This window comes from Streptomyces musisoli, assembly GCF_016741855.1.
Classification (GTDB): Bacteria; Actinomycetota; Actinomycetes; order Streptomycetales; family Streptomycetaceae; genus Streptomyces; species Streptomyces musisoli.
This window is the reverse complement of record NZ_JAERRH010000001.1, coordinates 285,916-401,258: the sequence shown is the minus strand read 5'-3', so window position 1 is coordinate 401,258 and position 115,343 is coordinate 285,916. Positions and strand designations below refer to the sequence as shown.

Below are 115,343 nucleotides of genomic sequence, written 5' to 3'. Positions count from 1 at the left end.
GGCCTGTGCTGGCTGATCGGCACCGCCGCCGCGGTCTTCATGCAGGACACCTTCCGCGGCCGCGGCCTGCTCAGGGCGCTCTTCCTGGTGCCGTACGCGCTGCCCGTCTACACGGCCGTCATCACCTGGGTGTTCATGTTCCAGCACGACAACGGCCTGGTGAACCACGTCCTGCACGACCAGCTGCACCTCACCGACAAGCCCTCCTTCTGGCTCATCGGCGACAACAGCTTCTACGCCCTGCTGACCGTCTCGGTGTGGAAGGGCTGGCCGTTCGCCTTCCTCATCGTGATGGCCGGGCTGCAGAACATCCCCCGGGAGCTGTACGAGGCCGCCGCGCTGGACGGCGCCGGGACGTGGCAGCAGATCCGCCGCATCACCCTGCCCTCGCTGCGCCCGGTCAACCAGGTCCTGGTCCTGGTGCTGTTCCTGTGGACGTTCAACGACTTCAACACGCCGTACGTGCTGTTCGGCAAGTCCGCCCCCGAGGCCGCCGACCTCGTCTCCGTCCACATCTACCAGGCGTCCTTCGTGACCTGGAACTTCGGCACCGGCTCGGCCATGTCCGTCCTGCTGCTGCTCTTCCTGCTCGTCGTCACGGGCGCGTACCTGCTGTTCACCTCGCGCGGACGGAGGGCCGCCGATGTCTAGCACCCACTCGCCGACATCCGGCACCCGCTCGCGAATGCCCGGCACCCGCTCGCGAATGCCCGGCACCCGCTCGCCCATGGCGCCGCCGCGGTCGTTCCTGTGGTCCCGGCGGATCTTCCTCACCCTGCTCACCGGGTTCGTGCTGATCCCGGTGTACGTGATGGTCTCCAGCTCGCTGAAGCCGCTCGCCGACGTCACCGGCAAGTTCCGCTGGCTGCCGAGCGGTCTGACCGTCCGCCCGTACATCGACATCTGGTCGACGGTCCCGCTCGCGAAGTACTTCATGAACTCGCTGATCGTGGCCGGCGCGGCGACGATCGCCTCGGTCGTCATCGCCGTGTTCGCGGCCTACGCCGTCAGCCGCTACGAGTTCCGCGGCAAGCGCGTCTTCACGGTGACCGTGCTGTCGACGCAGATGTTCCCCGGCATCCTCTTCCTCCTGCCGCTGTTCCTGATCTACGTCAACATCGGCAACGCCACCGGCATCGCCCTGTTCGGCTCCCGCGGCGGTCTGATCCTCACCTATCTCACGTTCTCGCTGCCGTTCTCCATCTGGATGCTGATCGGCTACTTCGACTCGGTGCCGCGCGACCTGGACGAGGCGGCACTGGTGGACGGCTGCGGTCCGCTCGGCGCCCTGCTCAGGATCGTCGTACCGGCCGCGGTCCCCGGCATCGTCGCGGTCGCCGTCTACGCCTTCATGACCGCGTGGGGCGAGGTGCTCTTCGCGTCCGTCATGACCAACGACACCACCCGCACCCTCGCCGTCGGCCTCCAGGGCTACTCCACCCTCAACGACGTCTACTGGAACCAGATCATGGCCGCCTCGCTGGTCGTCAGCGTGCCCGTGGTGGCCGGCTTCCTGCTGCTCCAGCGCTATCTCGTCGCGGGCCTGACGGCGGGCGCCGTCAAGTGACCACCACCCCTGATCACGAAGGAACCTCCGTGTCCGAACGCATCGACCTCGCCGCCCTCCCGCACGACTTCCTGTGGGGCACGGCCACAGCGGCGTACCAGATCGAGGGAGCCGTGGCCGAGGACGGCCGTTCGCCCTCGATCTGGGACACCTTCTCCCACACCCCGGGGAAGATCGCGAACGGGGACCACGGTGACGTCGCCTGCGACCACTACCACCGCTGGCGCGAGGACATCGGCCTGATGCGGGAACTCGGCGTCAACGGCTACCGGTTGTCCGTGGCCTGGCCCCGGGTGGCGCCCGGCGGCACCGGACCGGTGAACCCCAAGGGGCTCGCCTTCTACGACGAGTTGGTGGACGCCCTGCTGGAGGCGGGCATCACCCCGTCCGTCACGCTCTACCACTGGGACCTGCCGCAGGTGCTCCAGGACCGCGGCGGCTGGCCAAAGCGGGACACCGCCCTGGCGTTCGCCGAGTACGCCGAGGCCGTCGCGGCCCGGCTCGGGGACCGCGTGGGGCTCTGGGCCACCCTCAACGAGCCCTCCTGCTCGGCCTGGATCGGCCACCTGGAAGGCACGATGGCCCCCGGCCTCACCGATCTCACCGCGGCCGTCCGCGCCTCCTGCCACCTGCTGCTCGGCCACGGCCTCGCCACCCAGGCCATCCGGGCCGCCGCCCCCGGCGCGCGGATCGGCATCGTCAACAACCTCTCCACGGTGCACCCGGCCACCGACCGCCCCGAGGACGTGGCGGCGGCCCGCCGGCACGACGGCCATGTCAACCGCTGGTGGCTCGACCCGGTGCACGGCCGCGGCTTCCCCGCCGACATGGTGGAGACCTACGGCGTGGAACTGCCCCTCGGTGACCGGGACCTGGCGGCCATCGCCGCCCCGCTCGACTGGCTCGGCCTGAACTACTACTTCCCGGCGTACATCGCCGACGACCCCGAGGGGCCCGCGCCGTACGCCCGGTCCGTCCGGCGCGAGGGCGTCCCGCGCACCGGCATGGACTGGGAGATCGACGCGTCCGGCATCGAGACGCTGCTGCTCCGGCTCACCGAGGAGTACGGCGCCCGCAAGCTCTACGTCACCGAGAACGGCTCCGCCTTCCCGGACGTGGTGCGCCCCGACGGCAGCGTCGAGGACCCCGAGCGCCAGGACTACCTGGAACGCCACCTGGCGGCCTGCGCCTCGGCCGTACGCAAGGGCGCCCCGCTGGCCGGATACTTCGCCTGGTCCCTGCTGGACAACTTCGAGTGGGCGTACGGATACGACAAGCGGTTCGGTCTGGTCCACGTCGACTACCGGACACAGGTCCGCACGATCAAGGGCAGCGGCCGCCGGTACGCGGACATCGTCCGCGTCCACCGCGGCCAGGGCCGCCGGGCGGCCTGAGCCCAGCTATCGCCCCCAAGGCCCCGGGCCGCCTGAGTCCAGCCCCCGCGGCCAGGGTCGCCGGGCCGCCTGAGCCCAGCCCCCGCGGCCAGGGTCGCCAGGCGGCCTGAGCCCGGCCATCGTCGCCAGGTCGCCAGGTCGCCAGGTCGCCAGGTCGCCAGGTCGTCAGGTCGCCTGAGCCCGGCCCGGACCGGGCCGGTGGACACGTGTGGGAAACCGTGTCCACCGGCCCGCATCACCCTCCCTGTATGTCATGCGCACGACATACACGCAGTGCGCGTCGCAGTCCCCGAGTGCACCTCCACCCCACTAGGAGAGCCGCATGCCTTCCCGTGTCTCCCATGTCTGTCGTGTCTCCCGTTTCTCACGTGTCTCCAGGGTTCCCCGCACCCTGCTCGCCGCCCTCGCCGCCACCGCCCTGCTGTCCGCGGGACCGGTCCTGGCCGCTCCGGCCACCGCCGCCCCCGCCGCCACCGGCTGGGACACCGACCGCGCTGCCGCCGCCTACGCGGTGAACCCGGCCGCCGTCACCGCCTCCGGCAGCGAGAACGCCGGCACCGCCCCCGGCCTCGCCCTCGACGGCAACGGCGCCACCCGCTGGTCCAGCGACTTCGCCGACGACGCCTGGATCCGCGTCGACCTCGGCTCCGTGATCCGGGTCGACCGGGTCGTCCTGGACTGGGAGGCTGCCTACGGCAAGCGCTACGTCCTGGAGGTCTCGAAGAACGGCACCGACTGGACGCCCTTCTACACCGAGACCGCCGGCACCGGCGGCTCGGTCACCGCGCACACCTATCCGCAGGAGGTCACCGGCCGCTACGTCCGCCTGCGCGGCCTGGAACGCGCCACGCCCTACGGCTACTCGCTGTGGAGCCTCAAGGTCTACGGCGGCGAGCCCGCCCCCGCGTCCACCACCCGCACCAACCTCGCGCTGAACCACCCGGCGTACTCCGACCACTACCAGCACGCGGGCAACTCACCGGCGTTCGTCACCGACGGCGGCTGGCCGGCCGACCTGAAGGCCGACACCACCCGCTGGTCGAGCGACTGGAACGCCGACCGGTGGGTGTCGGTGGACCTCGGCGCGCAGTCGACGATCGACACGGTCGACCTGTACTGGGAGTCCGCGTACGCGGTCGACTACCTCCTCCAGGTCTCGGACGACAACCGCACCTGGCGCACGGTCCACGAACCGTCCGCCGCCGAGATCGCCGCCCGCCGCGCCGACGTGAAGTCCCCCTCCGACGCGACGGGCCTGCACGACACCGTCAGACTGCCGACGCCCGCGACCGGCCGCTACGTCCGCATGCTCGGCAAGGAACGCCGCTCCTTCTACAACCCGGCACCCGCGACGGCACAGTTCGGCTACTCCCTCTACGAGTTCCAGGTCTGGGGCACGGGCGGCTCCGCAGCCGCCGCCTACCCGGCACTGCCGGCCGACCAGCCGGGCGGCTACCGCACCACGTTCTTCGACGACTTCACCGGCGCGGCCCTCGACCGCTCCAAGTGGCGGGTGGTGCGCACCGGAACGGAGATGGGCCCGGTCAACGGCGAATCCCAGGCGTACGTCGACTCCACCGACAACATCGCCACCCGGAACGGCAGCCTGCTGCTGAAGGCGAAGTACTGCAAGGGCTGCACGAAGGCGGGCGGCGGCAGCTACGACTTCACGTCGGGCCGTATCGACACCAACACCCACTTCGACTTCACGTACGGCAAGGTCAGCGCCCGCATGAAGCTGCCGGTGGGCGACGGCTTCTGGCCCGCCTTCTGGCTGCTGGGCAGCAACGTCGACGACCCGTCGGTCTCCTGGCCGGCGTCCGGCGAGACCGACATCATGGAGAACATCGGCTACCCCGACTGGACCAGCACCGCCCTGCACGGCCCCGGCTACTCGGCGGACGGCAACATCGGCGCCCGCCAGACCTACCCGAACGGCGGCACCGCCGACCAGTGGCACACCTACGCGGTCGAGTGGTCCCCCACGGCGATGCGCTTCTTCGTCGACGACCGCCTGGTCCAGGAGACGACCCGCAACAAGCTGGAGTCCACCCGCGGCCAGTGGGTCTACGACCACGACCAGTACGTCATCCTCAACCTCGCCCTCGGCGGCGCCTACCCGGCCGGCTGGAACAAGGTCACCACCCCCTACTGGGGCCTGCCGCAGTCCAGCGTGGACCGGATCGCGGGCGGGGGAGTGCAGGCGGAGGTGGACTGGGTGCGGGTGGAACAGAAGGGCTGACGGACGTGACCCGGGGCGGCGGGCGGGCGGCCCACGAGGCACCGCCCCGCCCTCGGCCCGCCCCGGGGCTCTCCATGCGCCGCTGCCGCTGTCGCTGCCCTCCGCTGTCGCTGCTGTCCGCTATCGCTGTCCGCTGCCGTCCGCTGTCGCTGTCGCCGTCCGCTGCCCTCCCCTGCGGCTGCCGTCCGCTGTCGAGGGCCGTCGTGCGGCGACGGGTCGTCCGGCCGTACCTACGGCTACGCGCTCGACGGCAGGTGGCCTTCACCACTATTGCCCCATTTGGGTCAGGTGAATGCGTATAAATGATGCGAAGGGGTGGTTGTGTTCCCCGCGCAACCATCTGTAGACACTCAGCGACCAAGGGCAGGAGAAGCGTTTGATCACGGCCCGCAAACGACAGGCCAGGCTGGCCGCCGCGGCCGGCGTACTCGGCGGCGTGCTCGCGGTTACGGCCCTCGGTGGCACCGCCGGCGCCGCCACCGGCGGCAATGACGCCACGAGCCGAACGCCTGCTCCAGTGGATCAGTCGGCCGCCCAGGACGCCTCCGACGCCCGCGTGACGATCACGCCCGGACAGGGCGCCCGCAATGTCGGGACCGACGAACCCGTCGGGGTCACCGTCGGTAACGGACAGCTCACCAGGGTCACCATGACCGCCGTCGCGACCGGCGCCGAGATTCCGGGCACCCTGTCCGCGGACGGCACGTCGTGGCAGCCGGACAGTCCGCTGAAGCGGGCCACCACGTACCAGATCGCCGCGGAGGCCCAGGACGCCAAGGGCCGACCCGCGACCGAGAACGCCACGATCGCCACGGTCTCCCCGGCCGGCGACTTCATCGGGCACCTCTCTCCCCAGGACGGCTCGACCGTCGGCGTGGGCATGCCGGTGACGGTCACCTTCGACAAGGCGGTCATCGACAAGGCCGCCGTGCAGTCTCAGATCCGGGTCAGCTCCAGCAGCGGCCAGCCCGTCGTCGGCCACTGGCTGGGCGACGGCCGCCTGGACTTCCGCCCCGAGACGTACTGGGAGCCCGGCTCCACCGTCACCGTCAGGCAGAACCTCGACGGTGTCCAGAAGACGGTCACGTTCAAGATCGGCCGGAGCCAGATCAGCACGGTCGACGCCAAGACGAAGCGGATGACCGTCGTACGGAACGGCAAGAAGATCAAGACCATTCCGATCTCGTCCGGCAGCCCCGAGCACCCGACGTACAACGGCCAGATGGTCATCTCCGAGAAGTACCGGCACATCCGTATGAACGCCGCGAGCGTCAACATCACGGAGAAGGACGGCAAGCCCTCGTACAACATCGCGGCCGTACCGCACGCCATGCGCCTGTCCGACTCGGGCACGTTCATCCACGGCAACTACTGGGGCGCCGCCTCGGTCTTCGGCAAGGCCAACACCAGCCACGGCTGCGTGGGGCTGAAGGACGTCAAGGGCGGCGGCGACGCCAAGCAGCCCGCCGCGTGGTTCTTCGACCATTCGATGATCGGTGACGTCGTGATCGTCAAGAACTCCGACGACAAGACCACGCTGGCCCCGGACAACGGCCTCAGCGACTGGAACATGCCGTGGAGCGAGTGGGTCGCGGGCAGCGCGGCCAACTGATGCGAGGCTCCGTTCCACGCACCTGAACATGAACCCCTCCCGCCAGGCGGCGGCCGACACCATGCCGGCCGCCGCCTGCGCGCGACCCCGGAGCCGGACCGGTGACGAGGGGCTCGACGGAAGGTGAGTGAGGCGGTCGGCCGCGACGCCGCCCCGGTAGCCGCCAACATCATGGCCGCGCCCGCCGGGTAATCTCTGTCTCATCGTCATCGCGGCCCGACGGGCTTCCGCTCCACCTCGGTGGAGTCTCGAAGGACATGCCCCCACCCGCACGAGTCTCTTCGTGCTGCCTGGGGGAAGTCCTTGCTGTTCCGAGCGTCCGCGGAAACGGTCGCCGTCATGGCACTCGACGGTTCGCTTTTCCTGCACCTCACCGACCAGTTCGCCCACATGCACGGCTACCGCCCTGGCCACTCGGAGGTACGTTCCTGGGAGCGCAGCATCCCCGTCCTGGCCGCCGCGCTCAACGACGCGGGCCTGGGCGAGGTCGAGGTCATGCTGGAGTACGCGCTTCCGCTGAACAGCAAGCGTGCCGACGTGGTACTCGCCGGTGTGCACCCCGTCACCGGGGAGCCGTCGTACGTCGTGGTGGAGCTGAAGCAATGGAGCCAGGTCCTGCCCGACGAGGACGATCCCACGTTGTGCCACGTCGAGCGCTACGGCCACCCGGTCCTCAACCCCATCGAGCAGGTACACCGGTACTGTGACTACCTGGTCAACTTCAACGGAGCGGTGGCCGAACACGGGCACCGGGTCAACGGGGTGGCGTTCCTGCACAATGCCACGGAGTTCGGTGTCGCCGGCCTGCGGGAGATCGAGCGTGACGGCCGCGGACTGCTCTTCACAGGGCAACGGCGTGGCGAGTTCCTCGACCATCTCCGTTCGAGGCTGAGCGACAGGCATCCCGGGGCCAGGGCCGCGGACGAACTCCTCGCGGGCGCCACGGTGCCGTCGAAGCAGCTGATGTCCGTGGCCGCCGAGGAGGTGCGGGAGCGTCGGCAGTTCGTGCTTCTCGACGAGCAACAGGTCGCCTACCGCATGGTGCTCAACGCGGTGGAGAAGGCCAAGCGCGCCGACCGCAAGGAAGTCGTCGTCGTCACCGGCGGCCCTGGCACCGGCAAGAGCGTGATCGCTCTCCAACTGCTGGGCGAGCTGTACCGGCGCGGGATGCCGGCCCTGCACGCCACCGGCTCGCAGTCGTTCACCAAGACGATGAGGAAGGTCGCCGGAACCCGGAAGCGGGAGGTGCAGGACCTGTTCAAGTACTTCAACAGCTTCATGACCGCCGAGAAGAACAGCCTGGATGCCCTGATCTGCGACGAGGCCCACCGCATCAGGGAGACCTCGGCCAACCGCTACACGTGTGCCGAGCACCGGACCGGCAGGGCCCAGATCGACGAACTCATCGACGTCGCCCATGTGCCCGTCTTCCTCCTCGACGAGCACCAGGTGGTGCGGCCGGGCGAGATGGGGACCGTGGCCGACATCAAGGCGGCAGCGGCCAAGCGGGACATCCCCTGCCATGTCGTGCCGCTGGACAGCCAGTTCCGCTGCGGCGGCAGCGACGCCTACCTGCGCTGGGTCGTCCGGCTCCTCGGCCTCGAACCGGGTGGGCCGGTCGTCTGGGAACCCGACGATCGCATGCAATTGCTGGTCGCCGACAGCCCTCAGGAGATGGAGGCGTTCCTCGAAGCCCGGCGCGCCAGGGGCTACGGCGCCCGCATGTCCGCCGGTTACTGCTGGCGCTGGTCTCCGGAGCCCAAGCCCGGCGCTCCGCTCCCGCTCGACGTCGTCATCGGTGACTGGGCCCGCCCCTGGAACCTGCGCGGCGAACGCTCCGTCTCCGGCGCGCCTCCGGCCGCCCTGTGGGCCACCGACGCGGCCGGCTTCGGTCAGGTCGGCTGTGTCTACACCGCCCAGGGCTTCGAGTACGACTGGTCCGGCGTCATCATCGGCCCCGACCTGCTCTGGCGCGACGGCCGCTGGATCACGGACCGCTCCGCGTCCAAGGACCCGGTGTTCAAGAAAGCGACCTCGGACGCCGACGTGGACCGTCTGATCCGCAACACCTACAAGGTGCTAATGACCCGGGGCATGATCGGCACGATCGTGTATTCGACGGATCCGGAGACGCGGCAGCGGCTGCGGGAACTGGCGGGCGGCCGACTGGAGCAGCGGGCTTCGACCGCTTGACAGGCAGCGGCCCTCGTCACGCGCACGATCCGGCCATGATGGCCGCGCTTCGAGTCGATCACGGTGTCACCGCCGTCGGTTGGACAGCACCCACCCTAGGATCCCGAGTACTGATAGCGGCCCGACGGGCTTCCCCACGAGGACACGCCCCCACCCGCACGAGTCACTCGTGCCTTGGGGGACCCACCTCGTGTCCATGCTCCTGCTGCGGCTGGCAGCGCGGGATCTGCTGACCCTGAACTCCAGGCGCCGTATGGTGCCCCACCTGGCCGCAAGATGGCGGCACTTCCGAGGCGCCGACGCCTCGTTGTCGGAACGGTCCGCGTGGGCCGAGAGTCTCGTGCACCTCGCAGGGGACCTGGTCGCGGCCGGTCGTGGAAACGTGGAGATGATCGTCGAGTGCGCCGCCACCCTCGACGAGGCCGACCGCCCCGGTGCCCCCAGGCTCATCGATGTCGTCCTCGTGGGCCATCACCCGGAAGACAAGGGGCTGTCCGTTCAGCTGGTCGAGCTGAAGCGCTGGTCGATGGTGACCAGGGTGGAACGGGCCACCGCGGACCTGGTGCACGTACCGGGCATGGGCAGGAAGAAGCACCCCGCCCTGCAACTGCGCGAGTACTACGAGGCGTTCACCGGCGCCCGGGGACCTCTGAACGGTCTGGACTTCGAGTGCGGTGGCTTCGCCTACCTGCACAACGCCTCCGATGCCGCCGTCCGGCCTCTGATCGACGTGGACGCTCCGACCGGCGCCTACGCGGGTGTCTACACGAACGACCGGCGTGAGCAGCTGAGCTCCGACCTTCGCAAGCACTTCGCCGGCGAAGGAGGTGCCTCCGCCGCTGAGTTACTGCTGCAGAACATGGGTCTGCGCAACACTCCGTTGCTCGACGCCATGATCCGCTCCCGCGGAGAGGACACGGTCTTCATCCTGCGCGGCCGGCAGAAGAGGGTTGCCGAGCAGATCCTGGACACGGCCTCGAAGGTCCTCCCGGATCCCCGGCGTCCTGCCCTCGTGCCGGACGAGCGACGCGTGGTCTTCCTGGTCACCGGGGGCGCCGGTACGGGCAAGAGCGCCATCGGCCTCCAGATCAAGGCGGAACTCGAGGTCGGCGGTCACACGGTCAAGTACGCCAGCGGCAGCAGGGCGTTCAACGGCGCGATCCAGGAGCACGTCGGCTACGGGGACCGGGAGTTCAAAGAGAGCTTCACCTACTTCAGCAACTTCGTCACCCCACCGGATCCACCGCTGGACGTGCTGATCTGCGACGAGGCGCACCGCCTGCGGGAACGGACGACCAACCGGTTCTGGAAGCCCGAGCAGCAGGGCACCAAGCCCCAGGTCGACGAGCTCCTCGACGCGTCCCGCCTCACCGTGTTCTTCCTCGACGAGTGCCAGACCGTGCGACCGAACGAGGTCGGCACGACTGATCTGATCAAGGATGCGGCGCAGCGGTACGGTGCAACGCTCGTCCGGTACGGACTCCGGGAACAGTTCCGTTGCGGCGGCAGCGACGCCTACATCCGTTGGGCGCGCGCCGTGCTCGGAGTGACGGACGAGGAGCCGGAGCAGTGGACGCCGGACGGACTGATGCATGTCGAGGTGGCGGACAGTCCTGAGGAACTCGAACGGATCATCCGCACCGAAGCGCTCGCCGGAGCGTCCGCCCGGCTCGTCGCGGGCTACTGCTGGCCGTGGACGAAGCCGCTCGGAAAGGAGAGACGGCTGGAGAACGACGTACGGATCGGTGACTGGCACAGACCGTGGAACGCCGACAGCGACGCGTTCTGTGAGAACGGGGCGCCACCGTGCAAGATCTGGTCCGTACACGAGAAGGGCCTCGATCAGATCGGCTGCGTGTACACGGCCCAGGGCCTCGAGTGGGACTGGTGCGGCGTGATCATGGGGGATGACATGGTGCGCCGGGACGGCCGTTGGGTGTTCCGCCGGGGCAAGGAACGGAAGGACCCGGAGACCGGCGTCAAGCGCGTCGCCGTCCCGGGCTCGTTCGACCCCAAGGTGCGGGCCGGCAGCGTCGACGACCAGGAGTTCGCCCGGCTGATCCGCCACGCCTACCACGTACTGGTGACGCGGGCGAGCCGTGCGACGGTGCTCTACTCCACCGACGAGGAGACCCGGAGCTATCTGGAGGACCTGGTCGGCGAGGTTCAGGTGCACGGGCTGCGGCCCACTTGGGAGAACCTGCCGCAAGAAGCGCGCGTACCGCATCAGCCCCGGCCCCGCCGAGGGCGGCGGTCCCGCACGAGGCGCCAGGGCTCGGGTCCGCAGTCGTCCGAACTGCACCTGTTCTGACGCCTGGGGCCTACATGGGAGTGGCGGGCTCTCCGGGCCCGCCACCTGCCTGGATCAGAAGACCAGGCGCGCTGCCGCAGTCAGGGCCGCCACCACGAGCTGGGTGGCGACACCCGCGGCGACGTCGACCAGGATCTCGCGAAGCCGGGTACGACGTGCAGGCTTGTACTCAACGGGGTTCACAGGTGTCCACTCCTCGGCGTGAGCTGGGAATGGCAGGGATCGCCCTACCGGGCATCCGCAGTCACACCGCGTGCGTCACGCAGTGGAAACCACTCGTCAGTCACGACCCCCGACCGACACACGAGCACCGTCGACGTACCCTCCGGGAAGGTGCGCAGCGGGGGCAACGGTAGTGCACCCACCGATTCGACGGTCCTCATTTTCGGCCACGCTCGGAGTGCGGTCGCGCGAGAACCTGCTTCGCTTCGTCGGCTGCGACAGGCACCCGTCAGTCGCACGGCCCGGCCGCCGGTTGAGCCGAGCGGTGTCGGCTGTACCACAGCCTGCGCGGGAGACCCTCCACTGGCGCGGGCGCCTTCAGCGTGTGGCCAGCTCCAGTACCTGCAGCTCGGGTGCCGGCTCTTCGACGGTCGTCCGGGAGTTCCGCCACAGCCACAGCACATCGCGGCCGAAGGACCACAGCAGGGAGCCCAGGGCCAGGAGTGTGATCGTCAGGTTCGCCGGGGTGGGCAGCAGTTGCGCGCCCGCGACGAGCAGGCAGACGCCCTGGATCGCGGCGACCGTCTTGCGGGCGAAGGACGGCGGCAGCGGAGCGGTCAGCCAGGGCGCGACCCGGGCCGCGGCGACGAACGCGTAGCGCATGCCGCCGATGAGGAGGACCCACGGGCCGAGCTGCGTGGACACGTACACGCTGAGCACCAGGATCAGGAACGCGTCGACCTCCATGTCGAAGCGGGCGCCGAGCGCCGACGAGGTTCCGGTGCGGCGGGCGACCTTGCCGTCCACCCCGTCCAGCAGCAGGGCCACCGCGGTCAGGGCGACCAGGAGCGTCACCGGCGGCGCGCTCCGGAAGGAGTCGGCGACCAGGGCGGTCACCCCGCCGACGAGGGTCGCCCGGCCGAGCGTGACCCGGTTCGCGGGGCCGAAGGAGCGCAGCCGGGAGCGGTGCAGGGCGCGGGAGAGGACCGCCCACGTGGCGAACGCGAAGGCGAGCCCCGTCAGCCAGCCGACCGGCCCCATGCCGATCACCGAGCCGAGCAGGGCCAGCAGCAGGATCTGCACACCCGCTCCCACAGCGGTCTCCTGCTGGAGCCTCGCCTCGTACGTGTTGTTCAGGGCCACCGCACACCCTCCGGCCGAGTGACAGAGTCGATCAACGCCGCGTACTGTGCGCGGCCTGTGCACATCTCGGTACGTGAACAACTTCCCGATCGTTCAGGAGGATGCCGATGAACCGGTCGGCCCGCGCGTTCTGGCTCCGCTCGCCCGGCCACGGAGAGCTGCGCGACGTCACCCTCGCGGCACCCGCCGAGGACGAGGTCCTGGTGCGCGCCCTGTACTCCGCGGTCAGCCGGGGAACGGAGACGCTCGTCTTCCGCGGCGCGGTGCCCGAGAGCCAACACACCGTGATGCGGGCGCCGTTCCAGGAAGGCGACTTCCCGGGCCCGGTCAAGTACGGGTACCTCAGCGTCGGCGTGGTGGAGGAGGGTCCGGCAGCCCTGCTCGGCCGTACGGTCTTCTGCCTGTATCCGCATCAGAGCCGTTACGTCGTTCCGGTGAGCGCCGTCACCGTGGTGCCCGAGCGGGTGCCCGCCGAGCGGGCCGTGCTCGCCGGGACCGTCGAGACCGCGGTGAACGCCCTGTGGGACGCGTCGCCGCTGATCGGCGACCGGATCGCGGTGATCGGCGGCGGCATGGTCGGCTGCGCGGTCGCCGCGCTGCTCGCCCGCTTCCCGGGCGTCCGGCTCCAGTTGGTCGACGCCGACCCCGCCCGGGCGAAGACCGCCGAGGCGCTCGGCGTCGACTTCGCCGCCCCCGCCGACGCCCTCGGCGAGTGCGACCTCGTCGTGCACGCCAGCGCCAGCGAGGCGGGCCTCGCCCGGGCCCTGGAGCTGCTCGCCCCGGAGGGCACGGTCGTGGAGATGAGCTGGTACGGCGACCGGAGCGTGGCCCTGCCGCTCGGCGAGGCGTTCCACTCCCGCCGGCTCACCGTGCGCAGCAGCCAGGTCGGCACCGTCTCCCCGGCCGCCCGCGCCGGCCGCGGCTACGCCGACCGGATGGCGCTCGCCCTGGACCTGCTCGCCGACCCCGCCCTGGACGCGCTCATCACCGGGGAGAGCGCCTTCGAGGAACTCCCCTCCGTCCTGCCCAGGCTGGCGTCCGGCGAGATTCCCGCCCTGTGCCACCGGGTCCGGTACCCGGCGACCGGCCTGACCTGAGAAAAGAGTGAGAGAGGACTGAACAAGGGGAAGCGAAGAGCCGTACTACACGGCATCCCCCGGCGGGCAAGGGCGGGGGACCAGACGCGCCGCACCTGGAGGGTCGTCCGTTGTTCAGCATCACCGTCCGCGATCACATCATGATCGCTCACAGCTTCCGCGGCGAGGTGTTCGGGCCCGCGCAGCGACTGCACGGCGCCACGTTCCTCGTGGACGCGACGTTCCGCCGCGAACAGCTGGACGAGGACAACATCGTGGTCGACATCGGTCTGGCCACGCAGGAGCTGGGCGCCATCACCGCCGAGCTGAACTACCGCAACCTCGACGACGAACCCGAGTTCGCCGGCATCAACACCTCCACCGAGTTCCTGGCGAAGGTGATCGCCGACCGGCTCGCGGAACGCGTCCACAAGGGCGCCCTCGGGGAGGGCGCCAAGGGCCTGGCGGGCATGACGGTCACCCTGCACGAGTCGCACATCGCCTGGGCGAGTTACGAGCGTGACCTGTGACCGACCTGACCGTGGAGCGGGCCCGCCTCGCGTACGTGCCCGTGCAGCCCATCGCCGCCGAGACCGCCGGAATCACCCCCATGTCCCTGCGCACCGTGCACTTCGTGATGCCGGGCGGTGTCGACGACCCGGCCGCGCCCAGCGGCGGCAACGCCTACGACCGCCGGATCTGCCTCGACCTGCCCGGCTTCGGCTGGCAGGTCACCCGGCACGCCGTACCCGGCGGCTGGCCGCGCCCGGACGGCGCCGCCCGCGAAGGGCTCGCCCGCACGCTCAGGGACCTGCCGGACGACGCGGTCGTCCTCCTCGACGGCATCGTCGCCTGCGGCGTCCCGGAGATCGTCGTCCCCGAGGCCGGACGGCTGCGCCTCGCGGTCCTCGTCCACCTGCCGCTCGGCGACGAGAGGGGCCTGGACCCGGCCGTCGCCGCCGACCTGGACACCCGCGAGCGGACGGTGCTGCGCGCGGTCCCCGCGGTGATCGCCACCAGCGACTGGGCGGTGCGCCGGCTCGTCTCGCACCACGGGCTCGCCCCCGACCGGGTGCACGTGGCCGCCCCCGGGGCCGACATCGCGCCCCTCGCGCCCGGCACCGACGGGGTCTCCCGGCTGCTGTGCGTGGCCGCCGTGACCCCGCGCAAGGGGCAGCACCGGCTGGTGGAGGCGCTCGCGGCGGTCCGGGACCTGCCCTGGGTCTGCGAGTGCGTCGGCGGCCTCGGCCACGACCCCGGGTACGTGGCCCATCTGAGGGAGCTGATCGCCCGGTACGGCCTCGCCGACCGGCTGCACCTGACCGGCCCGCGCTCCGGCGCCGCGCTCGACGCCGCCTACGCGGCGGCCGACCTGATGGTGCTCACCTCGTACGCCGAGACCTACGGCATGGCGGTCACCGAGGCACTCGCCCGCGGCATCCCGGTTCTCGCCACCGACGTCGGCGGCCTGCCCGAGGCGGTCGGCCGCGCGCCGGACGGCGGGGTGCCCGGCATCCTCGTCCCACCGGAGGACCCCGCCGCGCTCGCCGCCGAACTGCGCGGCTGGTTCAACGAACCCGACGTACGCCGCCGCCTCAAGGCCGCGGCCCGGAGCCGCCGCGCCGCGCTGGACGGCTGGGCGACCACGGCGCGCAGCCTGGCGACGGTACTCCAGCGGCTGCCGGAACCCCGGAGGGCGGCATGAACGAGACGAGTCTGGAGGCCGCGCTCCGGTCGGGCGGGCTGGTCCCGGCCCAGCCCGGCCCGAGTGAGGGGGAGTCCGTGCGGAACACCGTGAGCGCGGTAAGCGAGGAGGTGCCGGCCGTGGACGTCGTGGACATGAGCGTGGATACGGGGGACTCGGACGCACGGTCCGGTGCGGCCGGCTCCGCCGGGGCGGGGGAGCGGAGCGGTGGCCCGAAGACCACGGCCGGCGCCGACACCACCGCCGACGGGGCCGCCGGTGCCGTCACCGACGGGGCCGCCGCCGGCGCCGCGGCCGAGGGGGGTGCCTCCGCGGCCGGTACCGGTGCTGTCGCTGCTGCGGTGGCCGGCGCTGGCTCTAACGCCGACGCTAACGCCGACGCCGACGCCGACGCCGACGCCGACGCCGACGCCGACGCCGACGCCGACCCCGACGCGCCGGCCGCGCTCGCTCCGCTCGGCGCCGGTGCGGATTCCGCCGCGGCCGGTTCCGCCGTACCGGTGATCGCCGGTGCCGGACCCGTGACCCGACCCGGTGAACGGGCCACCGTGCGGCTGCGGGACGGCGGCCCCGAGGAGTCACCGCGGTACGCGCCCGAGTGGCTGCAACTGCGGGAGGGCGCCGACGCTACGGCCCGCGCGCAGGATCTGCTCGACCCGCTGCGGATCCGGCTGGCCAACCTCCCCGGCCGGCCGGGCGGGCTGGTCGTGCACGACCTGGGCTGCGGCACCGGCTCGATGGGCCGCTGGCTCGCACCCCGTCTCGACGGCGCCCAGCACTGGGTCCTGCACGACCGCGACCCCTACCTGCTGCACTTCGCCGCCGTGGCCTCCCCGCGCTCCGCCGCCGACGGCAGCCGCGTGACGGTGGAGGCGCGGCGCGGTGACGTCTCCCGGCTCACCCCGGACGCACTGGCCGGGGCGTCCCTGGTCACCGCGTCCGCACTGCTCGACGTGCTCACCCGCGAGGAGGTCGAGACCCTGGCGGACGCCTGTGCGGGAGCCGGCTGCCCGGCCCTGCTCACCCTGTCCGTCGCGGGGCGCGTCGAACTCACCCCGGAAGACCCGCTGGACGCCGAGATCACCGAGGCGTTCAACGCCCACCAGCGGCGCACCGGGCTGCTCGGCCCGGACGCGGCCACCGTGGCCTGCGAGGCGTTCTCCGAGCGCGGGGCGACGGTCCGCCTGCACCCGAGCCCGTGGCGGCTCGGCCCCGAGCAGGCCGCGCTGACCGAGCAGTGGCTGCGCGGCTGGGTGGGTGCGGCCGTCGAGCAGCGACCGGAGCTGAGCGGCCCCGCCGAGCGGTACCTGAGCGCACGGCTCGCCGCCTGCGCGGCCGGCACGCTACGGGTCACCGTCCACCACACCGACCTGCTGGCCCTGCCCGGACCGAGGGGCGGAGCGGCGTGACCACGAGGGCGGCGACAGCCGCGACGAGAGCGGAGCCGGGCCCCGCGCCCGTGCCGGGCGTCGGTGCGCCCCCCGCCGCCGGTGCCGCGCAGCCCTCCACCACCCGGCGCCCGAACTCCCGTGCCCTGCGCACCCACCTCGGCACGATCGCCGGTGTCGTCATCCTCGCCGCCCTGCTGTGGCGGCTCGGTACCGGGGTGCTGCTCGACGGGCTGCGGCGGATCGACACCGTGACGGTGCTGGCCGCGCTGGGAATCGGCGCGGTCACCACGGTGTTCAGCGCGTGGCGCTGGCAGCTGGTGGCCCGCGGACTCAGACTGCGGCTGCCCCTGGGCCCGGCCGTCGCCGACTACTACCGCGCGCTCTTCCTGAACGCGGCCCTGCCCGGCGGGATCCTCGGCGATGTGCACCGCGCGGTCCGGCACGGGCAGAGCGCCGGTGACGTCCGGCGCGGGGTGAAGGCGGTCGTCCTGGAGCGGGTCGCGGGGCAGATCGCGCTGACCGTGGCCGGGGCGGTCCTGCTGCTGACGCTGCCGTCCCCGGTGCGCGCCCAGGCCCGCGGCTTCGCGCCGCTGGTGGCGCTGGCCGCGGCGGGGGCGCTCGCCGTCGTACTCGCCGTGCGGATGAACCGCCCGCCGGCCCGCCGGGACGGCGCACTGCGCCAGGCGCTCGGCGAGGCCCGCCGGGGTCTGGCGTCCCGGCAGAGCGGACCCGGAGTCGCGCTGTCCTCCGTGGTCGTCCTGGCCGGGCACCTGGCCACGTTCGTCGTGGCGGCCCGGGTCGCCGGCTCGGCCGCCCCGGTGGCGGTGCTGCTGCCGCTCGCCGTGCTCGCCCTGGTGGCCATGGGCCTGCCGCTGAACGTCGGCGGCTTCGGCCCCCGTGAGGGCGTCACCGCCTGGGCGTTCGGCGCGGCCGGGCTCGGCGCGGACACCGGGGTCGCGGTCGCCGTCGTCTACGGCGTCCTGAGCCTCGTGGCGAGCCTGCCCGGCGCCGCGGTCCTCATCGGGCGCTGGTACGGGACCCTGCGCAGCGCATCCCCCACACCGCCCCCCGCACCCGTCCCCCACCCGGCACCCGGCGACGGCGTCACCCTGCCGGCCGCACCCGCCCCCCACCGGCCGGCCGGCGACCAACTGCCGCCCACCCCCCACCCGTCGGCCGGCGACCGCCTGCCGGCCGGGGCCGCCCCCACGGGCCCCGGCCGTGCGGGTGGTCCGGGCTATTTCGCTTCCGCCGCCGAGGTGAGCAGCGCGAAATACGGCTCGAAGGATTCCGCCAGGCTCGCCAGCAGTCCCTTCCCCTTTTCCGCCGAACCCAGGGAAGGACGGCCGATGACGCCCGATTCGGTATAGGCGGACATTCCCACGGTGAGCAGATGCCGGCGATCGTCGGCGACGAAATCAGCGGACTCGTTACCAGGGCGGACGAATTCGGGGTGAGCGTGCAGCAGAATCGAGGTCTCGATTTCTCCCGCGTGCATGTCGGTGAGCAGCGAGGTGACCACCCCGGCCCGTACCCGCGCGGCCTCCCAGTCCTCCGCCGCCGGGAACAGCGCCATCCGCTCGCCGCGCGCGGACGCCTCTTGGACGACGTTGCCCAGCACGTAGTTGCCGCCGTGCCCGTTGACCACGACCAGCGCGTCGACGCCCGAGCGGCGCAGCGACGCCGCGATGTCCGAGACCACCGCGTGGAGGGTCACGGCGGAGATGCTCACGGTCCCCGGCCAGGCCGCGTGCTCGTGCGAGCAGGAGACCGTCAGCGGAGGAAGGAGGTGCACCGGGTACGCGGCGGCGATCTCCCGCGCCACGGCGCAGGCGACCAGCGTGTCGGTGGCCAGCGGAAGATACGCACCGTGCTGTTCGAAGCTCCCGACGGGAAGGACGGCAACCTGTGCTGAAACGCCCGCCCCCCGCATCCGTACGTCTTCCGTGGTGTCCGTCGGCATCACGCCGTTCGCCACTCCGTATGCCGCCACCCGCGCGCCCGAACCACTCATCTCTTCACGGCCTTTCGTCTCTGTTTAGGAATCAGATCATGACAGAAAACACCGGCGTCAACATCGGCGTACTCGGCAAGAAGTCCCCGCGGCGCTCGGGCGCGGAACGCGTCGTGAATGCACCGCTGCCCACCGTGTACGGGAAATTCCAGGCGATCGGCTACCTGGACCACGACCGCGGTGACGAGCAAGTGGCCCTGGTGTACGGCGAGATCGCCACCGAGAACGTGCTCGTCCGGCTGCACTCGGAGTGCCTGACCGGGGACGCGTTCGGCTCCCGGCACTGCGAGTGCGGCGACCAGCTGGAGGCCGCCATGCGGGCGGTGGTCACCGAAGGCAGCGGCATCGTCGTCTACTTGAGGGGACACGAGGGCCGCGGCATCGGACTCCTCGCCAAGCTGCGCGCGATGGCCCTCCAGGCGGAGGGCCTGGACACGGTGGAGGCGAACCTCGCGCTGGGCCTGCCGGTCGACGCCCGCGACTACGGCGTCGCCGCCGAGATCCTGCGCGACCTCGGGGTGCGCTCGGTCCGGCTGATGTCCAACAACCCGCGCAAGCGGGAAGCGCTGGTCCGGCACGGCGTCCAGGTCGCCGAACAGGTGCCGCTGCTGATCGAGCCCTGCGAGAGCAACATCACGTACCTGCGGACCAAGCGGGAGCGGATGGACCACCACCTGCCGCATCTGGACGCCGTCGCCCACGGCTCCTGACACCGGATCCCCGGTTCGGCGGGCGGCCGGGTGGACAGGATCAGAGGACGATCCGGTCCGCGCGGGGGGACGGTGGAGCGGTGAAGGAGGCGGCGGCGTGAACCTCGGAGCCCGGGTGGTCATCGTCGGCGGCGGGGTGACGGGCACGAGCATCGCCTGGCACCTGGCGCGCGCCGGAGTGCGGGACGTCGTCCTCGGCCGAACGGGACGAACTCGCCGCCGGCTCCACCTCCCGGGCCGCCGGCGGAGTGCGCGCACAGTCCTCGGACGAGCCGAACATCCGGCTCGGCGCACGCGGCCTGGAGGCGTTCGGCCGATTCCGGGACACGGTGATCCGCGCCGCCGGCGCCTGGTCCCGGGCGGTCGGCGCCATGGTGGGCGCAAAGCTGCCGGTACGGCCGCTGCGCCGGCGGAACACCCCGGACCACAACGCGCCGATCGGCGAGGCCCCGGGGGTGTCCGGGTCCCTGTACGCGACCGGCTTCTCCGGGCACGGATTCCTCCAGGGACCCTCCCCCACGCTCGCTTCACCCGCACGGGGGGAACCCAGGGCGAGATCGTCCGGGACCTGTACCCCGGCCGCGTACCCTTCCTGGACATCAGCCCGCTGAGCGCCGGCCGGTTCACGGCCGACGCCCCGCGCCCGGAGGCCGACCTGGTATGAGCGAGCTCCACCTGTGGCTGCGCCACGAGCCCCGTACGACCGAACGGCGCACGCCGGTGGTCCCCTCCGACGCCCGCCGCCTCGTCGGCAGCGGGCTGGTCCTGACCGTCGAGGAGTCCCCGCAGCGGATCTTCCCGCTGGAGGAGTACGAGGCGGCCGGCTGCCGCCGCGCCCCGGCCGGCTCCTGGGCGTCGGCGCCCCGGGACGCCGTGATCCTCGGTCTGAAGGAACTCCCGGACGAACCGGCCGCGTTGCCCCACCGGCACGTCTTCTTCGGGCACGCCTACAAGCAGCAGCCGGGCGCCGCCGAGCTGCTCGGCCGGTTCGCGGCCGGCGGCGGAGCGCTGCTGGACCTGGAGTACCTGGTGGACGACGAGGGCCGCCGGCTCGCCGCCTTCGGTCACTGGGCGGGCTATCTCGGCGCCGCCCTCGCCGTGCTCCGGCACCGGAACCGGCTCACGGCACCGCTGACGCCCACGACGAAGGACGAGCTGGACGCCGTACTGCGGCCGGACGCCGGGGACGAGGAGTTCACGGCGCTGGTGATCGGAGCCCTGGGCCGCAGCGGACGGGGTGCCTGGACCGCCTTCCGCACGGCGGGCGTCGCCGCGACCCGCTGGGACCTGGCCGAGACCCGCGACCTGGACCGGCGGGCCCTGCTCGGGCACGACGTGCTGGTGAACGCGGTCCTCGCGACCACCCTGGTCCCGCCCTTCCTGCGGGAGGAGGACCTGGACTCCCCGGCCCGCCGGCTGCGCACCCTGTGCGACGTCACCTGCGACGTCGGCTCCCCGTTCAACGTGCTGCCCGTCTACGACCGCACCACCGACTGGACGGAGCCCGTGCGCCGGCTGCGCGAGGAGCCCCCGCTGGACCTCATCGCCATCGACAACCTGCCGTCCCTGCTGCCCCGGGAGTCCAGTGCCGACTTCTCGGCGGCCCTGCTGCCGCAGCTGCTCGCCTTCGGCACCGGCGCCTGGGCCCGCTGTCTCGACCGGTTCCACCAGGCCTGCCGTGAACTCGGCATCGCGGAAGGGGAGTTCCGTCATGACTGACCGTGTCCCGGCGAGCGGCACCGTGCACTGGGTGGGCGCCGGACTGTCCACCGGCAGCGGCCTGGCCGCCCTGTGCGCCACGGCCGACCGGGTCCTGCTGTGGCACCGCACCGAGGCCCGCGCGGCCGAGGCGCTGGCCGGCCTGGGGCTGACCGGCCGCGCCGAGCCCCGCGCCCTCACCGACGCGGGCGCCCTCGCCGGCGCGCCGGCACCCGGGGACGTCGTGGTGTCGATGCTGCCGGCGCCACGGCACGCCGCACTGCTCGCCGCCTGCGTGCGGGCCGGGGCGCACTTCGCCTGCTCCAGCTATGTGTCGCCGGAGCTGTCGGAGCAGGCCGAGGCGGCGCGGGCGGCCGGTCTCGTGGTGCTCACCGAGGCGGGCCTGGACCCGGGCATCGACCACCTCTTCGCGCACAGCCTGATCGGCCGGGCCCGGGCGCGGATCGGCGAGCACACACCGGCCTCCTACCGGCTCACCTCGTACTGCGGTGGCGTCCCGGCCGTGCCGAACGACTTCCGGTACCGCTTCAGCTGGGCCCCGCTGGGTGTCCTGAACGCGCTGCGCTCGCCCGCGCGTTACCTCCTGGACGGGGCCGGCACCGTCGCCGACCGCCCCTGGGAGGCGACCCGGCCGCTCGTGCTCGACGGCGAGACCTTCGAGGCCTACCCCAACCGCGACAGCCTGCCCTTCATCGAGCAGTACGACCTGCCCGCCGCCTGGACCCCGCGCACCTTCGTCCGGGGCACCCTACGGCTGGACGGCTGGCTGAAGGCCTGGCAGCCGGTGTTCGAGGAGCTGACGGCGGGCGACGACGAGCGGATCGCCGCGCTGGCCCAGGAGCTGGCGGCGGCCCACCCGACCACGGACACCGACCGCGACCGGGTGGTGCTCTCCGTCTCGCTGGAGGTCGACACCGGCGAGGGCCGCCCCTGGACCGGCGCGTACCTGCTGGACCTGACCGGTGACGCCGGGGAGTCCGCGATGGCCCGCTGTGTCTCCCGTCCGCTCGCCCTCGGCGTCCGCCACATCCTGGACGGCAGCCTGCCCGCGGGTCTGCACCGGGCGGCGCGGACCGCCCAGCGGTCGGACCGGTGGCTGGCGGAACTGGCCGACACGGGGCTGGAGTTCACGCTCACCCTCGGCCAGTAGCGACCCGCCGGCGGGTCAGTCCGTCAGGGCCGCGTGCACCAGCCGCCGCAGCTCGGGGAAGACCTTCAGCCGCTTCGGCCGCACCTGGGTCATGAACTGCACGGTCAGATCGTGGGCCGGGTCGACCCAGAAGGCGGTGGTGGCCACACCGGTCCAGCCGTAGGTGCCGGTGTGGGACGGGGCCAGGGTGCGGGCGGGGTCGGTGACCACGGAGACATTGAAGCCGAAGCCGAGGCCGTCCATGCCCGGCTCCTGGTGGACCGGGGCGCCGAAGGAGCGGATGGTGGCTCCGCCGGGCAGCTGGTTGCGGGTCATCAGGGCGACCGCCCCGGGGGTCAGGAGCCGTGTGCCGTCCAGCTCGCCGCCCCGGCGCAGCAGCTCCATGAAGCGGTGGAAGTCATGGGCGGAGGAGACCAGGCCGCCGCTGCCGGACAGGAACCGCGGCCGGCCGTGCACCGGCAGTCCCGGCACCGGCTCGATCCCGCCCTCGTCCGTCTCGCCGTACAACCGGGCCAGCCTGCCCTCCTGGCCGGGGGCGAGGTGGAATCCGGTGTCGGTCATGCCGAGCGGGCCCAGGATCCGTTCGGTGAAGAACGCGTCCAGCGGCTGCCCGGAGACCACCTCGATCAGCCGCCCGAGCACGTTGGAGGCGACCGAGTAGTTCCACTGCGTGCCCGGGTCGAACTGGAGCGGCAGCCGCGCGTAGAGGTCCACGGTCTCGGCGAGGTCCTTGCCCGGCGGCACCGAGTACTCCAGGCCCGCCTCGCGGTAGAGGGCGTCCACGGGGTGGCGGTGGTAGTTGCCGAAGGTCAGGCCCGCGGTGTGGGTGAGCAGGTGCCGGACCAGGATCGGGCCGGCGGCCGGGCGGGTGCGCACGGCCGTGCCCGAACCGCCCTCGTACACCCGGGGGTGCGCGAACGCGGGCAGACGGCGGCCGACCGGGTCGTCCAGGGACAGCCGGCCCTCCTGCACCAGCAGCAGCACCGCGACCGCGGTGACCGGCTTGGTCATCGAGTAGATCCGCCACAGCGTGTCCGGTTCGACCGGCAGCCCGGCGGCGACGTCCCGCAGGCCGTAGGCGGTCAGGTGGGCGACCCGGCCGCCGCGGGCCACCGCCAGCAGGAAGCCGGGCAGGCGCCCCTCGTCGACGTGCCGCCCGAAGTGCCGGTCCAGGCGGGCCAGCGCCGCGACGTCCAGCCCCGCGTGCGCCGCCTCGACGTCCTGTCGCAGCTGTGCCATCGCTCTCCTCCGGTCGCTCCGCCCGCGGTACCGCCCGGCTGGCCCGCCGGCCCTCCTCTCATCGTCGCGCAGGACCGCCGGCCGGCACCCGCTCCTCGGGGATGTGGGTGAGTGACGCCGAGGCGGCCGGCCCCGGCAGCGCGCGGGTGGCGGGCAGGGCGAGCGCGGCCACGGCCGCCAGGGCGAGCAGGGCCGGCCCGGTGCCCGCACCCAGCAGCGCGGCCGCCGCGGCCACGCCCACGGCGGGACCGATGTTCAGCGCGGTCTGCTGCAAGCCGCCCGCCACCCCGGCCGTCGCCTCCGCCTGCCGCACGATCACCTGGGTGGCCGCCACCATCACCGTGCCGAAACCGGCCCCGAGCAGCGCGAACCCGCAGGCGAGACCGGGCAGCGAAGTGGTCCGGGACAACAGGGCGACGCCGAGCGCGAGCGCCGCCGTCGCCCCCGCCGTCGTGGCGCGCGCCCCGCACCGGCGCAGCAGCGCGGGGCACAGGGCAGCCGAGAGGACCATCAGCACCGCGAGCGGCAGGCTGCGCAGGGCGCTGTCGAACGGGTCGAGGCCGAGGTGGTGCTGGAGGACGTACGTGGCCACGAACAGGGCGCCGAACAGGGACGCGGAGACGGCGACCAGGATGCCGAGCGCCGCCCCGACCGCGCGGGAGCCGATCACCTCCAAGGGGAGCAGCGGGCTCGCCGCCCGCCGCTCGTGCCGGACGAGGACGGCGGCCGTGAGCACGGCGACCGCGAGGCCCGCGCCGGAGACGGGCCGTGCCGTGAGCGCGTACACCAGACAGGCCAGTGTGACGGCGAGCAGGACGGCGCCGGGCACGTCCAGCGGGGCGCCGGACGCGTGAAGCGGGGCGCCGGACGCGTGAAGCGGGGCGCCGGGCGCGAGCGGGGCCCGGACGGGCGCCGGGCGCCGGCCGGGGCGCAGCAGGGCCGGCAGGCCGAAGGCGAGCGCGGGCGGCACGTTGACGAGGAACACCGCCTGCCAGCCCAGGCCGGTCACCAGCGCCCCGCCCAGCAGCGGACCCGCTGCCGCCGCCAGCCCGATCGCGGCGGTGCGCACGGCCAGGGGCGACGCCAGCCGGTCCGGGGGATAGGCGGCCCGCAGCATGCCCAGCGTGGCCGGCTGGAGCAGCGCCCCGAACACGCCCTGCACCGCGCGCAGTCCGATCACCCACCCCACTCCCGGCGCGAGGGCGATGCCCGCCGAGGCGACGCCGAACCCGAGCATGCCGAGCCCGAACACCCGGCGCTGCCCGTACCGGTCACCGAGCCGCCCCGCGAAGACCAGCAGACTCGCCACCGCGACGAGATAGGCGGTGCTGGTCCACTGCACCTCGGCGAACGACGCGTGCAACTCCCGTTGCAGACGCGGCTGCGCGACCGTGAGGACCGTGCCGTCGAGTGCGACGACCACCGCGCCCGCCACGCTGCTCGCCAGCGTCCAGGGCCGGTTCACCGGCCGGCCTCGGGGCCCAGGTGCGCGGCCAGGACGGTGTCGAGCAGCGGACCGAAGTCCTCGTCACCGGTGGCGAGCTGGAGGCTGCGCCAGCGCCACAGCTGGGCCACGCCGTGCAGGTTGGCCCACAGCGCGCCCGCCACCCGCCGGGCGTCGGCACCGGGGACCGCGTCGCCGATCAGGCCCGCGAGCAGCGAGAAGAGCGGAAGGCTCGTGTCCCGCAGCCCCAGCCAGCCGCTCTCCAGCAGGTCGTGACGGAACATCAGCTCGTACATGCCGGGCCCGTCCAGGGCGAACTCCAGGTAGGTCCGGGCCAGTGCGGCCACCTGTGCGCGGGGCCCGCCGGTCTCCCGCCCCAGCGCGCAGTGCGCGCGCCCGGCCAGGTCGGCGAAGCCGCGCCCTGCGATGGCGGACAGCAGTTCCAGGTGGGTGGGGAAGTAGCGGCGCGGCGCCCCGTGCGAGACGCCCGTGCGCCGGGCGATCTCCCGCAGCGTCAGCGCCTGCGGGCCCTCGGCGGCCAGCAGCGCCACGCCGGCGTCGACGAGGCGGTCGCGCAGGTTGGTGTCGGACTCGTTCATAGACAGTGTCTACCATCCGTCCGTAGACAGTGTCTACCGGCGATGGGTGCCGAGGGAATGCGCGGGGCGCCCCGGCGAGTTACCGGGATATGACTCAGGACTCCACGCAGGACGCGCTGCTCGGGCTGCTCTCCGAAGGCCACGGCGGCGTACTGGTCACCCTCCGGCGCGACGGCCGCCCCCAGCTGTCCAACGTCAGCCACGCCTACTACCCGGACGAGCGGATCATCCGCGTCTCCGTCACCGACGACCGCGCCAAGACCCGCAACCTCCGCCGGGACCCGCGCGCCTCGTACCACGTCACCAGCGCCGACCGCTGGGCGTACACCGTCGCCGAGGGCACCGCCGAGCTGACCCCGGTCGCCGCCGACCCGCACGACGAGACCGTGGAGGAGCTGATCCGTCTCTACCGGGACGTCCTCGGCGAACATCCGGACTGGGACGACTACCGGGCCGCCATGGTCCGCGACCGCCGCCTGGTGCTGCGGCTGCACGTCGAGCGGGCGTACGGCATCCCGAAGAGCTGACCGCCGGCACGCATCGGCCTACGGCGCCTCGGCGGTGCGTGTCTCGATGGCCCGCAGTACGGCGACCATGTCCTCGCCGCCGTACCCCTGTGCCACCGTCTCCTCGAACAAGGTGTGGCAGACGTCGAGGAGCGGTGAGGCGAGCCCCGCCCTGCGGGCCGCCTCGGCGATCAGCCGGTTGTTCTTCAGCACGTCCAGCGCCGCCGCCTGCACCCCGAAGTCCCGCTCGCGCAGCTTGGGCGCCTTCATCCGGGACACCCCGCTGGCCATCGGACCCGCCTCCAGGACGTCCAGGAACAGCCGGCGGTCCAGGCCCTGCCGCTCGGCGAAGTGGAACGCCTCGGCCAGCCCGGTCACCAGGGTGATCAGGAACAGGTTCACCGACAGCTTCATCAGCAGCGCCCCGGGCGCCGCTCCGCACTCGAACGTCTCCCGGCACATCGGCGCGAGCAGCGGCCGTACGGAGGCCACCGCGGCCTCCTCGCCGGCGAGCATGGCGACCAGCTGCCCGCGCTCCGCCGGCACCCGGGACCCGGAGACGGGCGCCTCGACATAGCGGCCTCCGGCCGCGCGGACGTCGGTCTCCAGGGCGTGGGAGTACTCCGGGGAGGTCGTGCCCATGTGCACGACCGTCCGGCCCGCGACCCGTACGGCGAGCCGGGGTGTGCCCCGGCCGAGGACCGCGTCCACCGCGGCCTCGTCGGCGAGCATCAGCAGTACCGTCTCCGCGCGCGCGAACACCTCTTCGGCGTCCGCCGCCACCTCTGCCCCGGCCGCGCGCAGCGGCCGCGTGCGCTCCGGGGTCCGGTTCCACACCACCAGGGGTGTGCCGGCGGATGCCAGGCGCAGGGCCATGGGCAGGCCCATCACCCCGAGACCGATGAATCCGACGTGCACGGCAGGCCGCCCTTCGCGCCACGGACCGACTATGACAGCGGTCATAGTAGCGCCGCTTATGACGACGGTCATAGGGTTGGCGGCGAGGAACGGAGGCCGACCATGACCCAGGCGCGGCGCGGACCGCGGGAGCGGATGGTCTTCAGCGCGGCCCAGCTCATCCGGCGGGGCGGGGTCACCGCGACCGGCATGCGCGAGGTCGCCGCGCACGCGGATGCCCCCCGCGGATCCCTCCAGCACTACTTCCCGGGCGGCAAGGAGCAGCTGGTCAGCGAGGCGGTCGAGTGGGCCGGCCGGTACGCGGGCAAGCGGATCGGCCGTTTCCTGGAGGGGCTCGAACACCCCTCTCCGAGCGGCCTGTTCGCCGCCATGGCCGCCCAGTGGACCGACGAGTACGCGGCCGACGGCTTCGCGGCGGGGTGCCCGGTCGCCGCCGCCACGGTCGACTGCGCCTCCACCGGCGACGCGACCCGGCAGGCGGCGGCAGCCGCGTTCGCGACCTGGCGGGCACCCCTCGCCGAGGCCCTGACGGGCCTGGCAGTGCCCGCCGCACGGGCCGAGCCGTTGGCCACCCTCATGATCAGCGCCCTGGAGGGGGCGATTCTGATGGCCCGGGCCGAGCGGGACGTACGGCCCCTCACCACGGTCGTGCGGGAACTCGGACCCCTGCTCGACGCCGCCGTGGACGCCTGACCGGCGAGGCGGCCCCGACCGGCGAGGCGGCGGGGCGGGCGGCGGCTGTGCAGCCACTCCACGAGTCCGGCGGTCAGCCGCGCTCGGCCGGTGGGACCAGCCCGCGCTCGGCCGGTGGGACCAGCCCGCGCCCGGTCGGCGGGGCCGGCCCGTGCTCGGCCGGTGGGGCCGGCCCGTGCTCGGTCGGTGGGGCCGGCCCGTGCTCGGTCGGCGGGGCCGGCCCGTGCCCGGTCAGCAGTACCAGCCCGCGCCCGTCGTGTCGGCCGAGACGGCCCCGCCGGTCTCCTCCTTCACCCACGCCTCCAGCTGGTCCACGAACGCGGCCGCCCATTGCTGCCAGTCGAGCTTCGACAGGGCCGCCTCCCGCCCCGACCGGGCGACGCGCAACCGCAGGTCGGTGTCGCCGGCCAGCCGCCGGACCGCGTCCGCCGCCGCCTGCGGATCCTCGTACGGCACCACGAGACCGCAGCCGTGCCGCTCGACCAGCTCCGCGGACAGCGGGGTGGGCGTGGTGACGACGGGAACGCCGTGGGCCATGTACTCCACGACCTTGGTGGGCCGCGAGTGCCGGTAGTTGGGCTGGTCGTGGAGGAGGGACAGGCCGGCCAGGGCGCCGGTGAGCCGGGCGAGCGCGCGGTCGTTGGGCAGGAAGCCGTGCCAGCGCAGCACCCCGTCCCGGTCGGCCGCCGCGAGGGCGTCGCGTACGTCGGGGTCCGCCGCGCCGATCGCCTCGACCCGGACGGCGGGACCCAGCAGCCGCGCCGTGGTGATCAGGTCGAGCGCGCCGCGCGCCCGGGACAGCTGGCCCAGATAGACGACCCGGTCGTCGCCCGGCGGTGGGAGCGGGCCGGCCGGCGGGTCGGCCAGGTTGGGTATCACGGGGTGGCTCAGGCGGAAGCGGTCCTGGTAGGCGTACTCGGCGAGCAGCAGCCGCAGCCGGCGCTCGGCCAGCCGCTCCGCCGCCCGCACCGCCGTACGCAGCGGCGCCCGCAGCAGCCGCGGCACCCAGGACTTCATGACCAGCGCCGCCGCCGTGTCCTCGTGGACGTCCCACACGGTCACCGGCAGCGGCCCGGCCCGGCGCAGCCGGCGCAGCGTGCCGGGCAGGGCCAGCAGCAGTTCCGGATCGTGCAGCAGGACCACGTCCGCCGCCGGGCCGCGTTCGGCCAGCAGCGCCCGGGCCGCGCGCAGCGCGGCGCCCCGGTCCCGGCCCGAGGCGCGGGGCAGGTCCACGCCCTCGACGTACGGCCGGGGAGCGGTGCCCAGGGCCGCGAACGGGGCCGCGTACAGCACCTGGTGGCCGCGGTCCCGCAGTGCGGCGATCTCCCGGTGCAGTATGCGCGCGTCCTCCGGGTGGTGGACGACGGTGACGACGAGTATCCGCATGGCAGCGCCTTTCAACTCCCGTTGGAGCACCGGCTGTTGCCGGAGCGGGTGGGCCTAGAGGACCTCGACGCCGGGCTTGAAGATCCGCCCGCGGGTGTCGAACAGCAGCCGTGCGGTGTCCGCGAGGGCCGGCAGGTCGTAGGCGGAGTGGTCCTGGAGCAGGATCGTCAGGTCGTGCTCGCGCAGCGCGGCCGTAAGGTCGCCGACGCGCGGGACGGCCACCCCCTCGACCGACCACTGCGACACGTGCGGATCGTGGAAGGCGATCTCGGCCTCGCGCTCCCGCAGCAGCCGGGCCACCGGCTCCGCCGGGGTCTCGCGCAGGTCGGCGACGTCCGGCTTGTAGGTGACGCCGAGCAGCAGCACCCGCGAGCCGTGCAGCGGACAGCCGGCGGTGTTGAGCAGGTCCTGGGCTCGGCGCACCACGTACTCCGGCATCCGCCGGTTGATCTCCTGGGCCAGCCCGACGAACCGGAACTCGTAGCCCAGCGACGAGCGCACCTTGTACGACAGGTAGTTGGGGTCGATGGGGATGCAGTGGCCGCCCACTCCGGGGCTCGGGCGGAAGGCCTGGAAGCCGAAGGGCTTCGTCCCCGCGCAGCGGATCGCGTCCCACACGTCCACCTGCAACTCGCGGCTGATGATCGCCAGTTCGTTGACCAGCGCGATGTTCACGTGCCGGTAGGTGTTCTCCAGCAGCTTGGCCATCTCGGCCTCGCGGGTGCCCTTCGCCTGCACGACGGTGTTCACGAACTTGCCGTAGAAGGTCACCGCGCGCACCGCGCAGGACGGGGTGCAGCCGCCGACCACCTTCGGGGTCTCGCGCAGCCCGTGCCCGGTGCTGCCGGGGTCGATCCGTTCGGGGGAGAAGGCCAGGGCGAAGTCCTCGCCGGCGCGCAGCCCGGACTCCTCCAGCAGGGGCCGTACGACCTCCTCGGTGGTGCCCGGGTAGGTGGTCGACTCCAGCACTACGAGCTGTCCGCTTCGCAGCCGGCCGGCCACCGAGCGGGTGGCAGAGACGACGGCGCCCAGATCGGGACCGCCGTCCTCGCTCAGCGGAGTCGGCACACAGATCACCACGGCCTGCGCGCGTGCCAGGCAGGCGTCGTCGGTGAACGCGGTGAAACCGGCGGCCCGCATCCGGCGCACGTCGTCGTCGGACACGTCGTCGACGTGCGAGCGGCCGGAGTTGAGTCCCGCGACGACGCGCGGGTCGCGGTCCAGGCCCACGACGCGCAGGCCGACCGAGGCCGCCTCCCGGGCCAGCGGCAGCCCCACGTATCCGAGTCCGATCACGGCGAGTTCGACCTCGCCGGTCAGGTCCTGCCCTTCGTCGTCCCCGAGCGGTTCCGTCCTGTCCCCGAAGGGGTGGGTCCATTCGACCTGCATAGGGGTTCACCCGGCCTTACACGGCTGGACTGGTGGGGGGTCCGCGGGATCTCAGACGCAGCCGAGCGATCGATACGCCTCGTGCGTCGTCGCGGCGACCCGGTCCCAGGTGCGTTCCCGCGCGACCATCGCACGGGCGGCGGCTCCCCATTCGAGTCGCCGCTTATGACTGTAAAGCACCATTTCGAGTTCATCCGCCCAAGCTTGTGGTGACTCAGGGGGAATTAGCCGTCCGTTCACCTCCGGTTCGACCAGTTCTCGCATCGCCGCGAGGTCACTGGCGGTGACGGGGAGGCCGCTCGCCATCGCCTCGACCGGTTTGAGGGGCGTCACCAGACGGCAGACCCGCTCGTCGGTGCGCGGCACCGCGAACACGTCCAACGCCGCGTAGAACGCCCGTACTTGGGAGTGCGGCACGCGGCCGGTGAACAAGGCGGCGCCGTCGTCGAGACCCAGCCGGGCGGCCAGCCGCTGAAGCCGGGCCCGCTCCGGACCGTCCCCGACGATCAGCAGCCGCACCGGCACTCCGCGCCGCCGCAGCTCTACACCCGCATGGAGCAATGTGCCGAGCCCCTCGTGCGGGGTGAGGCTGCCGACCGTGCCCACCACGTACTCGTCCGGAGCGATGCCGAGGCGGGCGCGCACCGGCACCCCGTCCGGCGGCGGCGTCAGGAACGTCCGGTCCACGGCGTTCGGCACGATCAGCACCCGCTCCGGGGCCACCCCGCGCGCCACGATCTCGGCCTTCATCGCGGCGCCCAGCGTCAGCACCAGGTCGGCCTCCCGCATGCAGTGGGTCTCCAGCTCACGCCGCATCCGGTAGACGGGGTCCCGCGGGCTGCGGGCCGGGTCCTGGCTCAGCCAGGTCTCCTCCAGGAAACCCCGCACCTCGTAGACGACCGGCAGTCCGTAGGCCTCCCGCAGCGCTAGGGCCACCCGCCCGTTGCCGTGATCGGTGGCCGCGTGCAGCACGGCCGGCCGCAGCCGCTCCACCAGCCGCCCCGCCAGCTCGGCGTTGCGGGCCAGCAACGGCCCCTGCCCGTACGGCAGCCAGGCAGGCAGCAGCCGGTGCTGCGGCACACCGCCCACGATCTGGAGCGGGCCGGCGTCCAGCACGCCCCGCGCCACCGGGAACCCGACCCGGGTCACGACATGCGCGTCGAGCCCGGCGGCCCGCTGGGCCTCGGCGAGCTTCTGCGTGCGCACGGTGTAGCCGGCGTGGGCGAACGGCAGGGAGTTGGTCACCAGATGCAGCACCCGGCCGGGCACCGGCCGCACCGGCCGACCGGCCGGGGCACTCACCCGAACGGCGGACGGAGCCGCGCCCGGCCCCGCCGCCCGGGCCCGGGCGGACAGCCACCCCTCCACCGGCCGCACCCGGCGCCGCACGGGCGCCGGCAGCAGCCGTACGCCGAGCAGCGCGGCCCGGGCCGGATCGTGCCGCAACTCGCCCCAGGCCACGGATGCGGCCAGACTGACAGCGCGGGGAATGCGACGGGACATGCCGCCACGGTAGGCCGGCCGAGCGCTGGGCGCCTCGGCCGCCGCCGGTGCGCCGGTGCCGGAAGAGCACGGCGTTCCTCCTTGTCCCCCTGTGTGCTGCCCCTTGTTCGACCGCCGACGGAAGGCGAGGACATGAACGGCCGAGTACTCCATGTGGTCGGCACCCGGCCCAACTTCGTGAAGGCGGCACCGGTCGTCGCCGCGCTCGGGGTGGCCGGCTGCGACCAGGCCCTGGTCCACACCGGCCAGCACTACGACGCCCGGATGTCGGACGTGTTCTTCCGCCAACTGGGCCTGCCCCGGCCGGACGCCGACCTCGGCGTCGGGTCCGGCGGCCACGCCCGGCAGACCGCCGACCTGCTGGTGGCGCTGGAGGCCGAGCTGACCGCCCGCGACCCGGCCCTCGTCATGGTCTACGGCGACGTGAACTCCACCCTGGCCGCCGCCCTGGCCGCCGCCAAGCTGGGCGTCCCGGTCGCGCACGTGGAGGCCGGGCTGCGCAGCTTCGACATGGCGATGCCGGAGGAGGTCAACCGGCGCCTGGTCGACCAGCTGGCCGTGCTGCTCTTCGCCACCAGCCCGGAAGCCGTCGGCCACCTCGCCCGCGAGGGCGCCGATCCCGCCCGGGTCCACTTCGTCGGCAACCCGATGATCGACACCCTGCTCACCCACCTGGACCTCTTCGACCCGGCCGCGGCCCGCACCGCGTACGGGCTGCCCGAACGCTACGGCGTCGTCACCCTGCACCGCCCCGCCAACGTCGACGACCCCGAGGCCGCCCGCGCAGCCGCCCGCGCGCTCACCGAGGCGGCTCGCCACCTCGACCTCGCCGTCCCGCTGCACCCGCGCGGCCGCGATGCGCTGCGCGCGGCCGGCCTGGACGGCGCCTTTGGCGTGCACCTCCTCGAACCGCTCGGCTACGTCGAGTTCATGAGCCTGGTGCGCGGCGCCGCCGCCGTGATCACCGACTCCGGCGGGGTGCAGGAGGAGACCACCGTGCTCGGCGTGCCCTGCCTGACGCTGCGCACCACCACCGAACGCCCCATCACCGTCAGCCACGGCACCAACCGCCTCGTCACCCACGACGAACTGGTCCCCGCCCTGCGCAAGGCGCTCGACGGCGGGCCGGGCGCGCCCACCGAGGGCCCGCCGCTGTGGGACGGCAAGGCGGGTATCCGGACGGCCCGTGTCGTCACCCGATGGCTGGAGCACCATGACTGACGGCACCCTCGCCCACGGCGGCGGCCCGGCCCGCGCCCGCACCTCCGCCCCCGCCGACACCGGTGACGGCGCCTTCGACTACTGGGACGCCCGCCACCGCGAGCAGGACGAGCTGGCCTCGGGCGGACACATCGGCCTCGACCGGGCGGGCAACGAACTCTTCTACGCGCTCCGGCTCGGCACCCTGCTCGGCATCGTCGGCGACCTCGGCAGCGCGACGGCCCCGCTGTTCGTGCTCGACGCGGGCTGCGGCAAGGGGTACTTCGCGCGCGCCCTGGCCCGCTGCGGCCACCGCGTGGACGCCTTCGACGCCAGCGAGGAGGCCCTCGACCGGGCCCGCGCCGCCGGCGGCGGCCCCCGCTACGGCCGGGCCCGGCTCGACGCCTGGCGCAGCCCGTGGCCGTACGACATCGTGCTCTGCGTCGACGTGCTCTTCCACCTCCTGGACGACACGGAGTGGTCGGCGGCCCTGCGCAACCTGGCCTCCCTGGTCCGCCTCACCGGCCGGCTGATCGTCACCGACGAGGACACGGCCCGGCCGCGGGCACGCGGCGACTACATCCTGCACCGGCCCACGGCCGCCTACCGCGCCGTACTCGAACCCCTCGGCCTGCGGCACACGGAGTTCCGGCCGTACGGCTTCCGGGAGATCGAGGTCGGCTTCCACGTCTTCACGAGGATCCGCTGATGCGTCTGACCGATCTGCTCCACCCGCACCTGGACGGCGTCACCACGGTCGTGGACGCGGCCGGCCGCGGCCTGCGCCTCGCGCCCTACCTCCATCTCCCCGACGGCGTCCGCCTGCTCCACGACGACGGCGAACGCCCGGTGCAGCAAGGGGAGCTGGTGCTCCTGTCGTACGGCCCGGACCCGGCCCTGCACGGCACCGAGGAGGACTGCCTCGCGGTGCTCGAACGCATCCGGCCCGGCGGCCGCGGGCTCCTCCTGTTCGGCCATCCCGGGCCCGAACCGCCCTACCACCGGCTCCTGGACGGCCTGGTGGCCCAGCGCTGCCAGGTGCTGCGCGCCGCCCCGCTCGACTACGTGCACCTGCGCGCGGGCGCGGTGTTCACCCGTCTCACCACGGACGAACTGCTGCCCCCGCACGACTGGTTCGGACACGCGGTCCCCTCGGACGGCTTCACCACCATGCTGCGGATGACCGGCGAGTACGTCCTCGCCGACCTCGTCTCCCGCTCCCTGCGCGCCCGCCACCTGGATCTGGAGCGCCGCGCCGAGGAGGCCGAACGGGCCCGGGACGACGTCCGCGAGGACGGACTCGCCGACCGGCTGGCCGCCACCGTCCGGGAGAAGGAGCAGCTGGCCTCCGCGCTGCGCGGGGCCCGCAGCCGGGTCGAGGTGCTCCAGGCACGGGTGGCCATGCTGGAGGGCTCGACCTCGCTGAAGGTGGGCAGGGCGCTCGTGTCGGCGGCCCGGTCGCCACGGCACAGGGTGCCCGGTCTGCCTCGGGAGCTGTACGGGCTGTGGCGGGGACGTGCCGCGAAGAAGGCGGCGCCCGCCTCCCGCTCCGCCGCCGCCCAGGCCGCGCCCGTGACCGCCGACGAACGCCTCCACCTGGTGCACCGCGCCTTCTCCTCCGCGCCCCGCGACCGGCTCGTGATCGCGGGCCTGCTCACCGACCGCACCGCGGAGGACTTCGCGGCCGACGCCGTCGTGAACCGGCCGCTCCCGCACGACGGCGCGCTGCTCGTACGGCGCACCGACCCCGACGCGGTCGTGGTGCAGCTGAGCGCGTGCACGGGGGACGGCCCCTGGTCGCTCGCCGGCACCGGCATGGCACCGGACCTGGACCGGAGACTGGCCGAACTGCTCACCGAGGCCCGCGCGACGGGCCGGGCGGCCGTCCTGTGGCGGGACGCCCCGCCCTCCGCCGCACCCGGCCTCGCCCAGCTGGCCTGGGACGCCGTCCTCGACGCCGACACCGGCGTACGGCTGTCCCGGCTCGACCCGGCCGGGGACGGCAGGGAGCGGCTGCGGGAGGCGTTCCAGTGGGACAGCACCCGGGTGCGGCTGGCGGAACTGGCCCGGCTGGTCGGCGCCCCGGACCCGCTGGACGGACGCCGGGTCGCCGTGCTGGCCGCCCCCCGCGACCGGCACGACGTGGCCCGGCTGGTCGCACAGGTGCTGGGCCAGCAGCACCGCCCCGCCGAGGTGGTCGTGCCCGATCCGGCGGGCCTGGACGAACTCGACGCCGCGGGCGTCGCCGTCCGCACCGGACCGCCCACCGCGGCCTGGGTCGCCGACTGGACCGACCTCGCCGAGGACCGCGCGGACACCCTGCTGCTGGACCTGATGTGCGCCCAGGAGTATTCGGGTGCCGACGCGCTGGGCCACGCGGCGGCCGGGGAGGACTACACGTTCGTACCGGCACTGCGCCGGCCGCTGCTGGTCCGCCGGTCCCTGCACCTCGCGGGTGCGCCCCCCGAGAGCTGGTGCGCCCGGGGGCACCGACTGTTCGCCGTGCGCGGGAAGGAGCCGTCATGAGCCGCGTGATACGGGCACTGGTCTACGGCGACGTGGACCTCAACCTCATCGACGGCTCCGCCGTCTGGGCCCAGTCGACCGTGCAGGCGCTGTCCCTGGCCGGGTGCGAGACCCGGCTGGTGCTGAAGGCCCCGGTGCTGACCGGACGGCTGACCGATCCGCTGGCCGGGCTGCCCGGGGTGACCGTCGTGCGGCCCGCCGAGGAACGGCTGGTCCCCGGCCAGGGCGACCGGCCCCTCTCCCCGGTGCAGGCCTCGCGGCTGCTCGCCCGGCTCGACCGGGACGAGCCCTGCGACCTGCTCGTCCTGCGCGGGCGCCGGCTCGTCGGCCGGGTCGTCGCCGACGGCCGCTTCACCGGACGGATCTGGGCCTACCTCACCGACATCCCGCAGTCCGCCGCCGAGATGACCGAGCAGGCCCGCGCCGACCTCGCCCGCATCGCCGCCGCCTCCAGGCGGCTGCTGTGCCAGACGGAGGAGCTGCGCTGCTTCCTGGAGGCCTGGGTGCCCGAGGCCTGCGGCCGCAGCGTCCTGTGCCCGCCCGCCGTGCCGGAACCGGACTTCCCGGTGCCGGACCAGGACCGGCCGCACGATCCGCTCCGGCTCGTCTACACCGGCAAGTTCGCCCCGCTGTGGAACACGCTCCCCATGACCCGGCTGCCGTCGCTGCTGGCAGAGCGGGGCGTGCCCGCCGAACTCCACACCGTCGGCGACAAGATCCACGACGATCCGGCCCACCCCGAGTTCCAGGACGCGATGTACCGGGCCCTGCACGGCGGCACCCTCGGCGTCCACCACCACGGCGGACAGCCCCGCGAAGAGGCCATGCGCATCGCCGCCGACTGCGACGTCGGCCTCGGCTGGCGCGACCCCCGGCTCGACGCGAGCCTCGAACTGTCCACCAAGGTCCTGGAGTTCGGTGCCCTCGGCCTGCCCGTCGTGCTCAACCGCACGCCCGCGCACGAGGCGCTGCTGGGCGCCGACTACCCCCTCTACGTGCCCGGCCGGGCCGGACCCGAGGACGCCGCCGAGGCCGTGGCCCGCGCCGCCCGCGAGCCCGAGGCCCGCCGGCTGGCGGCCGTACGCTGCCGCGACGCCGCCCACCGGTACACCCTCCGGGCCGCCGCCGCCCGCTGGCGCGCCCACCTCGATGGGGTCTTCCCGCCCGCACCCGCCGGCGTCGTCCACCGCACCCGTCCGCTGCGGGTCGGTGTCGCGGGGCACGACCTGAAGTTCCTCACCCGGCTCCTGGACCACTTCCGCGCCCTGCCCGGACTCGAGGTGCGCGTCGACGCCTGGCCCGCGCTGGCCCGGCACGACCCGGGCACGAGCCGGGAACTCGCCGACTGGGCCGACGTGGTGGTCGTCGAGTGGTGCGGCCCGGCCGCCGTCTGGTACAGCCGCCACAAGCGGCGCGGCAGCCGGCTCGTGATCCGGCTGCACCGGTTCGAACTGGACGCCGACTGGCCCGGACAGCTCGACATCGATGCCGTCGACCGGGTGATCTGCGTCAGCCCCTACTACGCCCGCCGCACCCTGGAGCACACGGGCTGGCCGCGGCACAAGGTCGTGGTCGTCCCGAACTGGGTGGACGCCGACCAGCTCGACCGCCCCAAGGCGCCCGGCGCCAGGCACCGGCTCGGCATGATCGGGATCGCGCCCAGCCGCAAACGCCTCGACCTCGGCCTGGACGTGCTGGAAGCCCTGCGTGCCCGGGACCGGCGCTGGCACCTGTCGGTCAAGTCCAAGCCGCCGTGGGAGTACTGGTGGATCTGGAACAAGCCGGAGGAACGCGCGCACTACGAGGCGGTCCTGCGCCGGATCCAGACCTCCCCGCTGCTGGCGGGGGCGGTCGTCTTCGACGACTTCGGCGCGGACGTGGCGAGCTGGCTGCGCCGCATCGGGCACGTCCTGTCCACCAGCGACGACGAGAGCTTCCACCTCGCCCCGGCCGAGGGCATGGCCTCCGGCGCCGTACCGGCGCTGCTGCCGTGGCCCGGCGCGGACGAGATCTACGACCGGCGGTGGATCCACGACGGCCCGCCGGCGATGGCCGAGGCGATCGCCGGGCTCGGTGAGAGCGAGGAGACGTGGCGGTCCGCCGCGGAGGCGGCCCGCGCCCAGGTACGGGAGTCCTATGCGCTGGACCGGGTGGCTGCGGCCTGGACGGACCTGCTGGTGAGCGGCTGACACACCCGCGCGTGCGCCGTCGCCGGGCGACGATCGGGACGGGAGCCGGTACGCGGATCCGGCACGCGGGAGCCGGCCCGGCAGGCGGTGCGGGGGCCGTCAGCCCGTGGTCCGCTCCGCGGTCAGGTAGGCGATCACCATGTCGCCGAGCATGGTCCGGTAGTGCTCCCGCTGGGCCGGGGCCATCAGGTCCCGGCCCAGCAGCGCGCCGTACGTGTGCCGGTTGGCCACCCGGAAGCAGCAGAACGAGCTGATCATCGCGTGCAGGTCGACCGCGTCGGCGCCCGCCGTGAACAGTCCGGACTCCTGCCCGGCGGCGAGGGAGCGGCGGATCGCGTCCACGGCCGGGGAACCGGTGCGGCCGAGCGTCTCGGAGGCGGCGATGTGCCTGGCGCCGTGGATGTTCTCGATGCTGACCAGGCGGACGAAGTCCGGGTGCCGCTCATGGTGGTCGAAGATCAGCTCGGCCAGCCGCCGGATCGCCGCGACCGGGTCCAGGTGCTCGACGTCCAGCCGCCGCTCGGCGTTCCGGAGCACCCCGTACGCCCGCTCCAGCACGGCCGTGAAAAGCTGCTGCTTTCCGCCGAAATAGTAGTAGATCATCCGCTTTGTGGTGCGGGTGCGGGCGGCTATCTCGTCGACCCGGGCGCCGTCGTAGCCCGCCCGCGCGAACTCCTGTGTGGCCACGTCGAGGATCTCCGCCTTGGTGCGGGCGGCGTCGCGCACCCGTTCGCCGGGGCGTGCCGGCTCTTCGACGCTGGTCATCGGTTTCCTTCGGGGCCCTCGGCGCCTGGGCGGCGCGCGCGTTCGCGTGCCGGTGATTGTAGAAGCAGGGCCGTCGGCCGCAGCCGGGATGTTCGTCACATCCCGGACGGCTGCCGCGGTACGGACGGCTGCCGCGCTGCCGGTGCGGCAGCGCGGCTCCGGAGCGGGTTCAGGGGTCCGGGACGTGATCCGGGTCGTCGTACAGGCGAGCCGCGAACCGGCGCAGCGGGTCGCGCAGCCGCTCGGGGTCCACTGCGGCGGGGCGCTTGGCAGGAGCCTCGTAGACCCATAGTCCGCCGCCCTCGCGCTCGGTGACGCCGTGTCGGGCACGCCAGGCGGCCGTGGGCTCGTTGGCCGGCCGGAACCAGACGGCGAGCGCCGAGTGGTCCCTCACCATCGGTGTCCGTCTCTCGACGGCGACGCGCTCCACCGCGTCGAAACGGATCGTGAAGGCGGACGGTCCGCCGGGCCGGAGGGTGCCGTCCTGGTCGCGCCGCGGCTGCGTCGTCGGCTTCCCCGCGGTGACGGTGATCCCCCGGGCGTCCACGGTGATGCTGTCGGATCTCGTCCGTGCGCCGACGGCCGCGCCGATGAGCAGGCCGAACGCCGCGCCGAGGATGGCGAGGAAGAAGCCTCCGGCCAGAGCGTTCCCGAACCGGCTGTCGCCCTGGATCACCACGTCGCCGAAGCTCACCACCGGTTCGCCGAAGGTGATCGCCCCGAGGACGATGCCGAGGACCAGGCCTCCGAAGAGGCTGGGCATCCCCCACCGGTCCGTGCTCGTCCGCATCATCGTGCCCCGGGTGTTGGTGAGCGTGACGGCCGCGCCCTCGCCCGGAGGCATCTGCCTTTCCGTCTCCCGCACCGTCGGGCGGGTCGTGCCCGGAGTCCTGGCGCCCAGCAGTGTCCGAGCCTCAGAGACGGTGGGCCGGCGGGCGGGATCCTTGTCCAGGAGAAGGGTGAGCAGCGGAGCCAGGGTGCCCGCTCGCTCCGGTGGCCGGGGCGGCTCGGTCAGGACGGCGGTGGGGTTGTCGGAGCGGAACGGCAGGACGCCCTCGACCGCTTCGTACAGAGTGACCCCCAGGGAGAACAGGTCCGCCCGGCCGTCGCTCTCTGCGCCCTGCCAGCGCTCGGGGGCCATGTAGCCCGGGGAACCGATGACGAGGGTGGTACGGGTGAGCCGGGGGTCGGTGGAAGCGAGCGCGATGCCGAAGTCGGCGAGCAGGACGGAGCCGTCGGCGGCGAGGAGCACGTTGCCCGGTTTGACGTCGCGATGCACGACGCCTGCCCGGTGCGCGGCGTCGAGGGCGCCGAGCAGCGCCTCGGCGGTCTCCCGGGTCCGGCGCTGGTTCAGCGGGCCGCGCTCCTTCAGCTCTTCGGCGAGGGAGCACCCGTCGACCCATTGCATCACGATCCAGGGCACCTTCCAGTGGCCCTCGTCGACCTCGACGACGTCGTGGACGGTGACGATGTGCGGGTGGTCCCGAAGACGGGCCGCGTGACGCGCCTCCCGAGCGGCGCGAGCCAGCAGTTCCGCGCGCGCCTCGTCCGGCAACGGGACGTCGAGCCGCACCTGCTTGACCGCGACATCGACGCCGAGGAGGGTGTCGTGCGCCTGCCAGACCTGGCCGAAGCCGCCCACCCCGAGCAGACGGGTGAGCGAGTAGCGTCCGCCGATCACCGTTCCGGGCCGAGCTTGATGTGCCATAAGTCCCCCGTTCCGCCACGCCTTCGTGGGTCGCCCCGCGCAGGAGGAAAGGGTAGGGATCTTCTCCGGGATCAGGGAGCCTCATTAGAGCCAACTGCTCCGGGTTCACCCCTCCAGTGCCGCGCGGGACCGGCGTCGGGGGCAGCCGCCGGAGCCGGAGGCAGGGCGCAGGCCCGGCCGGTGAGGAGCGGGGCGAGGGACTTGGCCTGTTCCTCGCCGTGCTCGGTCAGGGGCAGGTCGGTCCAGCCGGTGTGCTGTCCCGACCGGCTCCACTCCGTCTTTGCTGGGGGCACCTCCCACGCCCTTGAGGCAGTGGGGGAGGACCAGCAGGAGGTCCCCCCGGCGGGTCAGTCCTTCTTCTCGACCGCGTGGCCGCCGAACTGGTTACGCAGCGCGGCGATCATCTTCATCTGCGGCGAGTCGTCCTGGCGGGAGGCGAACCGCGCGAAGAGGGAGGCGGTGATCGCGGGCAGCGGCACCGCGTTGTCGATGGCCGCCTCCACGGTCCAGCGGCCCTCGCCGGAGTCCTCCGCGTAGCCGCGCAGCTTCTCCAGGTGCTCGTCGTCGTCCAGGGCGTTGACCGCGAGGTCGAGCAGCCAGGAGCGGATGACGGTGCCCTCCTGCCAGGAGCGGAAGACCTCGCGCACGTTGTCCACGGACTTGACCTTCTCCAGCAGTTCCCAGCCCTCGGCGTAGGCCTGCATCATGGCGTACTCGATGCCGTTGTGGACCATCTTCGAGAAGTGCCCGGCACCGACCCGGCCCGCGTGGACGTAGCCGTACGGGCCCTCCGGCTTGAGCGCCTCGAAGATCGGCCGGAGCCGGTCCACGTGCTCCTTGTCCCCGCCGACCATCAGCGCGTAGCCGTTCTGGAGGCCCCACACACCGCCGGAGACGCCGGCGTCGACGAATCCGATGCCCTTGATGCCGAGTTCGGCGGCGTGCTTCTCGTCGTCCGTCCAGCGGGAGTTGCCGCCGTCGATCACCGTGTCGCCCTCGGACAGCAGGTCCTTGAGTTCGTCGATGACGCCCTGGGTGGCGGTGCCGGCCGGGACCATCACCCACACCTGGCGGGGCGCGTCCAGCTTCTCGACCAGTTCGGCGAGGCTCTTGACGTCGGAGACCTCCGGGTTGCGGTCGTAGCCGATGACGGTGTGGCCGGCGCGGCGGATCCGCTCGCGCATGTTGCCGCCCATCTTGCCGAGACCGATGAGACCGAGCTGCATGATCAGTTCTCCGATGCGTTCTTGAGAGTGCGGTAGGCGGCGACGAGGGCCTGGGTGGACGGGTCGAGCCCGGGCACGTCCGCGCCCTCGGTGAGGGCGGGCTCCACGCGCTTGGCGAGGACCTTGCCCAGTTCCACGCCCCACTGGTCGAAGGAGTCGATGTTCCACACCGCGCCCTGCACGAACACCTTGTGCTCGTAGAGGGCGATCAGCTGGCCCAGCACGGACGGGGTCAGTTCGGTGGCGAGGATCGTGGTGGTCGGGTGGCCGCCGCGGAAGGTGCGGTGCGCCACCTGCTCCTCGGCCACGCCCTCCGCGCGGACCTCCTCCGCCGTCTTGCCGAAGGCGAGCGCCTGGGTCTGGGCGAAGAAGTTGGCCATCAGCAGGTCGTGCTGGGCCTTGAGTTCCCCGCTCAGTTCGGTGACCGGGCGGGCGAAGCCGATGAAGTCGGCCGGGATCAGCTTGGTGCCCTGGTGGATCAACTGGTAGTAGGCGTGCTGGCCGTTGGTGCCGGGCGTGCCCCACACCACCGGTCCGGTCTGCCACTCCACCGGGTTGCCGTCCCGCTGGACCGACTTGCCGTTGGACTCCATGTCCAGCTGCTGGAGGTACGCCGTGAACTTCGACAGGTAGTGGGAGTACGGCAGCACCGCATGGGTCTGGGCGTCCAGGAAGTTGCCGTACCAGATGCCCAGCAGGCCCAGCAGCAGCGGAGCGTTGGACTCGGCGGGCGCGGTGCGGAAGTGGTCGTCGATCAGCCGGAAGCCGTCGAGCATCTCGCGGAAGCGGTCCGGGCCGATGGCGATCATCAGGGACAGGCCGATCGCGGAGTCGTACGAGTAGCGGCCGCCGACCCAGTCCCAGAACTCGAACATGTTGTCCGGGTCGATACCGAACTCGGAGACCTTCTCGGTGTTCGTGGACAACGCCACGAAGTGCCTGGCCACCGCCTTCTCGTCGGCGAGCGCGGCCAGCAGCCACTTGCGCGCGGAGGTGGCGTTGGTGATGGTCTCGATGGTGGTGAAGGTCTTGGAAGCGATGATGAACAGCGTCTCCGCCGGGTCCAGGTCCCGGGTCGCCTCGTGCAGGTCGGCGCCGTCCACGTTGGACACGAACCGGAACGTCAGGTCCCGTGCGGTGAAGGGGCGCAGGGCCTCGTACGCCATCGCGGGGCCCAGGTCGGAGCCGCCGATGCCGATGTTGACGACGTTGCGGATCCGCTTGCCGGTGTGGCCGGTCCACTCGCCGGAGCGGACCCGCCCGGCGAAGCCGGCCATCTTCTCCAGCACGGCGTGCACCTGCGGCACCACGTTCTCGCCGTCGACCTCGACGACCGCGTCCGGCGCGGCGCGCAGCGCGGTGTGCAGGACCGCCCGGTCCTCGGTGACATTGATCCGCTCACCGCGGAACATGGCGTCCCGCAGCGCGAACACGCCGGTCGCGGCGGCGAGTTCGCGCAGCAGGGTGAGGGTCTCGTCGGTGATCAGCTGCTTGCTGTAGTCGATGTGCAGGTCGCCGACCCGCACGACGTACCGCTCGGCACGCCCGGGGTCCGTCGCGAACAGCTCGCGCAGGTCCGGCCGTTCCCGGTCGCGGTGGTCGGCGAGGGCCTTCCACTCGGGCCGGTCGGTGAGCTTCGGGAACTCTGCCATCTCAGGCGTTCTCCTCGGGTGCCGCGCCCTGGAGGGCGATGGCGTACATCTCGTCGGCGTCGAGGCGGCGCAGCTCCTCGGCGATGAGTTCGGAAGTGGGGCGGACCTTCAGGGCGAGGGTGCGCGGCGGCTGCCCGGGCAGGGTCAGCGTGGCGAGCGGACCCTCGGGCCGGTCGACGACGATCTCGCCGTTCGCGGTGCCGAGACGCACGGCCGTGACGAACGGACCGGCGCTGTGCACCCGGTCCACCGTGACGTCCAGCCGGGCCTGGAGCCAGCGAGCGAGCAGCTCGGCGCTGGGGTTGTCGGCCTCGGCCTCCACGGCCGCCGACGTCACCTTCGCGCGGGCCTGGTCCAGGGCCGCGGCCAGCATGGAGCGCCACAGCGTCAGCCGCGTCCAGGCGAGGTCGGTGTCGCCGGGCGCGTAGTTGCGGGCGCGGGTCCCCAGCACCTCCAGGGGCCGCTCCACGGCGTACAGGTCGGTGATCCGGCGCTGGGCGAGCGCGCCCAGGGGGTCCTTGGAGGGGGTCTCGGGGGCGTCCACCGGCCACCACACGACGACCGGGGCGTCCGGCAGCAGCAGCGGCAGCACGACCGATTCGGCGTGGTCGGACACCTCGCCGTAGGTCCGCAGGACGACGGTCTCGCCGGTGCCCGCCTCGGAGCCGACCCGCACCTCGGCGTCCAGCCGCGAGTGGGTGCGGTCGCGCAGGGTGCGGGCGTGCCGCTTGATGACGACCAGGGTCCGCGAGGGGTGCTCGCGCGAGGCGTCCTCGGCGGCCTTGATCGAGTCGTAGGCGTTCTCCTCGTCCGTGACGATGACCATCGTCAGGACCATGCCCACGGCCGGCGTGCCGATGGCGCGGCGGCCCCGGACCAACGCCTTGTTGATCTTGCTTGCCGTGGTGTCGGTCAGGTCGATCTTCATGGCCTGCGCCAGCTCCGTCCGTCTCGTGCGAGCATCTCGTCGGCTTCCGTCGGTCCCCAGCTGCCCGACGCGTACTGCGCCGGCCTGTCGTGCGCCGCCCAGTACTCCTCGATCGGGTCGAGGATCTTCCAGGACTCTTCCACTTCCTGGTGACGGGGGAACAAATTGGCGTCGCCGAGCAGCACGTCCAGGATGAGCCGCTCGTACGCCTCCGGGCTCGACTCGGTGAACGACTCGCCGTAGGCGAAGTCCATGGAGACGTCCCGGATCTCCATCGAGGTGCCCGGCACCTTCGATCCGAACCGCACGGTCATGCCCTCGTCCGGCTGGACGCGGATGACGATCGCGTTCTGGCCCAGTTCCTCGGTGGCGGTGGAGTCGAACGGCGAGTGCGGGGCCCGCTTGAAGACCACCGCGATCTCGGTGACCCGGCGGCCGAGCCGCTTGCCGGTACGCAGGTAGAAGGGGACGCCCGCCCAGCGGCGGTTGTCGATGCCCAGCTTGATCGCGGCGAAGGTGTCGGTCTTCGACGCGGGGTCGATGCCGTCCTCCTCCAGGTACCCGACGACCTTCTCGCCGCCCTGCCAGCCCGCCGCGTACTGCCCGCGCACGGTGCTCAGGCCGAGGTCCTTCGGCAGCCGGACCGACTTCAGCACCTTCAGCTTCTCGGTGAGCAGCGCCTCCGCGTCGAAGGCGATGGGCTCCTCCATGGTGGTGAGGGCCATCAGCTGGAGCAGGTGGTTCTGGATGACGTCCCGGGCGGCACCGATGCCGTCGTAGTAGCCGGCCCGGCCGCCGATGCCGATGTCCTCGGCCATGGTGATCTGCACGTGGTCGACGTACGACCGGTTCCAGATCGGCTCGTACATCTGGTTGGCGAAGCGCAGCGCCAGGATGTTCTGGACGGTCTCCTTGCCGAGGTAGTGGTCGATGCGGAACACCTGGTCCGGCTCGAACACCTCGTGGACGATCGCGTTCAGCTCGCGCGCGCTGTCCAGGTCGTGGCCGAACGGCTTCTCGATGACCGCGCGCCGCCAGGAGCCCTGCGGCGGGTTCGCCAGGCCGTGCTTCTTCAGCTGCTGCACGACCTTGGGGAAGAACTTCGGCGGCACCGACAGGTAGAAGGCGAAGTTGCCGCCGGTGCCGCGCGAGGCGTCCAGCTCCTCGACGGCGTCCTTCAGCTGCTTGAAGGCGGTGTCGTCGTCGAAGTCGCCGGGGATGAAGCGCATGCCCTCGGCGAGCTGCTGCCAGACCTCCTCGCGGAACGGGGTGCGGGAGTGCTCGCGGACCGCGTCGTGCACGACCTGCGCGAAGTCCTGGTCCTCCCAGTCGCGGCGGGCGAACCCGACGAGGGAGAAGCCCGGCGGCAGCAGACCCCGGTTGGCCAGGTCGTAGACGGCCGGCATCAGCTTCTTGCGCGACAGGTCACCCGTCACCCCGAAGATGACCAGGCCCGAGGGCCCGGCGATGCGGGGGAGCCGGCGGTCGCCGGTGTCGCGCAGCGGGTTCACCCAGTCGGCGGCCGGGGCCACCGGGACCCGCACCGCCTCGGGTGCGGGTGTCCGGGCGGGGGTGTTCTCGGTCATCAGGCGTCAACTCCCTTGCTCTTCAGGGACGTGGCGACGGCGTCCAGCAGGTCCTGCCAGGCCGCCTCGAACTTGGCGACGCCCTCGTCCTCCAGCTGCTGGACGACCTCGTCGTAGGAGATGCCGAGCCGCTGGGCGGCGGCCAGGTCGGCGCGGGCCTGCGGGTAGCCGCCGGTCACGGTGTCGCCGGTGATGTCGCCGTGGTCGGCGACGGCGTTCAGGGTGCCCTCCGGCATGGTGTTGACGGTGCCGGGCGCGACCAGCTCGTCCACGTACAGGGTGTCCTTGTACGCGGGATCCTTCACCCCGGTGGACGCCCACAGCGGGCGCTGCTTGTTCGCCTTGTCCGCGGCCAGCTCCTGCCAGCGGCCGGAGGCGAAGACCTCCTCGTACGCCTCGTAGGCGAGCCGGGCGTTGGCGAGGGCCGCGCGGCCCTTGAGGGCGAGGGCCTCGCCGGTGCCGAGGGCGGTCAGCCGCTTGTCGATCTCGGAGTCCACCCGGGAGACGAAGAAGGACGCCACCGAGTGGATGGTGGACAGGTCGACGCCCCGCTCGCGGGCCTTCTCCAGACCGGCCAGGTAGGCGGCCATGACCTCGCGGTAGCGCTCCAGGGAGAAGATCAGGGTCACGTTGACGCTGATGCCGAGGCCGATGACCTCGGTGATCGCCGGGAGGCCCGCCCTGGTCGCCGGAATCTTGATCATCACGTTGGGCCGGTCCACCAGCCAGGCCAGCTGCTTGGCCTCGGCGACGGTGGCCCCGGTGTCGTGGGCCAGGCGCGGGTCGACCTCGATGGAGACCCGGCCGTCACGGCCGTCCGAGGTGTCGTACACCGGGCGCAGGATGTCCGCGGCGTCGCGCACGTCGGCGGTCGTCATCATCCGCACGGCCTCGTCGACCGTGACCCCGCGGACGGCGAGGTCGGCGAGCTGCTCCTCGTAGCCCTCCCCGGAGCCTATGGCGGCCTGGAAGATGGACGGGTTCGTCGTGACACCGACGGCACTTCCGCTCGCCACCAGCTCGGCGAGGCTGCCCGAGGTGATCCGCTTGCGCGACAGGTCGTCGAGCCAGATCGACACACCCTCGTCGGCGAGGCGCTTGAGGGCTCCCGGGGTCGCGATTGCTTCGGTCACAGTGATCAGTCTTTCCTCTTGCGTCGGTATCGTGCGTCGGTTGCGTGCGTCGGGTGTCACGCGCGTACGGCGGCGAGGGACTCGCGGGCCGCGGCGGCGACGTTCTCGGGGGTGAAGCCGAACTCGGCGAACAGGGTCTTCGCGTCCGCGGAGGCACCGAAGTGTTCGAGCGAGACGATGCGTCCGGCGTCGCCCACGAACCGGTACCAGGTCAGGCCGATGCCGGCCTCGACGGCGACCCGGGCCCGCACGGCCGGCGGCAGCACCCGCTCGCGGTACTCGCGGGGCTGCTCCTCGAACCACTCCACGGACGGCATCGACACCACGCGCGTGCCGATGCCCTCGGCCTCCAGCCGTTCCCGCGCGGCCACGGCCAGCTGCACCTCGGAGCCCGTCGCGATGATGATCACCTCCGGGACCTCCGTCGAGGACTCGCGCAGTACGTAGCCGCCCTTGGCCGCGTCCTCGTTCGGCGCGTACACCGGCACGCCCTGGCGGGTGAGCGCGAGCCCGTGCGGGGCCGGGTGCGTGGCGTGCCTCTTCAGGATCTCGGCCCAGGCGATCGCGGTCTCGTTGGCGTCCGCCGGGCGGACGACGTTCAGGCCCGGGATCGCGCGCAGCGAGGCCAGGTGCTCGACCGGCTGGTGGGTGGGGCCGTCCTCGCCGAGGCCGACGGAGTCGTGCGTCCACACGTACGTCACCGGCAGCTGCATCAGCGCCGACATCCGGACGGCGTTGCGCATGTAGTCGGAGAAGACGAGGAAGGTGCCGCCGTAGATCCGGGTGTTGCCGTGCAGGGCGATGCCGTTCATCTCCGCGGCCATGGAGAACTCGCGGATGCCGAAGTGCACGGTACGGCCGTACGGGTCGGCCTCGGGCAGCGGGTTGCCCTCGGGCAGGAAGGAGCTGTCCTTGTCGATGGTCGTGTTGTTCGAGCCGGCCAGGTCCGCGGAGCCGCCCCACAGCTCGGGGATCACCGGGCCGAGCGCCTGGAGCACCCTGCCGGAGGCGGCACGGGTCGCGACCGACTTGCCCTCCTCGAACACCGGCAGTGCGTCCTGCCAGCCCTCGAGCAGCTCGCCCTTGCTGACGCGGTCGAACAGTTCGGCCCGCTCGGGCCGGGCGGCACGCCACTCGGCGATCCGCCTGTCCCAGGCCGCGTGCGCCTCGGCACCCCGGTCCAGGGCCTGCCGGGCGTGCTTCAGGACGTCGTCGGCGACCTCGAAGGCCTGCTCCGGGTCGAAGCCGAGGAGCCGCTTGGTGGCCGCGATCTCCTCCTCGCCGAGCGCGGAGCCGTGGGAGGCCTCGGTGTTCCGCGCGTTCGGGGCGGGCCAGGCGATGACCGTGCGCATCGCGATGATCGAGGGCCGCCCGGTCTCGGCCCGGGCTGCCTCCAGCGCCGCGTACAGGGCGGGGGCGTCGACGTCGCCGTCGGCGGTGGGCTCGATGCGCTGGGTGTGCCAGCCGTACGCCTCGTACCGCTTCAGCACGTCCTCGGAGAAGGCGGTGGCGGTGTCGCCCTCGATGGAGATGTGGTTGTCGTCGTAGAGGAAGACCAGGTTGCCGAGCTTCTGGTGCCCGGCCAGCGAGGACGCCTCGGCGGAGACCCCCTCCTCCAGGTCGCCGTCGGAGACGATCGCCCAGATCGTGTGGTCGAACGGGGATGTGCCCGCGGGGGCCTCCGGGTCGAACAGGCCGCGCTCGTAGCGGGCGGCCATCGCCATGCCGACGGCGTTGGCGACGCCCTGGCCGAGCGGGCCCGTGGTGGTCTCCACGCCCGCGGTGTGCCCGTACTCGGGGTGGCCCGGCGTCTTCGAGCCGTGCGTGCGGAAGGCCTTCAGGTCGTCCAGCTCCAGCTCGTACCCGGCGAGGAAGAGCTGCGTGTAGAGGGTCAGCGAGGTGTGACCGGGGGAGAGGACGAAACGGTCCCGGCCGGTCCACTCGGGGTCCGCCGGGTCGTGTCGCATCACCTTCTGAAAGATCGTGTACGCGGCAGGCGCCAGGCTCATCGCCGTCCCCGGGTGCCCGTTGCCCACCTTCTGCACCGCGTCGGCCGCCAGAAGTCGGGCGGTGTCCACGGCGCGCCGGTCGAGGTCGGTCCACTCGAAACCGTCGGAAGTCTGCGTGGTCATCTTCAAGAAGTCCTCGTTCAGTGCCGGATGAGGGGCCGTACGCGTTCAAACTTAAAAGTCTGACTTTTTCGAGGGAAGGTCTGGGTGTGTCAGCCTGTGGTGAATCTGGGACAGTGATCGCGCGACAGGGACGGCACGAAAAGGGCATGACCGACAGAACGCAGCGAGCCGCAGGTGACGACGCGGACGACGGCACCGGCTGCGGCGGCGACGGCTCCGGCCGTGGCGGCGACGGCTCCGGCGTCTCCGGCTCCGGCCCCGTGGGCACCGGCTCCGGCGTCTCCGGCCCCGTCGGCACCGGCTCCGGCGGCGACGGCTCCGGCCGTGGCGGCGACGGCACCGGCTCCGGCGGCTCCGGCACCGGCTCCGGCGGCTCCGGCGGCGACGGAAACACGGACCGCGACAGGATCAGAACCTTCCCCTTCCCGGCCGAGCTGGCCGTCGGCGGCGTCGGCATGCAGATCGGGCCCATGGGCACCGACCGCACATGGCACGCCGACGCCCCCCTGCACCGCGTCCACCGCATCGACTTCCACGTGGTCATGCTCTTCGGCGACGGCCCCGTACGGCACATGATCGACTTCGCCGAGTACGAGGCCGCCGCCGGCGACCTGCTCTGGATCCGCCCCGGACAGGTCCATCGCTTCTCCCGGGACTCCGTGTACCGCGGAACCGTCCTGACCATGCAGCCCGGCTTCCTGCCCCGCTCCACCGTCGAGGCGACCGGCCTGTACCGCTACGACCTGCCGCCCCTGCTGCGCCCGGCACCGGCCCAGCTCACCGCGCTCCAGGCCGCCCTCGAACAGCTCCACCGCGAGTACGAGGACACCGCGACGCTGCCGCTCAGCCTGCACACGGCCGTGCTCAGACACACGCTCACCGCGTTCCTGCTGCGCCTCGCCCATCTCGCCGCCAGCTCGGCCCAGACCTCCCGGCAGCACACCGACAGCACCTTCACCCGCTTCCGGGACGCCGTCGAGCAGGGCTTCGCCACCAACCACAGCGTCAGCGCCTACGCCGACGCCCTCGGCTACTCGCGCCGCACCCTGGTCCGCGCCGTCCGCGCGGCGACCGGCGAGACCCCGAAGGGCTTCATCGACAAACGGGTCGTCCTGGAGGCCAAACGCCTCCTCGCCCACACGGACCTGACGACCGGCCGCGTCGGGGCGGCCGTTGGCTTCCCCGACGCGGCGAACTTCTCCAAGTTCTTCCATCTGCACACCGGTCAGACGCCGGTGGCCTTCCGGGCGGAGCTGCGCTAGGCCGCCTCGCCCGGACCGCGCTCAGTGCCCGAAGCCGAACCAGTTCACGTTCACGAAGTCGGCCGGCTGGCCGCTGGTGAAGGTGAGGTAGACGTCGTGGGTGCCGGTGACCGCATCGATGTTGGCCGGCACGGTCCGCCAGGACTGCCAGCCCCCGGTGTTGCCGACCGCGAAGCTGCCGACGGGCGCGTTGGCGCGGCTGTCCAGGCGCACCTCCACCAGTCCGCTGACCCCGCCCGCCGCGCCGCTCGCGACCCGCGCGTGGAACTGCCTCGCCGCCGTGGACCCGAAGTCGACGCCCTTGTACAGCGCCCAGTCACCGTTCGCGAGGTACGCGATGTCCTGCCCGCCCCCCGTGTCCGTGGTGGTCTCGGTGCCGGTCCCGGACTGGCCGTCGTAGGACTCGGCCTGGATGGCGCTGTAGGCGTCCCGGTTGCCGGTCGGCGGGGGAGTGGTGCCGCCGCCGGAGGACTGGAGGACCTGTACGTAGTCGACGACCATCGGGTGGCCCGGCTCCGTCCCGCCGTCCGGGCCGCCGCCGAACGCGGCCGGGAAGCCGCCGCCCATCGCCACGTTGAGGATGAGGAAGTACCCGTGGTTCGTGGCGTTGGCCCAGGTGGTCGCGTCGACCTGGTCCGCCCGGACCGTGTGGAAGCCGACGCCGTCCAGGTAGAAGCGGATCTGCTCGGGGCTGGTCGAGCGGTCCCACTCCATCGCGTAGGTGTGGAAGCCGGCCTGACAGGTGGAACCGGTGCAGGACGTCGAGTTGCCGATGCCCGTGGTCTCGTTGCACGGGCCGCCGGGGTTGGTGCCGCAGTGCACCGTGGACCAGTCGGTGTTCAGGCCCTGGACGTTCTCCATGATGTCCAGCTCGCCGACGCCCGGCCAGTTCCAGTAGTTGCCCCGGAACGGGGCGCCGAGCATCCAGAACGCCGGCCAGTAGCCCTTCGCCGCGGCACCGGTGACGTTGGGCATCTGGATCCGGGCCTGGACGCGCAGCTTGCCGCCGGCGGGCGGCTGGAAGTCGCTGCGGGTGGTCTCGATCCGGCCGGAGGTCCAGTTGCCGGACGCGTCCCGGCGCGGGGTGATGAGCAGGTTGCCGCCACCGTCCAGCGCGACGTTGCCGGTGCTCGTGGTCATCGTCTCGACCTCGCCGGTGCCCCAGTTGGCCGCGCCGCCCGGGTAGGAAGTACCGGTGTCGTACTGCCAGTTCGCGGTGTTGACTCCGGAGCCGGCCGCGCCGTCGAAGTCGTCCGCGAAAACCTGCGTCCAGCCCGACGGGGGCGTGGGCGCGGAGGCGTCGGCGGGCGCGGTGGCCGCCAGGGCGACGGCCGCCGCCAGGCCGAGCGTCGCCGCCGCGGCGACGAGCGCGCGCCGCAGCGGGCGGGGTCTGGGTATGCCGGAGGATGCGCTCATGAGGGGGCCTCTCGGGTAGGGAGGGGTGGGGGGTGAGAGCGCTCCCATGAGAATCTGGGAGCGCTCTCAAGGTGCGGCCAATGTGCTCCCCGGCCCGACGGTCGTCAAGACTTGAAGCAAGGAAAGTCGTTGGCGGGTGCGGGAGTTCATCGCCCGAAGCCACCCGAAGCCGCGCAGAGCGCGCTGCCGTCAGTGCCGCGGCCGTCTGCGGGGCGAGGTGGCCGTGGCGCGTACTGCGCCACCCGGACGCCGGTTTCCGGTGAGGGCGCGCGTCACCGCCGGGGTCCGCAGGGGGCCGGACCTATCGTGGCGGGGTACGGTCCCCCTCCCGACCGAGGACAGCGCATGAACGGTTCCCCGGCCAGCGTCGTCGAGGCGGCGTTCCGCCACTACCGGTCACAGGACCGCGAGGCGGCCCTTCCCCTCTACGCCGACGACTTCACCTTCACCAGCCCCCAGGACGACCACATCGACAGGACGGCGTTCTTCGAGCGCTGCTTCCCGACCGCCGACCACTTCACCGAGTACCGGGTCCTGCACGTCGTCGCCGTGGACGAGGAACTGGTCCTCGCCCACTACGAGTACGAGCCGGTCACCGGCGGCCGTTACCGCAACATCGAGGCGATCACCGTGCGGGACGGCCGGATCCGGGAGGTGCGGGTCTACTTCGGCGGCACGGTCTGAGCGCCACGGCGGCGGGAGCGGGACCCGGCGCGGTGCCTCGGCGCGGCCCGAGCCCCTGCGATGTCGGCCCGAGCCCCTGCGATCTCGGCCCGAGACCCTGCGATGTCGGCCCGAGCCCCTGCGTTGTCGGCCCGAGCCCCTGCGCTGTCGGATGACAAGGTGGTACCGCTCGCCGGCTCCGCCGCCCTGCCCGGCACGGACGTGCGAGTGTCTGCGGGGAACGCGGCGAGGCGTGAGGAAGGGTACGGACGTGAGGCTGACGATTCTGGGCGGCGGCGGGTTCCGGGTGCCGCTGGTGTACGGCGCGCTGCTGACCGACCACGCCGAGGGGCGGGTCACCGAGGTCGTGCTGCACGATGTGGACGACCGCCGGCTGCGCGCGGTCTCCCGGGTGCTGGCCGAACAGGCCGCCGGAGTGCCGGACGCGCCCCGGGTGACCGCGACCACCGGCCTCGACGAGGCGCTGCGCGGCGCCGACTTCGTCTTCTCGGCGATCCGCGTCGGGGGCCTGGCGGGCCGTGCGGACGACGAGCGGGTCGCCCTCGCCGAAGGCGTACTCGGCCAGGAGACCGTCGGCGCGGGCGGGATCGCCTACGGTCTGCGCACGGTCCCCGTCGCGGTCGACATCGCCCGGCGTGTGGCCCGCCTCGCCCCGGACGCCTGGGTCATCAACTTCACCAACCCGGCCGGCCTGGTCACCGAGGCCATGTCCCGCCACCTCGGCGACCGCGTCATCGGCATCTGCGACTCCCCGGTCGGCCTCGGCCGCCGTATCGCCCGGGTCCTCGGCGCCGGTCCCGAGGAGGCGTTCGTCGACTACGTCGGCCTCAACCACCTCGGCTGGGTGCGCGCGCTGCGCATCGACGGACGCGACGAACTGCCGCGCCTGCTCGCCGATCCCGCGCTGCTCGGCTCCTTCGAGGAGGGAAGGCTCTTCGGCCCCGAATGGCTCGCGTCGCTCGGCGCGGTCCCCAACGAGTACCTGCACTACTACTACTTCAACCGGGAGACGGTCCGCGCCTACCGGGAGGCGGAGCGGACCCGCGGCGCCTTCCTGCGCGACCAGCAGGCCAGGTTCTACGAGGAGGCGGGCGACCCCGGTGTCCCCGCCCTGGCGGCCTGGGACCGCACCCGCGCCGAGCGCGAGGCGACGTACATGGCCGAGAACAGGGAGAGCGCCGGCGCCGGCGAACGCGAGGAAGCCGACCTGTCCGGCGGCTACGAGCAGGTCGCCCTGGCGCTGATGCGCGCCATCGCCCGGGACGAGCGCGCCACGCTGATCCTCAACGTGCGCAACCGCTCGACCCTGTCCGCCCTCGACGCCGACGCGGTCGTCGAGGTCCCCTGCCTGGTCGACGCGAACGGCGCCCACCCGCTGGCCGCGGACCCGCTGCCGGGCCACGCCACCGGACTGGTGTGCTCGGTCAAGGCCGTCGAGCGGGAGGTGCTCGCCGCCGCCGAGTCCGGATCCCGGACGACGGCGGTGAAGGCGTTCGCGCTGCACCCGCTGGTCGACTCGGTGACCGTGGCCCGCCGGCTGATGGAGGGCTACGCCGGCGCCCATCCGGGTCTCGCGTACCTGAAGTGAGCGCGGGGGGCCGCTCCGCCGGGCGGCCTACAGCGGCAGGGCGCGGGCCGCCGAAGCGGCCGGCGCGGGCGACGGCACGGCGGGGAGCAGTACGCCGGCCGACTCCGTCCGTTGCCGCGGAAGCGCCACGGGTACGAGCGGGCGCGGCCCCGACACCACCGTGTAGTCCTGGCCGAGGAAAGGCGGCTCGATCACTCCCGGGTCCTCGCCCAGCGCCAGCCGCACCGCCGCCCAGGGCGCGTTCACCCCGCAGAGCGACAGCTGGTGCAGGCCTCCGGCGGGCCGCGTGTTGACATCCAGCAGCACCGGACGGTCGCCGAGCATCCGGAACTGGATGTTGGACAGATGGTGCAGCCCGAAGCCCTCCGCGATCAGCCTGGCCGGCGCCAGCCACCGCTCGTCCAGGGTGAAACCCCGGCGGCGGCCGTGCTTGGTGCGGCCCACCGCGAGCCGCACCCGGTTGTCCGTTCCGGTCAGGCAGTCGACGGACACCTCGGGCTGCTCCAGGCGCGGCATCACCAGCCAGTCCACGGGCTCCCCGGCCCGCCGCAGCGCTTCGACGACCAGGTCCAGCTGGACCTGCGGGCCCGGGAAGCCGGTCAGGTGCGGCAGCGAGAAGGGTGCCCGGGTGATCACCCGGAAACCCACCCCGCCCGCGCCGGCGGCCGGCTTGAAGCAGGCCTGGTGCCCGGCCGCCTCCAACTCCTCGACGGCGGACACGAGTTCGTCCGGCGTACGGACGCGCCACCACGGCGGCACCGGGACACCCACCGAATGCACCGCCGCGTAGGCGGTCGCCTTGTCCTCGAACACGGCGACCGCCTCGGGCGTCGGCGCCAGCAGCGCCGTACCGGCCGCCGCGAACTCGGCCCGGTGCGCCACGACGGCCGCCTGGTGCAGCCGGGGCACGAACACGTCGATGCCGCGCCGGACGCACTGGTCGAGGGCGTACTCGACGTACGCCGCCGGGGACAGGCCCTCCGGCTCCAGTTCGGCGGTGTCGGCGGCGGCCAGTACGGGGGAGTCGGGGTCGCCGTGCGTGGCATGGATCTCGACCGCGCGGTCGCCGGGATTTCTCCGCAGCTGATCCATGAAGAACACGTTCTCCGCGTACGTGCGGTTGAGCCAGACGCGTACGCGAGAGACCATGCAGGCCGCCTTTCGGGGGTGCGCGGGCAGGGCGGAGCGGCCCGTGCCCGGGCAGGAGGAAGGAAGGGTCACCAAACGGCCCTGTGCGAGGGGGAGTCGGGGGCGCCGGTGTCGGGGCGATCATACGGCTATCGGAGGCCGCCCCGTGTACCGCGGACGTTACGGATTTCCGGACACCGCCAGGTCGTGGTCGCCGGGGCCGCGAGAGCGTGGGCGGCGGCAGCGGGGCACCGCAGACGCCCTGTCGGGCAACGGCACCGTCGGGTTCCGGCCATACCGCGGTCCGGCCATACCGCCGCCCGGCCGTTCCGGTCCGGCGGTTCCGCGGTCCGGCGGTTCCGCGGTCCGGCCGTACCGCCGCCCGGCTGCCGACGTCCGGCTGCCGCCGCCCGGCCGCCGACGTCCTGCCATACCGCCGTCCGGCCATGCCGGCGTCCCGCCGCAGCCATACGTCCGGCGGCCGGCGTCCCACCGCAGCCATACGTCCGGCCGGACGGCCGCCCTGGTGTGCCGGTGTCCCGCCGTGCCGGCGTCCGACCGGACGGTAGGCGGTCATGGTGAACCGGGGCAACGGCAAGCGCTCCGCCGGGCCGCCGCGCTACCGTGAACCGGTGACCCCTCACCGCCCGGACCGTGACCGGACACGTCACCCGGCGCCGGCCTGCGGGCCGCGGAATCCCGCTCTCCCCGCGCCGGAAGGACCTCGACCGCCGCTTCCCGGGACCGCCCGACGCCGTCCTGCCCGGAGCGCGCGGCGAGACCGGGTCACGGCAGGGCCGGACGGGGCCGCCGTCGTGAGCACGGCAGGGACAACCGCCCGGCTCAGGGCCTCTCGTTCGGATCATGCCGGGCTCGCGGGCCCTGGCACCGTTCCCCCACTCTCGGCTTCGCTCGAGCGGGAGGTGCCCCCACCGCCGCGTTGTCGTCGGTTGCCATGGCTCCGCCATGGCGCCCTCCTCCGCCTTGCGATACTCCCCACTGCCTGACCGGCGTGGGAGGTGCCCCCATCACCAGACCCCGCTCCCTGATCCGGCCTGATCCAAACGAAAGCCCCTAGCCCGGAAGCTGACGTTCAGCCAGGTGACCCTTGTCCCCGGGCGGGTGGATGTGCTCTTGTGGTCACATCGGATGATCGGAAGGGGTGTGCGCGGTGGAGTCGACGGCCGGGGACGGACAGCTGCTGGCCATCAGCGACCTGCACATCAGCTACCCGGACAACCGCGCCCTCGTCGAGGACATGCGCCCGGAGAGCGACGACGACTGGCTGATCGTGGCCGGTGACGTCGCGGAGACCGTCGCCGACATCCGCTGGGCCCTCGGCAAGCTCGCGAGCCGCTTCAGCAAGGTGCTGTGGGCACCCGGGAACCACGAGCTGTGGACCCATCCGAGCGACCCGGTCACCCTGCGCGGCGTCGCCCGCTACGAGCACCTGGTCGAGCTGTGCCGTGAGCTGGGCGTCGTCACCCCCGAGGACCCCTACCCGGTGTGGCGCGGCACCGGCGGCCCGGTCGTCGTCGCACCCCTGTTCCTGCTGTACGACTACTCGTTCCTGCCGTCCGACTGCGCCACCAAGGCGGAGGGACTGGCCTACGCGGAGAGCACGGGAGTCGTCTGCAACGACGAGTTCCTGCTGCACCCCGACCCCTACCCGACCCGCGAGGACTGGTGCCGGGCGCGGGTCGCCGAGACCGAGCGCAGGCTCGCCGAGCTGCCCGAGGACCTCCCGACCGTGCTGGCCGGCCACTACCCCCTGGACCGGCACCCCACCGACATCCTCTGGCACCCCGAGTTCGCCATGTGGTGCGGGACAGGGCTGACCGCCGACTGGCACCGCCGGTTCCGGGTCGCCACCATGGTCTACGGCCATCTCCACATCCCCCGTACCACCTGGCACGACGGAGTCCGCTTCATGGAGGTCTCCGTCGGATATCCCCGCGAGTGGCGCAAGCGCCCGGAGCCCCCGGGAAGGCTGCGCCGCATCCTGCCGATGGAGGTCGAAGCAGGTGATCGAGGAGCTGCTCCCGGAGTCGGTCGTGGCCGTGGAGGCACACGCTGACGACCCGCTGTGGGACGCCCCGCTCTATCCGGCGGAGGCGCCGCTCGTCGAGCGCGCGGTGACCAAGCGGCGCCGCGAGTTCGCCGCCGTCCGCGGCTGCGCGCGGAGCGCCATGGAGAAGCTCGGCGTGCCCCCGCAGGCCGTGGTCAGCGGCGAGCGCGGCGCCCCGCAGTGGCCGGCCGGGCTGGTCGGCAGCATGACCCACTGCGAGGGCTACTGCGCCGCCGCACTGGTCCGCGCCACCGACCTCGTCTCCCTCGGGATCGACGCCGAGCCGCACGGGCCGCTCCCGCAGGGCGTCGGCGCCTCCGTCTTCCTGCCCGCCGAGTCCGCGCGGCTCGACCGGCTGGCCGGGCGGTGGCCCGCCGTGTACTGGGACCGGCTCCTGTTCAGCGCCAAGGAGTCCGTCTACAAGGCGTGGTTCCCGCTCACCCGCAAATGGCTGGACTTCTCCGAGGCCGACATCACCCTGCACCCGGAGAACGACGGCGCCTCGCGCGGCACCCTGCGCGCCGAGCTGCTCGTGCCCGGCCCCCTGGTCGGCGGCCACCCGCTCCAGGTCTTCGAGGGACGGTGGGCCGTGCGCGCCGGAGTGGTGGCCACGTCCGTCGTCATACCGCACACCCCGGCCGCGCAGCGCCCCTGACCGAGCCGGCGGCCGGCCGCCGCGCCACAGCGGCGCGAGCGGCAGTCGTGCCGCATTCTCGGCCGCCACCCGCTCCCCCTCGCGGACCCCGTGCCCTGACGGCCCGGCAGCCGGGCCGCCGCCGGAGCGTCGCGACCCGCGGCCGGTGCGTCCCGCCCGCCGCCGTCGTGGTCCCCCTCCGGGAAACGGCGGGGCGGACCCGTGCGGGTGCTCAGGCGGGCGGGCACCAGTCGCGCAGCAGCCGGAAGAACTCCTCCTCGTTGCCCGCGAGTCCAGCCCGGTCCAGCGCCTGTTCGGCCTCGGCGAGCACGGCGGGCGGGACGACGACGGGCCGGCCGTCGCCCGGTGGACCGTCGAAGGCGGCACGCACCGTGTGCAGCAGCCGCAGGTAGGCCTGTACGGCGGTGCGCTCACGGTCGGTCAGTACGGCGGTGGGCATCGGTCGGCTCTCCCCGAGTAGGCGTCACGGTCACGCGCCCTGCGGCGCCGTGCACCGTGTCGTACGGCGCACACCCCCAGCTTGCCGCCCACCACTGACAACGCCGCCCGGCTCGGCCCCGGTTCGCCCGCTTGGCCGAGACCACGGGCGCCTGCTCAGGACTCGGGCCGCTTCACGCTCTCCAGGAGCATGTCCAGCCACTCCGCGACCTTGTCCCGGTGCTGGTCCGTGGGCAACTGCGCGGCGCGCCAGGCGATTCCGCGCACTCCGTGGTCCTGGAGCAGTCGCTCCAGCGGATCCTCCGCCGACTCGACGGCGGCCCGCTCCCGGTCCGCGAGCTTCTGCAGCAGCTCCTGCTCGGTGCGCTGGAGCGCACCCGCCAGCGCCTCGGGGTCCTCCGCGGTGAGGAAGCCCGCGTGCACCCGGAAGAAGCGCTGAAGGGCGTCGCAGTGCTCCATGGTGGGCCGCCGGTCGCCGTTGATGAGGGCGCCGGCCTGCTGCCGGGACATGCCCGCACCGTCGGCGATCTCCTGCTGGGTGTACCGGCGCCCGCCCGGCTTCAGCCGGGTGCGGCGCAGCAGGTCCAGACGCTGGAGGAAGCGGGCCTGGACGTCCGGCTCGCCCGCGGGCCGGCCGCTGAGCAGGGCCCTGACCACCGGCTCCGGCACGCCGCAGGCGGTGGAGAGCCGCCCGACGTCGAAGACCTCGGGGTGCGGGACGCCGAGGCGGTCGGCGAGTGCGGTGACGCGGGCGACGACGGCCGGCAGCTGGGCGGTCGCCGAGGCGCCCGGATCCTCGTAGCCATCCGTCACCGACAGAACTCCTACGTCTTGAGAGGGCTTCAGATGCGTCCGTGCTTCTCACGAGCGATCGCCGTGAACTTCCCGGAGAGTAGCCGGTGTCTCGAACCCACATCCAGGTGTCGCCACAACTGTGGCGAATTTCAGCCGTCAACCGGCATGAAATGCCACGATAGTTGACACGCCTCTGGCCGGGGCAGCAGGATCGCATCGCCGCGTGAAAGGCCGCAGAGGCAAGAGGGGTGACCTCCCGATGGCACATCAGGCAGGAGGGCAGCGGCCGGCACCGCGGCCCGTCCCCGACACTTGCGAGACCCAGTCGTACCTCCAGGACTACGGTGCGCTGCTGGAGTACCTGGCCTGCCCGTCCCTGGTCGTGGACCGCCAGTGGAACGTGGTCATGGCGAACAGCGCGTTCGAGACGCTCTTCCGCGGCGTGCGCCCCCACCCGACGGCCATGCCGGGGGACAACTTCCTGCGCTTCGTGCTGTTCCACCCCGACGCGGGGGACATCCTCGGCGAGCACGAGGCCGGCTGGTGCCTGCCGATGCTGGCCCAGCTCCGGTCCGCCCTGGAGTCCTGCGGGCACGACCAGGAGCTCCAGGCGGTCCGCCGCGACATCGCCCAGGACCCGATCATGGAGGCGGCCTACCGGCAGGGCCTGCCGCACTGGATCCGGGCCGTCGGCGAGGCCGCGACCCGCCTCGACGGTGCCGTACGCCTGCTGCACCACCCGGACCCGCGTCGCGGGCGCACCGAGTGCCGCATCGTCGAGGATTCGCCGCGGCCGCTGCGGGAGCTCGGCTACCGGCACCTGACGATGGTGCCGCGCGACCCCCGCCGGCCCGCCGCGGCGGTGCGCCGGCCACGCCGCGCGCGGGGCGCGGCCTCCCACCTCGCGGTCGTCCCGGCACCCGAGAACTGACCCGGCACCGTCGGCGTTCAGGTCGCCGACGGCGCCGGGCCGGCCGCCGCGGCCGAGGGACCCGCCCCTCTTTACGCAAGCAGCTTGCGTTACTTGCGCTACGCTTGCGAGCATGACGCGACGACTTGCGGAAGTGGCGAAGAAGGTCGGGGTCAGCGAGGCCACGGTCAGCCGGGTGCTCAACGGCAAGCCAGGGGTCTCCGATGCCACCCGGCAGGCGGTGCTGACCGCCCTCGACGTCCTCGGATACGAGCGCCCCACCCAGCTGCGCGGTGAACGCGCACGCCTGGTCGGCCTCGTCCTGCCCGAGCTGCAGAACCCCATCTTCCCGGCGTTCGCCGAGGTCATCGGCGGTGCCCTGGCCCAGCTCGGGCTGACCCCGGTGCTGTGCACGCAGACCAAGGGCGGAGTGTCGGAGGCGGACTACGTCGACCTGCTGCTCCACCAGCAGGTCTCCGGCGTCGTCTTCGCCGGCGGTCTGTACGCCCAGGCCGACGCGCCGCACGACCACTACCGGCTGCTCGCCGAGCGCAACATCCCGGTGGTGCTGGTCAACGCGGCCATCGAGCACCTCGGCTTCCCGGCCGTGTCCTGCGACGACGTCGTCGCCGTCGAACAGGCCTGGCGGCACCTGGCCTCCCTCGGCCACGAGCGCATCGGCCTGGTCCTCGGCCCCGGCGACCACGTGCCCTCGGCGCGCAAACTGGTCGCGGCCCGGGCCGTCGCCGGCGACCTGCCGGACGAGTTCGTCGCGCGGGCCATGTTCTCCATCGAGGGTGGTCACGCCGCCGCCTCCCGGCTGATCGACCGGGGTGTCACGGGCATCATCTGCGCCTCCGACCCGCTGGCGCTCGGCGCGATCCGGGCGGCCCGCCGCAAGGGTTACGACGTCCCGGGCCGCATCTCCGTCGTCGGTTACGACGACTCGGCGTTCATGAACTGCACCGAACCCCCGCTGACCACCGTCCGCCAGCCGATCGAGGCCATGGGCCGCGCGGCCGTGGAACTGCTGAACGCGCAGATCGGAGGCACCGCCGTGGCCGCCGAGGAGCTGCTGTTCGAGCCGGAACTGGTGGTGCGCGGCTCCACCGCGCAAGCCCCGCGCGGCTGAACCCCAGAGGATTCAACCGACTGTCAAATAATTACAGATTCTGCGCGACATCTTGCGGTCCGATGTCGGCGGTGCTTGAGTGTGCCTCGCCCACAGCTCCTGCCTTGAGTGCCATGAGGGGTCCACCGATGAGACACACCGGGTTCCGCCGTACCGCCGCCGCGATAGGCGTCTGCTCCTCCCTCGTCCTCGCCGCCACCGCCTGCGGGTCCGGTGACGACGAGTCCGCGGGCGGCAGGACGCGCATCACCGTCAACTGCGAGCCGCCCAGGAGCGCCAAGGTCGACCGCGGGTTCTTCGAGGAGGACGTCGCCTCCTTCGAGCAGCAGAACCCGGACATCGACGTCGTCACGCACGACGCCTTCCCCTGCCAGGACCCGAAGACCTTCGACGCCAAGCTCGCCGGCGGCCAGATGGAGGACGTGTTCTACACGTACTTCACGGACGCCCGGCACGTGGTAGACATCGACCAGGCCGCCGACCTGACGCCGTACCTCGCGGAACTGAAGAGCTACGACACCATCCAGAAGCAGCTGCGGGACATCTACACCGTGGACGGCAAGGTCTACGGCATCCCGCGCACCGGTTACTCGATGGGGCTGATCTACAACCGCGGCCTCTTCCGGAAGGCCGGCCTCGACCCCGACAAGCCCCCGGCGACCTGGGACGAGGTCCGCGCCGCCGCGAAGAGGATCGCCGCCCTCGGCAACGGCACCGTCGGATACGCCGACTACAGCGCGCAGAACCAGGGCGGCTGGCACTTCACCGCCGAGCTGTACTCGCAGGGCGGCGACGTCGTCGACGCGGACGGCAAGAAGGCCACCGTCGACACCCCCGAGAGCCACGCCGTCCTGCGGAACCTGCACGACATGCGCTGGACCGACGACTCCATGGGCAGCAAGCAGCTCCTCGTCATCAACGACGTGCAGCAGCTGATGGGTTCGGGCAAGCTCGGCATGTACCTCGCCGCCCCCGACAACATCCCGATCCTGGTCAAGGAGAAGGGCGGCAACTACAAGGACCTCGCCCTGGCCCCCATGCCGGGCGGCAAGGGCACTCTCATCGGCGGCGACGGCTACATGTTCAACAAGCACGACACGCCCGCCCAGATCCGCGCCGGCCTGAAGTGGCTCGACCACATGTTCCTCACCCCCGGCAAGGGCTTCCTCGGCGACTACGCCCGCGCCAAGAAGAACGACGCACCCGTCGGCCTGCCCGAGCCGCGCCTGTTCACCGGCGCCGCCGACACCGCGGACCAGCGGGCCAAGAAGGCCAACGCCAACGTCCCGGTGGAGAACTACCAGGCCTTCCTCGACGGCAACCAGCAGCTCCAGCTGAAGATCGAACCGCCGAACGCACAGCAGATCTACTCCGTCCTGGACTCCGTCGTCTCCGCGGTCCTGACCGAGAAGGACGCCGACATCGACCAGCTGCTGAAGGACGCGTCCGGAAAGATCGACGGCATTCTGGCCCGGAGCTGACCACGATGACGAAGACGGCCGAGCGGCGGCCCGTGACGAAGGCCGCCGCCCATCCGGTCCCGGTGCCGCCCCCGGTGCGGGACCTCAGGCGGCGCCGCCTGATCGACCAGGTCCGTGCCTACGGCTTCCTCCTCGGCGGCCTGCTCTGCTTCGCGCTGTTCTCCTGGTACCCGGCGATCCGCGCGGTCGTCATCGCCTTCCAGAAGTACACGCCCGGCTCGGAGCCGGAATGGGTCGGCACCGCCAACTTCACCCGGGTCTGGCACGATCCCGAGTTCTCCGCCGCCTGGCGCAACACCCTCACCTTCACCCTGCTCGCCCTGCTCATCGGCTTCGCGGTCCCCTTCGTGCTCGCCCTCGTCCTCAACGAACTGCGGCACGCCAAGGCGTTCTTCCGGGTCGTGGTCTACCTCCCGGTGATGATCCCGCCGGTGGTCAGCGCCCTGCTGTGGAAGTGGTTCTACGATCCCGGCGCCGGACTGGCCAACGAAGCCCTGCGCTTCCTGCACCTGCCCACGTCCAACTGGTCCAACGGCGCCGACACCGCCCTCGTCTCCCTGGTCATCGTCGCCACCTGGGCCAACATGGGCGGCACCGTCCTCATCTACCTCGCCGCGCTCCAGTCCATCCCCGGCGAGCTGTACGAGGCGGCCGAACTGGACGGCGCGAACCTGCTCCAGCGCGTCCGGCACGTCACGGTCCCGCAGACCCGGTTCGTCATCCTAATGCTGATGCTCCTTCAGATCATCGCCACCATGCAGGTGTTCACCGAACCGTTCGTCATCACCGGCGGCGGACCGGAGAACGCCACCGTCACCGTCCTCTACCTCATCTACAAATGCGCCTTCCTCTACAACGACTTCGGCGGGGCCTGCGCCCTGAGCGTGATGCTCCTGCTCCTGCTCGGAGCCTTCTCCGCGGTCTACCTTCGGCTCACCCGCTCGGAGGGGGACGCATGAGCGGCACCCGCACCCTGATCTCCCCGGCCACCCTCGCCCGCCCGCGCGGCAGGGCCCTCTACTGGACGGTGTTCACAGCCGTCGTCCTCCTCTTCGGGCTCGCCTTCCTCTTCCCCGTGTACTGGATGGTCACCGGCGCGCTGAAGTCCCCGGACGAAGTGGCCCGGACCCCACCGACGCTGGTGCCCGAGCAGTGGCACACCGGCGGCTACACCGACGCCTGGGACCTGATGCAGCTCCCGCGGCACCTGCTGAACACGCTCGTCCAGGCGGCCGGCGCCTGGGCCTTCCAACTGGTCTTCTGCACGGCGGCGGCCTACGCCCTGTCCAAGCTGAAGCCCGCCTTCGGCAAGGTGGTCCTCGGCGGCATCCTGGCCACCCTCATGGTCCCGGCCCAGGCGCTGGTCGTGCCCAAGTACCTGACCGTCGCCGACCTGCCGTTCCTCCACACCAGCCTGCTCAACGACCCCCTCGCCATCTGGCTGCCGGCCGTCGCCAACGCCTTCAACCTCTATCTGCTCAAGCGATTCTTCGACCAGTTGCCGCGCGATGTGCTGGAGGCCGCCGAGATCGACGGCGCCGGCAAGCTGCGGATCCTGTGGTCCGTCGTCCTGCCCATGTCCCGGCCGGTGCTCGGCGTGGTGTCGATCTTCGCGCTGGTCGCGGTCTGGCAGGACTTCCTGTGGCCGCTGATGGTCTTCTCCGACACCGGCAAACAGCCCATCAGCGTGGCCCTGGTCCAGCTCTCCCAGAACATCCAGCTCACCGTGCTCATCGCCGCGATGGTGATCGCCAGCATCCCGATGGTCGCGCTGTTCCTCGTCTTCCAGCGGCACATCATCGCCGGGATCACCGCGGGCAGCACCAAGGGCTGACGCCGACGCCCCGTCTACAGAAAGGCACGCTCCGTGGGACAGCCCACCCCTGCCCAGAAGGACTCCGACTGGTGGCGTTCCGCCGTCATCTACCAGGTGTACGTCCGCAGCTTCGCGGACGGCGACGGCGACGGCACCGGCGACCTCGCGGGCGTCCGCGGCAACCTGCCGTATCTCGCCGAACTCGGGGTGGACGCCATGTGGTTCACCCCCTGGTACCTGTCTCCGCTGAAGGACGGCGGCTACGACGTGGCCGACTACCGCACCATCGACCCCGCCTTCGGCACCCTCGCCGAAGCCGAGAAACTCATCGCGGAGGCAAGGGAACTGGGCATCCGCACCATCGTCGACATCGTGCCCAACCACGTCTCCGACCAGCACCCCTGGTTCCGGTCCGCGCTCGCCGCCGGGCCGGGCAGCCCCGAGCGCGAGCTGTTCCACTTCCGGCCCGGGCGCGGACCGCACGGCGACCTCCCGCCGAACGACTGGCCGTCGCAGTTCGCCGGCTCCACCGAACCGGTGTGGACCCGGCTGCCCGACGGCGACTGGTACCTGCACCTGTTCACCCCCGAGCAGCCCGACCTCAACTGGGCCCACCCGGTGGTCCGCCAGGAGCACGAGGACATCCTGCGCTTCTGGTTCGAGCGGGGCGTCGCCGGCGTCCGCATCGACTCGGCGGCCCTGCTCGCCAAGGACCCGGACCTCCCCGACCTCGCCACGGATCCGCGGCCGCACCCCTTCGTCGACCGCGACGAACTCCACGACGTCTACCGGTCCTGGCGGCGCGTGGCCGACGAGTACGACGGTGTCTTCGTCGGCGAGGTCTGGCTCCCCGACGCCGAGCGCTTCGCCCGCTACCTGCGCCCCGACGAACTGCACACCGCCTTCAACTTCTCCTTCCTGACCTGCCCCTGGGACGCCGGCCGGCTGCGCGACTCGATCGACACCACCCTGGCCGAGCACGCACCCGTCGGCGCCCCGGCCACCTGGGTGCTGTGCAACCACGACGTCACCCGGACGGTCACCCGGTACGGCCGCGAGGACACCGCCTTCGACTTCGCGACCAAGGCCTTCGGCACCCCCACGGACCTGGCGCTCGGCACCCGCAGGGCGCGGGCCGCCGCCCTGCTGTCGCTGGCGCTGCCCGGTGCGCTCTACCTCTACCAGGGGGAGGAACTGGGCCTGCCGGAGGCCGACATCCCGGTCGACCGCATCCAGGACCCGATGTACTTCCGTTCGCAGGGGGCCGACCCCGGCCGCGACGGCTGCCGGGTGCCGCTGCCCTGGGCCGCCGGTGCGCCGTACGCGGGGTTCGGCGCGCGGGAGGAGCCCTGGCTGCCGCAGCCGGCCGACTGGCCCTCGTACGCCGTCGACCGGCAGAAGCAGGACCCCCACTCCATGCTCTCCCTCTACCGGGAGGCCATCGCCCTGCGCCCGGAGTTCGGTAACGGCCCGCTGACCTGGCTGCCCGCCCCCGACGGCGTGCTCGCCTTCGCCCGTGCGGACGGTGCGCTGTGCGTGGTCAACCTCGCGGCCACCCCCGCCGTCCTGCCCGCACACTCCCGGCTCCTGCTCAGCAGCGGCCCGCTGGACGACGCGGGCCGGCTGCCCGAGGACACGGCGGCCTGGCTGCGCCCCTGAGCCGCCCCCGTACGCACCTCGAGGAGGTCGGCCGGGCCGAGGAGGAGAAGAAGGAGAGCGCCACCGCCGGGCGTTGAGTGCCCGCACCGTCCGGACCGCCGAGTTTCACATGGGAGCCACCAGACCCTTCCCTGACGTTTGCTGCTCTTGGAACACTCGCTCCGCGCAGATTCCGTCATCTGACGGCATCCCGTACGTCAGGCTGAGAGGACCCTCACCCATGCCCGAAGTCAACCGTCGGCGTTTCCTCCAACTCGCGGGCGCCACGACGGCGTTCTCGGCGCTGTCCAGCAGCATCCAGCGCGCGGCCGCCCTGCCGGCGCACTACCGCACCGGATCGGTGGACGATGTCGAGCACATCGTCGTACTGATGCAGGAGAACCGTTCCTTCGACCACTACTTCGGTTCGCTCCGGGGAGTCCGCGGCTTCGGCGACCCCCGGTCGGTCACGCAGAACGGCCGGTCCGTCTGGAAGCAGTCCGACGGTTCGAAGGACATCCTGCCCTTCCACCCGGACGCCGACGACCTGGGCCTGGCCTTCATCCAGGACCTCCCGCACGGCTGGAGCGACACCCACACCGCCTTCAACAACGGCAAGTACGACAAGTGGGTGCCCGCCAAGGGCTCGACGACGATGGCGTACCTGACCCGCGACGACATCCCCTTCCACTACGCCCTCGCGGACGCCTTCACCATCTGCGACGCCTACCACTGCTCCTTCATGGGCTCCACCGACCCCAACCGCTACTACATGTGGACGGGGTACGTCGGCAACGACGGCAAGGGCGGCGGCCCGGTCCTCGGCAACGACGAGAAGGGCTACGGCTGGACGACGTACCCGGAGCGGCTGGAGCAGGCCGGGGTGTCCTGGAAGATCTACCAGGACATCGGCGACGGCCTGGACGCGAACGGCTCCTGGGGCTGGATCGACGACGCCTACCGCGGCAACTACGGCGACAACTCGCTCCTCTACTTCAACCAGTACCGCAACGCGGTGCCCGGCGACCCGCTCTACGACAAGGCCCGCACCGGCACCGACGCCCGCAAGGGCGAGGGCTACTTCGACCGGCTGAAGGCGGACGTCCAGGCGGACAGGCTGCCCCAGGTCTCCTGGATCGCCGCCCCCGAAGCCTTCACCGAGCACCCCAACTGGCCCGCGAACTACGGCGCCTGGTACATCTCCCAGGTCCTGGACGCGCTCACCGCCAACCCCGACGTGTGGGCCAGGACGGCGCTGTTCATCACCTACGACGAGAACGACGGCTTCTTCGACCACGTCATCCCGCCCTACCCGCCGGCCTCCGCCGCCCAGGGCCGTTCGACGGTGGACCCCGCGCCGGACCTGTTCAAGGGCGACCTCGGCCACGCCGCCGGCGCCTACGGGCTCGGCCAGCGGGTGCCGATGCTGGTGGTCTCCCCGTGGAGCAAGGGCGGCTACGTCTGCTCCGAGACCTTCGACCACACCTCGATCATCCGGTTCATCGAGCGGCGCTTCGGTGTCCAGGAGCCGAACATCTCGCCCTGGCGGCGCGCCATATGCGGCGACCTGACGACCGCCTTCGACTTCTCGCGCAAGGACGCCGCGCCGGCCGCGCTGCCCTCCACCGCCGCCTACGAACCGGCGGACCGCGGCCGCCACCCGGACTACGTGCCCAAGCCGCCCGCCAAGGGTGCTTTGCCCGGGCAGGAGGCCGGCAGCCGCCCCACCCGCCCGCTGAAGTACGCCCCGGCGGTCGACGGTTCGGCGGACACCGCGGCCGGGAAGTTCACGCTCACGTTCGCCTCGGGGGCGGCCGCGGGCGCGGCCTTCCTCGTCACGTCCAACAGCCGTACCGACGGCCCCTGGACGTACACCACGGAGGCCGGCAAGACGCTTACGGACACCTGGAACTCGGTCTACTCCGGCGGCAACTACGACCTCGCCGTGCACGGCCCCAACGGCTTCCTGCGCGTCTTCAAGGGCCGCAACAAGGTCGCGGGCCCCGAGGTCACCGCCCGGCACACCGGCAGCGACGTCGAGCTGACCTTCACCAACAAGGGCTCCGGCACGGTGCGGTTGAAGCTGGCCGACGGCTACGGCGGCGGCCCCCTCACGGTGACCGTACGGCCGGGCGCGACCGTGAAGCAGGTCGTCGGTCTCGCGGCGAGCAGCCGCTGGTACGACCTGACCGTGACCTGCGAGGCCGATCCGGCCTTCCTGCGCGGCTTCGCCGGGCACGTGGAGAACGGTCTGCCCGGCGTCAGCGACCCGGCGATCGTCACGGGGTGAACGGGCGATGAACACCGCTCCGTGCGGACTGGTCAGGTACCGGTCACATCAGGGTAGTGTGCCCCGGTGACCACGCAATCGAACACTCCTGCAGGCTGGTACCCGGATCCGCACGGGGCGCCCCAGACGCTCCGCTACTGGGACGGCGCGCAGTGGACCGACCACACCAACCCGGCCCAGCAGCCCGCCGGGCAGGTTCCGCCGCAGCAGGCCCCTGCCCAGCCCGTCTTCCCGCAGCAGCAGGCCGCCGACCCCAAGGTGCAGCGGCAGGTGCAGAAGCAGGCCGGTGTCGCGGCCGGCGGCCCCGGCGGCGGCACCCTCTTCACCGAGCCCGTCCTGGTCGTGAACCAGAAGGCCAAGCTGATCGAGCTGACCAACGAGTACAAGGTCATGGATCAGAGCGGCCGCGAGATCGGTTCGGTCACCCAGGTCGGCCAGGGCGTGCTGCGGAAGATCCTGCGCTTCGTCTCCAGTCTCGACCAGTTCCTCACCCACAAGCTGGAGATCCGCGACGCCTACGGCCAGCCGCAGCTGCTGCTGACCCGGCCCGCGAAGATCTTCAAGTCCCGGGTGATCGTGAGCCGCCCGGACGGCTCGCCGGTCGGCGAGATCGTCCAGAAGAACATGATCGGGAAGATCAACTTCGCGATGATGGCGAACGGCCAGCAGGTCGGCGCGATCAAGGCGGAGAACTGGCGGGCCTGGAACTTCGCGATCGTCGACCACGCGGACAACGAGGTCGCCCGGATCACCAAGACCTGGGAAGGCCTCGCCAAGACGCTGTTCACGACCGCGGACAACTACGTCCTCCAGATCCACTACCAGCTGCCCGAGCCGCTGCTGAGCCTCGTGGTGGCGACGGCGCTGACGGTCGACACCGCGCTGAAGCAGGACGCGCGCGGCTGGGGCTGACCCGCCCACTCCCGTACGGCGACGGCGGCCGGTGCCCGCGGAGATCCTCCGCGCACCGGCCGCCGTCGTGTGCTCTCACAGCGCCGTGAGATGCCCCGGCTGCCCCGGCTGCCGTGGCACCAGAGCCGGCTCGGCGGTCGCCGTCCCGGGCTCCAGCGCCAGCACCACCGCCACCGGGTGCTCCTCGTGCCCGTCGGTTTCCACGGGCCGGTCCGCGGGCGCGGACTCGGGGGCCGTCCGGCTGAGCAGCACCACGCCCCACGCGGCGAGTCCCGCTCCGGTCAGGGCCAGCAGCACCCCGCCGGCGCCGCCCCGCAGCTCCTGCCCCAGCAGGGTGAGGCCGATCACCGCGGCGGCCGCCGGGTTGGCGAGGGTCACGACGGCCAGCGGCGCGCCGAGGCCACCGCGGTAGGCCGTCTGGGACAGCAGCAGCCCGCCGACCGCGAACGCGGCGACGAGCACGGCGACCACGACCACCCCGGCGCTCAGCGCCGGACCCGAGCGGTCCGTGGCGGCCACGGTCACCGTCTGGGTGAGCGCGGAGGCCACACCGGAGGCGAAGCCGGACGCCGTCGCGTGCCTGAGGCCCGGCCGCGCGCCGGGCCGGGACAGCAGACCGATCGCCGCGGCGGTGGTACCGGCGACCGCCAGCGCCTCGGTGAGCGACAGGACCCGGGCGGGCGCCGGACCGGAGGCGGTGACCAGCAGCGCGGCCAGCCCGAGCAGCGTCAGTGCCGTACCGCGCCACTCCACCGCGCTGACCCGCCGCCCGGCCGCCCGCGCCCCCAGCGGCACCGCCGCGACCAGGGTGAGCGCACCCAGCGGCTGTACGACGGTCAGCGGACCGTACTTCAGGGCTACGACGTGCAGCAGCGCGGCGGCGGCGTTCAGCCCGACCGCCGACCACCAGGCGCCGGTGCCCAGCAGCCGCAGCAGGCCGGTGCCGGCGCTGCGCGCGGCGAGGCGTTCCTGGGCGACCGCGGCGAGCGCGTAGGCGACGGCCGATACGAGGGAGAGGCCGAGGGCGGTCAGAGCGGCGGGGCTCATCGGCCCGCTCCCGCGAGGACGGGCTCGCGCGTGACCGGCCGCCCGGTGCCGAGCCCCGCCGTACCGACGGTGCGCCGCGGCGGATGGACCAGTACGAGGGCGAGGCCGAGCATGGCCGTCGCGACGATCGCGTCCAGCCAGTAGTGGTTCGCGGTGCCCACGATCACCAGCAGGGTGATCAGCGGGTGCAGCAGCCACAGCGCGCGCCAGCGGGACCGGGTGGCGGCGATCAGGCCGATCGCCACCATCAGGGCCCAGCCGAAGTGCAGCGAGGGCATCGCCGCGAACTGGTTGGAGAGGTGGTCGCCGGCCGGCGGACCGTACACGGACGGGCCGTAGACCCGGGCCGTGTCCACCAGGCCCGTCCCGGTCACCATCCGCGGCGGGGCCAGCGGGAAGGTGAACGGCAGGACGAGGGCGGCGGTGGTGACGGCCGCGAGCACCCGGCGGGCCCACACGTAGTGCGCGGGCCGGCGCAGGTACAGCCAGACCAGGAAGGCGAGCGTGGCCGGGAAGTGGACGGTCGCGTAGTAGGTGTTCGCCAGGTGGACGAGGGTGTCGCCGTGCAGCAGTGCGGACTGCACGGCGTTCTCGTGGGGAAGGTGCACGGTCCGCTCCAGGTGCCACACGCGGCGGGCGTTGTGGAAGGCGTCCCCGGTGTGGCCGACGGCGAGCCGGCGGCCGAGTTTGTAGACCAGGAAGAGCCCGGCGACCAGCAGGAACTCACGTATCAGAGGCGGGCGGGCCGGGGATTCCGGCTCCGTTTCCGCCTCCGCAGGCTCGGTTCGGGCATTCATCCCCCGGCCCCTTCGCTGACGGTGGTGCGTGATGTGGTGCGGTGCGGGTGCGTACGGGCCCCGGTCCCAGGACCGCAGCTCATCGATACGCCGCCGTACCGATACGCCAGTGTACCGATACGGTTGAGTACCGGTACACTGGCGTATCGATTGATGTGCGCCACACTGGAGACACCACGAGTGAGGGGAAGCACCACATGACGTCGCAGGCCGCGGACGGACCGGAGACGGTCGCCGCCTCGCGCCGCTCCAAGATCACGCCAGAGCGTGAGCGGGAGTTCTTCGACGCCGTGCTGGATCAGATCCGCGAGTGCGGCTACGACTCCGTCACCATGGAGGGCGTCGCCGCCAGCACCCGGTGCAGCAAGTCCACGCTCTACCGGCAGTGGAAGAACAAGCCGCAGTTCGTCGCGGCGGCGCTGCGCGCCAGCCGCCGGGTGCGGTTCGCCGGTATCGACACCGGATCGCTCGCCGAGGATCTGCGCCAGGCCGCGCGGGCCGCGGGCGACTGGTCCGGCAAGGACACCAGGCTGCTCCAGGCGCTGGGGCCCGCGGTGACCTCTGACCAGGAACTGGCCCAGGCGCTCCGGGAGGCGCTGGTCCACCCGGAGATCGCCGCGCTGGAGGAGATGCTCGCCCGGGGAGTGGCGCGGGGCGAGGTGCCCGAGGGCCACGCCGCGCTGGAGTACGTCCCCGCCATGATGTTCGGCGTCCTGCGTGTGCGGCCGGTGCTCAACGGCCAGTACGCCGACGCCGACTACCTCGTCCGCTTCGTGGAGGCCGTCGTGCTGCCCGCACTCGGACTGGCAGCCGGACCGTGATGAGACCCAGGCCGCCGTTCACGGGATGACTGAACGGTGACCTGCCCGCGCCGCACCGTGGGGACGGGGGCGGCGCGCACCCCCCGGCCGGGTGGGGTTCCTCTTGAGCGGAGAGGAACCCCACCCGGCCGGACCATGTCTCAGACGTCCTGGCCGCTCCCGCCGCCGGACGAGACCTTGATGCCCCTGAGGATCTCGTCGATCACGGACAGCTTCTGCCCGACGTCCACGCCGAAGCGGACCACCACGATCTGCTCGGGGTCGTTGGGCGAGGGGAAGGCGACGGACTCGACATAGCCGTCGGCACCCTTGCTGGTGACCGCCTTCCAGCGCACCAGGTACCCCTTCTGCCCGGCCACCGTCACCGCCTGGGAGGCCAGTTCCCGGTGCGAGGTGATGCTGCCGTAGGCCTCGTCGCCGTACGACGCCTTGGCGTTGGCCGCGATGTCCGCCTTCGCGACCGCCTCCGCCGTGCCGTCCTTGATGCCCAGTTCCAGCGCCGGAGCGGTGTAGGCGCCGCCCGCGGTGCACGTCTTGGCCGAGTTGCCCGGGCACTTGTAGGAGTTGCCGGAGGTCACCTGGGCGCCGATGCCGATCGCCTCTCCGGTCCAGCCCTGCGGCACCGGCAGGCTGATGCCGTTGACCGGGTCCGGCACCGAGCCACCGCCCTCGACCTTGGGCGCCTGGGACCGGTCCGGGGACGGCGAGGCCCCGCCGGAACCACCCGGGCCCCCGGAACCACCCGGGCCCCCGGAATTCCCGGAGCCTCCGGAACCACCGCCCGAGCCGCCGGTTCCGCCCGAGCCGCCGGGCCCGCCGAACGGCCCGCCCCGGCCGCCGTCTCCCTGCTGCGACCCCGCGCGGTCGCCGCTGCCGCCGTCGTCCTTGGACAGGGCGTACACGCCGACGCCGATGCAGGTCAGCACCGCGGCCGTGACCGCGACGGCTATGCCCGTGCGCAGCCCGCGCCGGGACCGCGCCGCAGGCTCGACGGGATACCCCGGATACCCCGGGTGCCCGCCGTACCCGGCGGGGGCCGCGGGGTACCCGCCGACCGGCTGGGCCGGCTGCGGGGACAGTTGTGCCGGGGGACCCCACGGGGCGGCCGCTCCGGTGGGGCGGGTCTGGTCCGTCCAGGCCGTGCCGTCCCACCAGCGCTCGGTGGGCGGACCGTCGTTCGTCTGCCCGGGGTCGGGGTACCACCCGGGGGGAGTCACCTGCGTCATGCCCCCACCGTATGAGGCGACGGTGAAAGCGCGATGAGAGGATCCGGCGCCAAGCGCGCGGAACGGGACATTTCACCGAGGATTTCTCCGAACCCCGTCTCCCACGACCACCGCGCCCCTCCCCGAGCCCACCGCCCCCGGCCACCACGCGCCCACCGGAGTCCACCCTCCACGGCCACCGCGCGTCTCCCGGAGCCGGCTCCCGCGACCGCCGCGCGTTTTCCGGAGTCCGCCCTGCACGTGCCGCCGTGCGCTGCCCGGAGCCGGATTCCCGCGGCCCCCGCGGGCCTCCCGGGGACGGGTCCGCCGGGCGTCGGCGCGGGCGTAGTTGACGCCTCGTCCGCTGGTCGGGCCCGGGGCGGGGTCGCCTGCCCGCACACTCTTTCACCCGGCCGGGCAAGAGCTGCCGCGACCGGCCACCGAAGGCCCCGCCGGACGGCTACGCTCGGTGTCTGTACGTCATTCGGGCGACCTGGGGAGGTAACGGGATGACGGAGGGACGCCCGTCGGCGGCCGGCTCGGCTCCCCTGTGGGAGCGGGACGCCGAAATCGCCACCGTCGCGCAGGCACTCGACGCCCTGTGCGCGGACCAGACATCCGCAGGCGGTCTGCTGGTCCTCCGCGGCGAGGCGGGACTCGGCAAGACCGCGCTGCTCGCCGAGACCCGCCGCATCGCCGAACGCCGCGGCTGCGCCGTCTGGTCCGCCCGCGGCGCAGAAACGCTGAGATCCGTCCCCTTCCACGTCGTACGGCAGCTGCTCCAGCCGGCGCTGCTGTCGCTGCTCCCCGAAGAGGCCCGCGAGTACCTCGGCGACTGGTACGACATCGCCGGCCCCGCCCTCGGCATAGCCGACCCGCAGGAGGGCAACGCCGACCCGCAGTACGTCTGCGACGGACTCGTCGCCGCGGTGCGCCGGCTCGCCCGCCGCGAATGGCCGCTGGTGCTGCTCCTCGACGACGCGCACTGGGCCGACCAGGAGACCCTGCGCTGGCTCGCCGCGTTCGCCGAACGCCTGGACGACTTGTCCGTCCTCGTCGTGGTCGCCCGTCGGCCCGGTGAGGCCGGCGGCGACAGCGCCCGGCTGCTCGACGCCGTGGCCGAGGCCGCCGGCCGCTCCGTCACCAACCTCAGCGCCCTCACCCCGGACGCCACCGCCGGGATCACCCGCGCCACCCTCGGCCGGCACGCCGACGACGCGTTCTGCCGCGAGGTCTGGGCCGTCACCGCCGGCAACCCCTACGACACCGTCGAACTCCTCGCCAAGGTGCAGGACAGCGAACTCCAGCCGGTCGAGGCACAGGCCGGGGAACTGCGCGCGCTCAACCGCGCGGCCCGCGGCGGCGGACTGGTCGACCGGCTCAAGGGCCTCGGCCTGGAGGCGACCCGGTTCGCCTGGGCCGCCGCCATCCTCGGCACCGGCATCACCGTCGACATGGTCGCCCGCCTCGCCACCATGGACGACGAACTCGCCCGGCACTGCGCCGATCTCCTGTGCACCGCCCGGATCCTCACCAAGCCCGACCCGGCCGTCGGCACCGAACCGATCGACGACGAGCTGGAGTTCGTCCACCCGCTCATCGCCACCGCCGTCTACAACTCCATCCCGCCCGGCGTCTGCACCGCCATGCACGGCGTCGCCGCCCAGATCATCACCCAGCTGGGCCGCGGTGCCGCCGAGGCCGCACGGCACCTGCTGAAGGTGCACCCGGACGACGACGAGGAACTCGTCGAGCAGCTGCGCGAGGCCGCCCGCGAACACCTCGCCGTCGGCGCGCCCGACGCGGCCCGCCGCTGCCTGGAACGCGCGCTGGAAGAGCCGCCCCGGCCCGAGGTGCACGCGCACGTCCTGTACGAACTGGGCTGCGCCACCCTGCTGACCAACCCCGCCGTCACCATCGACCAGCTCCAGAGCGCGCTCGGCATGCGCGGCCTCGAGCGGGACGACCGGGTCGACGCCGTGGTGCGCCTCTCCCAGGCGCTGCTCCACAACGACCAGCTGGAGGAGGCCGTCCGCACGGTCGAGGCCGAGGCCGCCCGGCACGAGGCGGGCCCCGTCCGGATGCGGCTCCAGGCGTTCCAGTTCATGTGGGAGGGCATCCACGGCGAGACCGTCTCCCCGGCCCGCTCCCGCCGCCTGGCCGAACTGGCGAGCACCTGCGCCGGCCGCGACAACGCCGAGCGCGCCCTGCTGATCCTGCGCGGATTCGACGCGATGACCCACGGCGAGAGCGCCGACGTGGTCGCCGAACTGTGCGACCGCGCCCTCGTCAACGGCCGCCTCGCGCCCGGCCTCGGCTGGACCGACACCGAGTGGGGCATGGAGCTGCTGATGATGCTCGGCAGCGCGTACGCCTACACCGACCGGCTCGACCGCGCGGAGAGCCTGTTCGCCGAGGCCCGGCGCGTCTACACCTCGGCGGGCTGGCGCGGCGGCCATCTCTCCCTGGCCAACGCCTTCCTCGGGCTCGCCTACCGCAGACAGGGCCGCCTGCGCGACGCCGAGTCCACCCTGCGCGAGGGCCTGGTCCTCGCCGAACGCGTCGGCCGTGGCCTGCCCCTCTACTGGTCGTCCACCTGCGGACTGGTCGACACACTGCTGGCCCGCGGGCGGGTCGAGGAAGCCTGGTCGGTCGCCGAACGGTACGGTTTCGCGCCGCCGTACCCGTCCACCATCGTGCTGCCCGACATCCGCTCCGTGCGCGGCCGGCTGCTGCTCGCCGTCGGCCGCACCGGGGAGGGCATCAACGAACTGGAGGCCGCGGAGAAGACCGCCGCCTCCCGCGGCGGCCACAACCCGGTCCTCGCACCCTGGTCCATCGACCTCGCCAAGGCCCTGGCCGGGCAGGACCCGGCCCGCGCCGCCCAGCTCGCGGCCGACGCCCGCCGCCAGGCCGAGCGGTTCGGCACGGACACCGCCATCGGCGAGGCCCTGCGCTGCGCCGCCGCACTGGAGACGGGGCAGCGCGCCGTGCAGCTGGCCGCCCGGGCCGTCACCTACCTGGAGGCGTCGCCCTGCCAGTACGAACACGCGGCGGCCCGCGTCGAGTACGGCATCGCCGCCCGCTCGACAGCGGAACTCAACCGGGCCCTGGACCTCGCCCGCGCCTGTGGCGCGGAGGGACTGGTGGCCCAGGCCCGCGAGGTGCTGGAGACGGGACGCGGCCTGCACTGACCCACCGCCACCCACCCGGCACCTGCCCACCGAGCCGCCGTCACACACCGGGGCACCGCCCACCGAGCCGCCGTCACACACCTGGGCACCGCCCACCGAGCCGCCGTCACGCACCGGGGCACCGCCCACCGAGCCACCGCCACGCACCTGGGCACCCCGCTCACCGAGCCACCCCGCCCGGCACCGCGCGGTGCCGGGGCCGATCCGCGGGGGCCCGCGTCCCGTGGGGGCCCGCGTCCCGTGGGGTGGCGGTTGCCGGCGCATGCGGTGAGTGGGCGGCGTGTGGTTCGGCAGGGGTGCGGGTGGCGGGCGCCTGCCGGGTCGTGCCGGGCCGGACTCACATGGCCAGCAGCTGCTCGGTGACCGTCGCGAGCCGGCGCCGGACTCCGGCGTCGTACGCCGCCGCGTGAGCCCGCGCGGGCCGGGTTCCGTCGTAGTAGCCGCCGCTGCCCGACTCCCCGGTGGCCAGGGCCAGCACGCCCGGCGCTCCGTCGGCGACCGAGTTCCACGGGCTGATCCCGCACTCGCGGACCATCGCCGTGTCCATGTGGGTGGCGGGGTGCAGCACGTTCACCGCCACCCCGCTGCCCGCCAGCTCCTCGGCCAGCGTGAACGTGTACGCGGCGAGTGCGAACTTGCTGCGGCAGTAGGCCGACAGCCCGTCGTAGCCACGGCTGAGTTCCGGGTCGGCGAGGTCGACGGGCTCCTGGGCCGCCGAGCCGACGTTGACGATCCGGGCCGGCGGATTCGCCCGTAGCACCGGCAGCAACTCCCGCGTCAGCACCACGGGCGCGAGGTAGTTCACGGCCAGCCGCAGCTCGTGCCCGTCGGCGCTGGTCTCCCGGCCGGATCCGGGCGGCCCGCCGCCCACCCCGGCGTTGTTGATCAGCGCGTCCAGCCCGGGCCGGGCGGCGGCCACCCGCGCGGCCAGCTCGCGCACCTCGGCGAGCCGGGACAGGTCGGCGACGAAACCCTCGGCCTCGCCAAGTGCGCGCAGCTCCTCGACCAGCCCCTCGGTGCGGGCCCCGTCGCGCCCGTGGGCCAGCACGAGATGGCCGGCCCGGACCAGTTCGAAGGCGACGTACCGGCCGAGCCCCGAGGTCGCGCCGGTGATCAGGACAGTGGACATGCCGCCAGCCTAGGCACGCCGGAACGCCGGGAACGAGCTGCTGCCGAGGGTACGACCAGCAGGATCACCCTTGTGTCTCAGCGCGCGTCCTCCTCGGCGAGGACCGGCTGTGCCGTCGCGAACGCCGAGCCGGCGGCCGGCACCCCGCGGTACACGGCGGCCTGGAGCAGCACCGCGCCGGTCTCCTCCGGCGTCAGCCCGTTGCGCCGCGGACGCCGAGCGTGCGCGGCCGGCGGCCCGCGCGGGACGGGGTTCGACGGCGGCGGCACGGGTACCCGGGCGCCACCGCACACGGGACGCAGCCGTACGTGATCAAGGAGCGCGACCCATGAAGGCAGTCACCTGGCAGGGCAAGCGGGACGTCCGGGTGGAGGACGTGCCCGACCCTGGGATCGAGGAACCCACGGACGCCGTCATCCGGATCACATCCACCGGACTCTGCGGCTCCGACCTGCACCTGTACGAGGTGCTCACCCCGTTCATGACCCCGGGCGACATCCTCGGTCACGAACCCATGGGGATCGTGGAGGACGTCGGCTCCGAGGTGACGAACCTGCGGCCCGGCGACCGGGTGGTGGTGCCCTTCCAGATCGCCTGCGGGCACTGCTTCATGTGCGACGCCGGGCTGCCCACCCAGTGCGAGACCACCCAGGTGACCGGCGAGGGCATGGGCGCCCCCCTGTTCGGCTACACCCGCCTGTACGGCGCCGTGCCCGGCGGCCAGGCCGAGTATCTGCGCGTCCCGCAGGCGCAGTACGGCCCGATGAAGGTGCCCGAGGGCCCGTCGGACGACCGGTTCGTCTACCTCTCCGACGTGCTGCCCACCGCCTGGCAGGCCGTCGAGTACGCCGCCGTCCCGCCCGGCGGCACCCTCGCCGTCCTCGGGCTCGGCCCGATCGGCGACATGGCCTGCCGGATCGCCATGGCGCGCGGCGCCGAGCGGGTCTTCGGCGTCGACCTGGTCCCCGAGCGGCTCGCCCGGGCGAACCGGCGCGGCGTGAAGACGTACGACCTCAGGGCCTTCGACGACGAGAAGGCGCTGGTCCACGCGATCCACGACGAGACCGGCGGCCGCGGCCCGGACGCCGTCATCGACGCCGTCGGCACCGAGGCCCACGGCAGCCACGCCGCCAAGCTCGTCCAGCAGACCGCCGCGCTCATGCCGCGCAAAATCAGCGGCCCGCTCGCCGAACGCTTCAGCGTCGACCGGATGGGCGCCCTCTACATGGCCATCGACCTGGTCCGCCGCGGCGGCACGATCTCGCTCAGCGGTGTCTACGGCGGCATGACCGACCCGATGCCGATGCTCACCCTCTTCGACAAGCAGATCCAGCTCCGCATGGGCCAGGCCAACGTCCGCCACTGGAGCGACCAGATCATGCCCTTCCTCACGGACGAGGACCCGCTCGGCGTCGACGACTTCGCCACGCACCGGCTGCCGCTGTCGGAGGCCCCGCACGCGTACGAGATGTTCCAGCGCAAGCAGGACGGCGCCATCAAGATCCTCATGCAGCCGTAGCGGCCGGTCACCGTGCAGCCGCGGTGGCTGAGGGAGCGATGTGCGGCAGTGACGGCCCGGGGAGCGCGGCCGCGGCCCTGACCGTGGCCGTGGCTCAGTCGCGGTCCTTCTCGCCGAGGATCTCCGCCAGGTCGTAGCGCACCGGCTCCTCCAGCTGGGCGTACGTGCAGCTCTCCGGCGTGCGGTCGGGGCGCCAGCGGCGGAAGCGGGCCGTGTGCCGGAACCGCTGCCCGTTCTCCATGTGGTCGTACGCCACCTCGGCCACCCGCTCCGGGCGGAGCGGTACCCAGGACAGGTCCTTCTTGCCGGACCAGCGGCTGGGCGCGCCCGGCAGCCGGGCCGTCTCGTGCGCGCTCTCGTCCGTCCACGCGGCCCACGGGTGCCCGGACACGTCGTCCATGCGCAGCGGCTCCAGCTCGTCCACCAGCTCGGCGCGCCGCTTCATGGCGAAGGCCGCCGACACGCCGACGTGCTGGAGCCGGCCGTGCTCGTCGTGGAGCCCCAGCAGCAGCGAGCCCACCACCGGGCCGCTCTTGTGGAAGCGGTACCCGGCGACGACGACGTCCGCCGTCCGCTCGTGCTTGATCTTGAACATGGCCCGCTCGTCCTGGATGTAGTGCACGGTGAGCGGTTTGGCGACGACTCCGTCGAGACCGGCGCCCTCGAACTGCTCGAACCACTGCCGGGCCACCTCGATGTCGGTCGTCGCGGGCGCCAGGTGCACCGGCGGGGTCGCGTCGGCGAGCGCACGGTCCAGCAGGGCGCGGCGGTCGGCCAGCTCCACGTCGAGCAGGGCGTGGTCGTCCAGCGCGAGCACGTCGAAGGCGACGAAGGAGGCCGGCGTCTTCTCGGCCAGCATCCTGACCCGGGAGGCCGCCGGATGGATCCGCTCGGTCAGCGCGTCGAAGTCCAGCCTGCCGTTCCGTGCGATCACGATCTCCCCGTCCAGCACGCACCGCTCGGGCACCCGCTCCCTCAGCGCCTCGACGAGCTCGGGGAAGTACCTGGTCAGTGGCTTTCCGGTACGGCTGCCCAGCTCCACCTCCGCCCCGTCCCGGAACACGATCGACCGGAAGCCGTCCCACTTCGCCTCGTAGTGCATCCCCGGCGGGATCTTCGCCACCGACTTGGCGAGCATCGGCTTCACGGGCGGCATCACGGGGAGATCCATGGATCCGATTCTGCTCGCATGCATAAGGGTTCGCCCGGTGTGCGAGGTATGCGGGGGGCGCCTACCGTGGCCGCATGGGTGAAGCGGTGGAACTGGAGGTGGGCGGCCGCACCGTACGGCTGTCCAGCCCGGACAAGGTGTTCTTCCCGGAGCGTGGTTTCACCAAGCTGGACCTCGCGCGCTACTACGCCTCCGTCGCCCCCGGCATCCTGCGCGCCCTGCGCGACCGCCCCACCACCCTGGAGCGCTACCCGGACGGCGTCGGCGGTGAGTGGTTCTACCAGAAGCGGGCTCCGAAGGGCATGCCCGACTGGATCCCGACCGCCCACATCACCTTCCCCAGCGGGCGCAGCGCCGACGAGATGTGCCCGACCGAGGAGGCCGCCGTGGTGTGGGCCGCCCAGTACGGCACCCTCACCTTCCACCCCTGGCCGGTCCGCGCCACGGATGTCGACCACCCCGACGAACTCCGCATCGACCTCGACCCGCAGCCCGGCACCGACTACGCCGACGCGGTCCGCGCGGCCGGTGAACTGCGCGCCGTCCTCGACGAGTTCGGCGGGCTGCGCGGCTGGCCGAAGACCTCCGGCGGCCGGGGCCTGCACGTCTTCGTCCCCATCGCGCCCCGCTGGACCTTCACGCAGGTGCGCCGTGCGGCGATCGCGGTCGGCCGGGAGATGGAGCGCCGGATGCCCGAGCAGGTGACCATCAAGTGGTGGAAGGAGGAACGCGGCGAACGCATCTTCCTGGACTACAACCAGACCGCCCGCGACCGCACCATCGCCTCCGCCTACTCCGTACGGCCCCGCCCGCACGCTCCCGTCTCCGCACCGCTGCGCTGGGAGGAGGTCGGTGCCGCCCATCCCCGCGACTTCGACCTCGCCACGATGCCGGCCCGGTTCGCCGAACTCGGCGACGTGCACGCCGACATGGACGACCATGCCTACTCCCTGGACGAGCTGCTGGAACTGGCCCGCCGCGACGAGCACGACCACGGCCTGGGCGATCTGCCGTACCCGCCGGAGTACCCGAAGATGCCCGGCGAACCGAAGCGCGTCCAGCCGAGCCGGGCCCGCCGCGAACCGTCACCCTGACGAGGACGCCGGCACGGCGGCGAGCGGCCGACGCGTCCGCCCCGGCCCCTCGCCACCCGGGCCGACGCAGCCGCACCGGCCCCCGGTCACGCGGGCCGACGCGTCCTCACCGGCCCTTCGCCGCCCGGCCGACGCGTCCGCACCGGCCCCCCCCGTCACGCGGGCCGGTGCGACCACCCCCAACCCGCCGCGCCGAGCCGCTGCGGGCCGGTCCGTCCGGGCACCGGCCGGTCCGGTGCCCCGCGGCTATCCTGAGCGCCAGCCGCCGATGAGGAGTCCCGAAGTGACCGAGGCAGTGTCGCGTCCCACCCTGGAGGCCGTGGCCGCACGGGCCGGCGTGTCCCGGGCCACCGTGTCCCGGGTGGTCAACGGCGGCGACGGGGTCCGCGAGCCGCTGGCCGAACGGGTCCGGCGGGCCGTGGAGGAACTGGGCTACGTCCCCAACCAGGCGGCGCGCAGCCTCGTCACCCGGCGGCACGACGCCGTCGCGGTCGTCATCGCCGAGCCCGAGAGCCGGGTCTTCGCCGACCCCTTCTTCGCCCTCCAGCTGCGCGGCATCAGCAAGGAACTGACAGCGCACGACAACCAGTTGGTGCTGCTGCTCACCGAGGGCCGCGCCGACCACGCGCGCGTGGCCCGGTATCTCGCCGGCGGGCACGTCGACGGCGCGCTCGTCTTCTCCCTGCACCTGGACGACCCGCTGCCCGGTCTCATCCGCGACGCCGGCGTGCCCACCGTGTTCGGCGGGCGCCCCGACTGGGGCGACGACCCCGGGGCCGCGGTCTGCGGACGCGCGGGGGAGGGGCCGGGCCATGGGGTGGTGTACGTCGACTGCGACAACCGGGGCGGGGCGCACACGGCGGTCCGCCATCTCGTGGGCCTCGGCCGCCGGCGCGTCGCGCACATCACCGGTGCACTGGACCAGACGTCGGCGGTGGACCGGCTCGACGGCTACCGGGACGTCATGGCCGACGTCTGGGGGGAGGACGATCCGCGGCTGGTGGTGGAGAGCGACTTCACCCCGGCCGGCGGTGAACGCGCCATGCGTGAACTCCTCGGCTGCTGCCCGGACGTCGACGCCGTGTTCGCCGCGAACGACCTCACCGCGCTCGGCGCCCTGCGGGTGCTGCGCGAGAGCGGCCGGCGCGTGCCCGAGGACGTGGCCGTGGTCGGCTTCGACGACATGGTCCCGGTCGCCGAGCAGACCGACCCGCCGCTGACCACGGTCCGCCAGGACATCGAGGAGATGGGGCGGCTGATGGCGCGTCTGCTGTTGCGGGGCCTGTCCGACGGCCGGGACCGGGAGCGGACGGCGGCCGACGCCCCGGGCGGCGGCGTGATCCTGCCGACCACCCTGATACGCCGCGCCTCCGCGTGACGTCCGGCCCCGCGCCCGGGAACTGCCGCCCGCCGGGCCCCGGGCCTCAGCCCCGCGGCGTCTCGCGCCTGATCACCGCGAAGCGGACCCCGTACGGATCGGCGAGCTTGGCCATGCGGCCCACGCCCTCCAGCGTCGTCGCGGGCATCCGCACCGTCCCGCCGAGGCGCCCCGCCTGTTCGACCACGGCGTCGGTGTCCTCCACCTCGAAGTACGGCAGCCAGTACGGCCCGCCCTCCGCCTCGTCGGGCGCGTCGGCCATCGGCACCATCCCGCCGAACATCGCGTCGTCCCCGGTGCCGTCGGGATTGACGGAGGTGTACACCCCGCCGGGCAGGGGCAGCGCGGAGGTCTCCAGACCGAGCACCCTGCGGTAGAAGGCGGCGGCTGCCGCGACGTCCGGGGTGTACAGCTCGACCCAGCACAGCGCACCCGGCTCGCCCGCCACCTCCACGCCCTCGGTCCGGCCGGGCTGCCAGATCCCGAACGCCACGCCCGCCGGGTCGGCCAGCACCGCCATGCGGCCCTGGCCCATCACGTCCACCGGCCGGCACAGCACGCTGCCGTGGGCCTGCTCGGCCGCCTCGGCGGTGGCCCGGGCGTCCGCGCTGCGGAAGTACACCGTCCAGGACGGCGGTCGCTGCCCGGGGCCGGTCCGCATCCCGCCCGCGACGGTCTTCCCGGCCAGCTGGAAGAAGCCGTAACCACCGGCGTCCGGTCCCGCCGACCGGAACCGCCAGCCGAAGAGCGCGCCGTAGAAGGCGGCGGCCCCGTCGACGTCGGGACTGCCGACGTCGATCCAGTCGGGGGCGCCGTTGACGAAACGGGTGCTGAGCATCTCGGCCCTCCTCGGGCGGGTCCCGGCCTGTCCACTGCCGAGTCTGGCACCGCCCACCGGCCGTCGCCGCCGGGACCACCGCGCCACGCCGGTCCGCGCCGCGGTCACCGGCTGTGACGGCGCGCGTTCTCCAGGTTTTCGCACCGCTCCGCGCGCCGCCGTGCGCGCGCCGGGCCCGGGGGAGCATCATCGGGACGGCCGGAGGTCCCGGACCCACCGTTGAGCCGGCGTTGATCGAACGTTTTTCGGTGTGGGGCAGGCTCCTCGCCATGCACTACGAAACCATCACCCCGGCCGACGACACCTGGCAGGCACAGGCCCTGTGCGCGCAGACCGGGCCGGACTTCTTCTTCCCCGAGCCCGGCAGCTCGGTACGCGACGCGAAGCGCATCTGCGCCATGTGCGACCTGCGCCCCGCCTGCCTGGAGTACGCGCTGTCCAACGACGAGCGGTTCGGCGTCTGGGGCGGCCTGTCGGAGAAGGAACGCCTCGCCCTGCGGCGCACCGCCCACTGACGCGCGCCGCACGACCGCCCGGTCCCGCCCCGGACGACCGCCCGGTCCCGCCCGGACGGCCGCCCGGTCCCGCCCAGGACGGCCGCCCGGCCCGTGTGCGGGGGTCAGCCCGCGGCGCGCGCCGCCATCCGCGCCTTGCGCGCGGCCAGCTTCTCGTCGAACTTCAGGGCCTCCGCGTTCAGCCCGCCCAGGAACAGGCCGAGTTCCTCCTGCGCCTGGCGCCCCTCGGGCCCGAGGCCGTCGATCTCCATGACCTTCAGGAAGCGCAGGACCGGCTGGAGCACGTCGTCGTGGTGGATGCGCAGGTTGTAGACCTCGCCGATCGCCATCTGGGCCGCGGCCCGCTCGAAGCCGGGGATCCCGTGGCCGGGCATGCGGAAGTTCACCACCACGTCCCGGACAGCCTGCATCGTCAGGTCGGGGGCGAGCTCGAAGGCGGCCTTGAGCAGGTTGCGGTAGAAGACCATGTGCAGGTTCTCGTCGGTCGCGATGCGGGCCAGCATGCGGTCGCAGACCGGGTCCCCGGACTGGTGGCCGGTGTTGCGGTGCGAGATCCGGGTGGCCAGCTCCTGGAAGGCGACGTAGGCGACCGAGTGCAGCATGGAGTGCCGGTTGTCGGACTCGAAGCCCTCGCTCATGTGGGACATGCGGAACTGCTCCAGCTTGTCCGGGTCCACCGCGCGCGAGGCCAGCAGGTAGTCGCGCATCACGATGCCGTGCCGGCCCTCCTCGGCCGTCCAGCGGTGCACCCAGGTGCCCCAGGCGCCGTCGCGCCCGAAGAGCGAGGCGATCTCGTGGTGGTAGCTCGGGAGGTTGTCCTCGGTCAGCAGGTTGACCACGAGGGCGATCCGGCCGACCTCGGTCACCTGGGACTGCTCCTTGGCCCACGCCTCCCCGTCCTCGAAGAGGCCGGGGAAGTTGCGGGCGTCGCTCCACGGCACGTACTCGTGCGGCATCCAGTCCTTGGCGACCTTCAGATGCCGGTTCAGCTCCGTCTCGACCACTTCCTCCAGCGCGTACAGCAGCCGCGCGTCGGTCCACACGGACGGGCTGCCGAGGTGAGGGGAGGTGATCGTCACAGGAACTCCAGGGGGACGCGCTGCATAGGAAAGGGGAGGGGGAGTCCGGCGAGCGGTGCCGGAAACCTACGTGATCGTAGGCTACGAGCCCGTAGGTTACGAAGCCGTAGGTTAAGGCGGCTGTAAAGAACCGCTGATCAGCCCACCCGCCAGACCCTTGCGCGGGCATGCCGGACAGCCCCGGGACCAGCAGGTCCCGGGGCTGTCGGGGGCCGGGGATCACCCGGTCAGGTGTACAACTCCCGCAGGCGCACGGAGAGACAGGTCACACAGCCCTCCAGCTTCTCGAACTCGCTGATGTCGACCGTCACCACGTCGTGGCCGAGGTCGGTCAGCAGTTCGGCCGTCTTCGGGGCGCTCGCCGCCATCAGAAGCTTGCCGCCGCCCAGCAGGACCACGTGCGCCCCGGCCTCCTCCGGTACCGACAGGAACCCCGGGAACAGCGACGGCCGGTCCACCTTCGGGATGTGCCCGATCACCGTGCCGTCCGGCAGCGCGGTCACCGCCGACTTCAGGTGCAGCACCTTGCTCACGGGCACGGCCACCACCCGGGCGCCCAGCGGCTCGAAGGCCGCACGCAGCTGCTGCACGCCGGCCGCGTTCGTCCGCCCGCCACGGCCGACGTACACGGTCTCGCCGACCTTCAGGACGTCACCGCCGTCCAGCGTGCCCGGTTCCCAGATCCAGTTCACCGAACAGCCGAGGCGGGCCACCGCCTCCTCCACGCCGGCGGTCTCCGCCCGCCGGGACTCGGCGCCCGGCCGGGTGATCAACGCCACGTTCCTGTACATCACGACGGCGTCCTCGACGAACACCGAGTCCGGGCAGTCGTCGGCCGGTTCGACCTCGATCGTCTCCCAGCCGTGCGTGCGGAGGGCCTCGACATAGGCCTCCCACTGTTCGCCGGCGAGGCCGGCATCGACCTTCTCCCGCTCGATGTGCGTGACCAGGCCGTCGGCGAGTCGGGGACTGGGACGGCGGACGAGGGCCTTCTTGCTGGGCACGAGGGGCCTTTCGAATCGGTCGGTGCACTGGTGCGGTACCGGCGCCCTGCACAAGGCGCCGGTCCGTCATCATGCAGGGCACCCGGGCCACGGCCATCATGCAGGGCACCCGGGCCACGGCAAAACCCGTCGTTGCCGGGCTGTGCCCCTCCTGAGACCCCCGCCGGCCGGTCAGGCCGGATCCGCGAGGTCCTCGAGTGTCGTCTCGGTCAGCTCTCCTCCCTCCATCAGCAGCCACCGTGTGATCCCGATCGACTCCAGGAACGGCAGGTCGTGGCTGGCCACGATCAGCGCGCCCTCGTACGACTCCAGAGCCGTGGTCAGCTGCCGGACGCTGGCCATGTCGAGGTTGTTGGTCGGCTCGTCGAGCAGCAGCAGCTGCGGCGCGGGCTCCGCGAGCATCAGTGCGGCCAGGGCCGCCCGGAAACGCTCACCGCCCGAGAGCGTGGCCGCCTTCTGGTCGGCCCGCCCGCCCCGGAACAGGAAGCGGGCGAGACGAGCCCGGATCCGGTTGTTGGTGGCGCCCGGCGCGAACCGGGCCACGTTCTCGGCGACCGACAGGCCGTCGTCGAGCACGTCCAGCCGCTGGGGCAGGAACCGGAGCGGGACGTGCGCCGTCGCCGTCCCGCTCAGCGGCGCCAGCTCCCCGGCGACGGTCCGCAGCAGCGTCGTCTTGCCGGAGCCGTTGCGGCCGACGAGCGCGATCCGCTCCGCTCCGCGCAGATCGAGGATGCCCTCCACGCGCGCACGGTAGGCCGTCTCCAGGTTCTCCAGGGTGAGCACCTGGCGGCCGGGCGGTACGGCCGTGTACGGCAGGTCGACGCGGATCTCGTCGTCGTCCCGCACGGCCTCCACCGCATCGTCCAGCCGCTCCCTGGCCTCGGCGAGCCGCTCCTCGTGCATGATGCGGTGCTTGCCCGCCGACTCCTGGGCGGCGCGCTTGCGGGCGCCCATGACGATCTTCGGTTCGCGTTTCTGGTCGTACATCTTCTGCCCGTACCGCTTGCGGCGGGCCAGTTTGACCTGGGCGTCGGCCAGTTCGCGCTTCTGCTTGCGCACATCGGCCTCGGCGACCCGCACCATCCGCTCGGCCGCCTCCTGCTCCACGGTCAGGGCCTCCTCGTAGGCCGAGAAGTTGCCGCCGTACCAGGCGACCTCCCCGGAGCGCAGCTCCGCGATCTGGTCGACCAGGTCGAGCAGTTCCCGGTCGTGGCTGACCACGACCAGGACGCCCGGCCAGGAGGAGACGGCCTGGTACAGGCGTCGGCGCGCGTACAGGTCGAGGTTGTTGGTGGGTTCGTCGAGCAGCAGGATGTCGGGGCGGCGCAGCAGCAGCGCGGCGAGCCGCAGCAGCACCGACTCGCCGCCGGACACCTCGCCGACGGTGCGGTCCAGGCCGATGTGGCCGAGGCCGAGTTCGCCGAGGGTGACCAGGGCGCGTTCCTCCACGTCCCAGTCGTCGCCGACGGTCTCGAAGTGCTCCTCGGCGACGTCGCCCGCCTCGATGGCGTGCAGGGCCGCCCGCCGCTCGGCGATACCGAGGGCCTGGTCGACCCGGAGCGTGGTGTCGAGGGTGACGTTCTGCGGCAGGTAGCCGGTCTCGCCGGCCGCCTTGACGCTGCCGTCGGCCGGGGCGAGTTCCCCGGCCAGCAGCCTGAGCAGGGTGGACTTGCCCGATCCGTTGGCGCCGACGAGCCCGGTCCTGCCGGGGCCGAAGGCGATGTCCAGGCCGTCGAAGACGGCGGTGCCGTCGGCCCAGGTGAAGGACAGGGACGTAGCGGTGAGGGAAGCAGACATGGGCGCCTCGCAAGAAAAGATGCGGTCGGGGGGACGCGTGTCGAGACACCGCGAGGCGGAAACCGAAAGGTCTGGGCACAGAGGGGGCCATGTGGAAGGGCCCCGTGCCGGAGGACGGCTCGGACGCCGAGGTCGTACGCCGCGCACACCTCACCGGTGCGACACGGTGCCTCAGGACCTCAGACGAGCAACGTCCTTCTCCAATCGACGGCAACAGAACCGCTGTACACCGTACGAGGGGCCGAGGGAGCTGTCAAAGGAATTGAGCAGGGGGATGTCCGGCCGGACGCGCGCCCCACGCGCGCGAGGCGCTCAGCAGGCGTCCCGCATCAACTCGGCGAGGTCGTGGTCCAGGTCGAGCTGAAGGTGTTCCAGCCCGACGGGGACCAGGTCGTCGGCCGCCGCCAGGAACCGCCGTATCTCGCCCGAGCGCACATGCACGATCGCGGTGCCCTCCGGGGCGTGGAACTCCAGCACCGTGCGGTCGTACCCGTACGGCCGCACGCGGACGTCACCATGGCCCTCGGGGCCCTCGAGGCCGGCCGCCAGCAGCTCACGGGAGAAGGTCCAGCACACCTCGACACCCTCCAGGGTGGCGGGTGCGGGGAACGTCATGCGCACCGCGAACGGGTCGCGCCGGTCGTAGCGCAGCGTGGCGGGAATGCTCGGCATGCGCGGTGCGGCGGCGACGAGACGGGCCTCTACCGGCTGCTCGATGACGGTGGACAACGCCTTGCTCCCTCGTGACGGCTGGACTACGCCCGGGTGTGCGTACCCGGCACTGGAAGAGACGACGGAAACGGCCGATGCGTGCACACGCGGAACGAGTGACCTCGGTCACCGCCTTCATGCACGGGTGACGCATGCCTGTTCCCGCTCCTCACGCGCGGCGCGCGGGGTCCCGGGCCCTCTGGACGCGGCCCGGGGACGGGACTAACTTCGCCCGCCATGAGGCGCTTGGGGAGCACGCGACGCAGGGGACGGGCGAACCGGCTGGTGGCGGTGGGGGTGGCGTGCGGGGCGGCGCTGGCCGCCCTGACGGTCCCGGAGGCCGTGGCCCGGCCGCTCGCGCAGGAAGACGCCGGCCGGACGAGCGGGAGCCGGGCGGAGGCGGGCCGGGACGCGGTGGCCCAGGAGGCGGCGGCCCGGGAGGCGGCCCCGGTGAGCGAGGGGTGGACGGGTCCCGGCCGGGGAAGCGCGCACTGGGCGGTCAAGGACACCGGCACCCCGCAGACCCGCTTCCGCGGGCTCGCGGCCGTCGACCGGCACACCGCATGGCTGGCCGGCACCGGCGGCACGGTGCTGCGCACCACGGACGGCGGCACGCACTGGCGGAACGTCTCGCCACCGGGCGCGGTGGGCCTGGAGTTCCGGGACGTGCAGGCGTTCGACGCGCGGCGCGCGGTGGTGCTGGCCATCGGCGAGGGCGAGGCGTCCCGCGTCTACCGCACCGACGACGGCGGCACGACCTGGACGGAGTCCTTCCGCAACACCGACCCGAAGGCGTTCTACGACTGCCTCGCCTTCTTCGACCGCCGGCACGGCCTCGCCCTGAGCGACCCCGTGGACGGAAGGTTCCGCATCCTCGCCACCGCCGACGGCGGACGCTCCTGGCGCGTCCTGCCCGCCGACGGGATGCCGCCCGCGCTGGACGGCGAGGCCGGGTTCGCCGCGAGCGGCCAGTGCCTGGTCACCTCCGGCCCGAAGGACGCCTGGCTGGCCACCGGCGGCGGCGCCCACGCGCGCGTGCTGCACTCCGCCGACCGCGGGCTGACCTGGACGGCCGCCGGCACACCGGTTCCCGCGGCCGATCCGGCGAAGGGAGTCTTCGCGCTCGCCTTCCGCGACCGCGCGCACGGCCTCGCGGTCGGCGGCGACTACCGTCCCGGCCAGTCCTCGCCGGAAGCCGCCGCGGTCACCGCCGACGGCGGCCGTACCTGGCGGCCCGCCACGACTCCGCCGCCCGCGTACCGCTCCGGTGCCGCCTGGCTCCCGCACAGCCGCACCGCCGCGCTGGCCGTCGGCCCGACCGGCACCGACCTCACCACGGACGGCGGCCGCAGCTGGCGGACGATCGACACCGGTTCGTACGACACGGTGACCTGCGCCCCCGACCTGAGCTGCTGGGCGGCCGGCGAACAGGGGCGGGTGGCACGGCTGGAGCGCTGAGGCGGCGGCGGAACGGCCGGGCGGCGGCGGAGCGATGAGGTAAGTGCCGCGGACACGGGTACTCGTTTCTCGCCGCAGAGGAAAGGAGCGATCATGCCAGCCGGTTCCAGCCCCAAGCGCGAGCGTCAGTACGAGCACATCAAGAAGAGCGCGCAGGACCGGGGCGAGAGCACCGGGCGCGCCGAGGAGATCGCCGCCCGGACGGTGAACAAGGAACGTGCCCGCTCCGGTGAGTCCAAGACCGCCAGTCGCAGCTCGACCCAGGACATGTCGTCCGTCAAGCGGGGCGGCCAGCGGTCGGGCAACCGGACGGGCCCGCAGGGGCCGACCCGCGACCAGCTGTACAACGAGGCCAAGCAGCGTGGCATCGAGGGCCGTTCGCACATGAACAAGGACGAGCTCCAGCGCGCCCTGAACGACAAGAAGGGCTGATCCGCCCGGAACGCGAGGCGGTCGGGGAGGCCGTCACGGAAAGAGGTGCGGGGTCCGGGTCCGTCTCCGGTACGGCCGTCACCGCCGTACGGAGACGGACCCTTCGCCGTGGGCGGTGCCCTGGACGCGGTCCGTCGCCGACGGTGTCCCGGTCTTGGTCCGGCGTGGATGGTGTCCCGGTCTTGGTCCATCGTGGGCGGTGCCCTGGACGCGGTCCGGTCCTGGGGCGTTCCGGGCGCGGTCCGTCGTGGCCGGTGTCCGGCTCTCAGGCCCGCCGTGAGCGGTGTCCTGGGCCCGGCCGAGTGGCCCAACCGAGTGGCCCGTGGGAGCGCGGGCCACGGGGCGGCTCCGCTACGGGTGGTACGGGTCCGGCACGGGCATGATCACGCCCCCCCTGCTGGGCCACCGGTACGCGGCGGCCCCGTACAGTCACCCGGCATGACGATCGTTGGCGTACCCGCGGGCTGGCCCGCGACCGAGGAAGAGGCCCGCGCCGTACAGGACGAGCTGCGCGGACGCGTGGTGTCCGACGAGCCGGGACCGCCGCCCGGGACGGGCCGCGTCACGGGGGTCGACGTCGCCTACGACGACGAACTCGACCTCGTCGCGGCGGCGGCGGTCGTGCTGGACGCGGCCACCCTGGACGTCGTCGCGGAGGCGACCGCCGTCGGCCGGGTCTCCTTCCCGTACGTGCCCGGGCTCCTCGCCTTCCGTGAACTCCCGACCGTCGTCGCCGTCCTGGACCGGCTGCCGTGCCCGCCCGGCCTGGTCGTGTGCGACGGCTACGGCCTGGCCCACCCGCGCCGCTTCGGCCTGGCGAGCCACCTGGGCGTGCTCAAGGACCTGCCGACCATCGGCGTCGCCAAGAACCCGTTCACCTTCACGTACGACGACCCGGAGCCGGCGCGGGGCAGCTCCGCACCGCTGCTCGCCGGGGCCGAGGAGGTGGGGCGCGCCCTGCGCACCCGGGACGGCGTCAAGCCCGTCTTCGTCTCCGTCGGCCACCGGGTGAGCCTGGCCGGCGCCCTGGCGCACACCCTCGCGCTGACCCCGCGGTTCCGGCTCCCGGAGACCACGCGCCGGGCGGACGCCCTGTGCCGCCAGGCCCTGCGCCAGGCGACCCAGGGCCACGCCCCGCGGTAGGCGACCCAGGGCCGCGCCTCGCGGTAGGCGACCCAGGGCCACCCCCCGCGGTAGGCGACCCACTGGGCCCAGGCCGTACGGTGGGCGACCCGTTCGGGGTCACGTCCTGAGGTAGGCACCCCGCCCGGGGGCCGGACCCTGCGGGAGGCGGCCCGCTCGGGCCCCTGCTCGGCCGGCGACCGGCCGCTGCTCGGGGCGGGACCGGGGCAGCGGCCTGAGTGACGGGGCCGTCGGCTAGCGTTCCGCCGCCACCCGGAAGGTGATGCCGGCCGCGCGCAGCCGCGGGATCAGGGCGTCACCCATCGCCTCGGCCGTGGTCACCTGGCCGGCCGTCGGCGGGAGGTCGTCGAAGACCAGGCACAGGGCGGCCTCGGCGAACATCTTGGCCGTCTCGTCGTACCCGGGGTCCTTGCCCGCGACCTCGGTGAACACCCGGCGTCCGCCGCCCTCGCCGACGAACCGCACGGTGAACCAGCTCTTCGCCCGCTTCTCCGGGCTCGGTCCTTCGCCCGGCTCCAGCCGGGCCGACAGCAGGCGCCGCACGGGCGGCAGCTGGGCCGCGGCCGCCACCGCGCCGACGGCGGCGACCCCGCCGAGGGCGACCGGCAGGCGCTTCACGGCGGCGTAGTGCCGGTAGCGGAAGTCCGGACCGTACCGCTCCAGCGCCCGCGCCGAACGGCGCACGACCTGCGGGTCGATGGTGGGCAGCGGCAGCGCCCACGCGCCGACCTCCGCGGCGAACCTCGGCGCGCCCGCCGGCGCCGTCACCCGGCGGCCGGGCAGCCGCGGCTCGTGCCGGGCCCGCTCACGCGCGGCCGACAGCATCCGGCGCCCGCGGGCCAGCTGGTTCAGCGCCGAGGCGAGGGTGCCGCCGGAGAAGGCCGCGTCGACGGTCACATAGCCGTCCACGGTCAGTGGCACGCCCTCCGGCAGCTGCCGGACCGTGAAGTACGCGCCGAGGTCGTGCGGCACCGAGTCGAAACCGCAGGCGTGCACCAGCCGGGCGCCCGTCTCCCGCGCGCGTGCGTCGTGCCGGACGTACATCAGGTCGACGAACTCCGGCTCGCCGGTGAGGTCCAGATAGTCGGTGCCCGCGTCGGCGCAGGCGGCGACGAGTTCCTCGCCGTACAGCACGTACGGCCCCACGGTCGTGGCGACCACGCGCGCGTGCCCGGCGAGGGCACGCAGGGTGGCCGGTTCGGCCACGTCGGCCCGCAGCACGCCGACGTCCGCGCCGCCGGGCAGGCCCTCGCGCAGCCGCTGGAGCTTCCGCTCGTCGCGGCCGGCGACGGCCCAGCGCAGCTCCCGCGGCGCGTGCGCGGCGAGATAGTGGGCCGTGAGCGCGCCCACGAAGCCCGTGGCTCCGAAGAGCACGAGGTCATAGGGACGGTCCGTCCTGCTCATCCTGCTCATGACACCCCTTGGTCCGTGTGCCCGCCGCGCAGCCCGCGCCGCAGTCGGTGGCCGAGGCTAGCGTGAGGAGCGCGCAGTCCGAAGACCAGCCCGGAGGCCGCTGTGGCCGTAACCAGGAATGCCCTGACGAAGCGGGAGATAGCGCCCGCGTTCCGGCCTGGGGGGCCGCCGGGTTCCCGTGCGGCGAGACCGGGGCCGGGATGAACCGGCAGGTCCGTCCGCCGAGGGGACCGGCCGCCCCCGGTCGGGACCGCGTGGAGACCCGTCACCCTCCCGGGTGAAGACCCGCACTCCGGGCACTTGGCTAAGCGCTTGCTCGTTCAGGTCTTGTGTCCGGTGGAACGCGTTCCTAGCATCACCGGTGTTACATCAGTTGTGTCACACACGCTCGCTTGGGGGCTGGACGCATGACAACGGCAGGGACACCGCCGGGGCCGGGTACCGGTCCGCTCGCGGGCGTGCGCGTGGTGGAGCTGGCCGGCATCGGGCCCGGCCCGTTCGCCGCCATGCTGCTGGCCGACCTGGGCGCCGACGTGGTCCGGGTGGACCGTCCGGGCGGCGCGGGCCTCGGCATCGACCCGGCCCGTGACATCACCAACCGCAACAAGCGCTCGATCATGGTCGACCTGAAGGCGCCGGACGGTCCCGCGCGCGTCCTGGACCTCGCCGAGCGGGCCGACATCCTCGTCGAGGGCTACCGCCCGGGCGTCGCCGAGCGGCTCGGCATCGGCCCCGGGGACTGCCACGCCCGCAACCCCCGCCTGGTCTACGGCCGCATGACCGGCTGGGGCCAGGACGGCCCCCTCGCCCACCGCGCCGGCCACGACGTCGCCTACATCGCGCTCACCGGCACCCTCGGCATGATCGGCCGCCCGGACGAGCCCCCGGCCGTCCCCGCCAACCTCCTCGGCGACTACGCGGGCGGCTCCCTCTACCTGGTCGTGGGCGTGCTCGCCGCCCTGCACCACGCGCGCGCCACCGGCACCGGCCAGGTGGTCGACGCGGCCATCGTCGACGGCACGGCCCACCTCTCGGCGATGATCCACGGCATGCTCGCCGCCGGCGGCTGGCAGGACCGGCGCGCCGCCAACCTGCTGGACGGCGGCTGCCCGTACTACGGCACCTACGAGACCGCCGACGGCCGGTACATGGCGGTCGGCGCCCTGGAAGGCAAGTTCTACGAGGAGTTCCTGCGCCTGCTCGGCCTCGACGGCCTGGCGTCCGCCCGCACGGACTGGACCCGCTGGGGCGAGCTGCGCGAACGGATCGCCGCCGCCTTCAAGTCCCGCACCCGGGCCGAGTGGACCGCCGTCTTCGAGGACTCCGACGCCTGCGTCGCGCCCGTCCTGAGCCTGCGCGAGGCCCCGGCCCACCCGCACCTCGCCGCCCGCGGCACGTTCACCGACCACGAAGGCATCACCCAGCCCGCCCCCGCCCCCCGCTTCTCGGCGACCCCCACCACCGTCCGTACCGGCCCCGCCCGGCCCGGCGCGGACACGGCGGCGGTCGCCCGGGACTGGGGGACACCGGCACCTCCCACCGGCGACCCGGTCACCGACGGCGGCTGACCCCGCCGCCCCGCTCCGCCCACCCTCCCGAAAGGCACTCCAGTGAGCACCGAAGCGTACGTGTACGACGCGATCCGCACCCCGCGCGGCCGCGGCAAGGCGAACGGCGCCCTGCACGGCACGAAGCCCATCGACCTGGTCGTCGGCCTCATCCACGAGATCCGCGACCGCTTCCCCGGCCTGGACCCGGCCGCGATCGACGACATCGTGCTCGGTGTCGTCGGCCCGGTCGGCGACCAGGGCTCCGACATCGCCCGGATCGCCGCCATCGCCGCCGGACTGCCGGACACGGTCGCGGGCGTCCAGGAGAACCGCTTCTGTGCCTCCGGTCTCGAGGCCGTCAACCTGGCCGCGGCCAAGGTCCGCTCGGGCTGGGAGGACCTGATCCTCGCGGGCGGTGTCGAGTCCATGTCCCGGGTCCCGATGGCCTCGGACGGCGGCGCCTGGTTCAACGACCCGATGACCAACCTCGCCGTGAACTTCGTGCCGCAGGGCGTCGGTGCCGACCTGATCGCCACCATCGGGGGCTTCTCCCGCCGGGACGTCGACGAGTACGCGGCACTGTCCCAGGAGCGCGCCGCCACCGCCTGGAAGGAAGGCCGCTTCGACCGTTCGGTGGTCCCCGTCAAGGACCGCAGCGGCCTGGTCGTCCTCGACCACGACGAGCACATGCGCCCCGGCACCACCGCCGACTCCCTGGCCAAGCTGAAGCCGTCGTTCGCGGACATCGGCGAGCTGGGCGGCTTCGACGCGGTCGCCCTCCAGAAGTACCACTGGGTGGAGAAGATCGACCACGTCCACCACGCGGGCAACTCCTCCGGCATCGTGGACGGCGCCTCGCTCGTCGCGATCGGCTCCAAGGAGATCGGCGAGCGCCACGGCCTCACCCCGCGCGCGCGGATCGTCTCCGCGGCCGTCTCCGGCTCCGAGCCGACCATCATGCTCACCGGCCCCGCCCCCGCCACCCGCAAGGCCCTGGCGAAGGCCGGCCTCACCATCGACGACATCGACCTGGTCGAGATCAACGAGGCGTTCGCCGCGGTCGTGCTGCGCTTCGTGCAGGACATGGGCCTGTCCCTGGACAAGGTCAACGTCAACGGCGGCGCCATCGCCCTCGGCCACCCGCTCGGCGCGACCGGCGCCATGATCCTCGGCTCGCTCATCGACGAGCTGGAGCGCCAGGACAAGCGCTACGGCCTGGCCACGCTGTGCGTCGGCGGCGGCATGGGCGTCGCCACCATCATCGAGCGCATCTGAACTCCCTGCGGAACCAAGCGACTTCAACGGAGACGACTGTCATGACCGAGAGCACCACCATCCGCTGGGAGCAGGACGACACCGGTGTCGTCACCCTCGTCCTGGACGACCCCGACCAGTCTGCGAACACCATGAACCAGGCGTTCCGCGAATCCCTGGCCGCGATCACCGACCGGCTGGAGGCCGAGAAGGACTCGATCCGCGGCATCATCTTCACCTCGGCGAAGAAGACCTTCTTCGCCGGCGGCGACCTGCGCGACCTCATCCGGGTCACGCCCGAGACCGCACAGGACCTGTTCGACGGCGGCCTCGCCATCAAGCGCAACCTGCGCCGCATCGAGACCCTCGGCAAGCCGGTCGTCGCGGCGATCAACGGCGCGGCCCTCGGCGGCGGCTACGAACTGGCCCTCGCCTGCCACCACCGGGTCGCCCTCGACACCCCCGGCACGAAGATCGGCTGCCCCGAGGTCACCCTCGGCCTGCTCCCCGGAGGCGGCGGAGTCGTCCGCACCGTCCGGCTGCTCGGCATCGCCGACGCCCTGCTGAAGGTGCTCCTCCAGGGCACGCAGTACAACGCGCGGCGCGCCCAGGAGAACGGCCTGGTCCACGAGGTGGCCGCGACCCCCGAGGAACTGCTCGCCAAGGCGCGCGCCTTCATCGACGCCAACCCCGAGTCGCAGCAGCCCTGGGACAAGCCGGGCTACCGGATCCCCGGCGGCACCCCGGCCAACCCGAAGTTCGCCGCCAACCTGCCCGCCTTCCCGGCCACCCTGCGCAAGCAGACGGGCGGCGCCCCCTACCCGGCGCCGCGCAACATCCTCGCCGCCGCCGTCGAGGGCTCCCAGGTCGACTTCGAGACCGCCCAGGTCATCGAGGCCCGCTACTTCGTGGAGCTGGCCGCCGGACAGACCTCGAAGAACATGATCCAGGCGTTCTTCTTCGATCTCCAGGCGGTCAACTCGGGCGCCAACCGGCCGAAGGGCATCGAGCCCCGCACGGTCCGCAAGGTCGCCGTCCTCGGCGCCGGCATGATGGGCGCCGGCATCGCCTACTCGTGCGCCCGCGCGGGCATCGAGGTCGTCCTCAAGGACGTCGCCCTGGAGGCGGCCGTCAAGGGCAAGGGCTACTCCGAGAAGCTGTGCGCCAAGGCCGTCGCCAGGGGCCGCACCAGCCAGGAGAAGGCGGACGCGCTGCTCGCCCGGATCACCCCCACCGCCGACGCGGCCGACCTCGCCGGCTGTGACGCGGTCATCGAGGCCGTGTTCGAGGACACCGCCCTCAAGCACAAGGTGTTCCAGGAGATCGAGTCGGTCGTCGCCCCCGACGCGCTGCTGTGCTCCAACACCTCCACGCTGCCGATCACCACGCTCGCCGAGGGCGTGGAGCGGCAGGCCGACTTCATCGGACTGCACTTCTTCTCGCCGGTCGACAAGATGCCGCTGGTCGAGATCATCAAGGGCGAGCGCACCGGCGACGAGGCGCTGGCGCGCGCCTTCGACCTGGTCCGGCAGATCAACAAGACACCGATCGTCGTCAACGACTCGCGCGGCTTCTTCACCTCCCGGGTGATCGGCCACTTCATCAACGAGGGCGTCGCCATGGTCGGCGAGGGCGTCGAGCCGGCCTCCGTGGAGCAGGCCGCCGCCCAGGCCGGCTACCCGGCCAAGGTGCTCTCCCTCATGGACGAGCTGACCCTCACCCTCCCGCGCAAGATCCGGGCCGAGTCGAGGCGGGCCGTGGAGGAGGCGGGCGGCACCTGGACGGCGCACCCGGCCGAGGCGGTCGTCGACCGCATGGTCGACGAGTTCGGCCGCCCCGGCCGCAGCGGCGGCGCCGGCTTCTACGACTACGCCGAGGACGGCAAGCGGGCCGGACTCTGGCCGGGCCTGCGCGAGCACTTCACCAAGCCGGGCTACGAGATCCCGTTCCGGGACATGCAGGAGCGCATGCTCTTCGCCGAGGCGCTCGACACCGTGCGCCTCCTGGAGGAGGGCGTCCTGACCTCGGTCGCCGACGCCAACATCGGCTCCATCCTCGGCATCGGCTTCCCCGGCTGGACCGGCGGCGTCCTCCAGTACATCAACGGATACGAAGGGGGCCTGACCGGGTTCGTGGCCCGCGCGCACGAGCTGGCCGAGCGCTACGGCGAGCGGTTCACCCCGCCCGCGCTGCTCGTGGAGAAGGCCGGGAAGGGGGAGCGGTTCACCGACTCAGTCCGCTCCTGAGCCGGTGACGTCCGTTCCGGAACGGGTGACGCAGCGGTTCACCGGCTCAGTCCGCTCCTGAGCCGGTGACGTCCGTTCCGGAACCGGTCACGTCCGTTCCGGAACCGGTCACGTCCGTTCCGGAACCGGTGACCCACTCGCTCAGCTCCTCCCGCAGCGAGCGCTGGAACGTCGTCAGCAGCGCCTGCACCACCAAGGGGTGCATGTGCGCGGACAGTGACTTCACGTCCTGGGCGTCACGCTCCGCCACCGCGCCGCGGAAGAGCCGGGAGAGTTCGTGAGCCGCGGCGCGCGAGTGCTCGATGAGCACTTTGCGCGCCGCGAGGATCACCTCGTGCGACAGCGGCACGTCGAGGAGCTGCACACCGAGCCTGAGCAGCCCGGTGTCGACACGGAAGGTGTCACCGTCCGCCGCCATGACGACGTTCATCGCGGCCAGCCGCTCGACGTCCGCGGCGGCGAGCGGCCGTCCCGCCCGCCGCTCCAGTTCCCGCCGAGGCACCGTGTCCACCGCGTCCGGTGCCCAGGACGCCACGACCGCCCGGTGAATGGCCAGGTCGTGCGGGGTGAGGTCGTCCGGGAGCTGCTTCAGGTACCGCTCGATCGCCGACAGCGTCATGCCCTGCTGCCGCAACTCCTCGATGAGGGCGAGCCGCGCCACGTGGTCCGTGCCGTAGTGCCCCACCCGGCGCGGGCCGATCACCGGCGGCGGCAGCAGACCCTTGCTGCCGTAGAAGCGGACGGTGCGGACCGTGACGCCCGCCCGGGCGGCCAGCTCGTCGATGGTGAGGGGTGTCGCGTCCCCGGCCTCGGTCGTCATGTGCAGCAGTATCGCTGTCTCACCAATGGTGTGAAACCCCTGGTGAACGTCGTATGGAAGCTGAGTGGATCGTGTGAGAAGCGACGCTCTGTGACATGGGCCACCGCGTACCGGCGGATCTCTCTGGGAAGCTGCCGTCTTGGTCTGTACCGCGACACGAGGGTGGTGCGGGCCGAGACCTGCACGACCCCCGGGCCCACGAGGTCCGGGCGCACCAGGAAGTGGAACCACCCGTGAGCAAGGAAGCCGTGGAATCGGCACAGGCCACCACCCACCCCCAGGTGGCCCAGACGCCCGCGGACGCGGGCGACGCCGGTTACAGCAAGGACCTCAAGGCCCGCCACGTCAACATGATCGCCATCGGCGGCGCCATCGGCACCGGACTCCTCCTGGGCGCCGGCGGACGACTGCACAACGCGGGCCCGGCGCTCGCCCTGGCCTACCTGGTCTGCGGTGTCTTCGCCTTCTTCGTCGTCCGGGCCCTGGGCGAGCTGGTCCTGTACCGGCCGTCCTCAGGATCCTTCGTGTCCTACGCCCGGGAGTTCCTCGGCGAGAAGGGCGCCTACGTCGCCGGCTGGATGTACTTCCTGAACTGGTCGACGACCGGCATCGCCGACATCACCGCGATCGCGCTCTACACGCACTACTGGAGCCTGTTCACCTCCATACCGCAGTGGGTGCTGGCGCTGATCGCCCTCGCGGTGGTCCTCGCCGTGAACCTGATCTCGGTGAAGATCTTCGGCGAGATGGAGTTCTGGTTCGCGATCATCAAGGTCGCGACCATCGTCGGCTTCATGCTGATCAGCATTTTCCTGCTCGCCACCCAGCACAAGGTCGGCGGCCACACCCCCGGCCTGAGCGTCATCACCGATAACGGCGGCGTCTTCCCGCACGGTGTGATGCCGGTCGTCCTGGTCATGCAGGGCGTGATCTTCGCCTACGCCGCCCTGGAACTGGTCGGCGTGGCCGCCGGCGAGACCGCCGAGCCGGAGAAGGTCGTCCCGCGCGCGGTGAACTCGATCATGTGGCGCGTGGGCCTGTTCTACGTCGGCTCGGTCGTGCTGCTCGCGCTGCTCCTGCCCGGTTCGGTCTACTCCGCCGACCAGAGCCCGTTCGTGACCGTGCTGTCCAAGATCGGCGTCCCGGCGGCCGGCGACGTGATGAACCTGGTCGTGCTGACCGCCGCCATGTCCTCGCTGAACTCCGGCCTGTACTCCACCGGCCGCATCCTGCGCTCCATGGCCATGGCCGGTTCCGCGCCGAAGTTCACCGCCCGCATGAACCGCAGCCAGGTCCCCTACGGCGGCATCCTGCTGACCTGCGCGGTCTGCGTGCTGGGTGTCGGGCTGAACTACCTGGTGCCCAGCCAGGCCTTCGAGATCGTGCTGAACGTCGCCTCCCTCGGCATCATCAGCACCTGGGTGATCATCATGCTCTGCCACATCCTGTTCGTCCGCCGCGCCCGCGCGGGGCTGGTGGCCCGGCCGCACTTCCAGCTGAAGTTCAGCCCGGTCACCGAGATCGCCACGATCGTGTTCCTGCTGGTCTGCCTCGGCATGATGTGGAACGACCCCGACGTCGGCCGCAAGACGGTGCTCCTCATCCCGGTGATCGCCGTCATGCTGGTCGCCGGCTGGTTCGGCGTCCGCCGCCGGGTGGGCCGGAACACCGACCGGGAGCTGTCCGAGCTGACGAAGTAGGGCTCGTCCTCGCCGGTGCCGCCCATGGCGCCACCGGCGAGATCACCTGGCACACCCCCCCCGAGCGCCGGCCGACGCGCGCCCGGGGGGTGTGGCGTGCCGGGGCTGGGGAACGGCGCGCCCGGGGGGTGTGGCGTGCCGGGGGCCGGGAAACGGCGCGCCCGGCCACCCGGTGAGCGCGGTCACCCGCGGTCCAGGGGCGGGCGCGCCGTGCGGCGTCAGTGCCCGTGCACGTCGTTCGTCGCCTCGATCTTCTTCCACGACTTCGGCTGCGCCGCCGTCGCTCCGGCCTTCACCAGGGCGCGGGCCGAGGACGCGGCCGGCTTCGCCGGCTCGAACAGCCAGGTGTCGAACAGCGCCGACAGCGGCTTGCCCGACACCTGCTCGGCGTACTTCACGAAGTCGGCCACCGAGGCGTTCGAGTAGGCGTGCCGCTGCGGCCAGCCCTTCAGGATCCTGAAGAACGCGTCGTCACCGATCGCGTTGCGCAGCGCCTGGATGGCGGCGGCACCCCGGTCGTACACGGCGGCGTCGAACTGGTTGTCCGCACCCGGGTCGCCGGGCGCCACCGTCCAGAACGCGTCGTCCGCCGGATGCGAGGCGTACACGTAGTCGGCGAGTTCCTGCGCGGTGCCCTCGCCCTCGTGCTCGGACCACAGCCACTGCGCGTACCGGGCGAAGCCCTCGTTGATCCAGATGTCCTTCCAGCGCTTCAGCGACACGTCGTCGCCGTACCACTGGTGGGCCAGCTCGTGCACGACCACGGATGGGTTGGAGCCGTTCGCGAACTGCTTCGGGCTGTAGTAGACGCGGGTCTGCGTCTCCAGCGCGTATCCGGTGGTGGTGTTCGGGACATAACCGCCCGCGGAGGCGAACGGATACGGCCCGAAGTAGCCGCTCAGCCAGTCCACCAGCTCCCCGGTGCGCTCCACGCTGGCCCGCGCGGCCCCGTCGTTGTCGCCCAGGTCCTTGCTGTAGGCGTTGATGACGGGCACCCCGCCGTCGGAGGTGCCGGTGGTGATGTCGAACCTGCCGAGCGCGAGCGTGGCCAGATAGGTGGCCTGCGGCTTGTTCTGACGCCAGGTGTAGCGGGTCCAGCCCAGCTTCGAACTGGTGGACTGGAGGGTGCCGTTGGAGATGGCCTGGGTGCCGTCCGGCACGGACACCGACACGTCGTAGGTGGCCTTGTCGCTCGGGTGGTCGTTGCTCGGGAACCACCACCAGGCCGCCTCGGGTTCGTCGGCGGCCACCGCGCCGTCCGGCGTGCGGTGCCAGGTGGAGAAGCCGTAGGCGCTCTTCGTCGACGGCACCCCGCTGTAGCGGACCACGACCGTGACCGGCGTGCCCTTGTCCAGCGGCGTCTTGGGAGTGACGACCAGTTCGTGCTGGCCGGACGTCGCGAAGGACGCCTTGGCGCCGTTGACCCGCACCTCGCTCACGTCCAGCAGGAAGTCCAGGTCGAAGCTGGACAGGTCCTGGGTGGTCCTCGCCAGGATCGTCGCCGTGCCCCGCAACTCGTCCGTCTTCGGCTGGTACTGAAGCCTCAGGTCGTAGTGGGAGACGTCGTAGCCGCCGTTGCCGTAGTTCGGGTGGTAGGGGTCGCCGATGCCCGGCGCGCCGGGGGAGTGGCTCGCGGCCGATGCCGGGATCGCCAGCAGGAGGGAGGCCGCCGCCAGTGCGCCCGGCGCGATGATTCTGCGGTGCACGTCAGCTCCAAGTCGTCGGGACTGAAAGTCCGTTCGCCAGAATTGTGTTCGACGAGCCTATTCAGTCCCGGTGGCCTCGGGCCTGTCCATGGCACCTCCTGTCACACGATCGCCATTCAGCCGTCACGAGCACCCGAAAGCCCTCTTCTGCACGAGAGTTGCCCGGAGTACCGTCCGCGCATGCCGAATCGCACGCGCATGACGCTCTGGCGAACGCCGGCGGCCGCGGTCGTCGCCACCCTGATCGCCGCGTTCCTCGCCCCGGCCACCGCCCAGGCCGCCCCCCGGGAGAGCCGGCCCGTCTACTCCTACGCCCACGCCATCCGCGAGTCCGTCTGGGTGGACACGGGCCTCGACGAGGACGGTGACGGCAGAGGTGACCGTGTCGCCGCCGACATCGTCCGGCCCTCCGAACCGGCCCGGCAGGGCCGCAAGGTGCCGGTCGTCATGGACGCCAGCCCGTACTACTCCTGCTGCGGACGCGGCAACGAGAGCCAGCGCAAGACGTACGACGCACAGGGCCACGTGGTCCAGATGCCGCTGTTCTACGACAACTACTTCGTGCCCCGCGGCTACGCCTTCGTCGGCGTCGACCTCGCCGGCACCAACCGCTCCGAGGGCTGCGTCGACGTCGGCGGCCGTTCGGACATCCTCTCCGCGAAGGCCGTGATCGACTGGCTGAACGGCCGCGCCCGGGCATACAGCAGCCGCACGGGCGGCACCCCGGTGAAGGCCGGCTGGACCAACGGCAGAACCGGCATGATCGGCAAGAGCTGGGACGGCACCATCGCCAACGGCGTCGCCGCCACGGGCGTCAAGGGCCTGAAGACCATCGTCCCGATCAGCGCCATCTCCTCCTGGTACGACTACTACTTCGCCCAGGGCGCCCCGCTCTACGACGGCGGCCCCGACGAACTGGCCGGCTACGTCGAGAGCGCCGACGCGCAGGCCCACTGCGCGGACGTCCGGCGCAGGCTCGCCGACGGCAGCCCGCGCAGCGGCGACTGGACCTCGCTGTGGACCGAGCGGAACTACGTCGAGGACGCGGCCAAGGTGCGCGCCAGCGTGTTCCTGGTGCACGGCATGCAGGACCTCAACGTCCGCACCAAGCACTTCGGCCAGTGGTGGGACGCCCTCGCCCGGCACGGTGTCGAGCGCAAGATCTGGCTGTCCCAGACCGGTCACGTCGACCCCTTCGACTACCGCCGCGGCGCCTGGGTCGACACGCTGCACCGCTGGTTCGACCACGAACTCCTCGGCTACGACAACGGCATCGACCGCGAGCCCATGGCCGACGTCGAACGCCACCCCGACCAGTGGGTCACCTCCGCCGCCTGGCCTCCGCACGGCACCCGCACCACCGTCCTGCACCCGGCCGCCGGCAGCAGGGCGGGCGTCGGCACCCTCGGTCCCCGTCGGGCCGCCGGCACCGAGACCTTCACGGACGACCCGGCGCTGAGCGAGACCGACTGGGCCGCGCACCTCACCACGCCGACGCCCGAGAAGGCGGGCTTCCTCACCGAGCCCCTCACCCACGGCCTGCGGCTGGCCGGCTCCGCCGAGGTGACGGTCACCGCGACGCCGACCACCGCGTCCGCCCACCTGTCCGCCGTGCTGGTCGACGTCGGCCCCGACACCATCCGTGACTACGCCGACAGCGCCGAGGGCATCGCCACCCTTCCCCGGCGTAACTGCTGGGGCGAGAGCACGGCCGGGGACAGCGCCTGCTTCAAGGCGACCAGGGCGAAGACGGCCGCCGTCGACTACACCGTGGTCAGCCGTGGCTGGGCCGACCTCGGCCACTACGGATCGGCGGCCGAGGGCGTGCCGCTCACGCCGGGCAGGTCCTACACGATGACCCTGCACCTCGCGGCCACCGACCACGTCGTGCCCGCGGGGCACCGCCTGGCGCTGATCGTCGCCGGGACCGACAAGGACCTCATCGACCCGCCGTCCACCCGCCCTACGCTCACGGTGGACCTGTCCCGTACGGCGGCGAAGGTGCCGTTGGTGGGCGGTGCGGCGGCGTTCGACCGGGCCACGTCCGGCGGGGGCGCCGCACCGGCGCCGACGGTCCTGAAAGGCGTCCACGCACCCCACCCGGACCGCCACGTCCCGACGCCGTGACACCCCGACGCGCTGGGACTTCGGCGCGCTGGGACTTCGGCGGGCTGGACTCCAGTGCGCTGGCACCGCGGCGCCCTGACATCTCGGCGGCGTGACACTCCGGCCATGGCCTCGGGCCCGCGTCATGGGTCCGGGGCGACCAGTCGTGGTGTCGGGCTGCGGGGCTCGGGCGGGGGTGTCCGGCTGCGGGTTGTGGTGGGTTGGTCGCGCAGTTCCCCGCGCCCCTTCGGGGCGCTGGTTGCTCAGGTCGGCGGGGACGCCAAGGCGGTCGTCTGCCGTGCGCAGCCCCAGGCGACCGTGATGCCGGCCCCGCCGTGGCCGTAGTTGTGGACCAGTGCGCGTCCGTCGGGCAGGGGCTGCCGTTCCAGGCGGACCGCCTCCCGGGCGGGCCGCAGGCCCACCCGGTGCGTGAGCACCCGGGCCCCGGCGATCTCCGGCCGGACGGCCGCGCACCGGGCGACGATCGCCGCGGCGGTCGCCGGGTCCGGCTCCAGGGACCAGTCGTCCTCCTCGGCCGTGCCCCCCAGCAGCAGACCGTCCGGCTGCGGAATGAAGTAGGTGGAGTCGGCCGAGGAGTGGTCGACGGAGGTGAACCAGCCGGTGACACCCGGGTTCTCCACCACGACCAGCTGCCCGCGCACGGGACGCACCGCCGGGTCCGGCACCAGCGAACGGGCGCCCAGCCCGGTGCAGTTGACCACCACGGCGGCCGGCACGGCGGCCAGGTCGGTCACCTCACGGATCTCCACCGTGCCGCCCGCCCGCAGCAGCCGCCGCCGCAGCCACGCCAGATGCGCCGGCATGTCGATCACCGGCAGCCGTGCCGCCAGCCCCCCGGCCACCGCCCGCAGCCCCGGCACCCGGCCCGCCCAGGCCCCCAGCTCGTCCAGCCGGGCCCCGTGGTGGATACCCTCGACAAGGCGCACCCCCGTCTCCTCAGGACGGGCCGCCAGCTCCTCGTACACCCCGAGGGACTCCAGCGCCCACGCACCGACCAGCGGCTCCGGCTCGATGCGGTACGGCCACCACAGGCCGCCCGCGACCGCGGAGGTCGTACGCTCGCCCGGCTCCCGCGCCCACACCCGCACCCGCCGCCCGGACTCGGCCAGCAGCACGGCCGACGTCAGCCCGGCGATCCCGCCACCGACCACGATCACTTCGTCACTCGGCTCACCATCCATGCCAGGACGATAGGCGCCGCCCACCCACCCTCGCCCGCCCACGCCCGGCCCACACGCCCTCGCCCGCCCGCCCGGCCGACCCCGCCCGGCCCACACGCCCTCGCCTACTCGCCCGGCCGGCCCCGCCTGGCGCACGTGCCCTCGCTTGCTCGCCCGGCCGGCCCCGCCGCCCGGCCTCGCCCGCCTGACCTGGCCCGTCCCCGCCGGCCCGGCCCCACCCCCACCCCCACCGCGCTTGCCCAGCCGCCCGCGCCGCGCCCGCCCAGCCCGCCCCGCCGAACCCCGCCCCGCCTGCCCAGCCGGCCCCGCCCGCCCAGCCGGCCCCCGCCCCGCCACGGCTCGCGCCCCCGGTGTCCGTCGTCCGTGGGAAGCGTTGCCGTCGGGTGTGCGTGCCGCCATTAGGATCGGCGTCCTGATGACTGCCACCCTCGTTGCCAAGAACCTCGCCGCCGGGCACGCCGACCGCCCCCTGTTCTCCGGGCTCGACCTGGTCGTCGCGCCCGGCGACGTGATCGGGCTGGTCGGCGCCAACGGCGCGGGCAAGTCGACCCTGCTGCGGATGCTCGCCGGACTCACCCCGCCCGAGCAGGGCGGACTGCGGCTGTCCCCGCCGTCCGCCACCGTCGGCCACCTGCCGCAGGAGCCGGAGCGCCGGCCGGGGGAGACCGTCCGGGAGTTCCTGGCCCGCCGCACCGGTGTGGCCGAGGCCCAGCGGGTCATGGACGAGGCCACCCAGGCGCTGGTGGACGGCGCGCCCGGCGCCGACGACGCCTACGCGACCGCGCTGGAACGCTGGCTGGGGCTCGGCGGCGCCGACCTGGAGGAGCGCGCCGAGGAGGTCGCCGACTCCCTCGGCCTCGCGGTGGACCTGGACCAGCCGATGACCGCCCTCTCCGGCGGCCAGGCGGCCCGCGCCGGCCTCGCCTCCCTGCTGCTGTCCCGCTACGACGTCTTCCTCCTGGACGAGCCCACCAACGACCTGGACCTGGACGGCCTGGAACGTCTGGAACGGTTCGTCACCGGCCTGCGCGCCGGCACCGTCGTCGTCAGCCACGACCGCGAGTTCCTCACCCGCACGGTCACCAAGGTCCTCGAACTCGACCTGGCCCAGGGTCAGATCAACCTCTACGGCGGCGGCTACCGGTCCTACCTGGAGGAACGCGAGGTGGCCCGCCGGCACGCCCGCGACGACTACGAGGAGTACGCCGACAAGAAGGCCGCCCTCCAGGACCGCGCCCAGATGCAGCGGTCCTGGATGGACAAGGGCGTGAAGAACGCCCGCCGGAAGGCGGGCGGTGACAACGACAAGATCGGCCGCAAGTTCCGCAGCGAGGCCAGCGAGAAGCAGGCCGCCAAGGCCCGGCAGACCCAGCGCATGATCGAGCGCCTCGACGTGGTCGAGGAGCCGCGCAAGGAGTGGGAGCTGCGCATGGAGATCGCGTCCGCCCCGCGCTCGGGCGCGGTCGTGGCGACGCTGCGGGACGCCGAGGTGAGCCGCGGCGACTTCACCTTCGGCCCGGTGTCGCTCCAGGTCGACTGGGCGGACCGGATCGCGGTGACGGGGGCCAACGGCGCCGGGAAGTCCACCCTGCTCGGCGCGCTGCTGGGCCGGATCCCGCTCGACTCCGGCCACGCGGCGCTCGGTTCGGGTGTCCTGGTCGGCGAGGTCGACCAGGCCCGCAAGCTGTTCCACGGCCCCGAGACCCTGCTCGACGCCTTCTGCGCGGCCGTCCCCGACACCGAACCGGTGGAGGTCCGCACCCTGCTGGCCAAGTTCGGCCTGAAGTCCGAGCACGTGCTGCGCCCCGCCGAGACCCTCTCCCCGGGCGAACGCACCCGCGCCGCGCTCGCCCTGCTCCAGGGCCGGGGCGTCAACCTCCTCGTCCTGGACGAGCCGACGAACCACCTGGACCTGCCGGCCATCGAGCAGCTGGAATCGGCCCTCGACACCTACGAGGGCACCCTGCTGCTGGTCACCCACGACCGGCGCATGCTGGACGCGATCCGCGTGACCCGGCGCCTGGAGGTGGCGGCCGGCAAGGTGACGGAGCGCTAGTGACCTGAGCCGGAGATTTTCGGGTAGTTCTCGCGAGCTGCCTGGCGTGCCGGCGGCTCGGAATCCTCCGAACACCGGTCGAGGTGCCGCGGTATGCCCTAACGTGTGGGGCTTCGAAGCGGCGGAGAGGCCCTGCGTGGCACCGGTTGGGGGAGGATCGGGTGCACACAGCACAGAGCGAGTCCCCGGGCGGCCCCCGGTACGGCGATCACGTCGACCTGCGCGACGGGCGGTTCTACGGCCCGGTGTCCTTCGGCGTGCCCCACCCGCAGCCGGGGGGCGGACCGGACGTGCTGTCCGCCCTGCCGGCCGCGCCGGTCGGGTTCACCGGCAGGGAAGCCGAACTGGCCGCGCTCTTACGGGGCTTACGCCCGCCCGACGGCATCGCGGCCCCGGGACCGGCCCGCCCGTGGGCGGTGACCGGACTCGGCGGCATCGGCAAGACGGCACTCGCGCTGCGCGCGGCCCATGAGGCCAGGGACGCGGGCTGGTTCTCCGGCGGCGTCCTCTTCCTCGACCTCGCCGGCTACGACGACGCCGCGGTGTCCCCGGCCAGAGCCGTCGCCTCCCTGCTGTACGCCCTCGGGGTCGGCAGCGCCCACCTGCCGTCGGAGGAGGTCGACCAGCACGCCCTGTATCTCAGCCGCCTCGCCACACTCGCCGACCAGGGCAGGCGGGTGCTGCTGCTGTTCGACAACGTCCGCGAACCCGGGCAGCTCCCGCCGCTGCTGCCCGGCAGCGGCGCCCACCGCGTCGTCTTCACCTCCCGGGAGTCCCATCCCTCGCTGCCGGTCCGGGAGCTGTCGCTCGGTCCGCTGTGCCCGAGCGACAGCTCGGCGCTCATCGCCGAGGCACTGCACGGGGACGACCGGCTGGAGCGGGAGGCGGACTCGGTCGGTGACCTGACCGTGCTGTGCGGACACATGCCCCTCGCCCTCCAGATCGCCGCTGCGCTGCTGCGGCACCACCGCTCACGGGGCCGCGTCGCGTCCCTGGTGGAGGAGCTGCGCTCCGGGAACCGTCCGACCGGAACCCTGCGCAGCCCGGGGGTCGACCAGTACGGCAGACCGCTGGCGCTGGCGCCCGTGTTCGAGGCGTCCATGCGCCGGCTGCCGGCCGGCCGTGCGAGGGCCATGTGCCTGCTGGCGCAGATCGCGTGCGCGGACTACGACACGGACACGGCCGCGGTGGTCACCGGACTGCCCGCGTCCGAGGCCCTCGACGTCCTCGACGACCTCGCGTGCGCGCACCTGGTGACCCGCGACCAGCCGGGTGACGAGGGCCGGGAGCGCTGGCACCTGCACGGCCTCGTCCGCAGCTATGCCTGTGCCCGGGCCGCCACGGACCCGGAGCTGGTCGCGGCGGCGTGCACGGCCCGGGCGCGCGTGCGCCGGCACTACGGCCGGCAGGCCGCGGAGTACGACCGTCACATGCCCTCCCCGGTGCACGACCCCTCCCCCGACGCCGTCCGCCGCCGCGAGGCCGCACTGGCCTGGTTCGACGGCGAGCACGCCAATCTCGTGGCGGCGGTGCTGTGGCCGGAGGACGACGAACCCGGGGCGCGGGTGGGCCTCGCCCTGAGCCTGGCCGGATACCTGCGCTGGCGGCGCTTCTTCGAGGACTGGATCGCGGTCGGCCGCGCGGCGCGTCCCCTCGCCCGCCGGCTCGGCGACGAGCGCGCCGAGGCCGCCGTCTGCAACCAGCTCGGCTCGGCCCTGTCGCGCGGGGGAGTCGCCGGCGAGGCCATCGAACCGCTCACGCGTGCCGCACACCTCTTCCGCCGCGTGGGCGACCCGACGGGCGAGGGCATGGCCTGGAACAACCTGGGGCTCGCCCAGCGCAGGTCCGGCGATCCGGGCCTGGCACTCACCACCCACACCAGGGCCCGCGGCCGGTTCCGCGAACTGGGCGACCGGTGGAACGAGGGCCGGGCCCAGCACAACATCGGACTGGCCCTGGACGCCGGGGGACAGCACGCCGAGGCGGCCACCGCCTTCGCACTGGCCTGCGAACTCCACCGGGGCCACGACCGCATCTACCACGGCGACTCCCTGAGCAGCCTCGGCTGGGCCCTGTACACGGCGGGCCGGACGGACGAGGCGATCGTCGCCCTCCAGGAGGCGCTGCGGATCCGGCGGGAGTACGACAACTGGTACGCGACCGGGCTGACCGGATCGAATCTCACCCTGGCCCTGGAGGCGGCGGGCCGGTCGGCGGAGGCGGCCGAGGCGCGGGCCGCGGCCGACGAGGCGTGCGCCCGCGCCGGCACCCGGGCGATCGTCTACGGCCACCACCACTGACCTGCGACGGAAGGCGTCCCCGCTGACCAGTGGGGAGCCGTCCCGCTGATCGGTGACGGAAGCCCTCCCCGCTGATCGGTGACGGGAGCCGTCCCACTGACCGGTGACGGAAGGCGTCCCGCGTCCGTGGTCTGCCCAGGCCGGGCCGCGGGCAAGGCAGGACGGGCGGGGCCGGGCCGCGGGCAAGGCAGGACGGGCGGGGCCGTGCGACGTGCGCACGGTCCCGCCCGCCGGCTCAGCGCCGCTTGTCGTCCGGGTTCAGCAGCCCGGCGCGGCGCAGCGCGTCCGCCATCGCGCTGTTGGCCGGCGCCGGGGCCTGCCGGCCGGCCCGGTCACCGCCGCCACGGCCCTGCCGCTGACCGCCGCCGCCCTGCCGCTGACCGCCGCCGTCCTGTCGCCGGCCACCGCCGTCCTGTCGCTGGCCGCCCTGCCGCTGCTGGGGCGGCCGGGCCCCGCCGCGCTGCTGCCGGCCGCCGCCCTGCCCCTGCGGCGCGGCCTCGTCGTCCAGCCGCAGGGTCAGCGCGATCCGCTTGCGCGGGATGTCCACGTCGAGGACCTTCACCTTGACGATGTCACCGGGCTTCGCGACGTCCCGCGGGTCCTTGACGAACGTCTTCGACATCGCCGACACGTGCACCAGCCCGTCCTGGTGGACACCGATGTCCACGAACGCGCCGAAGGCGGCCACGTTGGTGACCACGCCCTCCAGGACCATCCCCGCGGACAGGTCGGAGATCTTCTCCACGCCCTCCTTGAAGGTGGCCGTCTTGAACGCGGGACGCGGGTCGCGGCCGGGCTTCTCCAGCTCCCGGAGGATGTCGGAGACGGTCGGCAGACCGAAGGTGTCGTCCACGAAGTCGGCCGGCCGCAGGGAGCGCAGCACGCCCGTGTTGCCGATGAGGGACGCCACCTCCTGGCCCGTCGTCTTCACCATCCGCCGCACCACCGGGTAGGCCTCGGGGTGCACGCTGGAGCCGTCCAGCGGGTCGTCTCCGCCGCGGATCCGCAGGAAGCCCGCGCACTGCTCGTACGCCTTCGGGCCGAGCCGCGCCACCTTCTTCAGCTCGGAGCGCGAGCTGAACGGCCCGTTGGCGTCCCGGTGCGCCACGATGTTCTCGGCGAGTCCCGAGGAGATGCCGGACACCCGCGAGAGCAGCGGCACGGACGCGGTGTTGACGTCCACGCCGACGCCGTTCACACAGTCCTCGACGACCGCGTCCAGCGAGCGGGACAGCTTCACCTCGGACAGGTCGTGCTGGTACTGGCCCACGCCGATCGACTTCGGGTCGATCTTCACCAGCTCGGCCAGCGGGTCCTGGAGCCGCCGCGCGATGGAGACGGCGCCCCGCAGCGACACGTCCATGTCCGGCAGCTCCCGCGAGGCGTACTGCGAGGCGGAGTACACCGACGCGCCCGCCTCGGACACCATGACCTTGGTGAGCTTCAACTCCGGGTGCTTGGCGATGAGTTCGCCGGCGAGCTTGTCGGTCTCGCGGGACGCCGTGCCGTTGCCGATGGCGACCAGCTCGACCGCGTGCGCCTCGGCCAGCCGCGCCAGCTTGGCGAGCGCCTCGTCCCACTTGTTGGCCGGCACGTGCGGGTGGATCACGTCGGTGGCGACGACCTTGCCGGTGGCGTCGACCACGGCGACCTTCACCCCGGTGCGGAAACCGGGGTCCAGGCCGAGCGTCGCGCGGGTGCCGGCCGGGGCGGCCAGCAGCAGGTCCCGCAGGTTCGCCGCGAACACGTTCACCGCCTCGTCCTCGGCGGCCGTCCGCAGCCTGAGCCGCAGGTCGATGCCGAGGTGGACCAGGATGCGGGTGCGCCAAGCCCAGCGGACCGTGTCCGTCAGCCACTTGTCGGCGGGGCGGCCCCGGTCGGCGATCCCGAAGCGGCGGGCGATGATTCCCTCGTAGGAGGACGGAACCGATGGGGAATCAGCGGGCTCCTCCGGCTCCAGGACGAGATCGAGGACCTCCTCCTTCTCGCCGCGCAGCATCGCCAGGACGCGGTGCGAGGGCAGCTCGGTGAACGGCTCGGCGAAGTCGAAGTAGTCGGCGAACTTGGCGCCCGCCTCCTCCTTGCCGTCGCGCACCTTCGCGGCGAGCCGTCCGCGCACCCACATGCGCTCGCGCACCTCGCCGATCAGGTCGGCGTCCTCCGAGAACCGCTCGGTCAGGATGGCCCGCGCGCCGTCCAGCGCGGCCTGCGGATCGGCGACGCCCTTGTCCGCGTCCACGAACGCGGCGGCGGCCGCCGCCGGTTCGACCGTCGGGTCGGCCAGCAGCCCCTCCGCGAGCGGCTCCAGGCCCGCCTCGCGCGCGATCTGCGCCTTCGTGCGCCGCTTGGGCTTGTAGGGGAGGTAGACGTCCTCCAGCCGCGCCTTCGTCTCGGCGCCGCGGATCTGCGCCTCCAGCTCCTCGGTGAGCTTGCCCTGCTCCCGCACCGACTCGAGGATCGCGGTCCGGCGCTCCTCCAGCTCCCGCAGATAGCGCAGCCGCTCCTCGAGCGTGCGCAGCTGCGCGTCGTCGAGCATCTCGGTCGCTTCCTTGCGGTAGCGAGCGATGAAGGGCACCGTGGAACCGCTGTCGAGCAGTTCCACCGCGGCCTTCACCTGCCGCTCCCGTACGCCGAGCTCCTCGGCGATCCTGCTTTCGATGGACCCTGCTCCGATGGACCCGGGTGTCGTCACGATCCCGTACCGCCTTCTCCACTGAGGTTGCGCGGCAATTGTGGCAGGTGGCGACGGCATCCGGGGATCAGGGCGGCCCCCGGCGGGGCGCCGGGCCCCCGGTCAGGCCCGGCTCCCGCGTGCGGAGGACGACGCTCCGCCGAACAACCGGGCGACCGCCCGGAACGGCAGCGTGACCACCGTGGCGACGGCCCCGCCGATCTGCCGCAGTACGTCTGCGATGGCACGGAACACGACACTTCTCCTTCCCGCCCGGTCCCGGCGACCGGGGCGAGGGCCGGGTACCTCCGCGCGGCGCCACGGAACCCGTCATGGCCGAAAAGGTGGGAAGGGTGTCATTGCGGACCTCCCCGGAGCGACGAACAATCGAGGTCATGGAGCAGCGAACCGTCCTCCTCACCGTCTTCGACGGCCTCCAGAGCCTCGACGTCACCGGGCCCGTGGAAGTCTTCGCCGGAGCCGAGCTGCACACCCCCGGCTCGTACCGGATCCGCACCGCCTCCGTGGACGGCGGCCCCGTGCGCACCTCCAGCGGACTGACCCTCGTACCCGACGGGTCCCTGGCGGACGCGGCGGATCCGCACACCCTGCTGGTCCCCGGCGGCGAGGGCAGCCGCGAGCCGGACCCGCGGCTGGTGGAGTGGTTGCGCGTGCACGGTCCGCGGGCGCCCCGCCTGGTCTCCGTCTGCACCGGCGCCGTCCCGCTGGCCCGGGCCGGGCTCCTGGACGGCCGGCGTGTCACCACCCACTGGGCGTACTGCGAGGAACTCGCCCGGGACCACCCCGCCGTGCGGGTCGACCCCGAACCGATCTTCGTCCGGGACGGTCACGTGGCCACCTCCGCCGGGGTCACCGCGGGCATCGACCTCTCCCTCGCGCTGGTGGAGGAGGACCTGGGCCGGGAGGCGGCGCTGGCCGTCGCCCGCCACCTCGTGGTGTTCCTGCGCAGACCGGGCAACCAGGCCCAGTTCAGCGCCCAGCTGGCCGTCCAGACCGCCCGGCGCAAGCCCCTGCGGGACGTCCAGCAGTGGATCACCGAGCATCCGGACGGTGCCCTCGGCGTCGAGGCGCTGGCCGCCCGCGCCGCCCTCTCCCCCCGCCACTTCGCCCGCGCCTTCCAGGCCGAGACGGGCATGACACCCGGCCGGTACGTCGACCGGGTCCGCCTCGAACACGCGCGCCGCCTGCTGGAGGACAGTGCCGACGGCGTCGAGCAGGTCGCCCGCGCCAGCGGCTACGGCACCCCGGAGGCCATGCGCCGCGCCTTCCTGCGCACCCTCGGCACGTCTCCGGCGGAGTACCGCCGGCGCTTCCGCCCCGCACCCGTGACCTGACCCGGTCCCGGCCTTCCGGCACCGCCATGACACCGCCCGAGCACCGCCCCGGGCACCGCCCCGAACGACAAGGGAACCGCATGCAGATCGCCATCGTCCTCTACGACGGTTTCACCGCCCTCGACGCCGTCGGGCCCTACGAGACCCTCGGCCGGCTGCCGGACTCCGAGACCGTGTTCGTCGCCGAGCGCACCGGGCCCGTCCGCAACGACACCGGGGACCTGGCGCTCACCGCCGACCGGACCCTCTCCGACGTACCGTCCCCGGACATCCTGATCGTGCCCGGCGGGCCCGGCCAGACCCCGCAGATGGAGAACACCGTCCTGCTGGACTGGCTGCGCGCGGCGGACGCCACCAGCACCTGGACCACCTCGGTGTGCACGGGCTCGCTGCTGCTGGCCGCCGCCGGGCTGCTGCGCGGCCGCCGCGCCACCTCGCACTGGCTCGCCCTGGACCATCTGCGCGACTACGGGGCCGAGCCGACGGGGGAACGCGTGGTCGTGGACGGCAAGTACGTCACCGCCGCGGGCGTGTCGTCCGGCATCGACATGGGCCTCACGCTCCTCGGCACCATCGCCGGCGACGAACACGCCCAGGCCGTGCAGCTGTTGACCGAGTACGATCCCCAGCCGCCGTACGACGCCGGGTCGCCCGAGAAGGCGCCCGAGCACCTCGTCGCGGAGTTCCGCGACGGGAGCCGCTTCAGCCCGACGCGGACACGTTCCAGGTGAAGCGCGGCTGCCGGCGCTCCAGGAACGCGGCGACCCCCTCCGCGGTGTCGCCGCTGCCGCGCGCCTGCGCGCTCCAGTGGGCGTCGCGGTCGGTGCGGCCGTCCGCGAACTCCTTGGCGGCGGCCTGGGTGAGCTGCGAGCGGGACACCAGGACCCGGGTCAGTTCGGCGACCCGCTTGTCCAGCTCTCCCTCGGGCAGCACCTCGTTCACCAGGCCGGTGCCCAGCGCCCGCCCGGCGTCGATCAACTCGGCCGTGAACAGCAGGTACTTGGCCGTGGCCGGGCCGACCAGGGACGTCAGGCGGCGGGTCGAGGCGGACGGATAGACGACGCCGAGCCTCGCCGGTGTCACCCCGAACAGCGCCCCCTCCTCCGCCAGCCGCAGATCGCAGGCCGCCGCGAGCTGCGTCCCCCCGCCCACGCAGTGCCCGCGCACCGCGGCGACGGTCGGCTTGGGGAACGCGGCCAGGGCCTCCTCGGCCGCCACCGCGAGGGACTGCGGCTCCTGCGCCGCGCCCCGGAGCGTGGAGATGTCGGCGCCCGCGCAGAAGGTGCCGCCCTCGCCGGTGAGCACCAG

90 protein-coding genes and 4 pseudogenes (2 of these 94 only partly in view) are annotated in these 115,343 nt (G+C 72.9%); 53 read left to right on the top strand and 41 right to left on the bottom strand.

Annotation, left to right across the window (positions count from 1 at the left end):
• From JK361_RS01555 to JK361_RS01525, 7 genes are all read left to right on the top strand, one after another.
• Positions 1–651, top strand: the 3' portion of a protein-coding gene (locus JK361_RS01555) for a carbohydrate ABC transporter permease (RefSeq protein WP_201813764.1). The gene continues 336 nt to the left of window position 1, outside the view; the window shows 651 of its 987 coding nt (coding positions 337–987); the start codon falls outside the window, past its left edge; its stop codon occupies positions 649–651.
• 76 nt (positions 652–727) lie between these two features.
• On the top strand, positions 728–1,567 hold the full coding sequence (locus JK361_RS01550) for a carbohydrate ABC transporter permease (RefSeq protein WP_201814227.1): 840 nt from the start codon (positions 728–730) through the stop codon (positions 1,565–1,567).
• A gap of 29 nt (positions 1,568–1,596) precedes the next feature.
• Positions 1,597–2,961, top strand: coding sequence for a GH1 family beta-glucosidase (locus JK361_RS01545; RefSeq protein WP_201813763.1), 1,365 nt, complete (start codon positions 1,597–1,599; stop codon positions 2,959–2,961).
• Positions 2,962–3,283: 322 nt separating this feature from the next.
• Positions 3,284–5,203 carry a discoidin domain-containing protein gene (locus JK361_RS01540; protein ID WP_201813762.1) on the top strand — a complete coding sequence of 640 codons (1,920 nt, stop codon included), beginning with the start codon at positions 3,284–3,286 and terminating at the stop codon, positions 5,201–5,203.
• A gap of 379 nt (positions 5,204–5,582) precedes the next feature.
• Positions 5,583–6,815: a L,D-transpeptidase gene (locus JK361_RS01535; protein ID WP_201814226.1), complete on the top strand. Its 1,233-nt coding sequence runs from the start codon at positions 5,583–5,585 to the stop codon at positions 6,813–6,815.
• Between the two features lie 303 nt (positions 6,816–7,118).
• Positions 7,119–9,008, top strand: coding sequence for a DUF2075 domain-containing protein (locus JK361_RS01530; protein WP_201813761.1), 1,890 nt, complete (start codon positions 7,119–7,121; stop codon positions 9,006–9,008).
• Positions 9,009–9,204: 196 nt separating this feature from the next.
• On the top strand, positions 9,205–11,319 hold the full coding sequence (locus JK361_RS01525; RefSeq protein ID WP_236052398.1) for a DUF2075 domain-containing protein: 2,115 nt from the start codon (positions 9,205–9,207) through the stop codon (positions 11,317–11,319).
• A gap of 54 nt (positions 11,320–11,373) precedes the next feature.
• Here JK361_RS01525 and JK361_RS40905 read toward each other — a convergent pair whose 3' ends face one another.
• Both JK361_RS40905 and JK361_RS01520 read right to left on the bottom strand, forming a co-directional pair.
• Positions 11,374–11,502 carry a DUF6408 family protein gene (locus JK361_RS40905; protein ID WP_307787109.1) on the bottom strand — a complete coding sequence of 43 codons (129 nt, stop codon included), beginning with the start codon at positions 11,500–11,502 and terminating at the stop codon, positions 11,374–11,376.
• Between the two features lie 357 nt (positions 11,503–11,859).
• A complete protein-coding gene (locus JK361_RS01520; RefSeq protein ID WP_201813759.1) occupies positions 11,860–12,624 on the bottom strand; it encodes a CDP-alcohol phosphatidyltransferase family protein in 765 nt (254 codons plus the stop codon).
• Between the two features lie 107 nt (positions 12,625–12,731).
• On the opposite strand from JK361_RS01520, the gene JK361_RS01515 reads away from it, so the two are divergent.
• The 5 genes from JK361_RS01515 to JK361_RS01495 all read left to right on the top strand — a co-directional run bounded on the left by JK361_RS01515 (position 12,732) and on the right by JK361_RS01495 (position 18,166).
• Positions 12,732–13,721, top strand: a complete 990-nt coding sequence (locus JK361_RS01515) for a zinc-dependent alcohol dehydrogenase (protein ID WP_201813758.1) — start codon at positions 12,732–12,734, stop codon at positions 13,719–13,721.
• A gap of 110 nt (positions 13,722–13,831) precedes the next feature.
• Positions 13,832–14,230 (top strand): 6-pyruvoyl trahydropterin synthase family protein, encoded by a 399-nt coding sequence (locus tag JK361_RS01510; RefSeq protein WP_201813757.1) that lies wholly within the window; start codon positions 13,832–13,834, stop codon positions 14,228–14,230.
• Positions 14,227–15,405, top strand: coding sequence for a glycosyltransferase family 4 protein (locus tag JK361_RS01505; protein WP_201813756.1), 1,179 nt, complete (start codon positions 14,227–14,229; stop codon positions 15,403–15,405). Before JK361_RS01510 ends, JK361_RS01505 begins: the two co-directional genes overlap by 4 nt.
• 500 nt (positions 15,406–15,905) lie before the next feature.
• Entirely contained in the window at positions 15,906–16,814 is a 909-nt protein-coding gene (locus JK361_RS42310; protein WP_201814225.1) for a class I SAM-dependent methyltransferase, read from the top strand.
• A gap of 50 nt (positions 16,815–16,864) precedes the next feature.
• The gene (locus tag JK361_RS01495) at positions 16,865–18,166 is read left to right on the top strand and encodes a lysylphosphatidylglycerol synthase transmembrane domain-containing protein (protein WP_372448677.1); all 1,302 of its coding nucleotides are present in this window, start codon (positions 16,865–16,867) and stop codon (positions 18,164–18,166) included.
• Here the strand turns inward: JK361_RS01495 and JK361_RS01490 are convergent.
• Positions 18,049–18,810, bottom strand: a pseudogene (locus tag JK361_RS01490) (creatininase family protein); the annotation flags it as partial. The gene JK361_RS01495 and the pseudogene JK361_RS01490 sit on opposite strands and share 118 nt — an antisense overlap.
• A 38-nt stretch (positions 18,811–18,848) precedes the next feature.
• Here JK361_RS01490 and ribA point away from each other — a divergent pair.
• From ribA to JK361_RS01475, 4 genes and pseudogenes are all read left to right on the top strand, one after another.
• Positions 18,849–19,520, top strand: coding sequence for a GTP cyclohydrolase II (gene ribA, locus JK361_RS01485; RefSeq protein WP_201813754.1), 672 nt, complete (start codon positions 18,849–18,851; stop codon positions 19,518–19,520).
• Positions 19,521–19,617: 97 nt separating this feature from the next.
• Positions 19,618–20,184 (top strand): annotated as a pseudogene (locus JK361_RS40895) (FAD-dependent oxidoreductase).
• A complete protein-coding gene (locus tag JK361_RS01480; RefSeq protein ID WP_201813753.1) occupies positions 20,181–21,239 on the top strand; it encodes a saccharopine dehydrogenase in 1,059 nt (352 codons plus the stop codon). The pseudogene JK361_RS40895 and the gene JK361_RS01480 overlap by 4 nt, the downstream one beginning before the upstream one ends.
• A complete protein-coding gene (locus JK361_RS01475) occupies positions 21,232–22,389 on the top strand; it encodes a saccharopine dehydrogenase family protein (protein ID WP_201813752.1) in 1,158 nt (385 codons plus the stop codon). Before JK361_RS01480 ends, JK361_RS01475 begins: the two co-directional genes overlap by 8 nt.
• 15 nt (positions 22,390–22,404) lie before the next feature.
• Here the strand turns inward: JK361_RS01475 and JK361_RS01470 are convergent, their stop codons facing one another.
• From JK361_RS01470 to JK361_RS01460, 3 genes are read right to left on the bottom strand one after another with little or no spacing between them, the layout of a single operon-like run.
• A complete protein-coding gene (locus tag JK361_RS01470) occupies positions 22,405–23,628 on the bottom strand; it encodes a serine hydrolase domain-containing protein (protein WP_201813751.1) in 1,224 nt (407 codons plus the stop codon).
• Between the two features lie 58 nt (positions 23,629–23,686).
• On the bottom strand, positions 23,687–25,093 hold the full coding sequence (locus JK361_RS01465; RefSeq protein ID WP_201813750.1) for an MFS transporter: 1,407 nt from the start codon (positions 25,091–25,093) through the stop codon (positions 23,687–23,689).
• On the bottom strand, positions 25,090–25,671 hold the full coding sequence (locus JK361_RS01460) for a TetR/AcrR family transcriptional regulator (RefSeq protein WP_201813749.1): 582 nt from the start codon (positions 25,669–25,671) through the stop codon (positions 25,090–25,092). The genes JK361_RS01465 and JK361_RS01460 overlap by 4 nt, the downstream gene beginning before the upstream one ends.
• 89 nt (positions 25,672–25,760) lie before the next feature.
• On the opposite strand from JK361_RS01460, the gene JK361_RS01455 reads away from it, so the two are divergent.
• A complete protein-coding gene (locus JK361_RS01455; RefSeq protein ID WP_201813748.1) occupies positions 25,761–26,198 on the top strand; it encodes a PPOX class F420-dependent oxidoreductase in 438 nt (145 codons plus the stop codon).
• Between the two features lie 18 nt (positions 26,199–26,216).
• Here JK361_RS01455 and JK361_RS01450 read toward each other — a convergent pair whose 3' ends face one another.
• Positions 26,217–27,095, bottom strand: a complete 879-nt coding sequence (locus tag JK361_RS01450; protein WP_201813747.1) for an NAD(P)-dependent oxidoreductase — start codon at positions 27,093–27,095, stop codon at positions 26,217–26,219.
• A 102-nt stretch (positions 27,096–27,197) separates the two neighbouring features.
• Between JK361_RS01450 and JK361_RS01445 the strand changes: the two genes are divergently transcribed.
• On the top strand, positions 27,198–27,788 hold the full coding sequence (locus JK361_RS01445; protein ID WP_201813746.1) for a TetR/AcrR family transcriptional regulator: 591 nt from the start codon (positions 27,198–27,200) through the stop codon (positions 27,786–27,788).
• Between the two features lie 231 nt (positions 27,789–28,019).
• On the opposite strand, the gene JK361_RS01440 is transcribed toward JK361_RS01445, so the two are convergent.
• The 3 genes from JK361_RS01440 to JK361_RS01430 are packed head-to-tail and all read right to left on the bottom strand — an operon-like array spanning position 28,020 to position 32,066.
• Positions 28,020–29,174 (bottom strand): glycosyltransferase, encoded by a 1,155-nt coding sequence (locus tag JK361_RS01440; protein WP_201813745.1) that lies wholly within the window; start codon positions 29,172–29,174, stop codon positions 28,020–28,022.
• 54 nt (positions 29,175–29,228) lie between these two features.
• Positions 29,229–30,563 carry a nucleotide sugar dehydrogenase gene (locus tag JK361_RS01435; RefSeq protein WP_201813744.1) on the bottom strand — a complete coding sequence of 445 codons (1,335 nt, stop codon included), beginning with the start codon at positions 30,561–30,563 and terminating at the stop codon, positions 29,229–29,231.
• A 51-nt stretch (positions 30,564–30,614) separates the two neighbouring features.
• Positions 30,615–32,066 (bottom strand): glycosyltransferase, encoded by a 1,452-nt coding sequence (locus tag JK361_RS01430; protein WP_236052306.1) that lies wholly within the window; start codon positions 32,064–32,066, stop codon positions 30,615–30,617.
• 132 nt (positions 32,067–32,198) lie between these two features.
• On the opposite strand from JK361_RS01430, the gene wecB reads away from it, so the two are divergent.
• From wecB to JK361_RS01410, 4 genes are read left to right on the top strand one after another with little or no spacing between them, the layout of a single operon-like run.
• Positions 32,199–33,287 carry a non-hydrolyzing UDP-N-acetylglucosamine 2-epimerase gene (gene wecB / locus JK361_RS01425; protein WP_201813743.1) on the top strand — a complete coding sequence of 363 codons (1,089 nt, stop codon included), beginning with the start codon at positions 32,199–32,201 and terminating at the stop codon, positions 33,285–33,287.
• Positions 33,280–33,975 (top strand): class I SAM-dependent methyltransferase, encoded by a 696-nt coding sequence (locus JK361_RS01420; RefSeq protein WP_201813742.1) that lies wholly within the window; start codon positions 33,280–33,282, stop codon positions 33,973–33,975. The genes wecB and JK361_RS01420 overlap by 8 nt, the downstream gene beginning before the upstream one ends.
• Positions 33,975–35,792, top strand: coding sequence for a hypothetical protein (locus JK361_RS01415; RefSeq protein WP_201813741.1), 1,818 nt, complete (start codon positions 33,975–33,977; stop codon positions 35,790–35,792). Before JK361_RS01420 ends, JK361_RS01415 begins: the two co-directional genes overlap by 1 nt.
• Positions 35,789–37,981, top strand: a complete 2,193-nt coding sequence (locus tag JK361_RS01410) for a glycosyltransferase (protein WP_201813740.1) — start codon at positions 35,789–35,791, stop codon at positions 37,979–37,981. Before JK361_RS01415 ends, JK361_RS01410 begins: the two co-directional genes overlap by 4 nt.
• A gap of 99 nt (positions 37,982–38,080) precedes the next feature.
• On the opposite strand, the gene JK361_RS01405 is transcribed toward JK361_RS01410, so the two are convergent.
• The 9 genes and pseudogenes from JK361_RS01405 to tkt all read right to left on the bottom strand — a co-directional run bounded on the left by JK361_RS01405 (position 38,081) and on the right by tkt (position 49,111).
• Positions 38,081–38,746 (bottom strand): TetR/AcrR family transcriptional regulator, encoded by a 666-nt coding sequence (locus tag JK361_RS01405; RefSeq protein ID WP_201813739.1) that lies wholly within the window; start codon positions 38,744–38,746, stop codon positions 38,081–38,083.
• Between the two features lie 169 nt (positions 38,747–38,915).
• Positions 38,916–40,454: a serine/threonine-protein kinase gene (locus tag JK361_RS01400; RefSeq protein ID WP_201813738.1), complete on the bottom strand. Its 1,539-nt coding sequence runs from the start codon at positions 40,452–40,454 to the stop codon at positions 38,916–38,918.
• A gap of 161 nt (positions 40,455–40,615) precedes the next feature.
• Positions 40,616–40,747 (bottom strand): annotated as a pseudogene (locus JK361_RS01395) (phosphoglycerate mutase family protein); the annotation flags it as partial.
• A 54-nt stretch (positions 40,748–40,801) separates the two neighbouring features.
• On the bottom strand, positions 40,802–41,680 hold the full coding sequence (gene gnd, locus JK361_RS01390) for a phosphogluconate dehydrogenase (NAD(+)-dependent, decarboxylating) (protein WP_201813737.1): 879 nt from the start codon (positions 41,678–41,680) through the stop codon (positions 40,802–40,804).
• A gap of 2 nt (positions 41,681–41,682) precedes the next feature.
• A complete protein-coding gene (pgi, locus tag JK361_RS01385; protein ID WP_201813736.1) occupies positions 41,683–43,332 on the bottom strand; it encodes a glucose-6-phosphate isomerase in 1,650 nt (549 codons plus the stop codon).
• A 1-nt stretch (position 43,333) separates the two neighbouring features.
• On the bottom strand, positions 43,334–44,260 hold the full coding sequence (opcA, locus tag JK361_RS01380; protein WP_201813735.1) for a glucose-6-phosphate dehydrogenase assembly protein OpcA: 927 nt from the start codon (positions 44,258–44,260) through the stop codon (positions 43,334–43,336).
• Positions 44,257–45,846: a glucose-6-phosphate dehydrogenase gene (zwf, locus tag JK361_RS01375; RefSeq protein ID WP_201813734.1), complete on the bottom strand. Its 1,590-nt coding sequence runs from the start codon at positions 45,844–45,846 to the stop codon at positions 44,257–44,259. Before zwf ends, opcA begins: the two co-directional genes overlap by 4 nt.
• Positions 45,846–46,988: a transaldolase gene (gene tal, locus JK361_RS01370; RefSeq protein WP_201814223.1), complete on the bottom strand. Its 1,143-nt coding sequence runs from the start codon at positions 46,986–46,988 to the stop codon at positions 45,846–45,848. The genes zwf and tal overlap by 1 nt, the downstream gene beginning before the upstream one ends.
• A gap of 47 nt (positions 46,989–47,035) precedes the next feature.
• Positions 47,036–49,111 carry a transketolase gene (gene tkt / locus JK361_RS01365; RefSeq protein WP_201813733.1) on the bottom strand — a complete coding sequence of 692 codons (2,076 nt, stop codon included), beginning with the start codon at positions 49,109–49,111 and terminating at the stop codon, positions 47,036–47,038.
• A gap of 146 nt (positions 49,112–49,257) precedes the next feature.
• On the opposite strand from tkt, the gene JK361_RS01360 reads away from it, so the two are divergent.
• Positions 49,258–50,373, top strand: coding sequence for a helix-turn-helix domain-containing protein (locus JK361_RS01360; RefSeq protein WP_236052304.1), 1,116 nt, complete (start codon positions 49,258–49,260; stop codon positions 50,371–50,373).
• 21 nt (positions 50,374–50,394) lie between these two features.
• Here JK361_RS01360 and JK361_RS01355 read toward each other — a convergent pair whose 3' ends face one another.
• Positions 50,395–51,789, bottom strand: a complete 1,395-nt coding sequence (locus JK361_RS01355) for a glycoside hydrolase family 16 protein (protein WP_201813732.1) — start codon at positions 51,787–51,789, stop codon at positions 50,395–50,397.
• Positions 51,790–52,134: 345 nt separating this feature from the next.
• On the opposite strand from JK361_RS01355, the gene JK361_RS01350 reads away from it, so the two are divergent.
• Both JK361_RS01350 and JK361_RS01345 read left to right on the top strand, forming a co-directional pair.
• Positions 52,135–52,473: a nuclear transport factor 2 family protein gene (locus tag JK361_RS01350; protein ID WP_201813731.1), complete on the top strand. Its 339-nt coding sequence runs from the start codon at positions 52,135–52,137 to the stop codon at positions 52,471–52,473.
• Positions 52,474–52,723: 250 nt separating this feature from the next.
• Positions 52,724–54,061, top strand: a complete 1,338-nt coding sequence (locus JK361_RS01345) for a 6-phospho-beta-glucosidase (protein ID WP_201813730.1) — start codon at positions 52,724–52,726, stop codon at positions 54,059–54,061.
• A gap of 27 nt (positions 54,062–54,088) precedes the next feature.
• On the opposite strand, the gene JK361_RS01340 is transcribed toward JK361_RS01345, so the two are convergent.
• Entirely contained in the window at positions 54,089–55,210 is a 1,122-nt protein-coding gene (locus JK361_RS01340; RefSeq protein ID WP_201813729.1) for an ATP-grasp domain-containing protein, read from the bottom strand.
• A 1,150-nt stretch (positions 55,211–56,360) separates the two neighbouring features.
• On the opposite strand from JK361_RS01340, the gene JK361_RS01335 reads away from it, so the two are divergent.
• On the top strand, positions 56,361–57,266 hold the full coding sequence (locus JK361_RS01335; protein WP_201813728.1) for a metallophosphoesterase family protein: 906 nt from the start codon (positions 56,361–56,363) through the stop codon (positions 57,264–57,266).
• Positions 57,214–57,912 (top strand): 4'-phosphopantetheinyl transferase family protein, encoded by a 699-nt coding sequence (locus tag JK361_RS01330; RefSeq protein ID WP_201813727.1) that lies wholly within the window; start codon positions 57,214–57,216, stop codon positions 57,910–57,912. Before JK361_RS01335 ends, JK361_RS01330 begins: the two co-directional genes overlap by 53 nt.
• Before the next feature lie 211 nt (positions 57,913–58,123).
• Here JK361_RS01330 and JK361_RS01325 read toward each other — a convergent pair whose 3' ends face one another.
• Together JK361_RS01325 and JK361_RS01320 are read right to left on the bottom strand one after the other, a co-directional pair.
• Positions 58,124–58,351 (bottom strand): hypothetical protein, encoded by a 228-nt coding sequence (locus JK361_RS01325; protein WP_201813726.1) that lies wholly within the window; start codon positions 58,349–58,351, stop codon positions 58,124–58,126.
• 155 nt (positions 58,352–58,506) lie between these two features.
• A complete protein-coding gene (locus JK361_RS01320; RefSeq protein ID WP_201813725.1) occupies positions 58,507–59,163 on the bottom strand; it encodes a helix-turn-helix domain-containing protein in 657 nt (218 codons plus the stop codon).
• 241 nt (positions 59,164–59,404) lie between these two features.
• On the opposite strand from JK361_RS01320, the gene JK361_RS01315 reads away from it, so the two are divergent.
• The 8 genes from JK361_RS01315 (at position 59,405) to JK361_RS01280 (ending at position 69,324) form a co-directional block, all read left to right on the top strand.
• Positions 59,405–60,076 carry an MmyB family transcriptional regulator gene (locus JK361_RS01315; protein ID WP_201813724.1) on the top strand — a complete coding sequence of 224 codons (672 nt, stop codon included), beginning with the start codon at positions 59,405–59,407 and terminating at the stop codon, positions 60,074–60,076.
• 112 nt (positions 60,077–60,188) lie between these two features.
• Entirely contained in the window at positions 60,189–61,187 is a 999-nt protein-coding gene (locus JK361_RS01310) for a LacI family DNA-binding transcriptional regulator (RefSeq protein ID WP_201813723.1), read from the top strand.
• 128 nt (positions 61,188–61,315) lie between these two features.
• Positions 61,316–62,668: an ABC transporter substrate-binding protein gene (locus JK361_RS01305; protein WP_201813722.1), complete on the top strand. Its 1,353-nt coding sequence runs from the start codon at positions 61,316–61,318 to the stop codon at positions 62,666–62,668.
• 5 nt (positions 62,669–62,673) lie between these two features.
• Complete coding sequence (locus JK361_RS01300; RefSeq protein WP_201813721.1) at positions 62,674–63,627, top strand: carbohydrate ABC transporter permease; 954 nt, start codon at positions 62,674–62,676, stop codon at positions 63,625–63,627.
• The gene (locus JK361_RS01295) at positions 63,624–64,502 is read left to right on the top strand and encodes a carbohydrate ABC transporter permease (protein ID WP_201813720.1); all 879 of its coding nucleotides are present in this window, start codon (positions 63,624–63,626) and stop codon (positions 64,500–64,502) included. The genes JK361_RS01300 and JK361_RS01295 overlap by 4 nt, the downstream gene beginning before the upstream one ends.
• A 33-nt stretch (positions 64,503–64,535) precedes the next feature.
• Entirely contained in the window at positions 64,536–66,143 is a 1,608-nt protein-coding gene (locus JK361_RS01290; protein WP_201813719.1) for a glycoside hydrolase family 13 protein, read from the top strand.
• 220 nt (positions 66,144–66,363) lie between these two features.
• The gene (locus JK361_RS01285) at positions 66,364–68,412 is read left to right on the top strand and encodes a phosphocholine-specific phospholipase C (protein ID WP_201813718.1); all 2,049 of its coding nucleotides are present in this window, start codon (positions 66,364–66,366) and stop codon (positions 68,410–68,412) included.
• Positions 68,413–68,478: 66 nt separating this feature from the next.
• A complete protein-coding gene (locus JK361_RS01280; RefSeq protein WP_201813717.1) occupies positions 68,479–69,324 on the top strand; it encodes an LURP-one-related family protein in 846 nt (281 codons plus the stop codon).
• A 75-nt stretch (positions 69,325–69,399) separates the two neighbouring features.
• On the opposite strand, the gene JK361_RS01275 is transcribed toward JK361_RS01280, so the two are convergent.
• Together JK361_RS01275 and JK361_RS01270 are read right to left on the bottom strand one after the other, a co-directional pair.
• Positions 69,400–70,371: a DMT family protein gene (locus tag JK361_RS01275; protein WP_201813716.1), complete on the bottom strand. Its 972-nt coding sequence runs from the start codon at positions 70,369–70,371 to the stop codon at positions 69,400–69,402.
• Entirely contained in the window at positions 70,368–71,168 is an 801-nt protein-coding gene (locus tag JK361_RS01270; RefSeq protein WP_201813715.1) for a phosphatase PAP2 family protein, read from the bottom strand. The genes JK361_RS01275 and JK361_RS01270 overlap by 4 nt, the downstream gene beginning before the upstream one ends.
• A 197-nt stretch (positions 71,169–71,365) precedes the next feature.
• On the opposite strand from JK361_RS01270, the gene JK361_RS01265 reads away from it, so the two are divergent.
• A complete protein-coding gene (locus JK361_RS01265; protein WP_201813714.1) occupies positions 71,366–71,989 on the top strand; it encodes a TetR/AcrR family transcriptional regulator in 624 nt (207 codons plus the stop codon).
• Positions 71,990–72,129: 140 nt separating this feature from the next.
• Here the strand turns inward: JK361_RS01265 and JK361_RS01260 are convergent, their stop codons facing one another.
• Entirely contained in the window at positions 72,130–73,215 is a 1,086-nt protein-coding gene (locus JK361_RS01260) for a DUF2510 domain-containing protein (RefSeq protein ID WP_201813713.1), read from the bottom strand.
• Between the two features lie 488 nt (positions 73,216–73,703).
• On the opposite strand from JK361_RS01260, the gene JK361_RS01255 reads away from it, so the two are divergent.
• Positions 73,704–76,388, top strand: a complete 2,685-nt coding sequence (locus JK361_RS01255) for an ATP-binding protein (protein ID WP_201813712.1) — start codon at positions 73,704–73,706, stop codon at positions 76,386–76,388.
• 337 nt (positions 76,389–76,725) lie between these two features.
• On the opposite strand, the gene JK361_RS01250 is transcribed toward JK361_RS01255, so the two are convergent.
• Together JK361_RS01250 and JK361_RS41950 are read right to left on the bottom strand one after the other, a co-directional pair.
• Complete coding sequence (locus JK361_RS01250; RefSeq protein WP_201813711.1) at positions 76,726–77,517, bottom strand: SDR family NAD(P)-dependent oxidoreductase; 792 nt, start codon at positions 77,515–77,517, stop codon at positions 76,726–76,728.
• 77 nt (positions 77,518–77,594) lie between these two features.
• Positions 77,595–77,747: pseudogene (locus tag JK361_RS41950) on the bottom strand (carboxymuconolactone decarboxylase family protein); the annotation flags it as partial.
• A gap of 98 nt (positions 77,748–77,845) precedes the next feature.
• Here JK361_RS41950 and JK361_RS01240 point away from each other — a divergent pair.
• Complete coding sequence (locus JK361_RS01240; RefSeq protein ID WP_201813710.1) at positions 77,846–79,036, top strand: zinc-dependent alcohol dehydrogenase; 1,191 nt, start codon at positions 77,846–77,848, stop codon at positions 79,034–79,036.
• Positions 79,037–79,130: 94 nt separating this feature from the next.
• Here JK361_RS01240 and JK361_RS01235 read toward each other — a convergent pair whose 3' ends face one another.
• Complete coding sequence (locus JK361_RS01235; protein ID WP_201813709.1) at positions 79,131–80,207, bottom strand: ATP-dependent DNA ligase; 1,077 nt, start codon at positions 80,205–80,207, stop codon at positions 79,131–79,133.
• A 74-nt stretch (positions 80,208–80,281) separates the two neighbouring features.
• Here JK361_RS01235 and ligD point away from each other — a divergent pair, with 74 nt between their 5' ends.
• Both ligD and JK361_RS01225 read left to right on the top strand, forming a co-directional pair.
• Positions 80,282–81,301 carry a non-homologous end-joining DNA ligase gene (gene ligD, locus JK361_RS01230; RefSeq protein ID WP_201813708.1) on the top strand — a complete coding sequence of 340 codons (1,020 nt, stop codon included), beginning with the start codon at positions 80,282–80,284 and terminating at the stop codon, positions 81,299–81,301.
• Between the two features lie 283 nt (positions 81,302–81,584).
• Entirely contained in the window at positions 81,585–82,679 is a 1,095-nt protein-coding gene (locus JK361_RS01225) for a LacI family DNA-binding transcriptional regulator (RefSeq protein WP_201813707.1), read from the top strand.
• 46 nt (positions 82,680–82,725) lie between these two features.
• Here the strand turns inward: JK361_RS01225 and JK361_RS01220 are convergent, their stop codons facing one another.
• Positions 82,726–83,517, bottom strand: coding sequence for a VOC family protein (locus JK361_RS01220; protein ID WP_201813706.1), 792 nt, complete (start codon positions 83,515–83,517; stop codon positions 82,726–82,728).
• Between the two features lie 269 nt (positions 83,518–83,786).
• On the opposite strand from JK361_RS01220, the gene JK361_RS01215 reads away from it, so the two are divergent.
• Positions 83,787–84,032 (top strand): WhiB family transcriptional regulator, encoded by a 246-nt coding sequence (locus tag JK361_RS01215; RefSeq protein ID WP_201813705.1) that lies wholly within the window; start codon positions 83,787–83,789, stop codon positions 84,030–84,032.
• 104 nt (positions 84,033–84,136) lie between these two features.
• Here JK361_RS01215 and JK361_RS01210 read toward each other — a convergent pair whose 3' ends face one another.
• The 4 genes from JK361_RS01210 to ssgD all read right to left on the bottom strand — a co-directional run bounded on the left by JK361_RS01210 (position 84,137) and on the right by ssgD (position 88,641).
• On the bottom strand, positions 84,137–85,111 hold the full coding sequence (locus JK361_RS01210; protein WP_201813704.1) for an acyl-ACP desaturase: 975 nt from the start codon (positions 85,109–85,111) through the stop codon (positions 84,137–84,139).
• A gap of 227 nt (positions 85,112–85,338) precedes the next feature.
• Complete coding sequence (ddaH, locus tag JK361_RS01205; protein WP_201813703.1) at positions 85,339–86,115, bottom strand: dimethylargininase; 777 nt, start codon at positions 86,113–86,115, stop codon at positions 85,339–85,341.
• Positions 86,116–86,286: 171 nt separating this feature from the next.
• Entirely contained in the window at positions 86,287–87,912 is a 1,626-nt protein-coding gene (locus JK361_RS01200) for an ABC-F family ATP-binding cassette domain-containing protein (protein ID WP_201813702.1), read from the bottom strand.
• Between the two features lie 312 nt (positions 87,913–88,224).
• Positions 88,225–88,641 carry a spore wall synthesis regulator SsgD gene (gene ssgD / locus JK361_RS01195; RefSeq protein WP_201813701.1) on the bottom strand — a complete coding sequence of 139 codons (417 nt, stop codon included), beginning with the start codon at positions 88,639–88,641 and terminating at the stop codon, positions 88,225–88,227.
• Positions 88,642–88,860: 219 nt separating this feature from the next.
• Between ssgD and JK361_RS01190 the strand changes: the two genes are divergently transcribed.
• The 3 genes from JK361_RS01190 (at position 88,861) to JK361_RS01180 (ending at position 91,656) form a co-directional block, all read left to right on the top strand.
• Entirely contained in the window at positions 88,861–90,081 is a 1,221-nt protein-coding gene (locus tag JK361_RS01190) for a WD40/YVTN/BNR-like repeat-containing protein (protein ID WP_236052302.1), read from the top strand.
• A 93-nt stretch (positions 90,082–90,174) separates the two neighbouring features.
• Positions 90,175–90,513, top strand: a complete 339-nt coding sequence (locus JK361_RS01185; protein ID WP_201813700.1) for a plasmid stabilization protein — start codon at positions 90,175–90,177, stop codon at positions 90,511–90,513.
• A 438-nt stretch (positions 90,514–90,951) separates the two neighbouring features.
• Entirely contained in the window at positions 90,952–91,656 is a 705-nt protein-coding gene (locus JK361_RS01180; RefSeq protein ID WP_201813699.1) for an endonuclease V, read from the top strand.
• A gap of 234 nt (positions 91,657–91,890) precedes the next feature.
• On the opposite strand, the gene JK361_RS01175 is transcribed toward JK361_RS01180, so the two are convergent.
• On the bottom strand, positions 91,891–93,069 hold the full coding sequence (locus tag JK361_RS01175; protein ID WP_201813698.1) for a saccharopine dehydrogenase family protein: 1,179 nt from the start codon (positions 93,067–93,069) through the stop codon (positions 91,891–91,893).
• 407 nt (positions 93,070–93,476) lie between these two features.
• On the opposite strand from JK361_RS01175, the gene JK361_RS01170 reads away from it, so the two are divergent.
• From JK361_RS01170 to JK361_RS01160, 3 genes are read left to right on the top strand one after another with little or no spacing between them, the layout of a single operon-like run.
• Positions 93,477–94,637, top strand: coding sequence for a CaiB/BaiF CoA transferase family protein (locus JK361_RS01170; protein WP_201813697.1), 1,161 nt, complete (start codon positions 93,477–93,479; stop codon positions 94,635–94,637).
• 42 nt (positions 94,638–94,679) lie between these two features.
• Positions 94,680–95,894 (top strand): acetyl-CoA C-acetyltransferase, encoded by a 1,215-nt coding sequence (locus tag JK361_RS01165; protein ID WP_201813696.1) that lies wholly within the window; start codon positions 94,680–94,682, stop codon positions 95,892–95,894.
• 41 nt (positions 95,895–95,935) lie between these two features.
• Positions 95,936–98,119, top strand: coding sequence for a 3-hydroxyacyl-CoA dehydrogenase NAD-binding domain-containing protein (locus JK361_RS01160; RefSeq protein WP_201813695.1), 2,184 nt, complete (start codon positions 95,936–95,938; stop codon positions 98,117–98,119).
• Between the two features lie 46 nt (positions 98,120–98,165).
• Here the strand turns inward: JK361_RS01160 and JK361_RS01155 are convergent, their stop codons facing one another.
• Positions 98,166–98,939, bottom strand: a complete 774-nt coding sequence (locus JK361_RS01155; protein ID WP_201813694.1) for a MerR family transcriptional regulator — start codon at positions 98,937–98,939, stop codon at positions 98,166–98,168.
• 233 nt (positions 98,940–99,172) lie between these two features.
• Between JK361_RS01155 and JK361_RS01150 the strand changes: the two genes are divergently transcribed.
• Positions 99,173–100,639 carry an amino acid permease gene (locus JK361_RS01150; protein ID WP_201813693.1) on the top strand — a complete coding sequence of 489 codons (1,467 nt, stop codon included), beginning with the start codon at positions 99,173–99,175 and terminating at the stop codon, positions 100,637–100,639.
• 218 nt (positions 100,640–100,857) lie between these two features.
• Here the strand turns inward: JK361_RS01150 and JK361_RS01145 are convergent, their stop codons facing one another.
• Positions 100,858–102,345, bottom strand: coding sequence for a M1 family metallopeptidase (locus tag JK361_RS01145; RefSeq protein WP_201813692.1), 1,488 nt, complete (start codon positions 102,343–102,345; stop codon positions 100,858–100,860).
• 180 nt (positions 102,346–102,525) lie between these two features.
• On the opposite strand from JK361_RS01145, the gene JK361_RS01140 reads away from it, so the two are divergent.
• Positions 102,526–104,472 carry a Xaa-Pro dipeptidyl-peptidase gene (locus JK361_RS01140; protein WP_201813691.1) on the top strand — a complete coding sequence of 649 codons (1,947 nt, stop codon included), beginning with the start codon at positions 102,526–102,528 and terminating at the stop codon, positions 104,470–104,472.
• Between the two features lie 242 nt (positions 104,473–104,714).
• Here the strand turns inward: JK361_RS01140 and JK361_RS01135 are convergent, their stop codons facing one another.
• A complete protein-coding gene (locus JK361_RS01135; protein WP_201813690.1) occupies positions 104,715–105,653 on the bottom strand; it encodes an FAD-dependent oxidoreductase in 939 nt (312 codons plus the stop codon).
• Between the two features lie 415 nt (positions 105,654–106,068).
• Here JK361_RS01135 and JK361_RS01130 point away from each other — a divergent pair, with 415 nt between their 5' ends.
• Positions 106,069–107,709, top strand: a complete 1,641-nt coding sequence (locus tag JK361_RS01130; RefSeq protein WP_201813689.1) for an ABC-F family ATP-binding cassette domain-containing protein — start codon at positions 106,069–106,071, stop codon at positions 107,707–107,709.
• A gap of 161 nt (positions 107,710–107,870) precedes the next feature.
• On the top strand, positions 107,871–110,009 hold the full coding sequence (locus JK361_RS42305; RefSeq protein WP_201813688.1) for a tetratricopeptide repeat protein: 2,139 nt from the start codon (positions 107,871–107,873) through the stop codon (positions 110,007–110,009).
• A gap of 235 nt (positions 110,010–110,244) precedes the next feature.
• On the opposite strand, the gene JK361_RS01120 is transcribed toward JK361_RS42305, so the two are convergent.
• Positions 110,245–112,701: a Tex family protein gene (locus JK361_RS01120; RefSeq protein WP_201813687.1), complete on the bottom strand. Its 2,457-nt coding sequence runs from the start codon at positions 112,699–112,701 to the stop codon at positions 110,245–110,247.
• A gap of 102 nt (positions 112,702–112,803) precedes the next feature.
• Positions 112,804–112,935: an LPFR motif small protein gene (locus tag JK361_RS41945; RefSeq protein WP_307787103.1), complete on the bottom strand. Its 132-nt coding sequence runs from the start codon at positions 112,933–112,935 to the stop codon at positions 112,804–112,806.
• A gap of 140 nt (positions 112,936–113,075) precedes the next feature.
• Between JK361_RS41945 and JK361_RS01115 the strand changes: the two genes are divergently transcribed.
• Positions 113,076–114,035: a GlxA family transcriptional regulator gene (locus JK361_RS01115; protein ID WP_201813686.1), complete on the top strand. Its 960-nt coding sequence runs from the start codon at positions 113,076–113,078 to the stop codon at positions 114,033–114,035.
• An 80-nt stretch (positions 114,036–114,115) separates the two neighbouring features.
• Complete coding sequence (locus tag JK361_RS01110) at positions 114,116–114,766, top strand: DJ-1/PfpI family protein (RefSeq protein WP_201813685.1); 651 nt, start codon at positions 114,116–114,118, stop codon at positions 114,764–114,766.
• Here the strand turns inward: JK361_RS01110 and JK361_RS01105 are convergent.
• On the bottom strand, positions 114,738–115,343 hold the 3' portion of the coding sequence (locus JK361_RS01105; RefSeq protein WP_201813684.1) for an enoyl-CoA hydratase/isomerase family protein. The gene runs 150 nt beyond the window's last position; 606 of the gene's 756 nt are visible here — the last part of the coding sequence; the start codon falls outside the window, past its right edge; its stop codon occupies positions 114,738–114,740. The two genes, JK361_RS01110 and JK361_RS01105, sit on opposite strands and share 29 nt — an antisense overlap.

Excerpts from the sequence above, each read along its gene's own strand:
- JK361_RS01550 (WP_201814227.1), top strand. The coding sequence starts at position 728 with ATGGCGCCGCCGCGGTCGTTCCTGTGGTCCCGGCGGATCTTCCTCACC.
- JK361_RS01540 (WP_201813762.1), top strand. The coding sequence starts at position 3,284 with ATGCCTTCCCGTGTCTCCCATGTCTGTCGTGTCTCCCGTTTCTCACGT.
- JK361_RS01525 (WP_236052398.1), top strand. The coding sequence starts at position 9,205 with ATGCTCCTGCTGCGGCTGGCAGCGCGGGATCTGCTGACCCTGAACTCC.
- JK361_RS01515 (WP_201813758.1), top strand. The coding sequence starts at position 12,732 with ATGAACCGGTCGGCCCGCGCGTTCTGGCTCCGCTCGCCCGGCCACGGA.
- ribA (WP_201813754.1), top strand. The coding sequence starts at position 18,849 with ATGACAGAAAACACCGGCGTCAACATCGGCGTACTCGGCAAGAAGTCC.
- JK361_RS01480 (WP_201813753.1), top strand. The coding sequence starts at position 20,181 with ATGAGCGAGCTCCACCTGTGGCTGCGCCACGAGCCCCGTACGACCGAA.
- JK361_RS01475 (WP_201813752.1), top strand. The coding sequence starts at position 21,232 with ATGACTGACCGTGTCCCGGCGAGCGGCACCGTGCACTGGGTGGGCGCC.
- JK361_RS01470 (WP_201813751.1), bottom strand. The coding sequence starts at position 23,628 with ATGGCACAGCTGCGACAGGACGTCGAGGCGGCGCACGCGGGGCTGGAC.
- JK361_RS01460 (WP_201813749.1), bottom strand. The coding sequence starts at position 25,671 with ATGAACGAGTCCGACACCAACCTGCGCGACCGCCTCGTCGACGCCGGC.
- JK361_RS01455 (WP_201813748.1), top strand. The coding sequence starts at position 25,761 with ATGACTCAGGACTCCACGCAGGACGCGCTGCTCGGGCTGCTCTCCGAA.
- JK361_RS01445 (WP_201813746.1), top strand. The coding sequence starts at position 27,198 with ATGACCCAGGCGCGGCGCGGACCGCGGGAGCGGATGGTCTTCAGCGCG.
- JK361_RS01440 (WP_201813745.1), bottom strand. The coding sequence starts at position 29,174 with ATGCGGATACTCGTCGTCACCGTCGTCCACCACCCGGAGGACGCGCGC.
- JK361_RS01435 (WP_201813744.1), bottom strand. The coding sequence starts at position 30,563 with ATGCAGGTCGAATGGACCCACCCCTTCGGGGACAGGACGGAACCGCTC.
- JK361_RS01430 (WP_236052306.1), bottom strand. The coding sequence starts at position 32,066 with ATGTCCCGTCGCATTCCCCGCGCTGTCAGTCTGGCCGCATCCGTGGCC.
- wecB (WP_201813743.1), top strand. The coding sequence starts at position 32,199 with ATGAACGGCCGAGTACTCCATGTGGTCGGCACCCGGCCCAACTTCGTG.
- JK361_RS01420 (WP_201813742.1), top strand. The coding sequence starts at position 33,280 with ATGACTGACGGCACCCTCGCCCACGGCGGCGGCCCGGCCCGCGCCCGC.
- JK361_RS01415 (WP_201813741.1), top strand. The coding sequence starts at position 33,975 with ATGCGTCTGACCGATCTGCTCCACCCGCACCTGGACGGCGTCACCACG.
- JK361_RS01410 (WP_201813740.1), top strand. The coding sequence starts at position 35,789 with ATGAGCCGCGTGATACGGGCACTGGTCTACGGCGACGTGGACCTCAAC.
- JK361_RS01405 (WP_201813739.1), bottom strand. The coding sequence starts at position 38,746 with ATGACCAGCGTCGAAGAGCCGGCACGCCCCGGCGAACGGGTGCGCGAC.
- JK361_RS01400 (WP_201813738.1), bottom strand. The coding sequence starts at position 40,454 with ATGGCACATCAAGCTCGGCCCGGAACGGTGATCGGCGGACGCTACTCG.
- gnd (WP_201813737.1), bottom strand. The coding sequence starts at position 41,680 with ATGCAGCTCGGTCTCATCGGTCTCGGCAAGATGGGCGGCAACATGCGC.
- pgi (WP_201813736.1), bottom strand. The coding sequence starts at position 43,332 with ATGGCAGAGTTCCCGAAGCTCACCGACCGGCCCGAGTGGAAGGCCCTC.
- opcA (WP_201813735.1), bottom strand. The coding sequence starts at position 44,260 with ATGAAGATCGACCTGACCGACACCACGGCAAGCAAGATCAACAAGGCG.
- zwf (WP_201813734.1), bottom strand. The coding sequence starts at position 45,846 with ATGACCGAGAACACCCCCGCCCGGACACCCGCACCCGAGGCGGTGCGG.
- tkt (WP_201813733.1), bottom strand. The coding sequence starts at position 49,111 with ATGACCACGCAGACTTCCGACGGTTTCGAGTGGACCGACCTCGACCGG.
- JK361_RS01360 (WP_236052304.1), top strand. The coding sequence starts at position 49,258 with ATGACCGACAGAACGCAGCGAGCCGCAGGTGACGACGCGGACGACGGC.
- JK361_RS01355 (WP_201813732.1), bottom strand. The coding sequence starts at position 51,789 with ATGAGCGCATCCTCCGGCATACCCAGACCCCGCCCGCTGCGGCGCGCG.
- JK361_RS01350 (WP_201813731.1), top strand. The coding sequence starts at position 52,135 with ATGAACGGTTCCCCGGCCAGCGTCGTCGAGGCGGCGTTCCGCCACTAC.
- JK361_RS01340 (WP_201813729.1), bottom strand. The coding sequence starts at position 55,210 with ATGGTCTCTCGCGTACGCGTCTGGCTCAACCGCACGTACGCGGAGAAC.
- JK361_RS01325 (WP_201813726.1), bottom strand. The coding sequence starts at position 58,351 with ATGCCCACCGCCGTACTGACCGACCGTGAGCGCACCGCCGTACAGGCC.
- JK361_RS01315 (WP_201813724.1), top strand. The coding sequence starts at position 59,405 with ATGGCACATCAGGCAGGAGGGCAGCGGCCGGCACCGCGGCCCGTCCCC.
- JK361_RS01310 (WP_201813723.1), top strand. The coding sequence starts at position 60,189 with ATGACGCGACGACTTGCGGAAGTGGCGAAGAAGGTCGGGGTCAGCGAG.
- JK361_RS01305 (WP_201813722.1), top strand. The coding sequence starts at position 61,316 with ATGAGACACACCGGGTTCCGCCGTACCGCCGCCGCGATAGGCGTCTGC.
- JK361_RS01300 (WP_201813721.1), top strand. The coding sequence starts at position 62,674 with ATGACGAAGACGGCCGAGCGGCGGCCCGTGACGAAGGCCGCCGCCCAT.
- JK361_RS01295 (WP_201813720.1), top strand. The coding sequence starts at position 63,624 with ATGAGCGGCACCCGCACCCTGATCTCCCCGGCCACCCTCGCCCGCCCG.
- JK361_RS01285 (WP_201813718.1), top strand. The coding sequence starts at position 66,364 with ATGCCCGAAGTCAACCGTCGGCGTTTCCTCCAACTCGCGGGCGCCACG.
- JK361_RS01275 (WP_201813716.1), bottom strand. The coding sequence starts at position 70,371 with ATGAGCCCCGCCGCTCTGACCGCCCTCGGCCTCTCCCTCGTATCGGCC.
- JK361_RS01270 (WP_201813715.1), bottom strand. The coding sequence starts at position 71,168 with ATGAATGCCCGAACCGAGCCTGCGGAGGCGGAAACGGAGCCGGAATCC.
- JK361_RS01265 (WP_201813714.1), top strand. The coding sequence starts at position 71,366 with ATGACGTCGCAGGCCGCGGACGGACCGGAGACGGTCGCCGCCTCGCGC.
- JK361_RS01260 (WP_201813713.1), bottom strand. The coding sequence starts at position 73,215 with ATGACGCAGGTGACTCCCCCCGGGTGGTACCCCGACCCCGGGCAGACG.
- JK361_RS01255 (WP_201813712.1), top strand. The coding sequence starts at position 73,704 with ATGACGGAGGGACGCCCGTCGGCGGCCGGCTCGGCTCCCCTGTGGGAG.
- JK361_RS01250 (WP_201813711.1), bottom strand. The coding sequence starts at position 77,517 with ATGTCCACTGTCCTGATCACCGGCGCGACCTCGGGGCTCGGCCGGTAC.
- JK361_RS01240 (WP_201813710.1), top strand. The coding sequence starts at position 77,846 with ATGAAGGCAGTCACCTGGCAGGGCAAGCGGGACGTCCGGGTGGAGGAC.
- JK361_RS01235 (WP_201813709.1), bottom strand. The coding sequence starts at position 80,207 with ATGGATCTCCCCGTGATGCCGCCCGTGAAGCCGATGCTCGCCAAGTCG.
- ligD (WP_201813708.1), top strand. The coding sequence starts at position 80,282 with ATGGGTGAAGCGGTGGAACTGGAGGTGGGCGGCCGCACCGTACGGCTG.
- JK361_RS01220 (WP_201813706.1), bottom strand. The coding sequence starts at position 83,517 with ATGCTCAGCACCCGTTTCGTCAACGGCGCCCCCGACTGGATCGACGTC.
- JK361_RS01215 (WP_201813705.1), top strand. The coding sequence starts at position 83,787 with ATGCACTACGAAACCATCACCCCGGCCGACGACACCTGGCAGGCACAG.
- JK361_RS01200 (WP_201813702.1), bottom strand. The coding sequence starts at position 87,912 with ATGTCTGCTTCCCTCACCGCTACGTCCCTGTCCTTCACCTGGGCCGAC.
- JK361_RS01190 (WP_236052302.1), top strand. The coding sequence starts at position 88,861 with ATGAGGCGCTTGGGGAGCACGCGACGCAGGGGACGGGCGAACCGGCTG.
- JK361_RS01185 (WP_201813700.1), top strand. The coding sequence starts at position 90,175 with ATGCCAGCCGGTTCCAGCCCCAAGCGCGAGCGTCAGTACGAGCACATC.
- JK361_RS01180 (WP_201813699.1), top strand. The coding sequence starts at position 90,952 with ATGACGATCGTTGGCGTACCCGCGGGCTGGCCCGCGACCGAGGAAGAG.
- JK361_RS01175 (WP_201813698.1), bottom strand. The coding sequence starts at position 93,069 with ATGAGCAGGATGAGCAGGACGGACCGTCCCTATGACCTCGTGCTCTTC.
- JK361_RS01170 (WP_201813697.1), top strand. The coding sequence starts at position 93,477 with ATGACAACGGCAGGGACACCGCCGGGGCCGGGTACCGGTCCGCTCGCG.
- JK361_RS01160 (WP_201813695.1), top strand. The coding sequence starts at position 95,936 with ATGACCGAGAGCACCACCATCCGCTGGGAGCAGGACGACACCGGTGTC.
- JK361_RS01155 (WP_201813694.1), bottom strand. The coding sequence starts at position 98,939 with ATGACGACCGAGGCCGGGGACGCGACACCCCTCACCATCGACGAGCTG.
- JK361_RS01140 (WP_201813691.1), top strand. The coding sequence starts at position 102,526 with ATGCCGAATCGCACGCGCATGACGCTCTGGCGAACGCCGGCGGCCGCG.
- JK361_RS01135 (WP_201813690.1), bottom strand. The coding sequence starts at position 105,653 with ATGGATGGTGAGCCGAGTGACGAAGTGATCGTGGTCGGTGGCGGGATC.
- JK361_RS01130 (WP_201813689.1), top strand. The coding sequence starts at position 106,069 with ATGACTGCCACCCTCGTTGCCAAGAACCTCGCCGCCGGGCACGCCGAC.
- JK361_RS01115 (WP_201813686.1), top strand. The coding sequence starts at position 113,076 with ATGGAGCAGCGAACCGTCCTCCTCACCGTCTTCGACGGCCTCCAGAGC.
- JK361_RS01110 (WP_201813685.1), top strand. The coding sequence starts at position 114,116 with ATGCAGATCGCCATCGTCCTCTACGACGGTTTCACCGCCCTCGACGCC.